The 115,343-nt window shown below is 48.0% G+C and carries 107 protein-coding genes (1 of these 107 running past the window's edge); 83 read left to right on the plus strand and 24 right to left on the minus strand.

Features of this window, described 5'->3' with window-relative positions; all coding sequences use genetic code 11:
* The 15 genes from mutS to ACAN54_RS02095 all read left to right on the plus strand — a co-directional run.
* Positions 1–276, plus strand: partial view of a DNA mismatch repair protein MutS gene (mutS, locus tag ACAN54_RS02025; protein ID WP_379151777.1) — the end only. The gene continues 2,562 nt to the left of window position 1, outside the view; 276 of the gene's 2,838 nt are visible here — the last part of the coding sequence; its start codon lies beyond the left edge, outside the window; it ends in the stop codon at positions 274–276.
* Between the two features lie 84 nt (positions 277–360).
* Positions 361–2,463, plus strand: coding sequence for a DNA mismatch repair endonuclease MutL (gene mutL / locus ACAN54_RS02030; RefSeq protein ID WP_379151781.1), 2,103 nt, complete (start codon positions 361–363; stop codon positions 2,461–2,463).
* Between the two features lie 43 nt (positions 2,464–2,506).
* On the plus strand, positions 2,507–3,286 hold the full coding sequence (locus ACAN54_RS02035) for a class I SAM-dependent methyltransferase (RefSeq protein ID WP_379151784.1): 780 nt from the start codon (positions 2,507–2,509) through the stop codon (positions 3,284–3,286).
* A complete protein-coding gene (gene miaA / locus ACAN54_RS02040) occupies positions 3,276–4,256 on the plus strand; it encodes a tRNA (adenosine(37)-N6)-dimethylallyltransferase MiaA (RefSeq protein ID WP_379151788.1) in 981 nt (326 codons plus the stop codon). Before ACAN54_RS02035 ends, miaA begins: the two co-directional genes overlap by 11 nt.
* A 19-nt stretch (positions 4,257–4,275) precedes the next feature.
* Positions 4,276–4,515, plus strand: coding sequence for an RNA chaperone Hfq (gene hfq / locus ACAN54_RS02045; RefSeq protein ID WP_025703341.1), 240 nt, complete (start codon positions 4,276–4,278; stop codon positions 4,513–4,515).
* Positions 4,516–4,655: 140 nt separating this feature from the next.
* Positions 4,656–7,322, plus strand: coding sequence for a transglycosylase domain-containing protein (locus ACAN54_RS02050; RefSeq protein WP_379151793.1), 2,667 nt, complete (start codon positions 4,656–4,658; stop codon positions 7,320–7,322).
* Between the two features lie 197 nt (positions 7,323–7,519).
* The gene (locus tag ACAN54_RS02055; protein ID WP_379151796.1) at positions 7,520–8,074 is read left to right on the plus strand and encodes a ribonuclease FAU-1 family protein; all 555 of its coding nucleotides are present in this window, start codon (positions 7,520–7,522) and stop codon (positions 8,072–8,074) included.
* A 2-nt stretch (positions 8,075–8,076) separates the two neighbouring features.
* A complete protein-coding gene (locus tag ACAN54_RS02060) occupies positions 8,077–8,736 on the plus strand; it encodes a YdcF family protein (protein ID WP_379151799.1) in 660 nt (219 codons plus the stop codon).
* A 144-nt stretch (positions 8,737–8,880) separates the two neighbouring features.
* Positions 8,881–9,852, plus strand: a complete 972-nt coding sequence (locus tag ACAN54_RS02065) for an AAA family ATPase (RefSeq protein ID WP_379154098.1) — start codon at positions 8,881–8,883, stop codon at positions 9,850–9,852.
* Positions 9,853–9,914: 62 nt separating this feature from the next.
* Positions 9,915–11,204: a GTPase HflX gene (gene hflX / locus ACAN54_RS02070; protein WP_379151802.1), complete on the plus strand. Its 1,290-nt coding sequence runs from the start codon at positions 9,915–9,917 to the stop codon at positions 11,202–11,204.
* Positions 11,205–11,405: 201 nt separating this feature from the next.
* Positions 11,406–12,659, plus strand: a complete 1,254-nt coding sequence (locus ACAN54_RS02075) for a methionine gamma-lyase family protein (RefSeq protein ID WP_379151805.1) — start codon at positions 11,406–11,408, stop codon at positions 12,657–12,659.
* A 133-nt stretch (positions 12,660–12,792) separates the two neighbouring features.
* Positions 12,793–13,008 (plus strand): hypothetical protein, encoded by a 216-nt coding sequence (locus ACAN54_RS02080; RefSeq protein ID WP_379151808.1) that lies wholly within the window; start codon positions 12,793–12,795, stop codon positions 13,006–13,008.
* Positions 13,009–13,302: 294 nt separating this feature from the next.
* On the plus strand, positions 13,303–13,713 hold the full coding sequence (locus ACAN54_RS02085) for a MerR family transcriptional regulator (RefSeq protein ID WP_019910684.1): 411 nt from the start codon (positions 13,303–13,305) through the stop codon (positions 13,711–13,713).
* Positions 13,714–13,743: 30 nt separating this feature from the next.
* The gene (glnA, locus tag ACAN54_RS02090) at positions 13,744–15,072 is read left to right on the plus strand and encodes a type I glutamate--ammonia ligase (RefSeq protein ID WP_379151813.1); all 1,329 of its coding nucleotides are present in this window, start codon (positions 13,744–13,746) and stop codon (positions 15,070–15,072) included.
* A 163-nt stretch (positions 15,073–15,235) separates the two neighbouring features.
* Complete coding sequence (locus ACAN54_RS02095; protein ID WP_379151816.1) at positions 15,236–15,619, plus strand: MerR family transcriptional regulator; 384 nt, start codon at positions 15,236–15,238, stop codon at positions 15,617–15,619.
* Between the two features lie 83 nt (positions 15,620–15,702).
* Here ACAN54_RS02095 and ACAN54_RS02100 read toward each other — a convergent pair whose 3' ends face one another.
* Positions 15,703–15,921 carry a hypothetical protein gene (locus tag ACAN54_RS02100; protein ID WP_379151819.1) on the minus strand — a complete coding sequence of 73 codons (219 nt, stop codon included), beginning with the start codon at positions 15,919–15,921 and terminating at the stop codon, positions 15,703–15,705.
* 403 nt (positions 15,922–16,324) lie between these two features.
* Here ACAN54_RS02100 and ACAN54_RS02105 point away from each other — a divergent pair, with 403 nt between their 5' ends.
* The gene (locus ACAN54_RS02105) at positions 16,325–16,552 is read left to right on the plus strand and encodes a hypothetical protein (protein WP_074084564.1); all 228 of its coding nucleotides are present in this window, start codon (positions 16,325–16,327) and stop codon (positions 16,550–16,552) included.
* A gap of 422 nt (positions 16,553–16,974) precedes the next feature.
* On the opposite strand, the gene ACAN54_RS02110 is transcribed toward ACAN54_RS02105, so the two are convergent.
* The 3 genes from ACAN54_RS02110 to lexA all read right to left on the minus strand — a co-directional run bounded on the left by ACAN54_RS02110 (position 16,975) and on the right by lexA (position 18,779).
* On the minus strand, positions 16,975–17,349 hold the full coding sequence (locus tag ACAN54_RS02110; protein ID WP_379151823.1) for a hypothetical protein: 375 nt from the start codon (positions 17,347–17,349) through the stop codon (positions 16,975–16,977).
* Between the two features lie 235 nt (positions 17,350–17,584).
* Positions 17,585–17,923, minus strand: coding sequence for a L,D-transpeptidase (locus ACAN54_RS02115; protein ID WP_379151826.1), 339 nt, complete (start codon positions 17,921–17,923; stop codon positions 17,585–17,587).
* A 229-nt stretch (positions 17,924–18,152) separates the two neighbouring features.
* Positions 18,153–18,779, minus strand: coding sequence for a transcriptional repressor LexA (gene lexA, locus ACAN54_RS02120; RefSeq protein ID WP_379151829.1), 627 nt, complete (start codon positions 18,777–18,779; stop codon positions 18,153–18,155).
* Between the two features lie 236 nt (positions 18,780–19,015).
* On the opposite strand from lexA, the gene ACAN54_RS02125 reads away from it, so the two are divergent.
* From ACAN54_RS02125 to ACAN54_RS02210, 18 genes are all read left to right on the plus strand, one after another.
* Positions 19,016–19,423 carry a LysM peptidoglycan-binding domain-containing protein gene (locus tag ACAN54_RS02125; protein WP_379151832.1) on the plus strand — a complete coding sequence of 136 codons (408 nt, stop codon included), beginning with the start codon at positions 19,016–19,018 and terminating at the stop codon, positions 19,421–19,423.
* Positions 19,424–19,532: 109 nt separating this feature from the next.
* On the plus strand, positions 19,533–19,706 hold the full coding sequence (locus ACAN54_RS02130; RefSeq protein ID WP_379151835.1) for a DUF896 domain-containing protein: 174 nt from the start codon (positions 19,533–19,535) through the stop codon (positions 19,704–19,706).
* 84 nt (positions 19,707–19,790) lie between these two features.
* Positions 19,791–20,318, plus strand: a complete 528-nt coding sequence (locus tag ACAN54_RS02135; protein ID WP_379151838.1) for a hypothetical protein — start codon at positions 19,791–19,793, stop codon at positions 20,316–20,318.
* Between the two features lie 36 nt (positions 20,319–20,354).
* Entirely contained in the window at positions 20,355–21,140 is a 786-nt protein-coding gene (locus ACAN54_RS02140) for an HAD family hydrolase (RefSeq protein ID WP_379151841.1), read from the plus strand.
* Between the two features lie 220 nt (positions 21,141–21,360).
* Positions 21,361–21,783, plus strand: a complete 423-nt coding sequence (locus tag ACAN54_RS02145) for a FixH family protein (RefSeq protein ID WP_379151844.1) — start codon at positions 21,361–21,363, stop codon at positions 21,781–21,783.
* 188 nt (positions 21,784–21,971) lie between these two features.
* On the plus strand, positions 21,972–25,349 hold the full coding sequence (metH, locus tag ACAN54_RS02150; protein WP_379154100.1) for a methionine synthase: 3,378 nt from the start codon (positions 21,972–21,974) through the stop codon (positions 25,347–25,349).
* Between the two features lie 170 nt (positions 25,350–25,519).
* The gene (rnz, locus tag ACAN54_RS02155) at positions 25,520–26,461 is read left to right on the plus strand and encodes a ribonuclease Z (protein ID WP_379151847.1); all 942 of its coding nucleotides are present in this window, start codon (positions 25,520–25,522) and stop codon (positions 26,459–26,461) included.
* Positions 26,462–26,778: 317 nt separating this feature from the next.
* Complete coding sequence (locus ACAN54_RS02160; RefSeq protein WP_379151851.1) at positions 26,779–27,567, plus strand: TIGR01457 family HAD-type hydrolase; 789 nt, start codon at positions 26,779–26,781, stop codon at positions 27,565–27,567.
* Positions 27,568–27,612: 45 nt separating this feature from the next.
* Positions 27,613–28,428 carry an Fpg/Nei family DNA glycosylase gene (locus ACAN54_RS02165; RefSeq protein ID WP_379151854.1) on the plus strand — a complete coding sequence of 272 codons (816 nt, stop codon included), beginning with the start codon at positions 27,613–27,615 and terminating at the stop codon, positions 28,426–28,428.
* Positions 28,418–29,272: a deoxyribonuclease IV gene (locus ACAN54_RS02170; RefSeq protein ID WP_379151857.1), complete on the plus strand. Its 855-nt coding sequence runs from the start codon at positions 28,418–28,420 to the stop codon at positions 29,270–29,272. Before ACAN54_RS02165 ends, ACAN54_RS02170 begins: the two co-directional genes overlap by 11 nt.
* Positions 29,269–29,613, plus strand: a complete 345-nt coding sequence (locus ACAN54_RS02175) for a cyclic-phosphate processing receiver domain-containing protein (protein WP_379151860.1) — start codon at positions 29,269–29,271, stop codon at positions 29,611–29,613. Before ACAN54_RS02170 ends, ACAN54_RS02175 begins: the two co-directional genes overlap by 4 nt.
* A complete protein-coding gene (locus tag ACAN54_RS02180) occupies positions 29,610–29,933 on the plus strand; it encodes a thioredoxin domain-containing protein (RefSeq protein ID WP_379151863.1) in 324 nt (107 codons plus the stop codon). The genes ACAN54_RS02175 and ACAN54_RS02180 overlap by 4 nt, the downstream gene beginning before the upstream one ends.
* Positions 29,933–30,715 carry an ABC transporter ATP-binding protein gene (locus tag ACAN54_RS02185; RefSeq protein ID WP_379151866.1) on the plus strand — a complete coding sequence of 261 codons (783 nt, stop codon included), beginning with the start codon at positions 29,933–29,935 and terminating at the stop codon, positions 30,713–30,715. Before ACAN54_RS02180 ends, ACAN54_RS02185 begins: the two co-directional genes overlap by 1 nt.
* Positions 30,712–31,779, plus strand: a complete 1,068-nt coding sequence (locus tag ACAN54_RS02190; protein ID WP_379151870.1) for an SAM-dependent methyltransferase — start codon at positions 30,712–30,714, stop codon at positions 31,777–31,779. The genes ACAN54_RS02185 and ACAN54_RS02190 overlap by 4 nt, the downstream gene beginning before the upstream one ends.
* 133 nt (positions 31,780–31,912) lie before the next feature.
* Positions 31,913–33,418, plus strand: coding sequence for a serine/threonine-protein kinase (locus ACAN54_RS02195; RefSeq protein ID WP_379151873.1), 1,506 nt, complete (start codon positions 31,913–31,915; stop codon positions 33,416–33,418).
* A gap of 155 nt (positions 33,419–33,573) precedes the next feature.
* A complete protein-coding gene (locus tag ACAN54_RS02200) occupies positions 33,574–35,127 on the plus strand; it encodes an ABC-F family ATP-binding cassette domain-containing protein (protein WP_379151876.1) in 1,554 nt (517 codons plus the stop codon).
* Positions 35,128–35,197: 70 nt separating this feature from the next.
* Positions 35,198–36,268: a ThiF family adenylyltransferase gene (locus ACAN54_RS02205; RefSeq protein WP_379151880.1), complete on the plus strand. Its 1,071-nt coding sequence runs from the start codon at positions 35,198–35,200 to the stop codon at positions 36,266–36,268.
* A gap of 112 nt (positions 36,269–36,380) precedes the next feature.
* Complete coding sequence (locus ACAN54_RS02210; RefSeq protein ID WP_379151883.1) at positions 36,381–37,139, plus strand: winged helix-turn-helix domain-containing protein; 759 nt, start codon at positions 36,381–36,383, stop codon at positions 37,137–37,139.
* 66 nt (positions 37,140–37,205) lie between these two features.
* Here ACAN54_RS02210 and ACAN54_RS02215 read toward each other — a convergent pair whose 3' ends face one another.
* Together ACAN54_RS02215 and ACAN54_RS02220 are read right to left on the minus strand one after the other, a co-directional pair.
* Entirely contained in the window at positions 37,206–37,712 is a 507-nt protein-coding gene (locus ACAN54_RS02215; protein ID WP_379151886.1) for a C40 family peptidase, read from the minus strand.
* A gap of 282 nt (positions 37,713–37,994) precedes the next feature.
* Entirely contained in the window at positions 37,995–38,636 is a 642-nt protein-coding gene (locus tag ACAN54_RS02220) for a thiamine diphosphokinase (protein ID WP_379151889.1), read from the minus strand.
* Between the two features lie 157 nt (positions 38,637–38,793).
* Here ACAN54_RS02220 and ACAN54_RS02225 point away from each other — a divergent pair, with 157 nt between their 5' ends.
* Positions 38,794–39,258, plus strand: a complete 465-nt coding sequence (locus tag ACAN54_RS02225) for a low molecular weight protein-tyrosine-phosphatase (RefSeq protein ID WP_379154102.1) — start codon at positions 38,794–38,796, stop codon at positions 39,256–39,258.
* Positions 39,259–39,410: 152 nt separating this feature from the next.
* Here ACAN54_RS02225 and ACAN54_RS02230 read toward each other — a convergent pair whose 3' ends face one another.
* Positions 39,411–40,142, minus strand: coding sequence for an alpha/beta hydrolase (locus tag ACAN54_RS02230; RefSeq protein WP_379151892.1), 732 nt, complete (start codon positions 40,140–40,142; stop codon positions 39,411–39,413).
* A 265-nt stretch (positions 40,143–40,407) separates the two neighbouring features.
* On the opposite strand from ACAN54_RS02230, the gene pdhA reads away from it, so the two are divergent.
* The 8 genes from pdhA (at position 40,408) to ACAN54_RS02270 (ending at position 49,798) form a co-directional block, all read left to right on the plus strand.
* A complete protein-coding gene (gene pdhA, locus ACAN54_RS02235; protein ID WP_379151895.1) occupies positions 40,408–41,475 on the plus strand; it encodes a pyruvate dehydrogenase (acetyl-transferring) E1 component subunit alpha in 1,068 nt (355 codons plus the stop codon).
* 15 nt (positions 41,476–41,490) lie between these two features.
* Positions 41,491–42,468 carry an alpha-ketoacid dehydrogenase subunit beta gene (locus ACAN54_RS02240; protein WP_379151898.1) on the plus strand — a complete coding sequence of 326 codons (978 nt, stop codon included), beginning with the start codon at positions 41,491–41,493 and terminating at the stop codon, positions 42,466–42,468.
* Positions 42,469–42,583: 115 nt separating this feature from the next.
* On the plus strand, positions 42,584–44,245 hold the full coding sequence (locus tag ACAN54_RS02245; protein ID WP_379151901.1) for a 2-oxo acid dehydrogenase subunit E2: 1,662 nt from the start codon (positions 42,584–42,586) through the stop codon (positions 44,243–44,245).
* Between the two features lie 3 nt (positions 44,246–44,248).
* Positions 44,249–45,661 (plus strand): dihydrolipoyl dehydrogenase, encoded by a 1,413-nt coding sequence (lpdA, locus tag ACAN54_RS02250; protein WP_379151905.1) that lies wholly within the window; start codon positions 44,249–44,251, stop codon positions 45,659–45,661.
* A 189-nt stretch (positions 45,662–45,850) separates the two neighbouring features.
* A complete protein-coding gene (locus ACAN54_RS02255; protein WP_379154105.1) occupies positions 45,851–46,588 on the plus strand; it encodes a class I SAM-dependent methyltransferase in 738 nt (245 codons plus the stop codon).
* Positions 46,589–46,748: 160 nt separating this feature from the next.
* Entirely contained in the window at positions 46,749–47,543 is a 795-nt protein-coding gene (gene thyA / locus ACAN54_RS02260) for a thymidylate synthase (protein ID WP_379151908.1), read from the plus strand.
* A gap of 41 nt (positions 47,544–47,584) precedes the next feature.
* The gene (locus ACAN54_RS02265; RefSeq protein WP_379151910.1) at positions 47,585–48,076 is read left to right on the plus strand and encodes a dihydrofolate reductase; all 492 of its coding nucleotides are present in this window, start codon (positions 47,585–47,587) and stop codon (positions 48,074–48,076) included.
* 234 nt (positions 48,077–48,310) lie between these two features.
* Complete coding sequence (locus ACAN54_RS02270) at positions 48,311–49,798, plus strand: glutamate synthase subunit beta (protein WP_379151914.1); 1,488 nt, start codon at positions 48,311–48,313, stop codon at positions 49,796–49,798.
* Positions 49,799–49,898: 100 nt separating this feature from the next.
* Here the strand turns inward: ACAN54_RS02270 and ACAN54_RS02275 are convergent, their stop codons facing one another.
* A complete protein-coding gene (locus ACAN54_RS02275; protein ID WP_379151917.1) occupies positions 49,899–51,896 on the minus strand; it encodes a methyl-accepting chemotaxis protein in 1,998 nt (665 codons plus the stop codon).
* Between the two features lie 540 nt (positions 51,897–52,436).
* On the opposite strand from ACAN54_RS02275, the gene ACAN54_RS02280 reads away from it, so the two are divergent.
* Both ACAN54_RS02280 and ACAN54_RS02285 read left to right on the plus strand, forming a co-directional pair.
* Complete coding sequence (locus tag ACAN54_RS02280) at positions 52,437–54,149, plus strand: proline--tRNA ligase (protein WP_379151921.1); 1,713 nt, start codon at positions 52,437–52,439, stop codon at positions 54,147–54,149.
* A gap of 101 nt (positions 54,150–54,250) precedes the next feature.
* On the plus strand, positions 54,251–56,548 hold the full coding sequence (locus tag ACAN54_RS02285) for a type IA DNA topoisomerase (protein ID WP_379151924.1): 2,298 nt from the start codon (positions 54,251–54,253) through the stop codon (positions 56,546–56,548).
* Positions 56,549–56,669: 121 nt separating this feature from the next.
* Here the strand turns inward: ACAN54_RS02285 and ACAN54_RS02290 are convergent, their stop codons facing one another.
* From ACAN54_RS02290 to ACAN54_RS02300, 3 genes are all read right to left on the minus strand, one after another.
* Complete coding sequence (locus ACAN54_RS02290) at positions 56,670–57,404, minus strand: DsbA family protein (protein WP_379151927.1); 735 nt, start codon at positions 57,402–57,404, stop codon at positions 56,670–56,672.
* A 97-nt stretch (positions 57,405–57,501) separates the two neighbouring features.
* The gene (locus tag ACAN54_RS02295; RefSeq protein WP_379151930.1) at positions 57,502–58,254 is read right to left on the minus strand and encodes an HAD family hydrolase; all 753 of its coding nucleotides are present in this window, start codon (positions 58,252–58,254) and stop codon (positions 57,502–57,504) included.
* Positions 58,255–58,386: 132 nt separating this feature from the next.
* Positions 58,387–59,304, minus strand: coding sequence for an ArsR/SmtB family transcription factor (locus ACAN54_RS02300; RefSeq protein ID WP_379151933.1), 918 nt, complete (start codon positions 59,302–59,304; stop codon positions 58,387–58,389).
* A 160-nt stretch (positions 59,305–59,464) separates the two neighbouring features.
* Between ACAN54_RS02300 and ACAN54_RS02305 the strand changes: the two genes are divergently transcribed.
* The 5 genes from ACAN54_RS02305 (at position 59,465) to ACAN54_RS02325 (ending at position 64,881) form a co-directional block, all read left to right on the plus strand.
* Positions 59,465–60,619 carry an MFS transporter gene (locus ACAN54_RS02305; protein ID WP_379154107.1) on the plus strand — a complete coding sequence of 385 codons (1,155 nt, stop codon included), beginning with the start codon at positions 59,465–59,467 and terminating at the stop codon, positions 60,617–60,619.
* 95 nt (positions 60,620–60,714) lie between these two features.
* Positions 60,715–61,440 (plus strand): phosphonate ABC transporter ATP-binding protein, encoded by a 726-nt coding sequence (locus ACAN54_RS02310; RefSeq protein WP_379151936.1) that lies wholly within the window; start codon positions 60,715–60,717, stop codon positions 61,438–61,440.
* A gap of 27 nt (positions 61,441–61,467) precedes the next feature.
* Positions 61,468–62,766, plus strand: coding sequence for a hypothetical protein (locus tag ACAN54_RS02315; protein ID WP_379151939.1), 1,299 nt, complete (start codon positions 61,468–61,470; stop codon positions 62,764–62,766).
* Positions 62,759–63,457, plus strand: a complete 699-nt coding sequence (locus tag ACAN54_RS02320; RefSeq protein WP_379151942.1) for a response regulator transcription factor — start codon at positions 62,759–62,761, stop codon at positions 63,455–63,457. The genes ACAN54_RS02315 and ACAN54_RS02320 overlap by 8 nt, the downstream gene beginning before the upstream one ends.
* Positions 63,454–64,881, plus strand: a complete 1,428-nt coding sequence (locus ACAN54_RS02325; RefSeq protein ID WP_379151945.1) for a sensor histidine kinase — start codon at positions 63,454–63,456, stop codon at positions 64,879–64,881. Before ACAN54_RS02320 ends, ACAN54_RS02325 begins: the two co-directional genes overlap by 4 nt.
* A 159-nt stretch (positions 64,882–65,040) precedes the next feature.
* On the opposite strand, the gene ACAN54_RS02330 is transcribed toward ACAN54_RS02325, so the two are convergent.
* A complete protein-coding gene (locus ACAN54_RS02330) occupies positions 65,041–66,264 on the minus strand; it encodes a glucose-1-phosphate adenylyltransferase (RefSeq protein ID WP_379151948.1) in 1,224 nt (407 codons plus the stop codon).
* A 217-nt stretch (positions 66,265–66,481) separates the two neighbouring features.
* Here ACAN54_RS02330 and glgB point away from each other — a divergent pair, with 217 nt between their 5' ends.
* Together glgB and glgA are read left to right on the plus strand one after the other, a co-directional pair.
* Complete coding sequence (gene glgB / locus ACAN54_RS02335) at positions 66,482–68,401, plus strand: 1,4-alpha-glucan branching protein GlgB (protein WP_379151952.1); 1,920 nt, start codon at positions 66,482–66,484, stop codon at positions 68,399–68,401.
* Positions 68,402–68,441: 40 nt separating this feature from the next.
* A complete protein-coding gene (glgA, locus tag ACAN54_RS02340; protein ID WP_379151955.1) occupies positions 68,442–69,866 on the plus strand; it encodes a glycogen synthase GlgA in 1,425 nt (474 codons plus the stop codon).
* A 105-nt stretch (positions 69,867–69,971) separates the two neighbouring features.
* On the opposite strand, the gene ACAN54_RS02345 is transcribed toward glgA, so the two are convergent.
* Positions 69,972–71,717, minus strand: coding sequence for an alpha-glycosidase (locus tag ACAN54_RS02345; RefSeq protein WP_379151958.1), 1,746 nt, complete (start codon positions 71,715–71,717; stop codon positions 69,972–69,974).
* 366 nt (positions 71,718–72,083) lie between these two features.
* On the opposite strand from ACAN54_RS02345, the gene ACAN54_RS02350 reads away from it, so the two are divergent.
* From ACAN54_RS02350 to ACAN54_RS02365, 4 genes are all read left to right on the plus strand, one after another.
* Entirely contained in the window at positions 72,084–72,902 is an 819-nt protein-coding gene (locus ACAN54_RS02350) for a transporter substrate-binding domain-containing protein (protein WP_379151962.1), read from the plus strand.
* 140 nt (positions 72,903–73,042) lie between these two features.
* The gene (locus tag ACAN54_RS02355; protein ID WP_379151965.1) at positions 73,043–73,702 is read left to right on the plus strand and encodes an amino acid ABC transporter permease; all 660 of its coding nucleotides are present in this window, start codon (positions 73,043–73,045) and stop codon (positions 73,700–73,702) included.
* A complete protein-coding gene (locus ACAN54_RS02360) occupies positions 73,689–74,411 on the plus strand; it encodes an amino acid ABC transporter ATP-binding protein (RefSeq protein WP_379151967.1) in 723 nt (240 codons plus the stop codon). The genes ACAN54_RS02355 and ACAN54_RS02360 overlap by 14 nt, the downstream gene beginning before the upstream one ends.
* A gap of 116 nt (positions 74,412–74,527) precedes the next feature.
* The gene (locus ACAN54_RS02365) at positions 74,528–76,057 is read left to right on the plus strand and encodes a Ppx/GppA phosphatase family protein (protein WP_379151970.1); all 1,530 of its coding nucleotides are present in this window, start codon (positions 74,528–74,530) and stop codon (positions 76,055–76,057) included.
* Here the strand turns inward: ACAN54_RS02365 and ppk1 are convergent.
* Entirely contained in the window at positions 76,005–78,125 is a 2,121-nt protein-coding gene (gene ppk1, locus ACAN54_RS02370) for a polyphosphate kinase 1 (RefSeq protein WP_379154109.1), read from the minus strand. The genes ACAN54_RS02365 and ppk1 overlap by 53 nt on opposite strands.
* 362 nt (positions 78,126–78,487) lie before the next feature.
* Between ppk1 and ACAN54_RS02375 the strand changes: the two genes are divergently transcribed.
* Positions 78,488–79,156 carry a 3D domain-containing protein gene (locus ACAN54_RS02375; RefSeq protein ID WP_379151973.1) on the plus strand — a complete coding sequence of 223 codons (669 nt, stop codon included), beginning with the start codon at positions 78,488–78,490 and terminating at the stop codon, positions 79,154–79,156.
* A 69-nt stretch (positions 79,157–79,225) separates the two neighbouring features.
* Here ACAN54_RS02375 and ACAN54_RS02380 read toward each other — a convergent pair whose 3' ends face one another.
* Positions 79,226–80,116, minus strand: coding sequence for a polysaccharide deacetylase family protein (locus ACAN54_RS02380; RefSeq protein ID WP_379151976.1), 891 nt, complete (start codon positions 80,114–80,116; stop codon positions 79,226–79,228).
* A 213-nt stretch (positions 80,117–80,329) separates the two neighbouring features.
* On the opposite strand from ACAN54_RS02380, the gene ACAN54_RS02385 reads away from it, so the two are divergent.
* From ACAN54_RS02385 to mobB, 9 genes are all read left to right on the plus strand, one after another.
* Positions 80,330–81,370 carry an NADH:flavin oxidoreductase/NADH oxidase gene (locus ACAN54_RS02385; RefSeq protein ID WP_379151979.1) on the plus strand — a complete coding sequence of 347 codons (1,041 nt, stop codon included), beginning with the start codon at positions 80,330–80,332 and terminating at the stop codon, positions 81,368–81,370.
* Between the two features lie 86 nt (positions 81,371–81,456).
* The gene (locus ACAN54_RS02390; RefSeq protein ID WP_379151982.1) at positions 81,457–82,161 is read left to right on the plus strand and encodes a dihydroorotate dehydrogenase electron transfer subunit; all 705 of its coding nucleotides are present in this window, start codon (positions 81,457–81,459) and stop codon (positions 82,159–82,161) included.
* Positions 82,154–83,086, plus strand: a complete 933-nt coding sequence (locus ACAN54_RS02395; protein ID WP_379151985.1) for a dihydroorotate dehydrogenase — start codon at positions 82,154–82,156, stop codon at positions 83,084–83,086. The genes ACAN54_RS02390 and ACAN54_RS02395 overlap by 8 nt, the downstream gene beginning before the upstream one ends.
* Before the next feature lie 87 nt (positions 83,087–83,173).
* Positions 83,174–83,521, plus strand: a complete 348-nt coding sequence (gene lpdD / locus ACAN54_RS02400) for a prenylated flavin chaperone LpdD (RefSeq protein ID WP_379151988.1) — start codon at positions 83,174–83,176, stop codon at positions 83,519–83,521.
* A 62-nt stretch (positions 83,522–83,583) separates the two neighbouring features.
* The gene (locus tag ACAN54_RS02405; protein WP_379151992.1) at positions 83,584–84,255 is read left to right on the plus strand and encodes a PspA/IM30 family protein; all 672 of its coding nucleotides are present in this window, start codon (positions 83,584–83,586) and stop codon (positions 84,253–84,255) included.
* A 127-nt stretch (positions 84,256–84,382) separates the two neighbouring features.
* Positions 84,383–84,793 carry a DUF350 domain-containing protein gene (locus ACAN54_RS02410; protein WP_379151995.1) on the plus strand — a complete coding sequence of 137 codons (411 nt, stop codon included), beginning with the start codon at positions 84,383–84,385 and terminating at the stop codon, positions 84,791–84,793.
* A 58-nt stretch (positions 84,794–84,851) separates the two neighbouring features.
* Positions 84,852–85,355: a DUF4178 domain-containing protein gene (locus tag ACAN54_RS02415; protein ID WP_379151998.1), complete on the plus strand. Its 504-nt coding sequence runs from the start codon at positions 84,852–84,854 to the stop codon at positions 85,353–85,355.
* 199 nt (positions 85,356–85,554) lie between these two features.
* Positions 85,555–86,835, plus strand: coding sequence for a molybdopterin molybdotransferase MoeA (locus ACAN54_RS02420; protein ID WP_379152001.1), 1,281 nt, complete (start codon positions 85,555–85,557; stop codon positions 86,833–86,835).
* Between the two features lie 39 nt (positions 86,836–86,874).
* The gene (gene mobB, locus ACAN54_RS02425; RefSeq protein ID WP_379152004.1) at positions 86,875–87,450 is read left to right on the plus strand and encodes a molybdopterin-guanine dinucleotide biosynthesis protein B; all 576 of its coding nucleotides are present in this window, start codon (positions 86,875–86,877) and stop codon (positions 87,448–87,450) included.
* A gap of 164 nt (positions 87,451–87,614) precedes the next feature.
* On the opposite strand, the gene ACAN54_RS02430 is transcribed toward mobB, so the two are convergent.
* Positions 87,615–88,487 carry a pentapeptide repeat-containing protein gene (locus tag ACAN54_RS02430; protein ID WP_379154111.1) on the minus strand — a complete coding sequence of 291 codons (873 nt, stop codon included), beginning with the start codon at positions 88,485–88,487 and terminating at the stop codon, positions 87,615–87,617.
* Positions 88,488–88,525: 38 nt separating this feature from the next.
* On the minus strand, positions 88,526–89,608 hold the full coding sequence (gene xerS / locus ACAN54_RS02435; protein ID WP_379152007.1) for a tyrosine recombinase XerS: 1,083 nt from the start codon (positions 89,606–89,608) through the stop codon (positions 88,526–88,528).
* 182 nt (positions 89,609–89,790) lie between these two features.
* Here xerS and ACAN54_RS02440 point away from each other — a divergent pair, with 182 nt between their 5' ends.
* Complete coding sequence (locus tag ACAN54_RS02440; protein ID WP_379152010.1) at positions 89,791–90,300, plus strand: GNAT family N-acetyltransferase; 510 nt, start codon at positions 89,791–89,793, stop codon at positions 90,298–90,300.
* A gap of 38 nt (positions 90,301–90,338) precedes the next feature.
* Here ACAN54_RS02440 and ACAN54_RS02445 read toward each other — a convergent pair whose 3' ends face one another.
* Together ACAN54_RS02445 and ACAN54_RS02450 are read right to left on the minus strand one after the other, a co-directional pair.
* Complete coding sequence (locus tag ACAN54_RS02445; protein WP_379152013.1) at positions 90,339–90,737, minus strand: hypothetical protein; 399 nt, start codon at positions 90,735–90,737, stop codon at positions 90,339–90,341.
* A 326-nt stretch (positions 90,738–91,063) separates the two neighbouring features.
* Positions 91,064–91,999, minus strand: coding sequence for a Gfo/Idh/MocA family protein (locus ACAN54_RS02450; RefSeq protein ID WP_379152015.1), 936 nt, complete (start codon positions 91,997–91,999; stop codon positions 91,064–91,066).
* Positions 92,000–92,118: 119 nt separating this feature from the next.
* Between ACAN54_RS02450 and ACAN54_RS02455 the strand changes: the two genes are divergently transcribed.
* A complete protein-coding gene (locus ACAN54_RS02455) occupies positions 92,119–93,075 on the plus strand; it encodes a helix-turn-helix transcriptional regulator (RefSeq protein ID WP_379152018.1) in 957 nt (318 codons plus the stop codon).
* A gap of 215 nt (positions 93,076–93,290) precedes the next feature.
* On the opposite strand, the gene ACAN54_RS02460 is transcribed toward ACAN54_RS02455, so the two are convergent.
* Positions 93,291–94,529 carry an MDR family MFS transporter gene (locus tag ACAN54_RS02460; protein WP_379152021.1) on the minus strand — a complete coding sequence of 413 codons (1,239 nt, stop codon included), beginning with the start codon at positions 94,527–94,529 and terminating at the stop codon, positions 93,291–93,293.
* 149 nt (positions 94,530–94,678) lie between these two features.
* On the opposite strand from ACAN54_RS02460, the gene ACAN54_RS02465 reads away from it, so the two are divergent.
* Together ACAN54_RS02465 and ACAN54_RS02470 are read left to right on the plus strand one after the other, a co-directional pair.
* Positions 94,679–96,532: an ABC transporter substrate-binding protein gene (locus ACAN54_RS02465; protein WP_379152024.1), complete on the plus strand. Its 1,854-nt coding sequence runs from the start codon at positions 94,679–94,681 to the stop codon at positions 96,530–96,532.
* A gap of 197 nt (positions 96,533–96,729) precedes the next feature.
* Entirely contained in the window at positions 96,730–97,725 is a 996-nt protein-coding gene (locus ACAN54_RS02470) for a cation diffusion facilitator family transporter (RefSeq protein WP_379152027.1), read from the plus strand.
* Between the two features lie 88 nt (positions 97,726–97,813).
* On the opposite strand, the gene ACAN54_RS02475 is transcribed toward ACAN54_RS02470, so the two are convergent.
* Positions 97,814–97,981 carry a hypothetical protein gene (locus tag ACAN54_RS02475; protein ID WP_379152030.1) on the minus strand — a complete coding sequence of 56 codons (168 nt, stop codon included), beginning with the start codon at positions 97,979–97,981 and terminating at the stop codon, positions 97,814–97,816.
* 453 nt (positions 97,982–98,434) lie between these two features.
* Here ACAN54_RS02475 and ACAN54_RS02480 point away from each other — a divergent pair, with 453 nt between their 5' ends.
* On the plus strand, positions 98,435–99,655 hold the full coding sequence (locus tag ACAN54_RS02480) for an aminotransferase class I/II-fold pyridoxal phosphate-dependent enzyme (RefSeq protein ID WP_379152034.1): 1,221 nt from the start codon (positions 98,435–98,437) through the stop codon (positions 99,653–99,655).
* Between the two features lie 776 nt (positions 99,656–100,431).
* Positions 100,432–100,785 carry a hypothetical protein gene (locus tag ACAN54_RS02485; RefSeq protein ID WP_379152037.1) on the plus strand — a complete coding sequence of 118 codons (354 nt, stop codon included), beginning with the start codon at positions 100,432–100,434 and terminating at the stop codon, positions 100,783–100,785.
* 106 nt (positions 100,786–100,891) lie between these two features.
* Here ACAN54_RS02485 and ACAN54_RS02490 read toward each other — a convergent pair whose 3' ends face one another.
* Complete coding sequence (locus ACAN54_RS02490; protein ID WP_379152040.1) at positions 100,892–101,842, minus strand: alpha/beta hydrolase; 951 nt, start codon at positions 101,840–101,842, stop codon at positions 100,892–100,894.
* 172 nt (positions 101,843–102,014) lie between these two features.
* Between ACAN54_RS02490 and ACAN54_RS02495 the strand changes: the two genes are divergently transcribed.
* Both ACAN54_RS02495 and ACAN54_RS02500 read left to right on the plus strand, forming a co-directional pair.
* Positions 102,015–102,551 (plus strand): RNA polymerase sigma factor, encoded by a 537-nt coding sequence (locus ACAN54_RS02495; RefSeq protein ID WP_379152043.1) that lies wholly within the window; start codon positions 102,015–102,017, stop codon positions 102,549–102,551.
* On the plus strand, positions 102,548–103,924 hold the full coding sequence (locus ACAN54_RS02500) for a DUF4179 domain-containing protein (RefSeq protein WP_379152045.1): 1,377 nt from the start codon (positions 102,548–102,550) through the stop codon (positions 103,922–103,924). Before ACAN54_RS02495 ends, ACAN54_RS02500 begins: the two co-directional genes overlap by 4 nt.
* Before the next feature lie 449 nt (positions 103,925–104,373).
* On the opposite strand, the gene ACAN54_RS02505 is transcribed toward ACAN54_RS02500, so the two are convergent.
* Positions 104,374–105,684, minus strand: a complete 1,311-nt coding sequence (locus ACAN54_RS02505) for an APC family permease (protein ID WP_379154113.1) — start codon at positions 105,682–105,684, stop codon at positions 104,374–104,376.
* Positions 105,685–105,819: 135 nt separating this feature from the next.
* On the opposite strand from ACAN54_RS02505, the gene ACAN54_RS02510 reads away from it, so the two are divergent.
* Positions 105,820–106,779 carry a LysR family transcriptional regulator gene (locus ACAN54_RS02510; RefSeq protein ID WP_379152048.1) on the plus strand — a complete coding sequence of 320 codons (960 nt, stop codon included), beginning with the start codon at positions 105,820–105,822 and terminating at the stop codon, positions 106,777–106,779.
* A 35-nt stretch (positions 106,780–106,814) separates the two neighbouring features.
* The gene (locus tag ACAN54_RS02515) at positions 106,815–107,729 is read left to right on the plus strand and encodes a tyrosine-type recombinase/integrase (RefSeq protein ID WP_379152051.1); all 915 of its coding nucleotides are present in this window, start codon (positions 106,815–106,817) and stop codon (positions 107,727–107,729) included.
* Positions 107,730–107,928: 199 nt separating this feature from the next.
* On the opposite strand, the gene ACAN54_RS02520 is transcribed toward ACAN54_RS02515, so the two are convergent.
* Positions 107,929–108,855 (minus strand): L-lactate dehydrogenase, encoded by a 927-nt coding sequence (locus tag ACAN54_RS02520; RefSeq protein WP_379152055.1) that lies wholly within the window; start codon positions 108,853–108,855, stop codon positions 107,929–107,931.
* 258 nt (positions 108,856–109,113) lie between these two features.
* On the opposite strand from ACAN54_RS02520, the gene bcaP reads away from it, so the two are divergent.
* From bcaP to gerQ, 7 genes are all read left to right on the plus strand, one after another.
* On the plus strand, positions 109,114–110,499 hold the full coding sequence (bcaP, locus tag ACAN54_RS02525) for a branched-chain amino acid transporter BcaP (RefSeq protein WP_379152058.1): 1,386 nt from the start codon (positions 109,114–109,116) through the stop codon (positions 110,497–110,499).
* 24 nt (positions 110,500–110,523) lie between these two features.
* Entirely contained in the window at positions 110,524–111,813 is a 1,290-nt protein-coding gene (locus ACAN54_RS02530) for a VPS10 domain-containing protein (RefSeq protein ID WP_379152061.1), read from the plus strand.
* A 234-nt stretch (positions 111,814–112,047) separates the two neighbouring features.
* Complete coding sequence (locus ACAN54_RS02535; RefSeq protein ID WP_379152064.1) at positions 112,048–112,224, plus strand: hypothetical protein; 177 nt, start codon at positions 112,048–112,050, stop codon at positions 112,222–112,224.
* 214 nt (positions 112,225–112,438) lie between these two features.
* Positions 112,439–112,831, plus strand: a complete 393-nt coding sequence (locus tag ACAN54_RS02540) for a DUF2500 domain-containing protein (protein WP_379154115.1) — start codon at positions 112,439–112,441, stop codon at positions 112,829–112,831.
* Positions 112,832–112,945: 114 nt separating this feature from the next.
* Positions 112,946–113,701 carry an SDR family NAD(P)-dependent oxidoreductase gene (locus tag ACAN54_RS02545; RefSeq protein WP_379152067.1) on the plus strand — a complete coding sequence of 252 codons (756 nt, stop codon included), beginning with the start codon at positions 112,946–112,948 and terminating at the stop codon, positions 113,699–113,701.
* A 115-nt stretch (positions 113,702–113,816) separates the two neighbouring features.
* Positions 113,817–114,239 (plus strand): cell wall hydrolase, encoded by a 423-nt coding sequence (locus tag ACAN54_RS02550; protein ID WP_379152070.1) that lies wholly within the window; start codon positions 113,817–113,819, stop codon positions 114,237–114,239.
* 348 nt (positions 114,240–114,587) lie between these two features.
* Positions 114,588–114,992 carry a spore coat protein GerQ gene (gerQ, locus tag ACAN54_RS02555; RefSeq protein WP_379154117.1) on the plus strand — a complete coding sequence of 135 codons (405 nt, stop codon included), beginning with the start codon at positions 114,588–114,590 and terminating at the stop codon, positions 114,990–114,992.
* Positions 114,993–115,343 lie beyond the last annotated feature (351 nt).

Genomic DNA, 115,343 nt, shown 5'->3' on the forward strand with positions numbered 1-115,343 from the left:
ACTACGAATGCTGCGGCTCAGCTAGAAACGGCCGTCTCACTTGCTTCTTCTGCAGCGGAGGAGGACAATGAAGTTGTGCAGCTCTCTATTTTCGGTGAAGAAGAGCCTCGCAAGAATCGTAAAGGCAGTGCAGGAGCACCAGTAGTGAAAGAGAATCCGCTTCTTAGAGAGCTAATCACCGCTGTTCAGGGTGCTGACCTAATGAATATGACACCGCTGCAGGCGATGGGGTTGCTGAACGAGTTGAAGATCAAAGCTAAAGAGCTGACCCTTTAATTAGCCATACAGCTTCTTAACAGATGTCCAATATTTATACTGAATTACATTCATATATAAGCCTAATCGTGAGGTGAAAAGAACATGGCCAGAATTCATGTGCTTGACGAGCACATCGCCAACCAGATTGCTGCAGGAGAGGTGGTGGAGCGGCCTGCTTCGGTAGTTAAGGAGCTTGTAGAGAACGCCATTGATGCCGGAAGCACCCGCATTGAAGTGTCGGTGGAGGAGGGTGGACTGCAGAGCATCCGGGTAAAGGATAACGGCTCTGGGATTGATCCCGAGGATTGCGAGACTGCCTTCTACCGCCATGCGACAAGCAAGATTCTGAACGGCAGGGATTTGTTTCAAATTACCAGCCTGGGATTCCGCGGAGAAGCCTTGCCCAGTATCGCTTCTGTGTCCAAGCTGTCCTTGCTTACTTCAAGCAATGAGGATGGAAGAGGCAGAGCGCTCGACATCGAAGGCGGGAAGCTGATCCGGAATGAGGACGAGCCCTCCGGTAGGGGGAGCGACCTTGCGGTAAAGGAATTATTTTACAATACTCCGGCGAGACTGAAATATATGAAAAGCGTTCAGACCGAGCTGGGTCATATTTCCGATGCAATGTACCGTATGGCACTGGCGCATCCGTCTATCTCTTTCACTCTTCATCATAACGGCAATCAGCTGCTGCATACGCTTGGCAACGGAGATCTGCTGCAGGTCATTGCCGCGGTATACGGCACCTCCGCCGCCAAGGCAATGCTGCCGGTTGCTGCGGAGGACCCTGACTATCGGCTCTCAGGTTATGTAAGCCGGCCGGAATGGACTCGTTCCAACCGCAATGCAGTCACTACAATAGTAGGCGGGCGGTACATCCGCAGCAATGGGCTGAATGCTGCCATTATGCGGGCATATCATACACTTCTGCCGATCAACCGTTATCCGCTCTTGGTGCTGCAGCTTGATATGCATCCTTCACTGGTGGACGTCAACGTGCATCCTGCCAAGCTGGAGGTCCGGTTCAGTAAAGAAGTGGAGCTATATACTTTTGTTGAACAGGAAATTCGCAAGGTATTGCTCGGTCAGAGCCTGATTCCCCGGCCCGGCAAAGAAATGATCGGTTCCAAGGGCAGCAGCTCATTTATTCAAGAGCAATTCGCTTTCCCCAAGGGAGCTGTTCCTCCGCCGCCGGAAGGTTCCGGCAGCCGGAACGTTCAGGACACGGTTGATCCGGGCAGCGGGTTTGCTGCTGCCTCTGGTGCAGTAGAATCTGCCCAAGGGCAGCAGAATGGGTTGCCCACCCGTAATGAAGGAACCCGGAGCGGATTCCAGTCGCAGGCTCCCGGAATCCTTGGGAATAACGGCAGTAATGCTCCACTATTCGACGGGACAGCTGAAGGAGGGACGGGACGCTTTAGCAACCCCTCAGCACCTGGTTTCCAGACACGGGAAACGACATCAGCTTATCGTGGTGGCAGCGCTCCTCCATCCGTTACGCGAACGAATGATGGAAATGGCGGGAGTTATCGCCAGTTTCCGGCTTCGAATGCCCCGCGGGCTCAGATGCCTACTGCGGAAGAGCTTTATGCTCCTCCTTCCAGTGAGGATGCTGGACTTCCGCAGTTTCCAGAGCTGAATTATATCGGTCAGCATCATGGGACTTATATTATTGCCCAGAATGACAGCGGTCTGTATCTGATTGATCAGCATGCTGCCCATGAACGGGTGAATTACGAATATTATTATGAGAAATTTGGACGACCTGAAGACGCTTCGCAAGAGTTGCTGCTGCCGATTACACTGGAGTTTACCCCCTCTGAGAGCCGGCAGCTCAGCGAGCGGCTGCACTGGTTTCAGCAGGCGGGAGTATATCTTGAACATTTTGGCGGTCAGACCTTTCTAGTCCGGTCCCTGCCATACTGGTTCCCGGAAGGGGATGAGAAGGCAGTTATTGAAGAAATGGCGGAGTGGGTGCTGAGCGAGCGGACCATTGATCTGGCGAAGCTGCGTGAGAAGTCATCGATTCTGTGCTCCTGCAAGGCTTCTATCAAAGCTAACCAGAAGCTGACGGAGCATGAAGTGGAGTCGCTGCTCTCCCGCCTGGCCGCTTGCCGTCAGCCGTATACCTGCCCGCATGGGCGGCCCATCGTGGTATCCTTCTCCTCGTATGATCTGGAGAAGCTGTTCAAACGCGTGATGTAAAAGAAAGTTCTGAATTTTGTTATAAGCAGGAAACGGAGGCAACATGATTATAACCACGGGCTTCGACCCGATCCCGGATATTGAAATGCGGGCCAAGAGCCTGGCAGAGCGAACCGGAACGATCTATGTTCAAAGAGGCAAATGGTCCATGGCCAAGCTGGTGCAGCGTTATGGGGACGGAGAAATTCTGGTAGTCCTGCAGGAGGCCGTCCGATTGATTACTCCCGACATGCCGCCGATGGAATTCCATCCAAGCATGGGTTTCGTCCGCGCCAAACGGATTATTCGGGGGGAGCATGATCCGATGCTGGAAGCCGCTGGAATGGTGCCGGGAGACAGTGTGCTGGATTGTACCGCAGGACTGGGCAGTGATTCCCTGCTGTTTGCAGTGTACGGCGGAGAAGAATCTGTGGTAACGGCTCTGGAGAGCTCCCTGCCGCTGAGTGCACTGCTTCTCGAAGGCATGAGCCATTATATTTCGGGCCAGGAAAAAGTGAATGCTGCGCTGCGCCGCGTGCGCGTTGTGCATAGTGATCATTTAGCTTACTTGCGTGAACAACCGGACAACAGTATAGATATTGTCTATTTTGACCCGATGTTCCGTGTGCCGCTGACGGATTCAGCGGCGATTTCCCCTCTGCGCCAATTCGCGAATGCAGCAGCATTATCCCCGGAGAGTGTCGCCGAGGCCGTCAGAGTCGCCCGCAAAACGGTACTTTTGAAGGAAAAAGCCTTAAGCGGGGAATTTTCCCGGCTTGGGTTTACAGAGCTGCTTCGGGCCAGCGCCAAAACTTCGTACGGGGTGATATCCATTGACAACTGAGACAAAACGCAGGGTTCTGGTGCTGCTTGGCCCGACGGCAGTCGGCAAAACCCGGCTGAGCCTCGAATTGGCAGAGGCCTATAATGCTGAGATTATCTCTGGCGATTCGATGCAGGTCTACCGGGGGATGGACATCGGAACAGCCAAAATCAACCCTGAGGAAATGATGGGAATCCCCCATCATCTGATCGATATTCACGATCCGCAGGATTCTTATTCTGCTGCTGAATTTCAGGAACAGGGCGGGCGGCTGATCGAAGAGATCAGCCAAAAGGGAAAACTACCTTTCATAGTAGGCGGAACGGGCTTATACATTGAGTCCCTCTGCTATGGATTCCGTTTCTCGGAGGCGGTAGCAGATGAAGCTTTCCGCAGCGAGCAGGACGCCTTTGCAGAGGCCAATGGAGCTGAGGCACTGCATGCCCGTCTGGCCGCGGTAGATCCGGTTAGCGCAGCCAGACTGCACCCTAATGACCGCCGCCGGATCATCCGCGCACTGGAAATTCATCATCAGACAAAGGTCACATTGTCCGCATCCCATGCGGACCAAAAAAAGGAATCTCCCTATGAACTATGCCTCATCGGTTTGACAATGGACCGGAAAATACTATATAAACGTATTGAAGACCGAATTGATCAGATGCTGGCAGACGGGCTCGTCGCTGAGGTGAATGGACTGTTGCAACACGGCTACAGCAGAAGCCTGGTGTCCATGCAGGGGTTGGGCTACAAGGAAATTGCCGCTTACCTCGAAGGCGAGATGACGTTAGCCGAAGCAGTGACACTTCTTAAACGCGATACCCGCCGTTTCGCCAAAAGACAGTTGTCATGGTTTCGCCACATGAAGGAGATTCAGTGGATCGACGTCGATGAGAGCCAAAACTTTTCAGAGAATTTTGCCAAAATACGTGCTATAATAGCAGGAAAGTTTCTCGAAGGTCTTGAATATACTTCTGAACAATCTAATTGAACCATTGGGGGTACGTCATATGAACAAGTCCATTAACATCCAAGATACGTTCTTGAACCAACTGCGCAAAGAGAATATCCCTGCTACAGTATATTTGACCAACGGCTTTCAAATCCGGGGAATCATCAAAGCCTTCGACAACTTCACCATTGTCATCGACAGTGACGGACGCCAGCAGATGGTGTACAAGCACGCGATTTCCACCTTCACACCGCAGCGCAGCGTATCGCTCATGCAGGACAATGGAAGCGAAGAATAAGATTTTACAGTCTTAAAGCGAAACCTTTTTGTTTATAAATCGTTTTTAATAGTGAGTGCGAGAGAGCAACCTGTGAAGGTTGTTCTTTTCATTCGTGCACTCCATTACAGGAAAGTTCCGAGAGGGAGTCAGGAGGCAACATGTCCAGAGACGAGATATCAAGGACGAACCGCAATAGAGACAGAGGAGTACAGTCTTCGAACTCAAGTTCGAATTCTAATTCAAAAGGCAAGCCCAAGAAAAAAAAGAAGTTTCTAACTAAGAAGCGTGTGCTGTGGACGCTGTTTTTTGCCACGGCGCTGGCGATTTTTTGCGCTTTAGGCGGTTACCTGTTCATTATGTTGAACGGGCAAAAGCTGCTGGATGCGAACCAGGATAAACTGTCGGTCAACGAGACTACGAAGATATATGACCGTAACGCGAACCTGATCGGTGAGCTTGCGCTGGAAAAAAGCGAACCTGTTGAGTATGATGCGATTCCGAAGCTGCTGGTCAATGCTTTTGTTGCGACCGAGGACAGACGTTTCTTTGAACACAGCGGTGTTGATTTATGGTCGATCGGCCGTGCGGCAGTGAAGGATATTGCGGCGCGCAGTATGGTCGAAGGCGGAAGCACAATCACTCAGCAGCTGGCGAAGAACATATTCCTAACCCGGGACAAAACCTTTTTCCGTAAGGCAACCGAGGTTTCCATCGCCGTAGCACTGGAGAACAAATTCACCAAAGAAGAGATTATCACTAAATATCTCAACCGCATCAACTTTGGCGGCACGATTTACGGGATCAAAGCGGCATCCATCCGTTATTTTGGCCAGAGTGATCTCAATAAACTCAAAGTATGGCAGATCGCCACTCTCGCTGCAATGCCGAAAGGGCCTTCCCGCTACAACCCTCTTCGCAATCCTGAGCTCTCGAAGGAGCGGCGCGGTGTAGTACTCCAGCTGATGTACGATCAGGGTTATATCACCAAGGCGCAGATGGATGAGGCTAAAGTGGTGGATTACAACTATAAGCCGCCGGAAAGCAAACAGCGTTATCAGGCTTTTATTGATTATGCTATTGATGAAGCGGAAGAAAAGTTCGGGTTGACTGAAGATGATCTGAATATCGGCGGATACAAAATCTATACGACCATGGACGCACATGCCCAGGAGACGGTAGAAAAGGCTTTTGCCGACAGTGATAACTTCGAGAAGAGCGTCGACGATGAGCTGGTACAGGGTTCAATGACGATTATTAACCAGGAGAATGGCAGCATTGTGGCCCTGCTTGGCGGTCGGAACTATGAGAAAAAAGGTTACAGCCGTGTAGACGGCAGCCGTCGTTCTCCAGGTTCGTCCTTCAAGCCGCTGGTAGCTTATGCACCTGCGTTGGAATCCGGAAAGTTCACGAATGATTCCGTGCTCAGCAATGAGAAGCAGTGCTTCGGCAAATACTGCCCGAACAATCTGCACGGCTATTCCAAGACGATCAGCATGTCAGAGGCCTTGACGAAGTCTGAGAATATTCCAGCCGTATGGCTGCTGAATGAAATCGGTGTGAATACCGGCTTTCAGTTCGCTAAGAGCCTGGGGATTCATCTGAAGGATGAAGATAAAAACCTCTCGTTGGCACTCGGAGGGATGAGTGAAGGTACGAATACACTGGAGATGGCTCAGGCATACAGTGCCTTTGCTAACGGCGGTGAACTGCGTGAGGCTTATTCGATTAAATCGATTACGAATAGTGATGGAGACACCGTCTATAAAGCAAATACCAAGCCTGAACGGGTAATGAGCGAGAATACAGCCTACCAAATGACCGAAATGATGCAGAAGGTTGTAGAAGACGGGACGGGTAAAAAAGCCAGAATCAACCGTCCGGTAGCCGGCAAAACCGGTACCACTCAAAGCGGATACGAAGGTATCAGCTCGAACCGCGATGTGTGGTTTGTCGGATACACTCCGGAATGGACCGCTGCCGTGTGGATGGGTTATGACAAACCAAGCAAAACCCATCTACTGAAGAACAGCAGCCCGCTCGCAGCAGCATTCTGGGGCAAGGTAATGGAGGAAGCACTGGAGGGCGTACCTAAAAAGTCGTTCCCGCAGCCTGAAGGCGTACAGGAGGCGCAACCATCAGCCTCACCGGAAACGGCGCTGCCTGTGGCCGGCCTGAATGCAGCCTATGATGCATCAACAATGACGGTGAACCTGAGCTGGGAGCCTGCAGCGGTAGAAGGAGTGGAGTACCGGATCTACCGGCGTGAAACGTCAGAAACGGAATTCAGCTCGCTGCTCAACACTGTCTCGACCAGTGTCGGAGATATCAGTGCAATGCCTGGATTGACTTATGAATATTATGTCACGGCATATTATCCTGAACTCGATGTGGAGAGCGAACCTTCTGCTACAGTCACCGTAGAGGTTCAAGACGAACCGCCAACACAGGAGCCGGAAGCGACACTTGATCCGAATCTTCCTACAGATGGAACGGGTAATGGTGGTAATAACGGAAATGGCCAGCAAAATGGCAATCCGAATGGGAACAACGGGAATGGCAACAACGGGAATGGCCACGGAAATGGGAATGGAACAGGTGCTGGAGATAACCAGGGTAATGGTAACCCTGGCGGTAGTAATAATGGTGGAGGAGCACCATCCGATTCACCCCAAACGTCGCCCACACCGGCACCGGCTGCTACAGCTCCTACCGATCCAGCTGTAACCAATGGAACAGGAAGCGGAAGTGGCGGTACAGAAGGCGGTGCAGTTCCCTCGGCCGATCCCGCTGCAGGAACAGTGAATGATGGCAGTGTTACACAGTAGATTTTCTATAATTCTATAATGAAATGGTTCAACTGCCCCGTCGGCTGAGAGTCTTCCCTTTTAAGAGGAGACTTCGGCTGACGGGGTTTTGCTATGACTTTAATAAACAGTGTCTGCCGGAATTTACAAGGGATGTTTTGAGTGTAACTTGCAAATGTGTTAAGCTGAATACACCATTTCTTGAGAGGGTCATTCATATGAAACGTAAATTCGGAGACCGGGCCAACTGGCGCCGGATTACGCGCCGCCATTTTGCCTGCCGCTATGTGGAAAGCCGGGAATTCAGCGGTTACATCACCCTGTATACGATCTATGGGCTGAAGGAACCATTGTGGAAGAGCTACGGCAGGCATACATACCGCATAGCAGACAAAGGGTACTCATGGCTGCAGTATTTTCCCAAAGACAGCCATTATATTGTGACGGCCATGTTCGACGACCGGCAAAACATAGTGCAGTGGTATATTGATACCTGCAAAGTGCAAGGAGTCACCGACCAGGGGGTGCCTTGGTTCGATGATCTATATTTGGATGTTGTGGTGCTGTGGAATGGAGAGGTGTTTCTGCTCGATGAAGATGAGCTGGAGGAAGCGCTGGAACGTGAGGACATTACAGACAGCGACTATAATTTGGCCTGGGCTACAGCGACCAGTATTCTTAACAGCATAGATGCTCATGCTTTTCCTTATTTCTCTCTCTCCTTGAAACATCGCGCCGAATTGTTCCATCACGGAGAATTCAGGAGGAAATAATAATGGAGTGGTATGTCTATCAAAGAGGTTCATCCCCGATCCGCAAAGTTTCCCGCAAAGGACAACGTTTCCGGCTGCGCCGGAATCTGTTAATCCTTTTGATTATTTGTGCAGTGGCCGGACTTCTATGGTGCGCGTCTGTGCTTGGACGGATTAATAGCGGAGTTACAACGAATCCGATGCAGGAAGCGGATGCGGGTATTATTCTCGGTATGTCTATGTGGGGAGATGAGCCGAGTCCCGGACTTAAGGAACGGCTTGACTATGGGCTGGGACTCTACCGGGAAGGCAAATTCACCCGATTTATCGTGTCCGGCGGACTGGACCAGGCAGACTATAAATATACCGAAGCCGAAGGCATGAAGAATTATCTGGTAGGCAAGGGTGTGCCTGAGACGGCTATTTTTATGGAGAACAAATCTACCAGTACTTATGAGAATCTCCAGTTCAGCCAAAGGGTGATGGAATCGGAAGGATTAAAGACAGCTATTATTATTACACATACATTTCATGGTCAGCGTGCATTTGAAATTGCCAAAGAGCTGAATTATACCCGCCCTGAACTGGGATTGACCGATTCAAAGGTCATGTCGATGTATAAATACAAAACACGCGAGATTCTGGCCTATACGAAATGGAAGATGCAGCAGCTTTTTTTGTGAAAGGGCAAAGCCCTGCGGACTTTAAGTAACGGTGTAGCCTAATTTGTCCGCAAGTTCCTGAAACTGCTAATAAGACCTCATGATCCGGAATAGACTTGAGATATGATATAGAAAAAGTCAGCCCTGGATAATGAGGTGAACAAGGTGAACGGACGCGTAGCTGCGGCAAGTGGACGGGAGGAAGGCAGACCGTCACGTCAAATCAATATTGTATTGCGGAATCAGGAAACATCAGCAGTAGCCCATACGGCTGCAGATAGTGCCGCGCAGATTGCTGTTCCCAAAAATAACGGACACAGTGAGTTGTTTCAGGAGCTTAGCCGGGAGCTGGACGCACTAGTAGGCCTGGATAATATCAAAGAGCTGGTGTTCGAGATATATGCACTGCTGCAGATCGCGCGTATGCGCAGTGAAGCAGGACTGGCCAGCGGGAGTCAGGCTTATCACATGGTATTCAAGGGCAACCCGGGAACGGGGAAGACTACAGTAGCCAGGATTGTTGCCAAGCTGTTTCAGCGGATGGGTGTTCTCAGCAAAGGTCATCTGATTGAAGTGGAACGCGCTGATCTTGTAGGTGAATATATCGGTCATACAGCCCAGAAGACAAGAGATCTGGTTAAAAAGGCTCTCGGAGGCATTCTTTTTATTGATGAAGCATACAGTCTTGCCCGTGGCGGAGATAAGGATTTTGGCAAAGAAGCAATCGATACCCTGGTGAAATCCATGGAAGATCACCGGAGTCAATTTGTATTAATCCTGGCCGGGTATTCCAGTGAGATTGATTATTTTTTAATGAGTAATCCCGGACTTCCCTCCAGATTTCCTATTCAGGTTGAATTTCCGGACTACACTATAGACCAATTGCTGCAGATTGCTGAACTGATGTCCAAAGAGCGCGATTATATTCTGATGCCCCAGGCCATACTCAAATTAAAGCAGCATCTGCTGCTGGAGAAGACGGAGAGTCTCCATGCCTTCAGCAATGCACGTTATGTACGCAATTCTATTGAAAAGGCGGTACGTGCCCAGGCGGTACGGCTGCTGAATCAATATGAGAGCAACAGCCCTGGGAAGCAGGAACTGATGACACTCCGCATCGAAGATTTCAAATTGTAGGGACAATATTCACCACGGATGATACACAACTGATGTGTACAACGACAAGGAGCATGACATTCATGGCAATCACCACCCACGATACAGAAACAGAAGTACAGGACCGGGCTATTTTGGTGAGTCTGGTTACGGACAAAATCAAGCGTACAGGCATTGACCCTGAGCTATCTCTGCAGGAACTGGTTCAGTTGGCGGAGACTGCCGGAGTTCAGGTGCTCGATGTGCTGCGCCAGAACAAAGAGACTCCCGATTCCAAATGGTTTATCGGCAAGGGTAAGGTAGAAGAGCTGCGGATGGCTGCGGACGGTCTCGGAGCTAACACAGCTATCTTTGACCAAGAGCTTTCCGGAGCACAGGTACGTAACCTTGAGGAGGCCCTGGACCTCAAAATCATTGACCGGACCCAATTGATTCTGGATATTTTTGCCGGCCGGGCCAAAACGCGTGAGGGCATCATTCAGGTAGAGCTGGCACAGCTCTCGTATTTGCTTCCGCGTTTATCCGGCCATGGTAAGAATCTGTCCAGGCTTGGCGGAGGAATTGGAACCAGGGGTCCAGGGGAAAGCAAGCTGGAGACGGACCGCCGTCATATCCGCGACCGGATCACAGAACTGAAACGTCAGCTGGACGAGGTCGTCAAGACTCGTGAATTACACCGTGAACGGCGCCGCAAAAGTGGTGCTGTCCAGGTTGCGCTGGTGGGTTATACCAATGCAGGGAAGTCTACACTCTTGAAGCAGCTTACAGATGCGGATGTTTACATCGAGAATCAGCTGTTCGCTACTCTCGACCCCACCTCGCGAGTACTGCAGCTGCCTGCAGGCAAAGATGTAGTCCTGACAGACACCGTAGGGTTCATTCAGAATTTGCCTCATGATTTGGTGGCATCCTTCCGTGCAACTCTTGAGGAAGTCAATGAAGCCAATCTGGTCCTACATGTGGTAGACGCGTCTTCACCTATGAGAGAAGAGCAGATGGATGTCGTTCAGTCTATTCTGCAGGATCTTGGTGCTGCCGGGAAACCGCAAATTGTTCTCTTTAACAAAAGTGATATTTGTCAGCCCGAACAACTGCAAATGCTGCCTACGGGTCCTGGCTATCTGAAGATCAGCGCCTTTAACCCGGAAGATCTGACGCGCATCACAGAAGTAATAGCCGATGAGCTGGCGGGTGATACGTTGACCTTCCGCATTCCCGGAGACCGTGGAGACCTTTCATCGCTTCTCTACCGTGTAGGAGAGGTTCTTGAACAAAGTTATGAAGAAAATGATGTATTGTATAACGTGCGTCTTAATAAAGAGGATTACGAAAAATGGAGCTACAAGCTGGCTGAGTATGTTGCTCAGGACTAGAGCAGGCTCATATTTTCCTGAATTCTTACAAGAAGAAGCGGTGGTTCTTCACCGTTTCTTCTTGCTGATCTGATTTTATGTTTGAAGGATGAACCATTGGTAGAAATAGACTGTGAACCTTATGTCATGAAAACAAGGATGAACGACATATTCCTGTCTCCTCATGGCAAGTAGATGTAATATAAGGAGAGAAATAGTGAAATGGCAGTATTTGCAGAGGATATAATTCAGGCGGCAGAAGCCGCTGAGCACGAGATTGAAAGTGCAGTGAGGTCACTAGATCAGATAGTGGATCATAATCAGTGGAAGGTGATTGAAGCTTTTCAGCGCCAGCAGGTGAGTGACTTTCATTTTGCGGGTTCTACCGGATATGCCTATAACGACCGGGGGAGAGAGGTACTGGATTTGGTCTATGCCGAAGTGTTCGGAGCTGAGGCGGCGTTAGTGCGTCCTCATTTCGCTTCAGGCACACATACCATCTCAACTGCACTTTTTGGTGTGCTGCGACCCGGAGATGAACTGCTGTACATTACAGGACGCCCCTATGATACATTGCACAAGGTAGTCGGCAAACCTGGAGACGGGACGGGTTCACTGGCGGATTTCGGAATCAGCTACCGCGAAACCGCATTAACAGCTGAAGGTGAAATCGATTGGGAAGAAGTGAAAATGGCTATCAATGAGAAGACCAAGGTCATTGGTATCCAGCGTTCGCGTGGTTATGACTGGCGTTCTTCATTCACAGTGGCTGAAATAGGCGAAATGGTGAAACTGGTCAAATCGCTCAAAACTGATGTGATTGTATTTGTAGATAACTGCTACGGCGAATTTACGGAAAAGCTCGAGCCGCCACAGGTGGGGGCTGATCTTGTAGCGGGTTCGCTCATTAAGAATCCCGGTGGCGGAATTGCCGAGACCGGCGGTTACATCTGCGGCCGTCAAGATCTTGTGGAGCTGGCAGCATACCGTTTGACTGCGCCGGGTATAGGCGGAGAAGTAGGGGCCATGCTGGGCACGACGCGCGGACTGTATCAGGGACTGTTTATGGCGCCTCATACGGTTGGTCAGGCTGTGAAAGGTAGTATCTTTGCTGCTGCCGTGTTTCAACGTTGCGGCTTTACTACCAAGCCAGCCTGGAATGAGCCGCGCACGGACCTGATCCAGGCGGTGGCGTTTGATGGCCCTGAACATTTGATTGCTTTCGTCCAGGGCATTCAGCGTGCTGCGGCTGTGGACAGCCATGTGGTTCCAGAGCCTTGGGATATGCCTGGGTATGAGCATCCTGTCATCATGGCGGCAGGTACCTTCATACAGGGTGGCAGCTTGGAGTTATCTGCTGACGCTCCCATTCGGGCTCCGTATATCGGATACATGCAAGGTGGATTAACGTATTCTCATGTGAAATATGGAGTTCTGATGGCGCTGCAGAGTATGAGAGATCGTAAATTACTGTAAATTTTTCTATAATTTAATTTACATATTCCTCCAAGTATTATATGCTTGACTCATTGTTCGGCAGAAATGCGCAATCCCTGCTTCAATTGAAGCAGGGATTCTCATTGAATACATAAGGAAGAAGGGGTATGGAATGGTAACCCAGCAACCTGGCTTTTTTTATGCAGGCGGATTGAGTGGACTGTTTTTTTTATTTTGGCTGGTTTGCGTTGGACTTGGAATTTATGCGTTTGTTCTGTTTGTGAAGCTGGCCCGTAGAGGTATTACGGCCCTGGACTTATACAACTATGCAAAGAACCGTGAAATCCGGGAACGTTATGAGTCGGTGCCTAAAGACGATCAGTTATAAGTTCTTCCTAATCAATTTATATTTCCTCAGTTTGTGACATGCGCAGTTCTATAGTATAGCTCATCCGCTTATGCTGATGAGTTTTTTTGTGTGGCACAGTAATCAGTCTTTTGCTTGTCAATTGATCTCTGTGATATACTTCGGAGGTCATGTTATGTTTTAGCTGACACTCACTTCACTTGATTTCTACAGGTTATATAAAATGTTGTGAGAATATCTTACACACCATTGACACGCCAAATAAGGAAATGTACAATGAGATGAGAAAAAGATCATTGGAAGGTTGGATGAGTCATGGGTGATGAAATCCGCAGAAATATGGCATTATTTCCTATAGGAATCGTAATGAAGCTAACCGATTTATCTGCAAGACAAATTCGTTATTATGAGCAGCACAGCCTGATCGTGCCCGCGCGCACATCCGGCAATCAGCGGTTGTTCTCATTCAATGATGTAGAACGCCTGTTGGAGATCAAGGCATTGATTGAGAAAGGGGTAAACATTGCCGGTATCAAGCAGGTGATGAACCCTGTATCGAAGGAATCGGAAGAGGCTACTGTCATTACCCCTGACACTGAGGTTAGACGTAGAGAATTATCTGATTCACAGCTGCACCGTTTATTGAAGCAGGAACTGGTTTCCGGTAAAAGACCGGGACAAGTATCTCTTATTCAAGGCGAGCTATCCCGGTTTTTTAATAAATAATACAAAGAGACGTGAAAGGGAGAGGGTAAAGTGAGCTTCTCAAAAGAAGATATCCTTCGTATCGCAAATGAGCAAAATGTCCGTTTCATCCGCCTGCAGTTTACCGACCTGCTCGGTACTATCAAGAATGTAGAAATTCCTGTTAGCCAGTTGGAAAAAGCCCTAGACAACAAAATGATGTTCGATGGTTCTTCCATTGAAGGTTATGTACGTATCGAGGAATCTGACATGTACCTCTTCCCAGACCTCAGCACCTGGGTTATCTTCCCTTGGTTTACTGAAAACCGGGTTGCACGTATGATTTGTGATGTGTACATGCCTGATGGAACACCTTTTGCCGGAGACCCGCGTGGTATTCTCAAACGTTGCCTTAAGGAAGCTGAAGAAATGGGCTTTACGGCGATGAATGTTGGACCGGAACCGGAGTTCTTCCTGTTCAGAACCGACGAGAAGGGCAATCCGACAACAGAATTAAACGATCAGGGTGGATATTTCGATTTGGCGCCGATGGATCTTGGGGAGAACTGCCGCCGCGAAATCGTATTGACGCTGGAAGAAATGGGTTTTGAAATTGAAGCTTCCCACCATGAAGTAGCTTACGGTCAGCATGAGATTGATTTCAAATATGCGGATGCCATTAAGGCTGCCGACCAAATTCAAACCTTTAAGCTCGTCGTAAAGACAATTGCACGTCAGCACGGCCTGCATGCTACTTTTATGCCTAAACCTCTTTTTGGTATGAATGGATCCGGAATGCATGCCCACCAGTCCCTGTTCAAGGGCAGTGAAAATATGTTCTACGATGAGAGTGACACTCTTGGACTAAGCAAAACTGCCCGTTATTACATGGCAGGTATCTTGAAGCATGCACGTGCTTTTGCAGCCATTACGAACCCGACAGTGAATTCTTACAAACGTCTTGTACCTGGTTATGAAGCACCTTGCTATGTAGCTTGGTCTGCCAGTAACCGTAGTCCAATGATCCGTATCCCGGCTTCCAGAGGACTTAGTACACGTATTGAAGTTCGTAACCCGGATCCTGCAGCTAACCCTTATCTGGCACTTGCTGTAATGTTAAAGGCAGGTCTTGACGGTATCAAGCGTCAGTTGGAGCTACCTGCTCCTATCGACCGCAACATTTATGTAATGTCTGAGGAAGAGCGTATTGAAGAAGGAATTCCTAGTCTTCCGTCAGACCTGAAGGAAGCGCTTAGCGAATTGATCCGTAGTCACGTTATCACTGAAGCCCTTGGTGAGCATGCACTGGCTCATTTCTACGAGCTGAAAGAGATCGAATGGGATATTTACCGTACACAGGTTCACGAATGGGAAAGAGACCAATACATGACGCTTTACTAGTATGTAGTTGCCCTTGACGCCTTTGGCGTTGAGGGCTTTTTTGCTGTGGAAAATGATTGTGATTTATCATAGTAGCCTGCTTCAGAATATGTTATGTATTGTATAGATCTGAACATCCCCACGCCAAGGCCCCACTGCGTGGAGTCTTTTTAAGGAGATACTCATGAAAATCCATGTGTTGGTTCAAAAGACAGGACTTACTGCTCCAACCATTCGCTATTATGAGAAGGAGGGAATTCTGGATCGCCGCTATGTGCATCGGGGAGTTAACAATTACCGGGATTATGAAGAAGATATAGTAGGGGAATTACTAATGGTCAAAATGCTTCAAGCAGCCGGATTCACATTAGCGGAGCTTAAGGAGCTGAACCAGGCTGTTGGGGGAGAAAGCTTGCGCGTGAACCGTAAAATAGCGTTCCTCCGACACAAAATGAAAGAAATCGAACGTAAAAGGAGAGAACTGGAGCAAGTACAGTCCCTCCTTGAAGATAGGTTGGCTACCAAAATTTCATTACTTGAGACTTTAAACAATAGAGGTGCGGAGTGAATAATACTTTTTCTTATTGGCGGCATTTGGTCAGTCACTGTGGAAAAAGTAAAGCCCCGATTGCCGGGGCCGTTCATTTGAAATCAGGATTTAGCATATTTAATGATTTCATCAGGAATCTCTGTTTCGCCTAGGATTGATTCGACTGCCTTCCAAGCTTCAGCGAACTGCTTACCAGTATAATTGGTGCGGCTGCTTCCCGGGTTTGAGAGTGACATATCAAAAACGATATACTCACCTTCCTCCTCAATCACCCTAAAGCTGACGGCACGGTCCTTTTTTTGAATTCGTATTTCTTCCAAAGTGCATTCTCCTTATCATCCAGTCTGGGAACAAACTAACTTAGTCTTATCAAATCTAGGGAAGAAAGGCAAGTCAAGTCATGAAATTGACATGCAAATCCAGGAAAAGCAACTTCCCATTAAAAATTATTAAAAATGAATAATACTGTTATTTTAATAAATTAAGCTCGCTAAAAAACGTTTACATATTGTTCCATGTGGCTGTATACTACCTATAGAATGAAATTTACACCCTTGCTCTGATTAATGGACACATAAGCGTGGTATTTAAGTAGGTAACTACTATTAGTTTTCTAGTGAACTACTTGCCTCAAGGAGTATTGCTGAATTTTGATTTTTACATAATGTGTTTGAAAACATGTGATTTATGAGAATAAGAATCAGGAGACAAGGAGGAGCTGTTTTGAAATCAACATATAAAGTTCTGACGAGTGATGCCGATTTGTTCGCGGCAGCTCTCGCTCAAGTTAAAGTATACGTCGTCCAATTGATTGAGGGCAAACCCCATGTCATTGCAGATTATGCCGGACCTGTGCAAAGATGGACGCCTGAAGATGTACTTGTAGCAGGGATGTGTTACAGCCGGGAAGGATTTGAGTTCAGGGTCCGTGTACCGAAGAAGCAAGAATAGTCTAATAGAATTAGGACGTTTGCGGACTTACATAATGGATTTTGGCGGGCGGCAAACACATTAATCCGGCGAATGTTATATCCATTAAGATTAAGGAAGTTTAAACAGACTGTATGAGCTGCTGAATAGCGGCTCTTTTGCTGTTGCTGTGGATTGTGTCGACAGAACGCGAAAGATATCTTACTATAACGGACGGTTAATGATGGATGAAGGATAATGGAAGCCTGTAGGATTACTGAGGCAGCAGGAAACTGGCGGAGCAGGTATCAATTCTTGCGGGGCTGAAGACTAATTAAGAGATGAACCCGGATATGAGCAAGTCTGTGGTATGGCACAATGCTCCCGGGTTTTGAAAGTTATAAGAAAGGTCGCCGGGAGGACATTAGCCGATTACTGCTTCTATATGTAGTTATACGCAGGTTTTACATGAAGTTGAAGGACGTTATTTGCTCAGCATAGACAATCAGCTGTTTATATTCAATTTCAGTAGCGAAGTTGGCGAATGGCCGTACAACGACATTATCCAAAACTACGAAATTGTAATTGAAAGTCTTTTCAGGATGTTCTGCACCTAAGTAGGAGATGTATTCATCAACAATGACATCATCCATCAATGATTTGAGATTAAATACATCCTCATTGCTGTTAGTCGTTGCTACATTACCTTGGATGCTGCCGAAGGCTGTAAGGATATTAACCTTGCGTTCCCCATGATTATTGTTGAGTAGAAGATTGGAGAGCTTACCTAATGCATCGACTTTAAAATCGACATGTGTTCTAATTTTGGATTGATTCAAACCAGACACTTCCTTTCAAGATTTAATTTGCCAATATACAGGTTTCGACATATTAACTCAGAATTCCTGTTAACGTGAGAAAAAAATGTTTGAACATGACAGGGGTGTCCCGAAAAAGCCGTGAAATGGCTGCTTGGGACGCCCCTTTGTTTTACAAATAGATGTAATGTTGACGCTTGTGTGGGTGCTCTTCGAACGGACTTTAGTTCCAATCACTGTTGGCTCCAAATTTTATTTATTCCCTAATGGTTACACGGGTTCCAACAGGCACTGTTGCTGCAAGGAATAACACATCTTCATTGTACATACGGATACAGCCATGGGATACCCTCTTACCGATGGAGGAAGGGTCATTGGTTCCGTGTATTCCGTAATGAGGCTTGGATAGGCCCATCCAAAAGGCTCCGAAAGGGCCGCCGGGGTTTTTCTGTTTGTTGATAATGGTATATTCTCCGACTGGAGAGACGGACAGTATCTTCCCGATCCCGACAGGAAACCCTCTAATTACAGTCTCATTGTCAAGTAAATAGAGCATTCGCTGGGAGAGATCGGTAATGATCCGATAATTGGGCATCTTGGTCAACGCTCCTTTTATCATCAGGATATGATCGGAGTGTAGGGAGAGTTCTGGTATATTTGTTTGATCAACCGAAGCGAACAAATGTTCTTGTAAGGATAGACAGGCATGTAGAACGGGAGAGAGCCATCCATTGTGATGAATGTATAAAGAAAATAAGGAAACAATAGATAACTAAAGAAAAAACTGCTCCGCTAGACTGCGGAACAGTTTCATTAAGAGGGGGCTAGTGAATATCGCGGAATAGGCCTATAACTCTGCCCAGGATCGTAACACGATTCAGACGAAGGGGCTCATAAGCCGGATTCTCCGGCTGCAGACGAATATGGTCTCGTTCCTTGTAGAAGGTCTTAACTGTTGCCTCATCTTCTTCGGTCATGGCTACAACGATATCTCCGTTATCTGCAGTCTGCTGCTGGCGGACGATTACATAGTCACCATTCATAATGCCAGCATCAACCATACTGTCACCTAGCACAGAAAGCATGAACACTTTATCATCACCTACATAATGAGCCGGCAACGGAAAGTAATCCTCAATATTCTCTGTTGCTGTAATCGGTACCCCGGCGGTAACCTTTCCAACGACTGGAATGCGTGTTACCGTCTGAACGAACTGATGAACATTCTCGGAATCCTCTTGTCCTAGCAATTCTATTGCCCGTGGCTTCGTAGGGTCACGGCGGATAAGACCTTTCTTCTCCAACCGGTCCAGGTGACCATGTACCGTGGAGCTGGAAGCCAGTCCTACAGCTTCGCCGATTTCCCGGACAGAAGGCGGATAACCCTTGCTGCGGACTTCGTTACGAATAAATTCCAGGATCGCCAGTTGACGACTCGAAATCTTTGACATCGGAATCAACCCCATATACTATGTTTGGGAAAATTATAACATAGAACTTCCGTTCGTACAAACATAAGTTCTAAAATGATAGAAAGAGTAGATGGGGGCTGAGAATAGTTATTTTGGGCAGAAAATGAGTAGTGAAATATAAGGGAACAATTGTTCGAAGAAATGTGTTGATCAAAACACATGTTCGTGTTATATTGATTTTGAAAGTAAGAACAAGTGTTTGGAGGTCGGTTAATATGTTAAAGTACAGTACTTACCGTAGTATTTACGACGAGGTTCATGAGGACCATACAGCCAGAACCCACTCTGCTTCTTCTGATAGACTAGATAATATTCTTTTGTCCTTAGTGACATCATGCCGAGGAATGTTCCATCAGGACACTCTGGTTAAGGTGGCCTTGATTTTTCTGTTAGTGATTTCGGGATTTACCGTGGTAGGTAATGTTTTTGCAGGATCGGTGTTGCCGGCCAAGCAGGAGAAGAGAGTTGTTGTTGAACGCGGGGACACACTTTGGAGTATTGCACTTAAGAATAAACCGGCTGATATGAAAACGGCTGTATATATAGAAGGAATTAAACGGTCAAGCGGTCTAGAGAATAGTAATATCAAGGCCGGAGATGTGCTGAGCTTACCTGTATATTAATATTAATGAAGTACCTATAGACAGATACCAGGAGCTTTCAGGGAGGAGACCTTGACAAGCTCTTTTTCTCATGGCAAAGTTAGAATGAATTTATAGGGAGGGGAACATATTGAACATTGACGAATTGGTCGCCCGTATCAATGAATTAGCACGCAAACAGAAGAGTGACGGCCTGACTGAGGAAGAACTCACCGAAAGAGCCAAGCTCCGGGAGATCTACCTGGGCAATATCCGCAGTAACTTCCGTGCGCAGCTCAATAACATTGAAATTGTGGACAAATAAGTACATGAACAAGGCAACAGGGCGAGAATAAATGAGGCTTTGTTCCTTTTCATAGATATAATTGGATGACTAGGGGGAACTAACATGGCCCGTTCTTGGGAAAGAATGGTTCAACGTAACACACAGCAAATTAATAAGCAACGCAAGAAGCAGGGGAAAGAATCTATCTATGCTTCAACGACTTCTGCCGCTGCAAAGAGCGGTGATATTTTTAGAGGCCGCAATATCGTGTTTCCTGTAGTGTTGGTAATGCTTGGCCTAATGTTTTGGGTAGTTGGCTCAATAGACGAAGCTAAGAACAGCGGCATTCTTGCCAACTGGCTGGGAGTTGTACTCTATTTTCTGCTCGCGGCATTGCTGTTTTTCCGACGTCCCTATTTGAAAGTTGAACGTGCCAGACTTTCTACTATTAAATACAACCGTGAACGTCATCTTCCTGCAGCGGATATTGAGAAGATTACCGTAACACGTGGCGCAGTTTCCATTAAGTACAAAGGCAAACGCACACAGTGGGTATTCTCCAGGCTGTTCAACCGTTATGACATTAATGCTATGGCCGAACGTTTGGAACAGTTCGCCAAACAAAATCATGTGGAATACGTGAGCGAATAGAAAGATACATCCAGTATAGGGAGAGGGAGAACTATAATGCCGATTTCCGCCGTACTCTTTGACCTTGATGACACATTGCTCTGGGATGAACGAAGTGTTGAAGAAGCCTTTCGATATGCCAGTGAAGCAGCAGGTGAATCCGTCGATCCTAAGGAGCTGGAAGCAGCTGTCCGCAGGGAAGCCAGGAATCTGTATGAATCATATGAAACGTTTCCGTTCACCAAGCTAATTGGAATTAATCCATTTGAAGCGCTATGGGGGAATTTTACAGCTGGGAAGCAGCATGAATTCCGCCAGATGGAGCAGCTTGCTCCTGTCTACCGCAAAGAGTCCTGGCGCCGTGGACTAGCTGCACTGGGAGTGGAGGATGAGGCACTTGCGGCAAAGCTGGCAGCTACATTTGCTGCAGAACGCCGCAACCGGCCTTATATCTATGATGAGACTCTGCATGTACTGGATGAACTCAAAGGTAAGGTGAAATTGCTGCTTTTGACGAATGGGTGCCCTGCATTGCAGCAGGAGAAGCTGGATAGTGTGCCTGAGCTGATTCCTTATTTTGACCACATTGTTATTTCGGGGAACTTCGGTAAAGGCAAGCCGGACAAAGAGATCTTCACCCATGCGATGGAGCTTCTCGATATTTCTCCTGAGGACGGAATTATGGTTGGTGATAAGCTGACTACAGATATTCTTGGCGGGCTCAGTGCTGGTCTGACTACCGTATGGATTAACCGCACCGGCAAAGAAACTGATCCTGATATTACACCTGATTATCAGATTGAACATCTCAGTGAGCTTCTTCCACTCGTGAAATCTTTATAGGCCTCTTCCAAGAGCCGTTATCCTGACTAAGTCGGGATGCGGCTTTTTTTGTGCAAGAAAATTTGTTTAAATATGCAATTTGATATGATCAATGTCACAAAATGAGGCAGGAAAAACAGCTTGATTACTGATTATCTGAGTATTATGTGTATAATAGTAAAGAAATGCTTCACAGTATGTCAGTATCATATTATCCTAACTTGATTCGGGGGAACTCCAAATGATCAATCAAAGGAAGCTGGCAGCGTGTTTATCGGTAATCATTGCAGCAACTCTTTCGGGCTGTTCTGAAGGTGCAAAGTCGGAGTCTAATATGCATTCTGCGGCAAATATGTCTATGGAGCCCATAAAAGTAGAGTTGAATTGGAATCCACAGCAGGTTACGGCAGGACAGAAGGTAACTTTTGAAGCACATGTCACTCAAGATGGCGAACCGGTGGATGATGCAAAAGAGGTGCTTTTTGAAATCGTAAATAACAGTAATAAGGAGCAGACTTTGGAGCTGACTGGTGAATCCGCAGGGGAAGGTACATATAGGGCTGAAGGTGTATTAAAGAGCGAGGGCGATTATACAGTGACATCCCATGTGAGTGCGCGGACACAGCATTCCATGCCCAGCAAAAAACTTGTTGTACAGCCATAGTATGATCAAAATCATTAATAGCGGGAGTTGCCGCAACCATTACAGATAATGCAGAGTGGAAAGGAAGGCTTTTCGAATTCCGTATATTCTGCTAAACTTACTCTAATGTTTTACTGGGGGGATAGAAAGTGGCTAAATTCACACTTGCTGAAAGCTTACAAAAGCGCATACTGATTCTTGACGGAGCAATGGGTACGATGATTCAACAGGTGCCGCTTACCGGTGCTGATTTTGGCGGAGAAGAACTTGATGGCTGTAATGAAATGCTGGTGCTTACCCGGCCAGAGGTTATACAGGATATTCATGAGAAATACCTGGAAGCCGGAGCAGATTTAATTGAGACAAATACTTTTGGTGCGACTTCGGTCGTGCTTGCCGAATATGATATCCCACAGAAGGCTCGCGAGATCAATCTCGAAGCTGCCAGACTGGCCCGTAATGCCGTGGATAAATATGATACAGCTGACCATCCGCGCTATGTGATTGGGGCTATGGGACCAACAACAAAAACCCTTTCCGTGACGGGTGGAGTTACATTCCATGATCTTGTGAAGAGCTATGAGGAGCAGGCGGTTGCATTGATCGACGGAAAAGTGGATGCACTGCTGCTTGAAACTTCTCAGGACACACTTAATGTCAAAGCTGGTAGCATCGCTATCCGTAATGCTTTTGACCAGACAGGTATAACCCTGCCTGTTATGATCTCCGGGACAATTGAACCGATGGGGACTACACTTGCCGGACAGAATATTGAAGCCTTTTACATTTCGCTGGAGCATTTGAAACCCATCTCCATTGGGCTCAATTGTGCAACCGGACCAGAGTTTATGCGTGATCATATCCGTTCACTCTCGGCAATCTCCTCAGCAGCAGTAAGCTGCTATCCGAATGCGGGACTGCCTGATGAAAATGGTAATTATCATGAGTCTCCGGATTCGCTTGCCCGCAAGCTTGCTGGTTTTGCTGAAAAAGGCTGGCTAAATATTGCCGGAGGCTGTTGCGGAACAACACCGGATCATATCCGGGCGATGGCTGAGGCGCTTGCAGAATATCCGCCACGTGGACTGGATGGAGTTCACCCTCCGGCACTTTCCGGAATTGAGCCTGTATATATTGAGAGCGATAACCGCCCATATATGGTAGGTGAACGCACGAATGTTCTGGGCTCACGGAAGTTCAAACGGTTGATTGTGGAAGGTAAATATGAAGAGGCTTCCGAGATTGCCCGGGCCCAGGTCAAAAGCGGTGCGCAGGTGATTGATGTCTGTGTCCAGGACCCGGACCGTGATGAGAGTGAGGATATCAAGAAGTTTTTGGAGCTGGTGGTCAAAAAGGTAAAGGTTCCGTTAATGATTGATACCACCGATCCCAAGGTAATTGATCTGGCATTGCAGTATTGTCAGGGTAAAGCAATTATTAACTCCATTAACCTTGAAGATGGTGAAGAAAAATTCGAGCTGGTTACTCCGTTGATTCATAAATATGGCGCTGCCATTGTTGTGGGTACAATAGATGAAACGGGACAAGCTATTAAAGCTACAGATAAGCTGGAAGTTGCGAAACGCTCATACGATTTGCTGGTTAATAAGTATGGTCTGGCGCCGGAAGATCTGATTTTTGATACACTGGTATTTCCTGTAGGAACAGGAGATGAACAGTATATTGGTTCTGCTAAGGAGACAATTGATGGCATTCGGCTAATTAAAGAAGCCCTTCCTGAAGTGCATACGATTCTAGGCATCAGCAATGTTTCGTTTGGTCTGCCTGAAGCGGGGCGCGAGGTGCTTAACTCTGTATTTCTTTATGAATGCACCAAGGCCGGACTGGACTATGCCATTGTGAATACGGAAAAGGTAGAGCGTTATGCATCCATTTCTGAAGAAGAACGTAATCTGGCCGAGCAGTTGATCTATAATACCAATGATGATACACTGTCTGCCTTCGTTGCTGCTTTTCGCGGTAAGAAGGTGGAGAAGAAAGAGAAAATCTCCAACCTCTCGTTGGAGGAACGCTTGGCTTCCTATGTAGTGGAAGGGACCAAGGAAGGCCTGATTCCCGATCTGAACGAAGCGCTGACCCAGTCAGGACCGCTCGAGATCATTAACGGACCGCTCATGGCTGGAATGTCAGAAGTCGGAAGACTGTTCAACAACAATGAGCTGATTGTCGCAGAAGTGTTGCAAAGCGCTGAAGTGATGAAGGCTTCTGTCAGCCACTTGGAGCAATTCATGCAGAAGGATGAGACTTCTGTGAAGGGCAAGATCATGCTGGCTACAGTCAAAGGTGATGTACACGACATCGGAAAAAATCTGGTGGAGATCATCCTCTCTAATAATGGTTATCAGATTATCAATCTGGGTATAAAAGTACCACCGGAGAATATTATTGAAGCGTTCCGGCGGGAAAAGGCAGATGCGATTGGCCTGTCCGGCCTGCTCGTGAAGTCGGCGCAGCAAATGGTGCTGACAGCTCAGGATCTGCGCACAGCAGGTATCGATGTGCCGATCATGGTTGGCGGAGCTGCATTGACGCGCAAGTTCACTAAGACGCGCATCCGCCCGGAATACGACGGTCTGGTGCTCTATGCCAAAGATGCAATGGATGGTCTCGATATTGCCAACCGGTTAATGAATCCGGATGAACGTTTGAAAATTGAAGAGGAAGTGCGCCTTGAAGCAGAGACAGCGGTAGCTGTAGCTCCTCAGCAGGAGATGCCGGTGCTGACAAGGGCAGTCCGTTCCAAGATTTCGGCTGACGCGCCAGTATTTACACCGCCTGATCTGGAGCGGCATGTGTTGCGTAATTATCCTTTGGGACATATTATCCCCTATGTAAATATGCAGATGCTGCTGGGCCATCATCTTGGACTGAAGGGATCAGTGGAAGCTCAGCTTGCTGCTGGTGACCCGCGTACAGTCGAACTCAAAGAAACAGTAGATGAAATTCTCCATAAAGCTATGCTGGAGGGTACCATAACTCCTCATGCCATGTATCAGTTTTTCCCTGCTCAAGGAAGAGGTAATGACGTACTGATCTACGACCCTCAGGATACGACCAGGGTTCTTCATACCTTCACTTTCCCTCGCCAGAGTGTGGAGCCTTATCTGTGTCTGGCAGACTTCCTCAAATCTGTTGACAGCGGAGTTATGGATTATGTCGGTTTCCTGGTGGTTACGGCAGGACATGGTGTCCGTGAAATGTCTGCAGAACTGAGGGATAAAGGCGATTACCTTCGCTCGCACGCTCTACAGGCGGTGGCTCTGGAGGTTGCTGAGGGATTAGCGGAGCGTGTGCATCATATGATGCGGGATACATGGGGATTCCCGGACCCAGCCGATATGACCATGAAGCAAAGACATGGAGCACGATACCAGGGAATCCGCGTATCTTTTGGATATCCCGCTTGTCCGGATCTTGAGGATCAAGGACCTTTGTTCAAGCTTATGTCACCTGAGGATATTGGCGTCGAGCTGACTGAAGGGTTTATGATGGAACCAGAGGCTTCAGTATCAGCAATGGTATTCGCACACCCTGAAGCTCAGTATTTTAATGTGGAGAAGCAATAAGCTCCTTTTCCCATACACTCAATCTACAGGTACTGCACCCTATTAGAGCGGAACCTCCCGTAACCGGGAGGTTTTTTGTTGGAGCTGTACGATTATCGGAAAGATGATTTTTTGTTCCAAAAAGGGTAGAATTTGATGAGTTCCAAAGAATATAGAGAGGAGGAGCATGAGTGGAAATATACTTTTTGGGTACGAATGCGGGAGTGCCCACTCTGCAGCGGAATGTAACGTCGGTTGCACTCCGGCTGATGGAAGAACGGCGAAGCTTTTGGATGTTCGACTGTGGAGAAGGTACTCAGCACCAGATTCTCCGTTCACCGCTTCGGCTGGGGAAGCTTGAGAAGCTATTTATTACCCATCTACATGGTGATCACTTGTTTGGTTTGCCGGGCCTGCTGTCCAGCCGAGGTTATCAAGGTGGCACAGGACCGCTTACTGTATATGGCCCGCCGGGTCTGAAAGCTTATCTGGATGTCTCCTTATCCGTCAGTCAATCCCGAATTCCATATTCCATTGAGATTGTTGAACATAGCGGAGGACTTCTCTTCGAGGACGACAGCTTCAAGGTTGAAGCTGGCCTGCTGGAACACCGGATCGATAGTTATGGATACCGGGTGACAGAGAAAGACAGTCCGGGCAATCTGAATACAGAATTATTGCAAAGCTATGGCCTGAAACCAGGTCCGCTCTATGGCATATTGAAAAAGGGGCAGGATGTAACGACTGAGGAAGGCATTCTGATCCGTGCTTCGGAAGTAGTGAATGCACCGAAAAGAGGCCGTATAATAACCGTGCTGGGAGATACCAGACCCTGTGATGGAGTACTGCCACTTTCCCTGGGTGCAGATCTGATTATTCATGAGGCCACTTTTGGTCATGATCTGAAGGATATGGCTCATCAGTACCATCATAGTACCGCCGTCCAGGCTGCTGAGCTGGCCTGTGAAGCTGGTGCGCGGGAGCTGCTCCTGACTCACTTCAGTTCTCGCTACACTTCACAAGAAGAGCTGCTGCCGCTTCTTATGGAAGCGCAGGCAATATTCCCTCAGACACTGCTGGCTGAAGAGTTCTGTACCTTTCCTGTATATCGCAGATCGCCGGGAAATCCTTGAGGAAATGATCCGGGAAAGTGAATTATTTTCCGGGAAAGCGCAGGAAATGACAGTTTTGTGCCAAAAAAAGACCGGCGTGGCGGGTGTTCGCTAGCGTTCGACGAGGTCTGTTGAATGAAAAGAATTAACAGGCTGAAAAGATAACGAAGAAACTAAGAATTTGACGAAAAAACAGCAAGCTTTACACCAAAATGCCCATGAAATCAGCTTATTTCCCGATGGAGAACAACTGGAAATTTTGTATATGCAATAGCTGAATAAAAGAATAATGTGATTAAATATTTACACTATGAACTAAAGGCGAAATGGAGGCATCTATGAACTCTATTGGAGGATTGTTGATCGACTTGGACGGAACGTTGTACCACGGAGGACAGATGATTCCTGGTGCAGATCTGCTCATCGCCGGACTTCGTAAGGCGGGAATTCCCTATTTGTTTGTAACGAACAATTCTTCCCGGACTCCCGCCGGTGTAGCGGCTCATTTGCGTGGAATGGGGATTGAAGCAGAGCCACAAGAAGTATGCACTTCCTCCTTAGCGGCAGCCCGCTATATCGCTGGGGAATCACCGGGGGCAACAGTGGCGATACTTGGGGAAGAGGGGTTAATCGAAGCCTGCCGCGAAGCAGGGCTTGTCCTTGTGACCGAAGCGCCGGATTATGTTGTACAAGGCATTGACCGGTCTTTTACATATGATTCCCTTGCGCAAGCTTCCCGCTGGATTCGTGAAGGGGCAAAATTCGTGCTCACTAACCCCGATCTGATGCTTCCTTCGGATGACGGTGTTATGCCTGGAGCTGGTACGCTGGGCGCCGCAATTGAAGCGGCAAGCGGATTTTCTCCTGTTGTCATTGGCAAACCTGAAGCGCACCTCATAACCTATGCAACATCGCTGCTTGGAATTGACCCGGGTGAGGCTGTTGTGGTTGGGGACAACATGCGAACCGATATTTCCGCAGGTGTGCGTGCAGGGTGCAAGACTATTCTGGTGCTGACGGGGCTTACAACTAGGGACAATCTGGAGGACTATCAACGCTTAACCGGAGTGACACCGGATGAAATTTATACTGATTTAGCTGAACTTATGCTTGCACTCGGTGTATAATGTCAAAGGTATGCTTTTACCTACCTACGAAGGGAAGATGTAATTATGCCGGAACTGCCGGAAATGGAGAATTACAGAAAGCTGCTTAGCCAGCATCTTATAAATGTTCCAATTACGGGCGTAACCGTAAACCGTGAAAAAACTATTAATATGGATACTGAAGCATTCACCCAGGCGCTGCTTGGAGCCCGCATAGTATTTGTGGAGCGGCGAGCCAAACACATCCTGTTCCATCTTCATGATGGCCGCAGGCTGCTGCTGCATTTGATGCTTGGAGGGCTTTTGTTCTACGGGACTGAGGAAGAGCGTCCTGACCGTACAACACAGGTGGAGCTTGCTTTTGGAGAACACATTCTGTATTTCATGGGACTCCGGCTTGGATATCTGCACCTTCTGTCCGTTAAGGAGAGCGAAGCGGCAATGGGCAAGCTGGGGCCGGAGCTGCTGGACCGGCGCATGACGCCGGAGCGGTTCGCGGGACTTCTGAAAGGCCGCAGGGGGTCGCTGAAGAGTCTGATGGTCAACCAGCAGGTTATGGCCGGGGTTGGCAATTGCTATGCTGATGAAATAGCTTTTGAGGCAAAGCTCCTTCCAACCACGCTGGTGCAGAATCTTACACCGGAAGCGGTGGGAAGGCTGTACGACAGTGTACGTAAGGTACTGACAGAAGCTACTGAGATCGGCGGTTATATGGAAATGCCTTTTATGTCCGGGGACACGGTTACTGGTTCCTATAATGATCACTGCAAAGTGTATGACCGTGAAGGCGAACCTTGCTTACGCGGCGGGGGGAATATTGTCAAAATAGAGCTGTCCGGACGCAAAGTGTTCTATTGCCCGGATTGCCAGCATGCCGAATAGGCCCAAAATCGGGGCACATGTCAGCACTCGCGGCGGATTCGGGCGTGCAGCCAGGTTTGCCTGGGAGAGCGGTGCTGGGTGTTTTCAATATTTTCCGAAGAATCCACGCAGTCTGCAGCTAAAGCAGATGGACTTGCGTGATGCGGAGAGCTGTGCCGCCTTTTGCAAGGATAAGGGGATGGAATCGATCGCGCATACTCCTTATCCAGTCAATCTGGCGGCAAATTCAGCATCCCGGAAGATGATGGTGGACTCTCTTCTGAATGATCTGGGGATTGCTGAAGCTTGCGGTTCGCTGGGTATTGTGGTCCATTTTGGACATTTTGCCGGCATCGAGCCATTACAAGGTTATCAAAATATTATACAATGTATAAATGACACACTGGTTAACTGGGACGGGCAGGCCAAGCTGCTGATTGAGAATCAGGCTGGTAATCATGGCAAGGAAGGCATAACGCTGGAAGAACTGGTCAAGATCCGTGAACTGAGCCGTTACCCGGACAAAATCGGATTTTGTCTGGACACCTGTCATGCATTTGCCGCCGGGATCTGGAATCCGAAATCTACTGAAGACTTCATCGTTAAGGGCACGACCCTTGGCTACTGGAAGTATCTTGTGGCAGTTCATCTGAACGATTCATTATATGCTTTTGGTTCGCAGAGGGACAGGCATGCAAATATCGGCAAAGGCTGTATAGGTGAAGCTGGCTTGCGCAGTCTGTTGATTACCGAACCATTTCAACGGGTGGCCATTGCCCTTGAGACCGGGAAGGGACCGGACGGGACTCACCGCCAAGAAATGGCTATCGTACGCAGATGGTATGAAGAGGAGGTGCAGCAATGATCAATTTATTCATGGACGACTGCCGCAGACGGCCTGAGGGCTTTACACTGGCACGTTCCACGGAAGAATGTCTGCTGCTGCTCCGGGAATGTGAAGTTCGTATCTTATCGCTTGATTTTGATATGGGGCCAGATGACTTCAGCGGCAGCGAAGTAGCTAGAAGAATCGTGCTGGAAAAGCTTTTCCCCCGCGAAATATATCTGCATACCTCCAGTCTGCAAGGACGCCGGGAAATGTATGAAATTTTGTATCCAGCTCTACCTGATGGTGTTAGACTTCATAATGGCCCGCTGAATCCGTCCAGACTTCTGGAGATAACCTCCGGGACGGTGAGCCGATGAAAGAGATGAACCAACAAGAATTGCTAAATGCACTGGAACGCGGGAGCGAACCTTTGGTGATATTTTTATATACACCGCTATGCGGAACCTGTAAAGCCGCCCGCCGTATGCTGGAGGTAACTGAGCATCTACTGCCGGAAGAACTATTGATCGCAACGGGTAATGTAAATGTGCTGCCGAGGTTGGTGAACATGTACCAGATTTCCAGTGTGCCTGCACTACTGGTTGCCCCGGCTGACCGCAGTAAGGTTCCGGCTGTTTATTATTCAATGGGCTCAGTGGAACGGATGCTGGACTACATAAGGAGTGTGACCTCATAATGATATCTTTACAACATCTGTCCCTGCGCAGGGAGCATAGCCTGATTCTGGATGATGTATCACTTGAAATGAAACAAGGCGAAAACTGGGTAATTCTTGGCCGCAACGGCTCAGGCAAAACCACACTGCTGGAAATGATGACTGGCTATCTGTTTCCAAGCAAAGGTACGGTTGAGGTGTTAGGCTATAAGTACGGCCAGTGTGATCTGCGCGAGGTGCGCAAGGAAATTGGCTATATCGGACCCTCTTTGATGGAGAAGCTGTCGCTGACTGATCCCGTATGGGAGGTAGTCGCTACAGGAGCCTATGCTTACCTTCGTTTCTATCAGGAAATTCCTCGTACGGTGCATGACCAGGCGATCCGGATGCTGGAGGATATGAATCTCGGTGAGATGGCCTATCATCCGTTTGGAACCTTGTCCCAAGGGGAACGTAAGAAGGCAATGCTGGCACGCTGCCTGATGGCAGAGCCCAAACTCCTGATTCTGGATGAGCCCTGTGCCGGACTAGATCTATACGAGCGTGAGAAAATGCTTGCCGAGATCGATAAGCTGAGGCAGCGTGACGTATCCGTTGTATATGTTACCCATCATGTTGAGGAAATTGTACCGCTCTTTACACATGTAGCGTTAATCCGTGGCGGCAAGCTGGCTGGTTCTGGCCCCAAAGAAGAAGTGTTAACAAAAGAAATGATCTTGGCCACTTACGATATTCCTGCTGATATAGAATGGGATAGCGGTCGTCCCTGGATAAAAATAAGACCTGGAGGCACAACCCTTTGAACGATTTTATAGAATTAACCCCCCAGCATACTCATGCTCCGGAGGAAAAGGTACATTCGCGGTATATTTGCACCGCTAATCACGGCTTTGCTCCATATGCTCAAGAAGAGCTGCGCCGCTTGTTCGGCTCGGTGAAAAGCACACTGCTGCTGCCGGGTGAAATATTCCTGGCCACGCTGGAAGCGGAGCCCGAAGAGGTATCCCGCAGATTGGCCGCTAGTCTGCCGATCTTTCTCCGGCATATTCAGCCTGTTGAATTCCAAGACCAGGGCGACATGTCTGCGCTGGAACGGCTGGCTGTCTACCTGGGACGACGAAGTGAGCTTGAAGGGTTGAAGGTGTCCCTGCATGTCCGTAAGGGCAGTAACTCCTTCTGGCCGGACAGCCCTGGGGAATTGCGTGAATGGCTCCAGGAACGGCTGCAGGATCTGGGTGCGGAGTTCACCGTACAAGAACCTGATTGGGTCATTTCGGTGTATGCCGATGGTGAAGCGCTGTATGCCGGTGTATCCCGGCCTGAGGACAACCTGTCGAGCTGGAATGGCGGTATGATCCGTTTCCGTAAAGAGGACGGGCAGATTTCAAGGGCAAAGTTCAAACTAATGGAAGCAGAAAGGGAGTTCTCCATTCCGTTCCAGAGCTTCCGGAATGCCGTGGATATTGGCGCATCTCCAGGCGGATGGACATCGTTTTTGCTGGAACGGGGACTTAAGGTGACTGCGATTGACCCGGCGCTGATGCATGAGTCGCTCCGTAAGAATCCGTCACTTAAGATCCTGCGCAAAAATGCCGGGGAAGTAAAATTCTCGGATAATGAGTTTGATCTGCTGGTCTGCGATATGAGCTGGAGTCCGAAGCTGATGGCCAAGCTGGTCACGGGTCTGCTGCACAGCTTGTCACCTGGTGGAACGGCTATTGTCACGGTGAAGCTGATGCATAAGAAGCCGCTGGCGGTAATTAAAGAAATTATCGCTATGTTCGAAAGCGAGCGGATGCAGATTCAGCGCTCCAAACAGCTGTTCCACAACCGTGATGAAATTACACTTTATATGATTAAGTATTAAGAACTGAATGGATTGTACAGAGGGAAAGCATCCCGTTACCAGTATAGCCGGCAATATGCCGCTGTATATGAGGATAACGGAGGCTTTCCTTTTTTATTGTGGATCATAAAGGATTGAAATGGAGGAAATTACGGTGATCTTTGAAACAAAACTCAAGGGTGGAGCAATACTCGGGAATCGATATAGAATCGCTGGAAATCTAGGAACAGGGGGGATGAGTCATGTATATCTGGCTGAAGACCTGCGTCTGCCGGGAAAACGCTGGGCGGTGAAGGAGAGTATCGACCAAGAAGGTTCCTATGGAGATATTCAGGCAGAAGCTGAACTTCTGATTTCTTTGAGTCACCCTTTGCTGCCAGGTGTTGTTGATTTCTTCCCGCCAGACCGGGAGGGCCATTGTTATTTGGTTATGGATTACATAGAGGGTATCACTTTAAGCGAATATCTTGCGCAACATCCTGGACCGCTGCCAGTGAAAAGCATCCTCCGTTATGCGCAACAGCTGCTTAAGGTATTGGATTATTTGCATGGGCATCATCCGCCGATTGTTCACAGGGATATGAAGCCTGGGAATATTATGCTGACTGGCCGGGATGAGCTGATGCTGATTGATTTTGGCATTGCGCGTAAGTTTAGAAAAGACGGAAGTGAAGACACCGAGAAGCTAGGTACGGTTGGTTTTGCTGCTCCTGAACAGTATGGCGGAGGACAAAGCGAGCCTGCCTCCGATCTGTATGGATTGGGAGCGTTGCTGTTGTATATGGCATCAGGTGGGCAATTCAGCCGTTGGCAGTCAGGGCTGGAGGAAAAGCTGCGTTCCCACCTGCCTGACCCATTGATTCCGGTGATCCGTCGGCTGCTGCGCCAGCATCCTGAAGAAAGATACCCTAACGCGCAAGCGGTGTTAAGTGTTCTGGAACCGATTGAAAGTGAAACGGAACATGCTGATAACCGCAAATATCTGCGCACCCAATTAGACTTAGACCGTTCAAGCCAGCATACGGTTGTGGTTGCATTTCTTGGTGTTGCTCCGGGACTGGGCACAACGCACACCTCAATAGCGGCCAGTGTTTGCCTGCGGCGGTTTGGTACAGTTGCTTGGGTAGATTTCAACCCCGCTTCACGGATCTATGACCGAATCTGTGGTCTGCTGGGGGAACCGGAATCAGAAGTTGAATCTGGTAGAATAGGGACGCCTGTTAACTGGAAAGGGGTACATTACTATAAGAGGACATCAGAAGGTGAAATCAGTTACATGACGAATGAATCTTACAATTTTGTGATTATGGATCTGGGAACAGGGGGGTATGAGGAGGCTATAGAGCAATTTAAGGCAAGTGATATTCCAGTGCTCATAGCTTCTGGAGCAGATTGGCGGATGGAGGATACCTTGCATTGGCTGGTACGCACTGACCTTGCACCCATGCCGAACTGGAGAATCTGTCTTCCGCTTTCTACTCCGTCTGCAGCTGATCTACTGGGCTCTGCCTTGGGCGGAGTCAAAGTGCACAGCTTACCTTATCAGCCTGATCCTTTTCATGCAAAGGGAAAGCTCTCTGAAGCACTTGAACGTCTGCTAAAAGAATATGATAGGAGAAAGATTTTTACGAAAAATCGTAGATTATTTCAGAAAAAATAGCGAAAATATTTGTATTTGTCTTCCCGTACTGCTGTTTTAAGCTAATCTTCTGTATCAGTGCGGCGCTTACTTGTGCTAAAATGAATCGTTGTATATTTTGTTAGAACTGAATTCCGCCTCATTTTTAAATATAGATAGGAGCATATGGAGAATATATGAGTTTACTTACAGTAGAAGACGTTTCGCACAACTTCGGAGGCCGGGAGCTGTTCAAGGACGTATCTTTTCGCTTGCTTCCCGGTGAACATGTGGGCTTGGTAGGAGCGAATGGCGTCGGTAAATCTACGCTAATGAATATTTTGACGGGCAAATTGCTTAAAGACAGCGGGAAAGTCGAGTGGACCCCAAAAGTCCGTTATGGCTATCTCGACCAGCATACCATTCTTACTGCGGGCAAAACTGTGCGCGATGTGCTGAAGGATGCTTTTCTGCCGCTCCTTGAACTGGAGAATGAAATGATGGCTATTACCGAGAAAATGGGTGAGGCAACCTCTGAGGAGCTGGAACTGCTGCTGGAGCAGATGGGAGAAATTCAGGAACAACTGGATATCGGTGATTTCTATCTGATTGATGTAAAAGTAGAAGAAATGGCTAATGGACTCGGTCTAGCCGCAATCGGTCTGGATCGCGACGTAACGTCACTCAGCGGTGGACAGCGTACCAAGGTTCTGCTGGCGAAGCTCCTGCTCGAGAAACCGAATGTACTGTTAATTGATGAGCCTACCAACTACCTGGATGTGGAGCATATTGACTGGCTGACGAACTATCTGAAGCAGTATCCATACGCGTTCATTCTGATATCTCATGATACCGATTTTATGAATAAAGTCGTGGATGTCATCTATCATCTGGAATTTGCCAAATTGACCCGCTATACGGCCAACTATGAGCGGTTCCTGGATATGGCCGACATGAACAAGAATCAGCATATCGATGCATATGAGAAGCAGCAGGAGTTCATCAAGAAACAAGAGGATTTCATCCAGCGCAACAAAGCGCGGGCTTCCACTTCAGGCCGGGCGAAGAGCCGTGAGAAGCAGCTTGGCCGGCTGGAGCGGATTGAACGTCCGGATGAAGCTGCCAAACCTTCATTCTCGTTCAAGGAGAGCCGTGCCAGCGGGAAGACGGTGTTTGAAGGGATTGACTTCGAGATCGGTTATGATCGTCCGCTGCTGCCTAAGCTCAATATGATGATTGAGCGTGGAGAGAAAATTGCTATTGTTGGCTGCAATGGGGTAGGTAAATCAACACTGCTGAAGTCAATCCTGGGCGTTATCCCTACTTACAGCGGCAAAACATACCTCGGAGATTTCTTGAATGCTGCATACTTCCAGCAGGAGGTGAAGGCTGCGAATCTAACACCGATTGATGATGTGTGGAATGAATTCTCCAGTCTCACCCAGAATGAAGTGCGTGGACATCTAGCCCGTTGTGGATTGAAAAATGAACATATCACCCGTCCGCTGAGTATGCTAAGCGGGGGCGAACAGGCCAAAGTGCGTCTGTGCAAGCTGATGATGCGCGAAAGTAACTGGATTTTGTTCGATGAACCTACGAATCACTTGGATGTAGTTGCCAAGGCTGAGCTGAAGCGGGCATTGCAGGAATACAAAGGTACGATTCTGCTCGTCTCCCATGAGCCTGATTTCTATGAGGATTGGGTCACCAAAATTTGGGACGTTGAGCAATGGTCAGCACAAACGGTCTAATATAAACAGAAGTCGGAGAAGAGCAGCCTGTGCTCTTAACCGGCTTTTAAATATATGGGGGTGTCTTGGAATGAACCACATGGAAAAAGATGAAGCACTAGCTGACCGGGAACGCGGGCGGAACGGCCGGTATTCGCGCCAGGTAAGATTCACCCCTTTTGGTGCAGAAGGACAGGCTGGCCTTGCCCGTTCCTGTGTGCTGATTATTGGAGTGGGTGCGCTTGGAACAGGGATTGCCGAGACTTTAGCCCGCTGCGGAGTCGGACGAATCATACTGGCTGACCGTGATTATGTGGAATGGAGTAATCTTCAGCGCCAGCAGCTCTTTACGGAAGAAGATGCCTTACAGCGGGTGCCCAAGGCAGCAGCGGCCAAGGCGAGGCTTGAACGGATTAACTCGGACATCGAGATTGAAGCCCAGGTGATGGATGTGCGGGCTGAAGAGCTGGAGAGTCTGCTTGCCGGTGTAGATCTAATCATGGATGGAACCGATAATTTCGACACCCGGCTGATTATCAATGATATGGCTCAGAAGCACGGCATTCCTTGGATTTATGGGGCTTGTGTCGGCAGCTATGGAATAACTTACACGATTCTGCCGGGTGAAACGCCCTGCCTGAACTGTCTGCTGGGGGCTGTCCCCCTTGGCGGAGATACCTGCGACACGGCGGGGATTCTTCCGCAGGCTGTGCAGCTAGTTACCGCAAATGCGACCTCAGAAGCACTGAAGCTGCTTGGCGGGCGCCGTGAACATCTCAGAGGCAAACTTCTGTCCTTTGATGTATGGCGCAATGAGCATCAGGAGATCGGAGTGATGGCTGCCAAAAAAGACAGCTGTCTTTCCTGTGGCAGTCATCCTGTTTACCCTTATCTGACAGCTGCTAATACAGAGCGAAGTGATGTGCTGTGCGGCAGGGATACGGTGCAAATCCGGCCAGCGGCCCGCCGGGAGCTGAATTTGCAGGAAACGGCTGCAAGGCTCGCTAAGCTCGAAAGCGGCAGGGTCGAGAGCAATGCTTATTTGGTTTCCTATACGGAAGAACCGTACCGGATGGTTGTTTTTGCCGATGGACGGGCTTTGATTCATGGAACCAATGAAGTAGCGGTTGCACGCAGTTTTTATCACCGTTTTTTCGGATAAAGAGGATATAAAAAAGCCATTCCATGGAATGGCTTTTTTGCTTTGAGGGAAATCTAAGCCTATACTGCAGCGGCTATGCCGTCGCAAGGCTGATTTGATGCGGGGGATAAAAGTGAATGAGACCATTGCTTGGTTTGTGTCCGGGCAGTCCGCAGATGCCCTTGAGGGCCAGGAAACAGGAGACGGCAAGGGAGAACACCGGAATCTGGTGCAGGCGGTGCGTGACCTCGGGTTAAATACAGCAATAAGCGAAGATCTCGAGAATCTTCGCTTATTGCTGACCAGAGTGGAGCCCGTATTGCTGATTGCTGAGTTGGATCATGCCGCAGAATGGGCGGGGTGGAGGTTGATATCGGATCTGAGGGACCAAGGGAAAAAAATTCCGGTGATGGTGATTTCGGGCGGAACGTATGGGGAGGCGGCGGCGGAAGCTTTTGGAGCGGGTGGTAGTGAATATATGGTGAAGCCTGTACATATCGGTGAATTCAAATGCAGAGTGGAAAATATTATAAGGCTTACTGGCTCCCGCCGCGACCGTTCATCCCTGCTGAAGGTGGATGGCTTGACACTTGATCCTACCCGCAGAGTGGTCCGCCGGGATGGAATGGAACTAAAAATGACGCCCAAAGAGTTTGATCTGCTCTATTATCTGGCTGAGAATGTGGGGGAGGTTTGTCCCCGTGGTGACATCCTCCAGCAGGTCTGGGGTTATCATTTTCATGCAGATACCAATGTGGTTGATGTCTATATCAGACATATCCGGCTCAAAGTGGACAAAGGCCATAAGAATAAACTGATTCATACGGTACGTGGTACCGGATATGTAATGAGGGCGCCGGAAGGCGCGCCACATGCTGATACCATACTCTGAACAAAGCCAACCGCTTTTTTGTCAATAGAGCCGCCGTAAAGCCTGAAAGAGATTCGTATAGAGCTGTTACAGAACGCGGCGCGCTTTCAGGTAGGTTCTTTTCCAGTTGCCGGAATTGAGATTAGAGATCGTTACACCGGGTGAGCCGTAAGTGTGAAGGATTTTGCCATTTCCCATATAGACAGCCACGTGCGTTACATTTGAACCGTTAGCTCTGCTGCCGCTGGAGAAGAATACCAAATCGCCTGCTTTCAAATTCGCTTTGGATACGGCTCTTCCTACTTTGGATTGAGCTACAGAGGTACGGGGCAGATTCACGCCGTATTTGGCGAAAATATATTTGGTGAAGGATGAGCAGTCAAAAGTTCTGGTAGATGAAGTGGATGCTCCGAATTCATAACGTACACCCATATATTTTTTGCCTAAATTTACGATATTTTGACCCGTTGAGGAAGACACGGATGCTGCAGCAACAGGTGCTGTACCTACTCCGGTTGCCATTAGAGTACTCAGTCCAATCGTTGTGCACATGCCTACTACAATTGCTTGTTTAACCCATTGATGTTTCTTCATGTTGTATTTCCTCCCATATAATATATAAATGTCTATCTTGTTGCCTGTTCGTAGTATAGCAGGTTATGAATCGCCTATTTTTTGGTTAGGGGACTTCAAAGCCTTGCGGGGATTGGGTTGAAAGCGGTTTATTAAAATCTCATTAAAAGTTACAAAATATTAATATTTTGAAGAGTCCACAACACAAAAAAGACGGAAAATCCCTTTGGCAGCAAGGGATTCCCGTCTTTTCCTTTTTGAATCAAAGGTTACAACGATGTCTCTTAATTTGTATGTATGACCTCAATCTTTGCTTTGAATAATGAGCAGTAGTCCGCTGTCTATAGATACAGTTCCGCTCTTATCCGATAATACGTTGCTTACTCCAAGGGATTGTCCCAGTTTTAGAGTGGCATTTGTTAAAGGATATTGAAAGCCCTCCAGCGTGATGCCGGTTACCTCAGGGGTCAGGGGCAGCAGGGAGACATAAGTATAGCCTCTATCCAGAATCTCGGTTTTGGAACCGGTCAATGTAATATAATTATGCGTGTCCATTACTGAACAACATACCTTGCGCTGCAGTGCTCTGGTCATCATTTGAATACTGGCAAGGGTATGATCAATGCGCGTGCCTGTTACCCCGAACAGCAGGATCGATTCCGGCTGGGTATCCAGTGCCAAATCAAGCGCCATTTCACTGTCGGTTAAGTCCTTGTCTATAGGATCGCAGGTTATGGTTCTTTTGCTTCCCGTTTGGATAAGTTTCAGGTCATCAGATGTCACGGAATCGAAATCCCCAACTGAAATGTCAGGAACGATCCCGTGTGAAACCAGGAATAAGGCTCCCCGATCTGCTCCAATTATGAAATCCTCTTCATCTAATAGTGACAAATAATGCGCCGACAGATCTCCACCGGCAAAAATAACAACCCGTTTGACTGGCATAGAGTACCTCCTGAATGGTGACTGTGTAGTTAGTTTTTCCAGACCCAGTATAATGCAGAACGAAAAGTTGTACAAATGATGCTCTCACGATAAAATAAATAGTGTACAAACTATTGTACTATATTAGAAGTAAAGAAATGTGCTGGAGGTGAGAAGGATCGTTAAGGTTCTGTTTGTATGTCTGGGCAATATTTGCCGCTCGCCAATGGCTGAGGCTGTTCTTCGACACAAAATCCTGGAGCGGGGGCTGCAAGAACAGATTGTAGTCGATTCTGCAGGTACAGGAGATTGGCATATTGGAAAAGGACCGCATGAAGGAACTCGGAATATTCTTGATGCCCATGGGATCAGTTACGAGAATATGAAAGCGCGGCTTGTAAGCAGTGATGATTTCGATGATTTTGATTATATCCTCTGCATGGATCAGTCCAATGGTGATAATGTTCGTAAAATTCCCGGTGGAGATAAGGCGAAGCTCCTGTTCTTCATGGACCTGTTGCCTGAGCAAGAACTAAGGGAAGTGCCAGACCCTTATTTTACTGGAAACTTCGGGCAGGTGTATCAGTTGATCAACGCTGGGTGTGATGTGCTTCTGGCTCAGATAATTAAGGAAAAACTCTAACGGAATGTTCGTTGAAAGTAGGGCTTATTCGGTTGCCTTTGTTAAAAAGAAAGGACAGGCACCGGTCTGCCTATCCTTTTGTGAAAGCGTCATCACGGGCAAAAGATACATATGTTCTTAAGATGTTCACTTTTTTGTCTTTCAAACCTGTTTTATTGGTTAAAGAAATAGAGAAGCGATTCTGGAAGCTCTTTCTGCCAGAAGCCCCAAAGATGGCGGCCGTCTTTTTCCCGGTAGGAAACGGTTGCTCCACGTGACTCCAGCAGAGACTTGGTATCCCGGTTCATCTGCACGAAATCATAGACGCCGGTATCGGTCTTATACTCGGTTTCCTGTAGCCCGACCACCATGTTGATATCGAGCCAGGATAGATCTTCTTCCTGTGCAAGGATTTCACGTGTCTGCGGATAGTAAGCACCGGAAAGACTCAATACGCGGCTGAACAAAGCGGGATAGGCCAGTGCGAGATGCAGCGAAACGCTGCCGCCCAGCGAATCACCGGCGATGATTCGTTCTTCCGGTGTGCGTCGGACCGGATAATTATGTTCAATAAAGGGTATAATTTCTTCGGCAAAGCATGAGAGGTACTGCTTAAACCGGTTGCCGAAAGGGGCGTATTCCTCTGTCCGGACGGCTACATTCACTTCTACTCCTACAATAATGAAGGGCTCAATCTCCTGCTCCAGGATCAGTTGTCCGGCAAGGGTCGCAATGCGGCCAAAATTGAAGAACTCTTCTCCATCCTGGCAGTAGACTACTGGATAGCTGAGCACCTCATTATAGCCTGGGGGGAGATAGATGCGCAGCTTGCGCTCTTCATTAAGATGCTCGCTCCATAAGGTTTGTTTCACAATTGTACGTTTCAGAAAAACAGGCTCACTCATAGCTGAATCGTCACCTTTCCTGTCGAATTTTGCATTAGTCTCTGGGTTGCGCTAAAATTACCCAAGCAGTGAATGTGTTAAATATCATTTACTTGCCGAATAATCGTCACTCTGTTATAGGATAATTTAGATCCTGTTATACATACAAAATTTATGAAAACATAAATTTTATGCGTATTTCTTTGACGAAACAGATAAAACAGGTGTATAATAATTCTATAACAGAGGACACTGATATTCAAATTTTTTTATTGAGGTGAAGATGATGACTAAAGTTCCTTACGAAGTGTATACAGAGGATGTGGAGGCCCTTTCGGTGCTTTCCCCCGATGGAGAAGTTATCAATAAGGATAAGATGCCTAAGCTGACCGATGATCAGCTGAAAGAAATCATGTACCGTATGGTATTTACCCGGACTTGGGATGACCGTGCAGTCAACCTTGGCCGTCAGGGCCGTCTTGGTTTCTATGCGCCGGTGTCCGGCCAGGAAGCTACCATGATCGGCAGTGAATTCGCCCTTCAGAAAGAAGATTTTGTATGCCCGGGTTACCGTGATATTCCACAGCTGGTGTGGCACGGACTTCCATTATACCAGGCTTTCCTATATTCTCGCGGACATCAGCATGGTGGACAGATTCCTGAGGGTGTAAACGTACTGATGCCACAGATCATCATCGGTGCACAAATTCTGCATGCCACTGGTATTGCAATGGGCTTCAAACTCAAAAAACAGCAGAATGTAGCAATTACCTATACAGGTGACGGCGGATCTTCCGAAGGCGACTTCTACGAAGGTATGAACTTTGCCGGACGTTTCAAATTGCCGGTTATCTTCTTCGTACAGAATAACGGTTATGCAATCACCACTCCGTTTGCCAAACAAACGGCAGCCAAATCAATCGCCCACAAAGCGGTTGCTGCAGGTATTCCCGGCATCAAGATTGACGGCATGGACATCTTTGCAGTTATTTCTGCAGTACAGGACGCTGCTGAACGTGCCCGCAAAGGTGAAGGCGCAACGCTGATTGAAGCTGTAACTTACCGTTTCCGTCCGCACTCTCTGTCTGATGACGCCAGCAAATACCGTTCCAAGGAAGAAGAAGGCCAGTGGAATGAGAAGGATCCGATTGCCCGTCTTGCCAAGTACTTGGAGAAGAAGGGACTCTGGACCGAAGAAGACACGCTGCGTGTGAGAGAAGAAGCGAAGGCTACTGTGAACGAACAGATCAAGAAAGCTGAGCAAACCGAAAAAATGACCGTTCCCGGCTTGATCGACAGTATGTTTGAGGTAACTCCGAAACATCTGGAAGAACAAAAAGCCGATTTTGAATAAGGGGGATATCAGGCAATGGCACAAATGAATATGAAAGAAGCAATCCGTGACGCAATGCGCGTTGAACTGAACCGTGACCCGGGCGTTTTGATCTTCGGGGAAGATGTTGGTAATGTAGGGGGCGTTTTCCGTGTAACGGAAGGCCTTCAGAAGGAATTTGGCGAGGATCGCGTATTTGATACTCCACTGGCTGAATCCGCAATTGGCGGTTTGGCATTTGGTCTGGGCGTGCAAGGTTTTCGTCCAATCGCGGAGATCCAGTTCGTCGGTTTTATCTTTGAAGCACTTGATCAAATCGTCGTTCAGGCAGCACGCCTGCGCTGGCGTTCCGGGGGCAGATTTAATGCTCCTGTCGTATTCCGCACTCCATTTGGCGGCGGCGTAAAAGCAGCCGAACTTCATACAGACTCACTGGAAGGTCTTATTGCCCAGAGCCCTGGGATTAAAGTTGTTATTCCTTCCAACCCATACGATGCTAAGGGATTGTTAATCGCCTCAATCCGTGATAATGACCCTGTCTTCTTCATGGAGCACTTGAATCTCTATCACGCATTCCGTGCCGAAGTGCCGGAAGGTGAGTACACCGTGGAGCTGGGCAAAGCTAATGTTGTCCGTGAAGGCTCTGACGTCTCGATCATTACTTACGGTCTGATGGTACATACAGCTACCAAAGCGGCCGATCAGCTTGAGAAAGACGGCATCAAAGCCGAAATTATCGATCTGCGTACGGTCAGCCCGATTGACATCGACACTATTGTTGCTTCTGTGAAGAAAACAAACCGCGCAATTGTGGTTCAGGAAGCTCAGAAGAGCTCCGGTGTTGCAGCAGAGGTAATCGCACAAATTAATGAAAAAGCTATTCTTCATCTGGAAGCTCCTGTGCTTCGCGTTGCAGGTCCTGATACTATCTATCCGTTCGCGCAAATCGAGGATTCTTGGATTCCAACCCCTGCACGTGTAATCGCTGCTGTTAAGAAAGTAATGGAATTCTAAAAATACATCTACCTGCCGTCCTTATATAAGGGCGGCCACCCGTTTCTGCATGATCTATATACAAATTAGCAGTTTTAGAAGTCATGCTCCATATAACTTTTAGGAGGTAATCAAGGTGGCAAAATTTGAGTACCGGTTCCCAGAGCTGGGCGAAGGTTTGCATGAAGGTGAAATTATCAAAATGCATATCAAAGCCGGCGATAAAGTGACCGATGACGATATCGTAATGGAAGTACAGAATGACAAGGCGGTAGTCGAAGTGCCTTGTCCAGTTAACGGCACAGTGCTTGAAGTCTTCACTAAAGATGGCCAAGTCTGCCATGTAGGTGAAGTTGTAGCAATTATTGATGCAGAAGGTGATGTGCCTGAACAGGAAGGCGGTCATGCCGAAGCGCAATCCACTCAAGAAGCGGATGCTGCCAAAGGGGGAGCAGATACAACTTCTTCTCCGGCAGCTACCAGCCCTGCAACTGGCGGAGCTTCCAACTTTGAGTACAAGTTCCCGGAACTGGGTGAAGGTCTTCACGAAGGCGAAATTATTAAAATGCATATCAAAGTCGGTGACAAAATCACAGACGATGATATTATCATGGAAGTTCAAAATGATAAAGCTGTCGTGGAAGTTCCTTCCCCTGTCAATGGTACTGTCCTTGAAGTGTTTACTAAAGACGGCCAGGTCTGCCGTGTAGGTGAAGTAGTGGCAATTATTGCTGCAGAAGGCGATGTTCCTCATCAGGAAGGCGGTCATACCGAAGCTTCAGCTGCACAGGCAACTCCTGCTGCAGCACCGGTTGCAGCAGCTGCTCCAGCTCCTAACCGGGATGTTCTGGCTACACCAAGTGTCCGCAAGTCTGCCCGTGAGCAAGGCGTTGATCTCGCAAAGGTGAATGGCACCGGCAAGAACGGCAAAATCACCCATGAAGATGTGGAAGCCTTCCTGAAAGGCGGATCCGCAGCACCTGCGGCAGCACCAGCAGCGGCGGCACCGGCTGCAGCTTCAACTACAACTGCTCCAGCCGCAGCACCAGCAGCTAAGACTTCAGCTGCTCCAGCCGCAGCTTCCGGCAATGTTAGTCTCGAAGAAGAACGTGTACCGTTCAAGGGTATCCGCAAAGCCATTGCCAATGCTATGGTTAAATCGGCATACACCGCTCCGCATGTTACTATCATGGACGAAGTCGATGTTACCGAGCTGGTAGCCTTCCGTGCCCGTATGAAACCTGTTGCCGAGAAGAAAGGCGTGAAGGTTACTTACCTTCCGTTTATCGTCAAAGCCCTTGTGGCAGCATCCCGTCAATTCCCTGCGCTTAACGCTATGATTGACGAATCAACCAATGAAATTGTCTACAAGAAATACTACAACATCGGTATCGCAACGGACACAGACAATGGTCTGATCGTGCCGGTAATCAAGGATGCAGACCGTAAGAGCATCTGGATGATTGCGAGTGCCATTACCGATCTGGCTGTACGCGGCCGTGACGGCAAACTGGCTCCGAACGAAATGAAAGGCAGCACTATTTCCATCAGTAACATCGGCTCCGCTGGCGGTATGTTCTTCACTCCGATCATCAACTTCCCTGAAGTGGCGATCTTGGGTACCGGACGTATTACCGAGAAACCGGTCGTTAAGAACGGTGAAATTGTTGCAGCTCCTGTAATGGCCCTGTCCCTGAGCTTTGACCACCGCATCATCGATGGTGCAACAGCACAGAACTTTATGAATTACATTAAGACCCTGCTTGCAAATCCTGATATGTTAGTTATGGAGGTGTAATAAATGGTAGTCGGAGACGCTTCAATCGAAATCGACACATTGGTTATTGGTGCAGGTCCCGGCGGGTATGTGGCGGCAATTCGTGCCGCCCAGCTCGGCCAAAAGGTCCTGATCGTGGATAAATCGGAACTCGGCGGCGTATGTTTGAACCGCGGATGTATTCCATCCAAAGCATTGATCTCGGCAGCACATCAATTCGAAGCTGCACAGCATGGTGAAGTTTTCGGAGTTACCGCTGAGAATGTCAAAGTAGACTGGTCTAAGACACAGGAATTCAAAAACGGTGTCGTTAAAAGAATGACCACAGGTGTAACCAGCCTGATGAAAGGCAACAAAATCGAGGTATTCAGCGGTGAAGCCATGTTCATCAGCACGAACGAAGCCCGTTTGTTCAACGAGCATGAGTCCCCGCGCTACAAGTTCAACAACTGCATTATTGCAACGGGTTCGCGCCCGATTGAACTGAAGCCGTTCCCGTTCGGCGGACGCATTCTGTCTTCGACAGAAGCGCTTGATCTTCCGGAAATTCCTAAGAGCATGATCGTAATCGGCGGCGGATACATTGGAGCAGAGCTTGGCCAAATGTACTCCAAATTCGGTACCAAGGTAACAATCATTGAAGGTCTGGACACTGTTCTGCCTGGTTTTGATAAGGATATGACTCGTCTGGTTGCCAAGAATATGGCTAAGACAGGTATCGAGATCGTAACCAATGCCAAAGCTGAAAGTGCAGTTCAGAACGACAAGGAAGTTACCGTGAAATACTCCGTAGGCGGAGAGTCCAAAGAAGTAACTGCAGATTATCTGCTGGTAACTGTTGGACGTCGTCCAAACACCGATGGCGAACTGGGACTGGATCTGATTGGCGTTGAGCTTGACGAACGCGGACTGATTAAGGTCGACCACCAGGGCCGTACGAATATCCCTAACATCTATGCTATCGGCGATATCGTTCCAGGCCTGGCACTGGCACACAAAGCTTCCTACGAAGGCAAGATCGCCGCTGAGGCCATCTCCGGTCACAAATCGGTTGTGGACTACAAAGTCATTCCAGCAGTTGTGTTCACTGATCCTGAATGCTCCAGCGTAGGTCTGACTGAGAAAGAAGCTAAAGACAAAGGCTTCAAAGTAAAAGCCGGCAAATTCCCGTTCGCAGGTAATGGCCGTGCGGTTTCCTTGAATGCTCCGGAAGGCTTTATCAAGATTGTCGCTAACAGCGAGAATAACCTTGTACTCGGCGCACAAATCGTTGGTATTGAAGCCTCCAACCTGATTGCAGAACTGGGATTGGCGATTGAAATGGGCGCAACGCTCGAAGACATCGCACTTACCATCCACGCGCACCCAACCCTTGGCGAAATCGTTATGGAAGCCGCTGAACTGGTTGAAGGACACCCGATTCACGTTGTGAAATAATAACTTAACATTGCTTTGCAAGCATACCCATAAGGATGTCTTCAAAAGCCTGAAATAGGGCTGATGAGACATCCTTATTTTGTTTCTGGGTACACCTTGGAGTGGATTGTGATAAAATTTAGGAAAAGCTTCATACTTGGTTGTGAGCGGTTTGCAACCTATGAAGAGGAGGACGTTATCGTGAATACCATGTCGTATGAGAAAGCCCGGCAGTATGCAAAATATCGGCTGCCATATTCCATTGAAGCCGCCAAGTTTGTCATTGGGGAGGCAGGAGTAAGCGGAGGTGCAGTTGCAGATATCGGAGCAGGCACAGGGCTGCTCACACAGCATTTTGCCGGTCAGGTTGCACAGGTATATGCAGTGGAGCCTGAGGATGAAATGCGGCGGCTGGCCAGGGAATTGATCGGCGGGCATGAGACTAACGTAGAGTACATAGCTGGTACGGCGGAGCAGACCTTTTTACCGGATCAGTCGGTGGATTTGATAGTTGCAGCCAACAGCTACCACCGCTTCCAGCCGGAAGCAGCCCTTAAAGAATTCGAAAGAATCCTGAGGCCGGGCGGCTGGCTGGCGGTCTTTTCCTATGCTGATGAATTTAATTTCCTTCGGGATAATATGAATGTTGGCAGAACCATAGAAGAATATTCTAAAAGGCTAAAGGAGACCAGGCATAGCCGGCCGCTGCAGTATTTCTATGGCGGTACTGAGCCGATTAAATATTTGTTTCCGCAGGAGCTGCATGAGCGTTGGGAGGAATATTGGGGTGCTGCAGCCTCAGGGATGGAAGCGCCGGATAAACATGAGGAATGGTTCCGTGATTTCCATACGGCGCATATGGAGCGTTTTGGGGGCCTGCAGAAGGACGGTGAGATTACTGTGAAATACAGCACTGAAGTCTGGCTGGGCCAACCGGATTATCGTTAATGAGTTTAACCTCCCACTATTTACATGTAGAGGGAAAACTATGTCCCATAGCAGTTCATGCGGTATGGAAAACAGCATTTTTCCTTCTTAACAAGTTACAAGGATGGTAAGGTCATGGTAAACTGATAGAAGAAAAATTGTGGAGAGGGGTGCTGGTTAATTGCGTAAATATTTGGAGTTACTTCAGGATATATTGGATCACGGCGCCTCCAAAAGCGACCGGACAGGAACGGGCACAATATCTGTGTTTGGCCGTCAGCTCCGGTTCGATCTGGCAGAAGGATTTCCGCTGGTGACGACCAAGCGTATCCATCTGAAGTCGGTAGTGCATGAGCTGCTGTGGTTTCTGAAGGGGGATACCAATACTTCCTATTTGAAAGAGCATGGAGTCTCTATCTGGGATGAATGGGCTGACGAGAATGGTGAGCTTGGACCCGTATACGGTTCTCAGTGGCGTGCTTGGGAGACTGCAGATGGACGCCATATTGATCAGATATCCGCGGTTATCGAATCGATTAAGAATAACCCTGATTCCCGCCGTCATATTGTCAGTGCTTGGAATGTGGGGGAGATTGAGCAGATGAAGCTGCCACCTTGCCATTTTGTGTTTCAGTTCTTCGTGGCGAACGGCAAGCTATCCTGTATGCTCACTATGCGTTCTGTGGATACCTTCCTGGGCCTGCCCTTCAACATTGCCAGTTATGCGCTGCTGACACATATGGTTGCCCAGCAGACAGGGCTTGAGGTTGGGGAGTTCATCTGGTCCGGAGGCGATGTGCACATTTATACAAATCATATGGAACAGGTAGCCACCCAGCTGGCCAGAGAGCCATTTCCACTTCCGAAGCTGGTGATCAAAAGAAAACCGGATAGTATTTTTGATTATACGTTCGAAGATTTCGAATTTGCTGATTACGTCTATCATCCGGGGATCAAAGCACCTGTAGCTATATAATGCCTGAACAGGGAACATAGTAAGAGTAGGGGGGGATCCATGTGAGCATTAGCATGATTTGGGCCATGGCCGCTAACCATGTGATCGGCAAGGATAATGATATGCCTTGGCATCTGCCGCGGGACTTTGATTATTTCAAGTCACAGACGCTTGGAAAGAGAATGCTGATGGGACGCAAAACCTGGGATTCCCTTGGCGGTAAGCCGTTAAAAGGCAGAACAAGCATTGTTCTCACACGGGACCGCAGCTTTGCTCCTGCAGGGGCTGAGGTTGTGCATTCACTGCAGGAAGCTGTAGCTGAAGGACAAAAGGACGATGAGTTAATGGTTATTGGCGGTGCAGAAATATACAAGATGATGCTTCCCTTTGCTGACAAGCTAATGGTAACCCGGATTGAACAGGAGATGGAAGGGGATACGGAATTTCCGGAAGTGGACTGGAGCCAGTGGAGAGAGATCTCCAGTATTCAGGGAATTCGGGATGAAAAAAATCCGTATGATTACCGTTTCTTTGTTTATGAGCGTTCGGTTTAATGAAAAAGCGTTTTCTCTGACACAACATGTGAAATAGTACAAATAATCAGCAGATTAGTCCATTACAGTGTGAAAGTATTGGATGCTACTATAATTATTAAAATTACAAATGCTAAAGGTTAAAGTATTATAGAATGTGCAGGTACTTCATTGCGCTGAAAACATAGGGATGACGCAATATGTTACAATGTACTATACATCAACACCAAGAGATCGGATGGGGGAATCGTAAATATGTCTACACCTACTGGATTTATGGAGTATAAGCGCCAGCTCCCAGGTGATCGTGATCCTGAGCAGCGCGTAAAGGACTGGGAAGAGTTCCATCATCATTTATCCGAGGACGAGCTTCGGACACAGGGCGCACGTTGTATGGATTGCGGAACTCCTTATTGCCATACGGGCATTGATATGAGCGGCGGGACATCAGGATGTCCGGTTCACAATCTTATACCAGAATGGAACAACCTGGTGTACCGTGGATTATGGAAGGAAGCGCTGGAGCGGCTGCACAAGACGAATAATTTTCCCGAATTCACCGGAAGTATTTGCCCTGCTCCTTGCGAAGGCTCCTGTACTGTCGGACTGATCGGACAACCGGTTACCATCAAGACCATTGAGCTGGCGATTATTGATAAAGGCTTTGAGGAAGGCTGGGTTGTGCCGAATCCTCCAGAGAAGCGCACAGGCAAAACCGTTGCCATCGTAGGCTCAGGACCAGCTGGTCTCGCCGCTGCGGCGCAGCTGAACAAAGCCGGGCATACGGTTACAGTGTTTGAGCGCAGTGACCGTATTGGAGGATTACTGACCTACGGCATTCCAACAATGAAACTCGACAAACGAGTGGTTCAGCGCCGCGTGGATCTGCTTGCTGCTGAAGGTGTGAAATTTGTGGTTAGCACTGAGATCGGCAAGGATATTCCTGCACAGCAGCTGGTTGATGAATTTGACGCAGTCGTATTGTGCGGCGGTGCAACCAAAGCCCGCCGTTTCAATGTCGAAGGCAGTGAACTCAAGGGTGTTATGTATGCGATGGATTATCTGAACGGAACGATCAAGAGCTACCTAAATTCCAATCTGGAAGATGGAAACTTTGTATCTGCTGAAGGCAAAGATGTAATCGTGCTTGGGGGCGGTGACACCGGTTCTGACTGTGTAGCTACATCCTTGCGTCATGGCTGCAGCAGCATCACCCAGTTCGGCACACATGACAAAGCTCCGCTAGAACGTGATCCGATCGCTAATCCTTGGCCGCAGTTCCCGAATGTCTATACTCTGGATTATGCCCAGCAGGAAGCCAAAGCATTATTCGGTGATGATCCGCGCGAGTTCTCCATCATGACAACCAAATTCGTTGGTGACGAGGATGGAAATCTGAAGGAGCTGCATACTGTTCAAATCCGCCGGATGGTGGATGAGACCGGCCGTAAGATCTATCAGCCCGTTCCAGGAACAGAAGCTGTATACCCGGCACAGCTCGCACTGATTGCTATTGGATTCGACGGACCGGAGCAGGATATCATTGAGGAACTGAAGCTGGACACGGATCGCCGCAGCAATGTGAAGGCCCGTTATGGCAAGTTCAACACAAATGTGGATAAGGTGTTCGCTGCCGGGGATATGCGGCGTGGACAAAGCCTTGTGGTATGGGCAATCAATGAAGGGCGCGAAGCCGCTCGTGAAGTAGATAAATATTTAATGGGCTCGACTGTCCTGGTGTAAGTCGGACAACACAGCCGAACAAAAGCCGTCTCTTCCGCATCATGCGGGAGGGACGGCTTTTTAAATGTTTATTCTTATATTTCCTTCAACGGACGGAAGTTTAAGCCTCTAACTTGAACCGTTCGACCTTCTGCTGAAGGTCGGTTGCCATCTTGGATAGCTCCGTGGAGGAGGCGGCGATCTCATCCATGGAGGCCAGCTGCTGCTCCGTAGCCGCTGTAACATTCTGAAAAGCATCGGATGTTGAACGTGCAATATTGGAGATTTCCTGTACAGAGGCTGCAACCTCTTCCGCACCGGCAGACATCTGTTCAGTGATGGCAGAAATATCATGAATTTGTCCATTGATTTTGGCTGTTGACTGTTCAATGCTGAGGAATGCTTCTTTTGCTTCAGCGGTGACTTTAATGCCAAGCTCAACATCAGCAGCGACGGTATGATGGATGGCTTCGTAAGTAAGGTCAATAAGCTCGGTCATCTGCTCAATGGTTTCCTGGATGTTGCCCGCGGTAACTTTGGACTGGTCTGCCAGCTTCCGTACTTCTGAAGCCACTACTGCGAATCCACGGCCGTGTTCGCCTGCACGGGCTGCTTCAATGCCAGCGTTCAGCGAGAGCAGATTGGTCTGGATGGCTATCGTTGAGATGGCGCTGCTCATCGCTGAAACTTGACTGTTCAATCCATTTAGCTGTCCGATCAGTTCAGAGGATTGATGGGTAGAATGACGAATGGCATCCATTTGTATGGTCATCTGTTCGATTGTGCGGCTGCCTGTGGATACGTCGGCTTCGGTGTCGGCCGAGGAATCCACAATGGAAGCTGCAGCCTCAGCTATTTTTTGAATGCCTGAAGACATTTCTTCCATGGCCCGGGCAGTTTCAGCCATTGCTGCGGTTTGCGTCTCGGCACCGGCAGATGAATCCTGTACTAGTTCAGCAACATAACTGGTTGCTTTGGAATTCTCTTCGGTCGTGGCGGTTAGCTGCTGGCTGGACGAGGCGAGCAGGCCCGAAGTATCAGAGATATCGACAACGATACTACGAAGTGAGTCAACCATTAGATTATAGTTCTGGGCCAGCTGTCCGATCTCATCGGAACGGTTAATCTGGATCTGTTCATTCAGATAACCCTCACTTACCCGGCGTGCAGAGCGGTTAAGGCTGAGAATTGGGCGGGTAATGGCCCGGATAATGAAATACATCATGCCCAAAGCGATAAGCAGTGCGGCTCCCAGAACCATGAGTCCATTGTATAAAATGGGCATCGAAGCGTCGGAGAATTCCTGAGTGGAGAGCACACCGACAATTTTGAACCCGGTTGTTTTGTCAGTAGTATAGTATCCATGCATCAGTAGTCCTGTATCCGGACTGGTGTACTGTAAAAGGCCGCTGTCTTTGTCTAGCAGCTTGATAATGTCAGGAGCTACGTCTTCGCCAGCCGCTTTGACGGGATGGGAGACAAATTTATGATTGCCGTCGACTATGTAAATATAGCCGTTTTTGCCAAGCGTGATCTTGTTAACCATTTCGCTCAAATGTTTAAGGTTAAGAGAACTCGTGACTGCACCGTTGCCATCTTTAAGTGATTCTGAGATATATAGGTTGTAATTCCCTGTGGTCGCAGATATAAATGGGTTAATAATTGTAATCTTACCAGCATTCTTCATAGCAGCCTTATACCAATCTCTGGTTCGCGGGTCATAATCCTTTTTGCCGCCGTTAGGAGACTTCATCCAGGCACCATTGTTATTGCCGAGAATAAGGATTTCAAGCTCAGGATGCTCTTTCATGAATAAATCCATCAGCGCGCGGGCCTCAGGTTTTTGGATATCGATATCACTGGAGATGAATTGCTGGCTGAGCTGTTGCACATTACGTGCAGCGGCATTTACAGTTTCATTAATGGTTCCTTGCAGGATTTCTACACTATCCCGGGTTGAATCCTGTATTTTAAGTTCCAATTGCTTCTTGGAACTCGAATACGAAAAGTAGCTTACAAGCAGAATGGGGATGACTAACATTAGGGTGAACATTAACATGAGACGTTTCTGCAATGATCTGGATGATAATTTTTGAATAAGCTGTTGGACCGGTTTCATATTGGTGGCTCCCTCGTGGATACGCAAAATGATCTATGGATCTCTGCGATACCGTTCTTTGACTAACTCTAATGTATTTCGGTTGTTTGGCACATTTATTTCATATCTAATCCAATTTATGAGAAATATTTAATTTACACTTTTCATTCTTTGGTGTTTCAGCTCTGTTTTACTGGAGAAAAGCTTTAAAACTGAATATACTGACTTGACGTTGTTGGTAAAATCAGATAGATTAAAAACATTCTTCATATCGAAAAGCATTGACCGAGGATCTATGTTTCCAGGATCGTTAGAACAGAGAAGGGATTCACCGGCTGAAAGGTCCCTCAAAGAACGAGCGAAGCATATCCTGCCTTGGTAGCTGCAGCATCTTATGCTGCCGGAATCGGCCGTTATCCGCATTGAGGACTGTCAGGTGTATGCACCTGCGGTTGAATTAGGGTGGTATCACGACACATTCGTCCCTGACGGATGTGTCTTTTTTGCGTTGACCATAAGGAAAATGAAATTCACTTATACACATAAGAGAGGCTGATTAGTATGCGCCACAGCAATTTGTTAGCAACAACTCTTCGTGAAGCACCGGCGGAAGCAGAGACCATCAACCACCAGCTGCTGCTGCGTGCAGGATACATCCGTCAGCTGGCGGCTGGAATTTATACTTATCTCCCTCTGGGACGACGGGTATTACGTAAGATTGAGAATATTGTGAGGGAGGAAATGGACGCTGCCGGTGTGCAGGAAATACTGATGCCTTCCATGCAGCCCGCCGAGCTCTGGAAAGAATCGGAACGTTATGAGGTGTATGGTAAGGAACTGATGAAGCTGAGGGACAGGCACGAACGTGAATTTGTACTGGGACCGACACATGAAGAGGTAATTACATCTCTTATACGGGGGGAGATCAGTTCGTACCGGAGACTTCCGGTCACGCTCTATCAGATCCAGACCAAATTCCGCGATGAGCGCCGTCCCCGTGCGGGATTAATGCGTGGCCGGGAATTTCTGATGAAAGATGCATACTCTTTTGATACAGACTGGGATGGGCTGGATGTCACATATGCAAAGATGTATAAAGCGTATCAGCGGATTTTTGAGCGTTGCGGACTTACTTTCAAGGCCGTGCAAGCAGATGCCGGGGCTATCGGTGGCGAAGGTGAAACCCATGAATTCATGGCTTTGTCAGATATAGGCGAGGATACGATTGCTGTATGCTCTTCCTGTGATTATTCCGCTAATCTGGAGCAGGCCGAAGTATATACAGGAGATGGGGAGGTTCACCGTAAAATTGACATTCTTCCTGCAGCGGTAAAATTTCATACTCCTGGGATTCGCACCATTGATCAACTGGAACAGGAACTTCAAATTGCACCTGAGCAGGTAATAAAGACGCTTATTTATCAAGGCGGGGACAAAACCTTTGCCGTGCTTGTTCGCGGGGATCATGAGGTGAATGAGATTAAGGTAAGGAATTATATGGGAGTTAGCGACATTGCCCTGGCCGATGTTGAAACGGTTCAAGCGGCCGCAGGAGTAGAGAATGGGTATGTTGGGCCGGTAGGACTCCCGCTAACCGTGCTGGCCGACAGGGCAGTAGCTGCAATGACATTTGGGATTACTGGAGCCGGGGAAAAGGACTACCACCTAAGTGGAGTAGTGCCTGGCCGGGATTTCGAGCTTTCACATGTTGGGGATTTCCGCACAGCTAAGGAAGGGGAACGCTGCCCTGTTTGCGGCAATGGCGTCATTCATCTACAGCAGGGGATAGAGATTGGGCATATCTTCAAGCTGGGGACAAAATACAGTGAGAAGCTGGGGGCATCATTCCTGGATGCAACCGGCAGAAGTAAACCTGTGATTATGGGCTGCTACGGTATCGGAATCTCGCGTCTGCTGGCTGCGGTGGCTGAACAGCATTACGACGAGCAGGGGCTGATCTGGCCCGTGGCGCTGGCACCTTACAAGGTACACATCCTACAGTTATCTTTTAAAGACGAGGTGCAGAGGGCTGTTGCAGAAGTGCTGTATGAACAGCTTACACAGCTTGGTATTGAGACCTTGCTGGATGACCGGGATGAACGGGCGGGTGTGAAATTTAAAGACTCCAGCCTGATAGGCATACCTGTAGCCATTATTGTCGGCAAGGCAGCGGGAGAGAACAAAGTGGAGTACATGGACCGGAGATCGAACAGTAAAGAGCTGATGGACATTACAGAAGCTGTATCCCGTATTGTTCCCTGGCAGATCGGATAACCAGACAAAGTTTCCTGGAATACGTTAAAAAGCGGCAGACTTAATGGTATAATAAACTACTGGACGTATTTTGGAAGAATGAGGCTAAGGAGCGAATCTTTTTGAAGACACTTATTATTGCGGAGAAACCGGATATGGGGCGGAATATCGCCGCCGCAATAGAACCGAAGGCCAAAAACTACCGTTCTTATCTAGAAGGTGAGCAGTATATCATTACTTGGGCTATCGGTCATCTGATCGGCCTGGCCGAACCGGAAGCGTATGACTCAAAGTACAAAAAGTGGAATATCAATGACCTGCCGATTATCCCGGAGGAGTTCAAGCTGGTGCCGAATGCGCGTACTCTCGATCAGCTGAGGGTGATTGGGGAGCTGGCTAAGCGCAGCAATCTGCTGGTGAATTCCTGCGATGCCGGGCGCGAGGGGCAGCATATCTTTTCACTGATTCAGCGGCATTTGAAACTGGCACAGCCCGTGAAGCGTCTATGGATCTCTGATCTGACCCCGGAAACGATCCGCAAAGGTTTTCAGGAGCTGAAGGACGGATCGGAATACGAGAACCTGACTAAGGCTGCAAAGGCACGCAGTGAAGCGGACTGGCTGATTGGAATGAACGGCTCGCGTGCTTTTACCACTAAACATAATGTACTGCTGTCGGTAGGCCGGGTACAGACCCCTGTGCTTGCGTTGATTTATGACCGGCAAAAGACAATTGAAGCTTTTGCCTCGCTGAAATTTTTTGAAGTCGAGGGGCATTTTGCCCAGCATGAGATGAATTACAAAGGTATGTGGCAGGGTGAACGGATGACGGATGGAGCCAAGGCGGAAGCACTTGCCGCCAAGGTGAAAGGCAAACCGGCACGGATTGCCTCCTACGAGGTGAAAGAAACAAAGGAATATCCGAACAAACTGTATGACTTGACGCTGTTGCAGCGGGAAGCTAATGGTAAATATGCGTTTTCCGCCAAAAAGACGCTTGATCTCGCCCAGGCGCTCTACGAAAAGCATAAAGTAATCTCCTATCCGCGTACGAATTCCAACTATGTGACCGAGCAGAATATTCCGGAAATGCATAAGACGCTGTCTGCGCTCCAGGGAACGGCCTATGACGAATGGGTCAAAGGTGCGAACCGGAACCTGGTGCATAAGGGCAACAAATTCATCTGTAACCCGTCCAAGGTAGAGGATCACCATGCCATTCTGCCAACGAACCGCAAGGCTTCCGGATTAAGTGCCGATGAAGCCAAGCTCTATGATCTGATTGTCCGCCGATTTCTCTCGCAGTTCTATCCGGCTGCGGAGTATAAGGTGCATACGGTGATCACCGAGGTGGAAGGTGAAAACTTCAAGACAACAGTCAAGGAGCTGCTGAGTCTGGGCTGGAAGGTCATCTACGGGGATCAGAAGAAGGACAAGTCCAAACCGGCTAAAGGCAAAGGCAAGGAAGACGAGGAGGAGGAGGAAATCGAGGTAAGTGAGCCATTCTCGATAGATCCCAATGCTGAGGTTCATTGCAGTGATGCCATTGTGAAAGAGAAGGACACCCAGCCGCCCAAGCATTATACCGAAGGCACGCTGCTGAAAGCGATGGAAAGTGCGGGCAAGCAGATTGAAGATGAAGAGCTCCGCGATGCAATGAAAGATTCAGGGCTTGGCACACCAGCTACCCGGGCAGCAACCATCGAACGGCTGAAAAATGTAGGGTATGTGGAAATGCAGGGTAAAAAAATTGCCATTACCCAAAAAGGCCGCACCGCGATTGAATTAATCCGTGGAGCGGGTGTTGAACTGCTGACTTCCCCGGAAATGACGGGTCAGTGGGAGCGCCGACTGAATGAAATTGCCCGGGGAACCGCTGCGGACAGTCAATTCATGGCGAATGTGAAGCGTTTTGCTTCCATGATCGTGGATAAGGTCCGTGTGCAGTCCCGGGCGGACAGAACCTCCTTCGAAGGGGAGACGCCTTCACTTGGCGGTGGAACCAAAAGCCGTAGCACTGCAGGCTCCCGGACAACAGCCAACAAGGCATCAACACCAAGGAAACGTAGTGGGGAAGAGGGAAGTGCAACTGCAGCAGTGAAGTCTTCCCGCAGCAAGCAGACTGTAGCAGATAGCAGTACGGATAACGGTCCCAAGGTCATCGGATCTTGCCCTCGTCCGGGCTGCGGCGGTATGATTTTTATGGGCCGCAAAGGCTACGGCTGCTCCCATTACAAGGAAGGCTGCAAGTTCGTAATCTGGAAAGAAACCTATGGCCGGTCGCTTACGGATTCTCAGGTGAAGGCGCTGATCGAGAAGGGACACACCGGCAAGCTTAAGCTCACAGCGGAGGACGGCTCATCGCTGGAGGGCAAGCTGGTTCTAAAGAACAATGATACAGGCCAGCTCGAAGTAGAGTAAGCTCATCAACTGCCGACCACCCGAAGCTCGCTTGTCTCATCTATAAGCATTACCAAAGAGGATGCGCTCCAGTTGCCAGGGTCCCTGGCCGGATCGCATCCTCTTCTAGTTATTTATGAAATTATTGGGCAGAGGACAGGGCGGAATCAATAGCGGCAGTCAGCCCCTCATAGGAGGAGTCAGGCAGCAGCTCTCCATTAACCATAAACTTCGGCGTACCGTTCACACCATAAGAGCCGGCGATTTTGAAGTCTTCTTTTACATCGTACATATAAGTCTGGTTCTTGAGATCCTGCTCGAACTCGCTATAGTTAAGGCCTTCGATGTTCTTTTTGACGAAGCCTAGAATGAATTTTTGGGTAGCCCATATTTTGCTCTCATCACCCTGGTTCGCGTATAGCTTATGCACATACTCCCAGAACATCTCATTGCTCTGCTTGTAGATGGCTTCACCGGCACTGGCGGCAAGATAGGAGTCACGGTCGAGAAAAGCAAAATTCATGAAAAAGAACTGTACTTTGCCGGTATCCACATATTCCTTGATGAACGTATCCAGATAAGCGGCGGTCCACTTTTTACAGGCAGGACATTTGAAATCAGCGAATTCGATGACCTTCACTGTGGCTTTTTCGCTTCCCAGATGCGGCTGCTTTTCGTATTTGAGCCCGTCCACAACGATGGTTCCTTTGACATCTGTGTAGTTCGGGAGTTTGTCGAGTTCGGCTGTTTCGCCGGATTCGCCTCTTGTAGTGACAAAGACAAGAACACCGATCAGCAGAATGACAACGATCCCGAGCAGCATGGGCAATAATCGTCTGGTAGTCGCTGTGTTGTCAGGGTTTGTTCTTTTATTCATTATTAACCTCCTGCGTGGGATGAAAATCTACTCAAACAGTATAATCATCCTGCTGCAGGCTGCATATGTCATTTGTAACAAGGGCTCTCCCGGGACTTCAGCCGTGGCTCTTATACTGTACTGCAGACCGGATAACCGGAGGCACTTCACTAATGGAGGAGATTGTAAGAACGGACTGCTGCATCTCGCGCTGCAGCTCAATGAGATTGTATAGCCATTCATTCTGTTGCTTTAGATAGATGCTGTTGATACCCGCTGTAACAGCCGGAAGCACATCCGTGCGCAGAGAGTTGCCGATCATCCATGTGTTTTTGCGGTCAAAGCTGTGCGTACTCAGTATATTCTCCAGCGACTCGACATTTTTATGCTGGCGGATGTAGATCCTGTCATCAAAATAAGCGTCTAGCTTCATCTGCTCTATTTTGCGCTGCTGGATGGTATCATCGCCTCCGGTGTATAGGTAGAGGGCATGACCGTCTTGCTTCAAGGTGTCCAGGGTTTCAACCATTCCCGGGTAAGCCTCGACCTCCTGATCATACACGCTCATCCCGAGTTTCATCAGCTGCTGTTCATGATAAGGGTCAGCTGGGCGGCTGTATTTGATGCAAAAGAAACGGTAGGTTGCAATGAGGGACTTCGGAAAATTATCGCTGGCGAGGCCGCTTGTGCTTACAGTTTGCACATCAATTTCTACTTGTTTGCTGCGGAATTCAGCGGTAGTCGCGCCGTATTCACCGAACCACTCTGACATCAGCTCGAAATATTGCCCCAGAATGAGGTCGAAGTATTTGTTGCAATGCACCAGGGTATCATCAAGATCAAAAATCACTTGCTGTGTCAAATATTTCATAACGTTCACTCCTAAAAGTTTTGAGAGCAGTTGCTCCTTGATCGGCTTCGTTCAAAACTTGCTTCGGAAGCATAGTCTAAGTTTTGAGAGCAGTTGCTCCTTATCTGTATCTCTTCCTGTACTGTATACCTATTATAATCGGATATATGACTCCAGAAACATCTGAAGCTCCGAAGCGCCGTCCGGCCTAATACTGTATCGTTCCGTGCCTTCACCCCGAAGATGCACTCGGAGCAAGCCTGCCACACGCAGAATGAGCAGGTGATGCATCAGCATTTCCCGGGATTGGTTAAGTTCGGACTGCATTTCCCATAAAGACTTAGGCTCGTGGGCAATGAAGCGCAGCATTCGCAGCCGGGTCGGGTCCGAGAGGGCTTTGGTCAAGCGGAGCAGTACAGTTGGCGGCTCATCTTCACTGTCCAGAGGTACATCGACAGGATACTGGACCAGCATCATTGTTTTGTAGAAGCAATAGGTATTGATCGGCCGGTTATGGATGGTGGGAAGCAGCACGATGGTTTCCAGCTCTGGGATGTCCTCCATAACCATTCCGCCGGAAGCATATTCAATCAGCGCCACGATATCCATTTTACTCTCCAGCATTTTTTTCTCGGCGGCGTCTTCGATCATCAGCGGCAGAATCTTTTGCTCCGTATGGCGGAAATACTGCTCGTACCATAGACGCAGGAGCGGGGTGTACCCATATTTTATCCTTGCACATTCTTCAAGATTGAATGCCTGGAAAAAAGGCGATGTGCGCTCGAAGCATTCTTCCAGCGTGCAGGCTTCAAGATCGTCGAGGAATTGCGTCACCTTGGAAGCCGGGCCTCTGCTGTATGCCCATGCGTATAGAACATCATAATCCTCAAAAGGCCACTCTGCGGCCTGACGCAAAGCGGAAATTTGCAGTGGGGCTATGCGGCTGTCTACATCACGGATCCAGTCAGGTCCGATATCAAGATTGGAAATCCATTTTTTAGTCACATATAACATAAAACTGTCCAGCAGTTCATATACCGGCGAAACATCAATTTCTAATTTATAGTTCATGAAGCTTGCACCCCCAGGAAATCGGTCACTTCTATTATTATCTCTTGTTTTGAAGAAGGTTGTCCACTATAATGTTCCGTGTTTGCCAGGGCGGTGTCACTACCACAATCATAGAATTATATAGGAGGATTCATCTGTGTCAGACGTTCATTCAATATCTGTGAATCAGAGCAGCAAGCTCAATTACATCATTCTGATTACTGTTATCATTGCGGCTGGACTCAGCCAAGGCTTGTTGCTGCCGGTTTTATCCATTCTGCTGGAGCAAAAAGGGGTTTCATCCTCACTCAACGGATTGAACGCCGCTGCACTATACGTAGGTTCCTTCGCCATGACATTGGTAGCGGAACGGATTCTCAGCGCCATCGGATTCAAAAAGTTGATCGCAGCAGGCGTCAGTCTGGTCCTGGTGTCCCTCATTTGTTTTCCGCTACTGCCAGGTGTCAAGGCATGGTTTTTGCTGCGTCTGCTGGTGGGCATCGGAGATTCGGCGATCAATTATGCTGCCCAGCTCTGGGTGCTGTTAATGACGCCTGCTGCACACCGTGGACGAAATCTATCCCTTTATGGTATGTCTTACGGCCTGGGGTTCAGTCTGGGGCCGCTTGGCATAAGTCTGCTCCGTTTCGGGCAGGCGGCACCCTTTGCAGCGATTGCGCTCTTATTCCTGTGCGTACTAATCCTGGTGGCGCTGAAGCTTCCGGACTCTCATCCGGACAAAGTAGAGCACGGTGAAGGACAGGCCCGGCGGTTCGCCCGTAGCTACAGTCTGGCGTGGTATGCGCTGATCCCTGCTCTTTTATACGGATATATGGAAGCCAGCCTGAACAGTAACTTTCCGGTCTACGGATTACGAATCGGCTTCAGTACCAATCAGATTGCAGCGCTTCTTCCCTTTGCGGGGATTGGCGGATTGTTGCTTCAAATGCCTTTAGGCATATGGAGTGACCGTCACGGGCGGAAAAAAATACTGATTTTCTCAGGTGTGGGAGGGGGCTTGGCGTTCGCGCTACTGCCGCTTACAGGAGACCATTTCCTGTGGACACTGGCTGTGTTTATGATAGCAGGCGGACTTGTAGGCTCTTTTTTCTCACTCGGACTCAGCTATGCTGCTGATATCCTCCCGCGCAATTTACTGCCTGCCGCCAATGTAGTCTCTTCTTTTCATTATAGCTTCGGCAGTATTATTGGTCCGGGTATTGGCGGTTTGCTGCTGCAATTTGGCTGGGGCGGAGGCGTTTTTGTGCTCCTGGGTGCTTTATATATGGTGTTCGGCCTGGCAGGGTTATTATTCTCGCCACGGAAGCCGATTTGAGGTAAGATAAGAACGAGTGCTCGCATGGAATTTGATCCCGCTTTCAGAGTACACTATAGAGTAGAGTAGAGATGAAGACAGGGAGAGGCTGAACTATGATTACAGTTGAACATTTGGCCAAAGCAGTAGGGGATGACAAGGTTCCGGTACTGCAGGATATTGGCTTTCAATTAGAAGCAGGTGAATTTGTGGTTCTGCTGGGAGCCAGCGGAAGCGGCAAATCAACACTTCTGCGGTGCCTGGCGCTAAAGGAGAAATGGGACAGGGGAAACTTCAGGGTAGATGGAACGGATATTAAGAAAAGCCCCTTCGCCGGCAAACGCAAAATCAGCCGTGAGTGGGCTTATCTGGAACAGAATGCTGAGCTTAATCCGAACCGCACGGCTCTTAAGAATGTATTGATTGGACAGTCCTCACAGACACCGCTGTGGCGGATGGTTACAGGTATGGTGCGTTCAGATGATTATATGGGTGCAATGGACGAGCTGGATTTATTGGGCTTGCTCGACAAGGCGAAGATGAAGACCAGCCAGCTTAGCGGCGGGGAACGTCAGCGTGTGGCGATTGCCCGGGCACTGGTACATGGTGCAAAGGTTATTCTGGCAGATGAGCCGGTGACCGGTCTGGATCCCAAAACAGCGGAGAATGTGCTGGAGACGCTGCGCAAGCTGTGCAAGGAAACAGGACTTACCGTGATAACAGTAATCCCGATTGAGCTGGCGGAGCGGTATGCTACACGACTCTGGGTTCTGGAAGATGGAAGAATTAAATATGATGTCAAGGGCCGCCGGCTAACCTCTCAGGAGCGTGCCCATTTATAGCGGAATGAACCACGTAACCGGGAAAGAGTGATGAAGTTGAGTAGGCATATTATAAAGCGTCTGGCGGCGTTATCACTGTCACTGTCTTTATCTGTGATGTCAGGCTGCACTTTCATCAGTGATCCTGTTTCGCGGATGAAGGCACCGCAGCTGTCGGCTGACAAGGCGTCCTTGATGACAGCGATTAATTCGCTGAAGCCTGCCGGTTCCACGCTGATTCGTCCGGCGAATGACGATGATAGTTCTATTTTTACGGACGATCTCGACAAGGACGGTATCATGGAGACGCTGGTGTTCTATCTGACCAAGAACGAAACGGTACAGATTCACGGGATGATATTGGAGAAGCAGGATGAGGGCTGGGTGAAAGAGCTTGTGTTTGACGGAGATGGGATGGAGCTCGACTCTGTCGACATTCTGGATGTAACCGGCGACGGCAAATTGGATATCATAGCAGGATATTCGCGCGGTGAAGAAAAGGGCATGGTGGTATACCGTTATGGGGGCGGAGCTCTGGAGGAAGTACTGACACAGCCCTATACCAAATACTTACTGGATGATCTGAACGAAGATGGGATTGAAGACATCACGGTTGTGAATTTTAAGCGCAATGAATTTGCCACGATTACTACCTATCAGTACAGCGACGGATTCAAGGTTCTGGATGAGCTCGATGATCTGGACCCATATTTCAATAGTTATTACAATATTGTCTCAGGTAAAGTAGCTGAGCATAAAGAAGGTATTATTCTGGATGCGGCAGTGGATTCCCGCTCTGCATACTCAACCATGGTTGTTATGGAGAACAACAAGCTGCGGGTGGTCGTTCCGGGAGACGCACGCACGTTCAAGGAACGAAAGATTGTCAGTGAAGACATCAATGGTGACGGCATTTTGGAGATCGGCCTTCTTGAGCCGCCTAAGGGCTGGGAGTATTTCGACCCGCAGACCATCCCTTATTTTAATTCCTATTATAAATGGGATGGGAAGAACGGCCTTACGTTCTCCGACCAGCTGTATCAGGACCCTTCGGACCGCTTCACCATTAACATTTTACCGAAATGGTATGGGAAGGTGACGGTTGACACCAAGTCTGTTCAGGATAAATTTCTAAGATTTATTCTGCTGGATACCGGAGAGACGGTCGCTGAGGTTTCTTTCTTTACTCCTGCGGAATGGGAACGGGAGAAAAACGGCGGCTGGGAGCTGTTAGGAAGCGATCTGGACAAAATTATTGTTTACCGGGGAGAATTGGAACAGAGTACAAGCGGAGGAGACAACAATACAATCACCTCGCCTATTGAAAGGAAGGGAATCGATGAGTAAGGTATTAATCCTGGAGGATGAAGAATCCATCCGGAGTTTTATCGTGATCAATCTGAAGCGTAACGGGTTTGAGGTGCTGGAGGCAGCAGATGGTAACGAGGCGCTGCATAAGCTGACAACTGTGCCGGATATTGATATTGCCTTGCTGGATGTCATGGTGCCAGGCATCGACGGCTTTGAGGTGTGCAGAAGGATCAGGGAAACCAATGAGCGGCTTGGGATTATTTTTTTGACGGCTAAGGTACAGGAACAGGATAAAGTCTATGCCCTCTCGGTAGGAGCAGATGACCATGTCAGCAAACCGTTTAGTCCCACAGAGCTGATTGCCCGTATCCAGTCGCTGCTGCGCCGGGTTAATGTCCACCGTGAGCAATCCGCCAAGGTCTCCTTTCATTCCGGGCCGTTTACACTTGATCTGATCTCCAAGCAGTTCAAGCGCAGTGGAGAGGCCATCGAGCTGACACCGACGGAGTTTTCACTGGTTCAGTATTTTCTGGAGATGGAGAATACCCCGCTCAGCCGGGATTCGCTGCTCGATCATGTCTGGGGCAAGGAATATATGGGAGATCCCAAGATTGTTGATGTGAACATTCGCCGTCTGCGCCAGAAGATTGAGAATAATCCTTCGGAGCCGGAATATCTTCAGACCGTGTGGGGCCACGGTTATAAGTGGAAAGGCCAAGGACAATGATCAAGAAGGGGATGCGCAGACAGATTGTATTGCACTATATCTTTGTCGTCTTTGTGGCGCTTCTCCTCGTTGAGGTTATATTCCTGCTGGCCATCCGGACCTATTACTATGACAGTGTATACAGTAAAATCACCCTGCATATCGGGATGGCGGAGGATTTCCAGAAATATGAGATTTCCGGAGAGCATTCGCCTAACCAGCTGCAAAAGCTGCTTGATTTCTTTCAGATGGACTATACCGAGCTGCAGGTGCTGACACTGGATGGGAATATGCTGATCAGCTCCACTGGATTTCAGCCTGACCGCACGATTACGACGAGTGATGTGCCGGAGGCAGTGGGTGGAAGCTTCGGCCGCTGGGTTGGACGCCAGCCCGGAACGAACGAGAGTGTAATGGCGGTGTCCAAGATGGTGCATATTAACGGCCGCGAAACCTATGTGATCCGTTATGTTACCTCTATGGAGAGAATTGACAGTGATCTGCTGAACCTAACGCTGGTATCCATTGGAATTGGTGTGGCGGTTATGGCAATCGTGGTTTTGTTCAGCTTCGGTCTGGCGAATTCGATTGTGAAGCCGCTGAAGAATATTACTGCGGTCTCAGCCCAGATGGCCAAAGGAAAGTTCACGACGCGGATCAAAGGCGATTACAAATATGAAATTGGCGATTTGGCCTCAACACTGAATTATATGGCGGATGAAATTATCCGCAGCAATCAGATTAAGGATGATTTCATCTCCTCCATTTCGCATGAGCTGCGAACCCCGCTTACAAGCATTAAGGGCTGGAGCGAAACGCTTATTTCAGGTGGATATGATCCCGAGGAAACCAAGCTGGGCATGGGTATCATCTCCAAAGAAAGTGACCGGTTGATCGGGCTTGTGGAAGAGATTCTCGATTTCTCCAAGCTGCAGCAGAATGAGATGAAGCTGTCCATGGGCCGTGTAGATATCAAAGTGCTGCTTCAGGAGACGATTCTGAATATTTGGGCCAAAGCAGAAAAGAAACGGATTCATCTGTTGTTGGAATGTGAAGAGACATTTTATATCAGAGCGGATGCTAACCGGTTGAAGCAGGTATTCTTGAACTTGGTCGATAACGCTGTGAAGTTTTCTCCTGAAGATTCGAGCATAGTTTTGTCTGCACACCGTCTGAGCTCCAGTGAACTGGCAGTTGTGGTTCGTGACAGCGGTATAGGGATCAGTGAGGCACATCTTGGCAGAGTACGCGACCGGTTCTTCCAGGTAGATGCATTGAATGGCGGTACAGGTCTGGGCCTTGCCATTTCGCAGCAAATTGTGGAGCTTCATGGCGGCAAGCTGGAAATGGACAGTGAACTTGGCAAGGGAACGCAGGTAACTGTAATTTTGCCAATGGCGGAAGATCAGCCTTCCACGGGTTCACCAGCCATTGAACTGCTATGAATTAAATAGGGTAATAACAAAAGGGATGCGGCAACTGCAGGTGACAGTTGCCGCATCCCTTTTAATAATTATTATAAGGCTTAAACGAAAGTAGGCTCTTTAAAAGTAAAGTAAACCGTTTCAATGGTTATGTCTAACGGGGATGAACTTGCATAAGAATTAAGATGGAAGTCCTTCGGCACGCAGACGGCCTGTTTTTTCGTATACCTCCTGCAAAAGACGGGAAGGCTGGGTTTTGATGACCGGTTTGGCCGCCACAATCTCATTCGGTCCAACAACCACAATGTTGTCGGGGCTGCCTTTAATCACTGCACCATCTTTAATTACCGCGCCTTCACCAATAATGGCATTCTCAATCCATACGCTTCGACCGATTTTCACACCCGGCATAATAACGCTCTGTTTAACCAGGCTTAGCTTGCCGATTTCAACCCCACCAAAAACAACCGACCGATTCAAACTGCCTTCCAGCAGACAGGTCTCGTTCACCAGACTTTCAGTGGCTGGCATCTGAAGGCGTGGTTTATGTGGAGCTGCTTTTGTTCGGCGGGCACGGCTGTACATCGGCCAATGGGAATTATCGAGTTTGAAGCCGTTATCTTCATGAAGCAGGTCCATATGAGCTTCCCACAAGCTGTCAACTGTACCCACATCTCTCCAGTAACCTTTGAAACGGTAAGCGAACAGATCATCATTGCCATCAAGCATCATTGGAATGACATCCTTGCCAAAATCATGACTGGAGGCCGGATTAGCTGCATCAAGAAGCAAATGTTCTTTCAGGTATTTCCACTCGAATAAGTAGATCCCCATCGAAGCAAGGTTACTCTGTGGAACCTTTGGTTTTTCCGCAAACTCGGAGATCTTAAGATCCTCATTTACGTTCAGTACTCCGAATCTGCTGGCCTCATCCCATGGAACCTCCATGACTGAAATGGTGGCTTTTGCTGATTTTTCGACATGATAATCCAGCATTTTCTTGTAATTCATATGGTAAATATGATCTGCCGACAGAATTAAGACATGCTCCGGACTGTGGCTGTCAATAAAATCAATATTTTTATAAATAGCATCAGCTGTTCCTGTGTAGCTGTCTCTGCCTTCAACGCCGGAAGGAAGCAGCTTTACACCTTTGTTAGACTGGGTATGGAGCCCCCATGGCTCACCCGCTCCGATATGATTGTGCAAGGAATTAGCTTCATATTGTGTCAGTACCCCAATAGTATCAATATCAGAATTCACACAATTGCTGAGGGGAAAGTCAATGATTCTATACTGTCCGCCGAAAGGGACTGCAGGCTTAGCCATGGTGGTAGTCAAGGGAGCCAGTCTGCGGCCTTCCCCGCCTGCCAGAAGCATGGCGATACATTCTTTTTTACTCATTTGTTATCCCTCCCATTTTTTTGTCAATGCTTGTAATATACACGCAGAGCAAGCACTTGAAACGCATAGGTGAAATATATTGCCGTACTTCTGCAAAAATTACATAAATAATTTTCTTGATACAAAATATAGTGAACTTCTGGCCTAAATCATTTTCAAAACAGGTACATTCGGGTAATGTTAAAGGTGCATCCTATTCTTAGAAGGTGGTGATGATTTGGCCAATAATTCAGCAACAGTTAACCTCCCGTCATCCGATGATATTTATTTGTTCCATGAGGGCACGAATTATCGCAGCTATTCGATGCTGGGCGCGCACATTGCCGCTGAAGAAGGAATACCGGGCGTACGCTTTACCGTGTGGGCTCCTCATGCGACATATGTAGGATTGGCTGGTAATCATAACGGCTGGGATGGAACCGAAGACGTGGACTCGTTATTTAAGATACCCGATTCAGGATTTTGGAGTCGTTTTTTTCCGGAGATGAAAGCGGGAACTTTTTACAAATACAGGATTGTCGCTTCAGACGGGTCAAGCTTCCTCAAAGCAGACCCCTATGCCTTCCAAGCAGAAGTGCGTCCAGCTACAGCATCCATTGTTGCAGAATTGGGTGGGTACTCCTGGGGAGACGCTGCTTGGCGGCGGCGGAGTAAGGCGCCTTATCAGACACCGCTGAATATTTACGAAATGCATTTTGGAACCTGGCGCCAGAAGGAAGACGGTGAGCTGTACACATATCGCGAGATGAGCGAGCTGTTAATTCCTTATTTGGTGGAAATGAATTATACCCATGTAGAGTTCATGCCTCTGGCTGAACATCCATATGATCTGTCCTGGGGATATCAGGGCACAGGATATTTTGCTGCGACCAGCCGTTATGGGGAACCGCAGGATCTGATGTTTCTCATTGACCAGCTGCATCAGGCAGGAATTGGTGTACTGCTGGACTGGGTTCCTGCTCATTTTGCCAAAGATGCCCACGGCCTTAGAATGTTCGACGGGTCACCGCTGTTTGAATATGCTGATCCGATGCTGGCAGAGAAGCCAGGTTGGGGCACACTTTCTTTTGATTTCAGCAAACCTGAAATTTCATCTTTTCTGATATCGAATGCTTTGTTCTGGTTCGAGATGTACCATATTGACGGGATGCGTGTTGATGCAGTCACCAGTATGCTCAGACTTGATTTCGAAAAGAAAAATCATGAGTATCGCAGAAATGAAAACGGCGGACTGGAGAATCTGGATGCCATCCGGTTTATTCAACAGCTCAACAAGACCATATTCCAGTATTATCCGAAAGCATTGATGATGGCAGAGGAGTCCAGCGCCTGGCCGGGGGTTACCGCTCCGGTGCATGAGGGAGGTCTGGGCTTCAACTACAAATGGAACATGGGCTGGATGAATGACACACTGGGCTACATAGAACATGATTTCGGGGCGAGACCCTATTATCATAATTTGTTGACCTTTCCCATCTGTTATGCCTATGCCGAGAATTATACGCTCCCTCTGTCCCACGACGAGGTGGTGCATGGCAAGAAGTCTCTGCTGGATAAAATGCCAGGAACGTATGAGCAGAAATTCGCAGGTCTTCGCCTGCTCCTGGGTTACCACATCAGTCATCCGGGTAAAAAACTGCTGTTCATGGGTGGAGAATTCGGCCAATTCATCGAATGGAAGGATCAGGATCAGCTCGACTGGTTGCTGCTGGATTATGACAGCCACCGCCGCATGCTGGCCTTCACGGCTGCACTTAATAAGCTCTATGTTACCGAGAGGGCACTATGGGAGCTGGATCATGACATGGAAGGGTATCAATGGATTGATGCCGACGACAGCAGCCAGAGCATTGTTTCCTATATTCGCCGTGGTAAAAAGCCGGTTGATACCTTGCTGATTATTATCAACTTTCAACCGGTGGAGCGGCAATTGTACCGGATTGGAGTTCCGCGTCCTGGTACGTATGAAGAGCTGTTCAGCTCGGAGAATACGGAATTCGGGGGAAGCGGTGTGCACAATGGTCCGATGAAAAGCACCAAACACGAATGGCACAATCAGGTGAACAGCATCGAATTAACCATTCCTCCGCTCAGTTTCCTGGTACTCAAGAAAGCAGGCAGGAAATCAATAAAATAATAGGGTTCGCAGCTCATACACAAAAGGGGGATATCGAAATATGAAGGTTTTATTCGCTGCAGCCGAAGCGCATCCGTTTATCAAAACGGGAGGGCTGGCCGATGTCATAGGAGCGTTGCCCAAAGCACTGAAGAGTGCGGGAGTGGATGTCCGTGTGATTTTGCCTAAATACCGGGGGATTCCGGAGAAATTTGTTTCACAAATGGAACATGTGGCTGAATTGAGCGTACCGATCGGCTGGCGCAATCAATATTGTGGTATTGAACGGTTGATATATGATGGCATTCCAATATATTTTGTGGATAACGAATATTATTTTGGGCGGGACGGCATTTACGGCTATATGGATGATGGTGAACGTTTTGCCTACTTTAACCGCGCAGTTCTGGAGTGCCTTGAAATCATTGATTTTCAGCCGGATGTGCTGCATTGTCATGACTGGCATGCTGCTGTGATTCCGATGCTGCTCCAGGGTCATTACCGCCACAATCCGTTCTACAAGGATATTCGTACAGTGTTTACCATTCATAATCTGCTATATCAAGGGGTATTCCCTTATTCGGTGCTTGGTGAATTACTGGGTCTTGATGATAGCTACTTCCTCGGGGTTGAGTATTACGGGAACGTGAATTATATGAAAGCAGGGATTGTCTACAGCGATCATATCACTACGGTCAGTCCGACTTATTCTGAAGAAATCCGCACTGCGTATTATGGATATGGACTGGATGGACTGCTCAACTCACGGGCAGACAGCCTCAGCGGAATCGTCAACGGCATTGACACCAAGATCTATAATCCGGCCAGTGATCCGCAAATATACACCCGGTATCGTTCCAATCTAGCCAAAAAAGCCGAAAATAAGCTCGCCTTGCAGCAGGAGCTGGGACTTCCGGTAGCGCCCTATATTCCGATGGTTGCGATGGTTACCCGCTTGGTCGACTCCAAAGGTCTGGATCTCCTAACCCGGGTAATGGATGAGCTGCTCTATTATGATGATATCCAGTTCGTACTGCTGGGTACAGGGGATGAAGTCTATGAACGCTGGTTCCGTGAAGCACAGTGGCGTTATCCGACCAAGCTGTCCTCACAAATCCTGTTCAATGATGCATTGTCCCGCAAAATCTATGCGGCAAGCGACCTGTTCCTCATGCCTTCCAAGTTCGAGCCTTGCGGAATCGGCCAATTGCTGGCCCTGCGATATGGAAGTATTCCAGTAGTCCGCGAGACAGGCGGGTTGAACGACACGGTACATGCATACAATGAAGACACGGGAGAAGGCAACGGATTCACCTTCAAAGATTACAACGCTCATGACATGATGTACACCATCCGCCGGGCGGTATCGTTCTATCAGAAACCGGAGCACTGGAAAAAAGTGACGAAAAACGCTTTTGCCGGTGACTATAGCTGGAATGTATCGGCTCAGCAGTATATTGATATTTATAACCGTATTCTGGAGTAGATCAGAAGCAACTTATAGTAAAAAGGACGTTTTGCAGATCTTATTGATCTTTGCAAAACGTCCTTTGTTTGTTACGGGAAGGGTTTCGGTGACGATTCTAAATAATTAACTCAAGTTCCGGCTGAGAATCCGGTATCCGTATGGATCGAGCGAGATATGCATCATCCCATCTTCCGGGGCGACCGGCTCGCCGGTGAGCGCATCCTGCCAGTCGTCGGTTTCCATAGGATGGCTAAGAACACGGGATTCCGGAGAATTATTCATCCATACGGTAAAATGAATGACATCATCCGAGCGTTCATAGACGATACAGGAGTCATTCTCACACGCCTGCAAAATGCGGAAACGGCCTTCACGCAGCGCCTTGTTCGTTTTACGAAGGGTAATCATCATCCGGTAAAAGTCATACAGTTCACGGTCCTGCTTATTTGGATCCCATTCCATGCATTTACGGCAGTCCGGGTCCTCGTTACCGGTAAGGCCGATTTCGTCGCCATAATAGATGCAGGGAGTACCCATAAAAGTAAAAAGAAATACAACAGCCAGCTTAAGTCTCCGCTTGTCTTCGTTTAATACGGTCAAGAGCCGGGGAGTATCATGGCTGCCGAGCAGGTTGAAGACTACTTCATTCGTCTGCTGCGGATAACGCATTAACAGGGCCCCTATCCTGTGACCAAAAGTAATACCATCCATCCCCCCATTGAAGAACTCCAGTACCGTACCCGAAAATGGATAATTCATAACGGAATCAAACTGGTCGCCAAGCAGCCAGGTTAGCGAGTCGCTCCATACTTCGCCCACAATATAAGCTTCCGGGTTGGCTGCTTTAACGACCTTACGGAAATCGCGCCAGAAATGGTGATCCACTTCATTGGCCACATCCAGCCGCCAGCCATCCACCTTTATTTCCTTGATCCAATATTCAGCCACTTCGAGTAGATAGGTCTTCACTTCGTGATTGGCGGTATTAAATTTCGGCATGTTGCCAAAAAAACCGAAAGTGTCATACGTGGGAATACCGTCGACAGTTTCGGCCGGGAAGGAGTTCAGGTGGAACCAATCTTTGTATACCGAATACTCCCCCTTCTCCAGAACATCCTGAAACGGCGGGAACTTGTCACTGCAGTGGTTGAAGACAGCATCTAACATGACGCGGATACCCCTTTGGTGACATTCCTCAACTACGGTTTTGAGCAGCTCATTATCGCCGAAATGGGGATCAACCTTCTTATAATCGACGATGTCATATTTGTGGTTGGAGGGGGAGACGAAGAGGGGGGTGAAGTAGACCGCATTGATCCCGAGCTCCTGCAGATCATCTAGATGATCCAGCACCCCTTGCAGATCTCCACCAAAAAAATTATTCAGTTTCGGCGTTCCGCCCCATGATTCTGTACCCTCTGGATCATTCGAAGGATCACCGTTGGCGAACCGTTCCGTCATAATCTGGTAGAACACCGCATCTTTGGCCCATTTTGGAACCTGAAACAGATCGATTTGGTGTATGTAGGGGAACTCATAGAAGTGATTGGGCGGTTGCGGGCATTCCGAGCGGACCCCATTGTCAAGCAAATATACATTTTCGCTGCCTTTACTCACACGGAAAGTGTAGCTGAGACGTTTATATTTAGGCCGTACCGCCGCTTCCCAGTAATCGAACATATCGTCCGAGGCCGCTTTTTCCATCATGATATCGTAAGAAGTAGCTTTCCAGTTGTATTTGTCCCCGGTAAGCGCGACTACACAGTCCACATCATCACGCTTGGTGCGAACACGCAGATGTATAGTCTTTGCATCGTAGGCATAAGCCCACTTGTCGCGGGGAACATGGTACATAGCCTCAACCAGCATGATTGCACCTCCTAAAAGTTTTATGGAGCCTAATGCTTTGTGAGCATAACATTGATCTAACGAATAGAATTTGCTTAACTAGCATAAGTTTAAGGTCGTAGGCTATGAAGTTAATACCACCCGCAGAGTCTGCATGAACCATTCCGGTTATTCCGGGAGCAATTGGAGATAGTACATAGTATATACTTCTTTTAACAGCATGTGCAAAATGGCGGGAAGACCAAGCGCTGCTGCTCTTTTTTTTCTGTACAATTTACAAGCATTGTCACAAATTTGTCTTTGCATATTCATGCGTAGTGATTTATAATAAATCGGTCAATGGGACAGCTAAGAGAAAACTTAAAGAGAATAGGGGAGATACAGAGTATGAATAAATGGGGCAAACTTTCACTCGGAATGCTGCTGGTAGCAGGTCTGATGACCGGCTGCGGCAACAATAACAAAGACAATAATGCAACTACTGGCAATAGTGCGAATGCAGGTAATAGTGCTGCTGCCAAGACACTTACCCTAGGAACCAGTGCGGACTTTCCTCCATATGAATTCCATAAAGTAGTGGATGGCAAAGATACCATCGTTGGTTTTGATATCGAGATCGCTAAGGATATTGCGGCTGATATGGGTGCGGAGCTGGTAATCAAGGATCTGTCCTTCGATTCCCTCCTTAATGAACTGTCCAGCGGCAGAATAGACATGGTTATCTCCGGACTCAGTCCAACCCCTGAGCGTGCCAAGGCAGTAGGGCTGTCTGATATTTATTATAAAGCAGAGCAGGCAGTGGTTGTGCGGGATACCGACAAAGACAAATTCGCGACCATGGATTCCCTGAAAGGCATCAAGCTGGGGGTACAGACCGGATCCATCCAGGAAGACATCGCCAAAGGCATTGAAGGCGCACAACTGACTTCCTTGAGTAAAATTTCCGAAATCGTGCTGCAGCTGCAATCTAACCGTGTGGATGCATCCATTATGGAAGGGCCTGTTGCTGAAGCTTTCGTGAAGAATGTTAAAGGCCTGGCCATTACTGCCGCCAAACCAGTGGTTGAAGATGATGGTTATGTTATTGGCGTTAAAAAAGGAAACGACGAGCTTCTGAAACAAATTAACACCACACTGACCCGGTTGAAATCTGAAGGCAAGATTGACAAGTATGTTGCTGCTGCCAGCGACCTTGCCGTGAAATAATGTTTTGGGCTGTTTTAGAAGGGTAACATTAGCCGCCCCTGCAGGTTTCTGCGGGGGAAGGTTTAATAATTAGAGTGGAGATGAAAATGGCGGTGATCCGCTGTTTTCTATTTTTTTGCAGACAGGAGGTTATGCCAAAAATGAATGTATTCGATATGGCTTATGAGTACCGCAATTTTTTTCTTTCCGGTTTGAAGTACACACTGCTGCTGGCTGTGCTGGGGGTATTCTTCGGTTTTGTGCTTGGTATTGTAGTTTCCTTGTTACGTATGTCCAAATGGTGGATCCTGCGTTTCATTGCGACAGCATGGGTCGAATTCTTGCGTGGTACACCAATGCTGGTTCAGCTGTTTTTGATCCATTACGGGCTACCAGAGTTTGGCATTGAGTTTTCGCCGATACAATCCGGAGCCATAACATTGACCATTAACAGCTCCGCTTATCTGGCTGAGATTTTCCGTGCCGGCATACAGGGAGTAGACCGTGGACAAGTTGAAGCGGCCCGTTCGCTCGGGATGCGGCAAGGGATGACGATGCGGTATATTGTCTTGCCCCAGGCCATCAAGAATGTGCTGCCTGCAATCGGCAATGAGTTCATCACGATTATTAAGGAATCTTCCATTGTTTCAATGATAGGGGTCGCCGATCTGCTGTTTGAAGCGAGATCCGTTACGACTATAAGCTATGAAGGACTGAGTCCTTTGCTGGTAATTGCTGCGATGTACTTTATTCTGACATTTACGTTGTCTAAGATCCTTGGTTTATTGGAAAGGAGGTTAAGAACAGGTGATCACCGTTAAGAACCTGCAAAAAAGCTTCGGCAAGCTGGAAATCCTGAAGGGCATTGACCTGCAGATTCAAAAAGGGGAGGTCGTCGTCGTTATCGGCCCTAGCGGATCGGGCAAAAGCACCTTTTTACGCTGTCTGAATCTGCTGGAGCAGCCTACAGGCGGAGAAATCACCTTTGAAGGTGAATCGATTACGGATAAGAAACATGATATCAATGTGACCCGGGAAAAAATGGGTATGGTCTTTCAGCAGTTTAACCTGTTTCCGCACAAAACCGTGCTGCAGAATATTATGCTGGCTCCCGTAAAAGTGAGAAAGCAATCCGCTTCAGAAGCGGAAAAAATTGCTACTGAACTGCTGCGCACTGTGGGTCTTGCAGACAAACGCGATGCTTACCCGTCCCAGCTATCCGGTGGACAAAAGCAGCGGATTGCCATCGCGCGGGCACTCGCCATGCAGCCGCATGTGATGCTGTTCGACGAGCCGACCTCGGCACTTGATCCTGAGATGGTCGGTGAGGTTCTGGAAGTCATGAAGAAGCTGGCTGAAGATGGCATGACCATGGTAATCGTTACCCATGAAATGGGTTTTGCCCGCGAAGTAGGTGACCGTATCTTGTTCATGGACGGCGGAGTGATTGTGGAAGAAGGCGAGCCGTCACAAGTATTCGGCAATCCGCAGCATGACCGGACGAAGGATTTCCTGAGTAAAGTCCTATAGTACAGCACCACACGGCCCCGGAACTCTATCCGGCGGCCGTTTATTTTTGGTTCGCGGCGGAATGGGTGATATAGTATACATAAATGGCCAATCAACTTGAAAAGGAGTACATACAGATGAGAGATGATCTTTGCCGGATTGGCATTATTGATATTGGTTCTAACTCCATTCGCCTCGTGATCTATGATACGACGCAGGAAGGAGGCTACAAAATCATCAAAGAGTGCAAGTACTCCGCGCGTCTGAGTGAAAAAATCACTAAGGACGGCAGGCTGGAGCGCAAGGACATGGATACCATTGTGCCTGTCCTCCACCAATTCAAGGAGATTTGCAGCGCTTTTGAAGTCGATAAAATCCGTGCCGGCGCCACTGCAGCTATTCGCAACGCGGCAAATTCTGAAGAAATTATCTCCTACCTTTCGGAGGCAACGGGGATTCAAATTGAAGTAGTCAGCGGACATCAGGAGGCTTATTTCGGATTTTTGGGTGTTATTAATGCCTTTGATGTTCAGGATGGCTTTGTCATTGACATCGGAGGCGGAAGCACGGAGATCACCCTATTCCGGGAACGTCGTTATCAGCATAGTATTTCTTTTCCGTTTGGAGCGGTCAATACCAATCTGATGTTTAGCCATAATGGCAATTGGAACGGAGAGCAGGTACGTAAACTTCAGGCCTATGTAACCGGGAGATTGGTGGAACATGACTGGTTGAACAGCGGTCCGGGTCTTCCGCTGTATGGACTTGGAGGAACCCTGCGTTCTCTGGGGAAGCTGGACCAGAAGATGCAGGATTATTCTCTTCCGAATTCCCACGGCTATACGTTGTCCAGTGAGACCATAGATCAATTTATGGAGACGCTGCCCTCCATTCCATATGAGAAGCGTAAGGATTTGGACGGACTGTCCAAGAGCCGGGGGGATATTATCGTCTCGGGGCTGATTATTTTCCACACGGTTTTCCATTATATTGGTGCCAGCCAGGCATTGATCAGTGGAGAAGGACTTCGTGAAGGGATGCTGCATGACCTGCTCGAACCGGAGCAGCCTGTGCGTGAGAGTGCGCTGGAATTCAGTCTCAATACGATCATTCGTTTTGATATCCGAACATCGAAACGGCATCTGGATCACATCTACAAGCTGGCTCTAAGCCTCTTTGACGCTTTTAGTGCAGAAGGGGAACGGGATGAGCAACGGATGCTGATCTACGTCTCAATCATGCTGCATCGGACGGGTTCCAATATCAACTATTATCAATCCAAGCGGCATACACGTTACTGGCTGATGAACTCTCCGATCCGCGGATTAACGCACCGTCAATTGATTCTGGGAGCCTTGATAGCTTCCTACAGCACAAAAAGCCGGAAGCAGAAATTGTCCCTGATCCACAAGGACATTTTGCTGGCTTCCGACGAGGAGTGGATTCATAAGCTTGGCGCACTCGTCCAGTTAAGCATTGCACTGGATAGTACTGAGATTGGTATTGTAAGCGGACTAGAAGCCCGCCTCCACGGCAATACGCTTGATCTGGAACTGCAGGGAGCGGGCGAGCTTCTGATCGGATTAGAGGACATTGAGAATGCCCTCAAAACGTTCAGGAATGTTTGGGGATTGAAGGTAAAACTCGGCTTCCCTTCCAACGCGTAACATCCATAGCGGCGAACTGGCTCCGGAAAGGGGCCTTTTTGTCGTCTGCACGCTCGTAATACCCATTCGGCTGCAGGAAACTGGACTTTACATTATCCTTAAGCGTCAGATCTAGGATCTTGACAATTTGTTTACGGATTTGGTTGTCTTTTACCGGACACATCAGCTCAATACGCCGGGTTAGATTGCGTGTCATCCAATCAGCACTAGACAAGTAGACCTCAGGGCTGCCACCGTTCTCGAAGTAATAGATCCGGGAATGTTCCAGGAAACGGTCCACGATGCTGCGTACCGTAATGCGTTCGCTAAGGCCTTCAATCCCTGGACGCAGGCAGCATACCCCGCGCACAATCAGATCAATCGGTACACCAGCCTGGGCTGCGCTGTACAGATTATCAATAACCTCTTGATTGGAGAGGGAATTCATTTTGGCAATGATCCGGGATGGCCGTCCGGCGGCGGCATGCTCAGCTTCGCGCAGAATCAGTTTTTGCAGCGAAAGGCTCATATTGGTCGGTGCGACGATGAAGGAATTCCAGTCATAATTGGCGGAATAACCTGTCATCTGGTTGAAAAGCTCGGAAGCATCCAGACCGATCTCGTTGTTGGCAGTGAACAAACTGAGGTCTGTGTAAGCTTTAGCTGTGCTGTCATTATAGTTCCCTGTTCCGACATGAACATAACGGCGCAGTTCCAGCCCTTCCTGGCGGACAATCAGCGTAATCTTGGCATGGGTCTTGAGTCCAACCAGCCCGTATACCACATGGCAGCCCGATTGCTCAAGCTTGCGCGCCCAGGCGATATTGCGCTCTTCGTCGAAACGTGCCTTCAGCTCTACAACTACAGTGACCTGTTTACCCGACTCCGCGGCATTGGCCAGTGCTGTTATGAGTGGAGAGTTACCGCTGACGCGGTACAACGTCATTTTGATGGCCATGACCTGCTCGTCCTCTGAAGCCTGAATAATAAAATCGGTCATGGCATCAAAGGATTCATAAGGGTGATACACTAATACATCGCGTTCCCGGAGCACCTCAAAGAAATCCTCGTTCTCATCGAATTCAGCAGGATAGAGCGGTTCGATAGGAGCATCATGCAGATAGCTGAATCCCTTTAGGCTGCCGGCAAAGCCGCGCAGGAATCCTAGGTCCAGCGGGCCTTCAACCTCAAACACGAAATCTTCAAGCTCGAATTCAGCCTGCAGCTGCTCCAGTGCATAAGGGTGAATCCCTTTTTGAACCTCCAGACGGGCGGGGACACCTCTCCGACGTTTGCGAAGCTCTTTTTCTATCTCTTCCAGCAGGTCTTCCGCACCTTCTTCATCAATGGTGAGGTCAGAATTACGTGTTAAGCGGAATTCACTAACAGCCACGGGATCATAACCGCTGAACAAAGTCTGGATATGATGACGGATAACATCTTCAATAAATACAAACTGCCGTTTCTTGCTGTTGGAACGGTGGGGAAGGGGAATACATCTTGGCAGATTGGAAGGAATCTGCAGAATTGCAAAGTAAGGGTCCTCTTCCAGACTATCCTTCCGCGTCAGCACAACCGCAAGATAGATGAACTGGCTGTGAACGAGAGGGAATGGGCGGCTCTGGTCAACAGCCATTGGCGTCAGTACGGGGAAAATAATATCCCGGTAATATTGTTCAATCGAGAGCTCCTGAGCCTGTGTCAGGTCCTCGTAATTTACAAACACGATACCTTCCTTATGCAGACTGCGGGAGATATCCCGGAATGTCCTGTATTGGTCGGCAACGATCTTAGTAACCCGTTTGATAAGACGCTTATAAAGGCCGGAAGGGGTGTAACCGGTAAAATCTTTTTTGGTATAGCCTGCCCGGATCTGATCTTGAATCCCCGCAACTCGGACACTGATGAATTCATCCAGATTACTGGAGACAATCGCCAAGAACTTGGCCCGCTCCATTAGAGGGTTATCTGCATCCTGTGCTTCCTGAAGTACGCGCCGGTTAAATTCGATCCAGCTTAAATCACGGTTCAGATAGGCTGTAGCCGGGCTGGTATGGATGTTTTTTTTCTCTTCTGTATTCACGTTCATAGACCCTCCAAGTGCTTCAATGTCTTTATCTTCTCTCATTCTACTATTTGCCAAAGAGAGAAATGTTAAATCTGTGTAAAATTTATGCGAAAATGTTCAGGAGATGCAACAAAACAATGAATTTTGGGATGCTTTTATTAAATTAATATTAATTTTAAATCAAATGATAACGCTTCAAAATTCCATTTCTGTAAAAGTGGTAACAATTTCATAAGCATTGGTTACAAAATTGTGATATATTAATATCTGTTAGTTTTACAAACACCAGGGCATAAGCAAACATACATACGTCCGGAGTTATTTTGAAGCAGCGTGAACGGGATTTCCCGGATCTGACTGCGCCACTAATGAAGGAGGAACTCATGAAGATCAAATTCAGAGCCGTTGCAGCTCTCGCTGCAGCCTTAAGTATCAGCACACTGATTCAAGCCGCACCCGTCCAGGCAGACAGTATACATATCGCAGGTAATACTACTACCTATTATACTCTATCTAATCATTACGGTATAAGCATGGATAAGATAATGGAGGCTAACCCCAATATTTCAGCGGGTAATATTTACCCTGGCCTCAGGCTATCGATCCCCGGCATTCTCAAAGCACAGAATGTTGCAGTTGCTGAACCCATAACTAAAGAATCCACAGGGACTTCACTTTTAAGTGTGGAGCCGCAGACGAATACTGTTCAAGCTTGGGGCAAAGTCTACAGCTACGGTAAAGTACTTCAGGTAAAAGCAACGGCATATTCTTCTGCAATCAGCGAGAATGGCAAATGGGGTGCCGTTGACTACTTTGGCAATCCGCTGAAGCTGGGCACGATCGCTGTGGATCCAAGCGTGATCCCGCTGGGAACCAAAGTCTTAGTAACCGGATATTCTCATCCTGGGTTACCTAAACAGGCATTTCTTGCCACTGCAACCGACATGGGAAGCGCGATCAAAGGGAATCGGATAGATATCTTTATCCCGGGCAGTCAAAGCTTTGTCGCAGATTTCGGTTTCCAATATGTGCAGCTCTATATGATTGAATAGATCTAAGACTCAGAAGGAAACGAACCATGCCGAATCAGGCAGGCTTCGTTTCTTTTTTTTGTATTATATTTAAAGATCTAACTTTTCTTTGCTGATCTGAAGCATCTGAGGGAGAGTGACAAAAGTATACCCCCGCTTGTGCATGATGTTAATGACTTCGGGGAGAGCCTGAATCGTTCCCTGTAAATTGCTGCCACGACCCCCGCCGCCATGCTGCAGTACGATAGCTCCCTTACCCGCATGGGTGATGATATTGTTCCGTACCTGTGTTTTCGAAAGTCCCTTCCAGTCCAGAGAGTCTACATTCCAGTTCACAAGCTTGTATCCGTGGGCTTTGGCCCATTTCAGCTGCTGTTCACTGATGTCTCCATAAGGTGGACGAATTAGCCGCGGCTTATAGCCCGCAAGCGTATTGATAATATTTTCCGTGCGGATAATCTGTGTGCGAAATGCGTTTATACTGATTTTGCCAAACTCTGGATGGTTATAGGAATGATTGCCGACGGCATGGCCTTCCCTGATCATCCGAGCTACAAGTTCAGGGTGCTTCTCAGCCCGGCTGCCTACGATAAAAAAAGTGGCGTGGACATGATATCTTCGCAGCATGTCAAGCACTTGGGGTGTAAAGCGCGGGTCAGGCACATCATCGAATGTAAGTGCGATCTGTTTACGCCGCGGACCTTGGGTTTTAATAGTCTCAGGGTATTTGCGGAGCAGTTGGCTGAGGGTAAGTGTTTTCCCCCGTTTTTGTAACTGTGACGATGTACGCGAAGAGCCTGCGGGGATTGCTAGATCTTCCTTCGGCTCTGCTACTGCTCTCTGACCGCTATCCGGTTGCTGTAACAAGCGGGGATCCTCGGAAAAGGCTGCTGTAGGCCCTCCGGAGGAAACGGGGCTGAGCAGGCTGAAGCAGACAATGACTGACAGGAGCAGCTTCCGGCTCATGTGCAGGCTTTTCATCAGGGCATGCCTCCTTTTGTAGATACTGGAACTACATAGAATACTCAGAGAATAATTCTGCTTGTCTTGTTATCCCCTTCCATAGACTGAATTATGCTGGGTTTACATGCTTGTGATTATGATTTATCGGTGTGGAAAATACGTGTATACTGAATTGGACGGGAGAACAACCCGACTATTGAATTCGTGAACAACAGAAAGGAAGGAATAGAAATGCCGGAATTATTTGCTCCTTACGAGCTAAAGGCTTTGTACTTGAAGAATCGAATCGTAATGCCTCCAATGTGCCAATATGCTGTAGTCAAGCAGGATGGAATCCCAAATGAATGGCATTTCGTTCACTATGTGAGCCGCGCTATCGGGGGGACCGGATTCATTATTGTGGAAATGACGGGGATCCATCCGGATGGAAGGATTACGAATCAAGATACAGGAATTTGGAGTGATGATCATATTGATGCTTACCGGAGGCTAACTGAGGCAGTACATGCTCAAGGTGCCAAAATAGCCGTTCAGTTAGGCCATGCAGGCCGCAAAGCGGTGGATGCCGAGCCTCCTGTGGCTCCTTCAGCCATCCCGTTTGATTCCAACTCCAAAACGCCACAGGCGCTCTCTAAAGAAGGAATCGCTGAATTGATAGCAGCCTACCGTGAAGGGGCAAGGCGGGCGGTGGAAGCCGGATTTGATACGGTTGAGCTACATGGAGCTCATGGTTACCTGATTCACCAGTTTCACTCTCCGCTTTCTAATACCAGAGATGATGAATACGGTGCAGACCCCATGCTGTTCGGAGAACAAGTGACCCGTGCAGTTCGGGAGGTACTTCCTGCTGAAATGCCGCTCCTTATGCGAGTATCTGCCAAGGAATACGTAGATGGCGGTTATGACGAAGCCTACGCTCTTGAATTCTGCCGGCGCTATAAGGCAGCTGGAGTGGATATGTTCCATGTTTCATCTGGCGGTGAAGGGCCAATCGGTTCGAATGGTGGCCCTAATGCCGGACCGGCTTACCAGGTTGATCTGGCTGAGTACATCCGCAGTGAACTCCAGATTCCTGTGATTGCGGTAGGACGCCTCGAATCCTATGAAGAAGCGCAGTCCATAGTTTCTGAAGAAAAGGCGGAACTTGTTGCAATAGGCAGAGGAATGTTAAGTGACCCGTATTGGGCGCTGCACGCAGAGGAAGCCCTTGGCGGTGTGGATAAGGCTAATGTGCCTAAGCCATATGAACGCGGGATTTGGAAACGGAAATAGACACCGGCGAATGTGAACTATATCACAGATTTTAAGTTCCTTCTAAGGCATGGTTAATAAGATTAAATTTGAAGGAGCTTGATAACTTGGCGACTGTGATTAGTAACGAACGACTGACGGATGGCGTGTATCACCTTCGGGTGGGAGGGGATCTCGGGGGGACAATGGGGCAATTCTACATGTTGCGGGCATGGGGAGCCTATCCTTTGCTGTCCAGACCGCTAAGCATACATCAAGTGAACGACGATGGTGTGGATTTTCTGTATCATGTATTGGGTGAGGGGACGAAGATACTGGCTGGACTGAACCCTGGAGATCCTATTGAACTCGAAGGGCCTTTTGGTACCGGATTTCCGTCAGTTGAAGGAAAGGTTGCATTAGTAGGCGGTGGCATTGGGATAGCACCTCTTTTATACTGTGCACAGGAGCTTCCTGGCAGCGATATTTATCTGGGCTTTAGCCGTGAGGCATTCCGGACGGAGGCATTTCGTCCACTGGCTGCCGAGTTGACAGTCAATGTGGGAGGCCTGGTGCTCGACAGCGTCGATTTTACCAGCTATGACCATATATTTGTCTGTGGGCCGCATCCGATGCTCAAAGCTGCGCAACTGAAAGGCATAGCCGCTGAAACGGCAGGCCGGAGACCTAATGTTTACTTATCCCTTGAGAACCGTATGGCTTGTGGAATCGGGGCCTGCCTCGTATGCAGCGTTTCCTGCCGTGATGGTCAGCGCAAGGCTTGTGCGGACGGACCGGTATTTCTCGCGGAAGAGGTGATCTTCCATGATTAATCTGACTGCCAATATCGCAGGTGTCCACTTTAAGAACCCGATCATTATGGCTTCCGGGACTTTCGGTTTCGGCCGAGAATACGGCAAGCTCTATGATGTATCGCTCCTCGGGGGGATCTCCGGCAAGGGACTTACACTACACGCCAAGGCGGGTAATCCCGGTGTGCGTGTGTTTGAGACCGCCTCGGGTATGCTGAACAGCGTCGGACTCGAGAATCCAGGCGTTGAAGCGTTTCTCACCAAAGAGCTTCCTTATTGGGAGACGCTCGAAACTGCTCGTTTGGTGAACCTGGGAGGCAACACACTGCATGACTATGTGCTGGGTGCGGAACTGATTCAGCGTGATGCAGATGTACGCAGCGCAGCCGGCAAACCAGCGGTGGATATGATTGAGCTGAATATTTCCTGCCCTAACGTTAAGGAAGGCGGCATTGCTTTTGGTGTTAAGACACCTGCTGCACAGGAGGTAGTCCGTGCCGTCAGAGCTGCAACCAAGCTCCCGCTTGCTGTGAAATTGTCCCCGAACGCTGAGGATATCGCAGGAATGGCTGAAATGTGCCAGGAAGAAGGCGCAGATGCCATTTCACTAATTAATACGATCTCTGGAATGAAGATTGATGTCCGCCGCCGCCGTAGCGTATTCAATAATTTGTATGCCGGATTATCCGGTCCTGCCATCAAACCAGTCGCACTGAGAATGGTGCACCAGGTAGCGAAGAGGGTATCCATTCCGGTGATCGGTATGGGCGGAATTACCTCGGCAACAGACATTATCGAATTCATTATGGCCGGGGCAACGGTTATTCAGGTCGGAACGTATAACTTCATGAATTTGCGCGCAGGCAGCACGCTTGTCGAAGAATTGCAGCAGTTTATGATGGAGGAAAACATTTCGTCACTGGATGAAATCCGCGGTATTATATAGATGATTTCATGTTTAAAGGGCAAAGTCTTCTCTTTCTGAGATATCCTCGAGTACAATGGTTAATATAATTGGAAAGGGGAGAAATTCATGTCTTCTCCAGAGCTGTACCCAGGTGATATTGAACTGTCTGCTACTGAGGTTGGCCGTGATTTGCTGCTGCTGATTACCGGTGGTATCCGTCACATCGGCGCAGCCAGTACCGCCTATGTAGAGGAAGGGGATATTAAGGTAACCACTTCAGCAGTTCCTCATCACAAAGAACACACGATCAGTGAGTTGATTGCAATGCGGGTTGCGGCTGCTCTTAATCGGACGGTTACTGTAGTTATGGGCATTCACTACGACCATTTGAGCCAGGAGGGCATAGCCCAAGTTGTAGAAATCGTAAATTTCAAAGTGGATCAATATTTATTTGGGCAAAATTTGAAACGATAAGGGCACTTCCTGCGTAAATGATAACAAATGAGCACATCACTTTTATTTTGGAGGAATGAACCATGTCTATATTTAAAAGATTGCGTGATTTAACGATGTCCAATGTGAATGCGATTATCGACAAAGCGGAAGACCCGGTTAAAATGACGGACCAATACATTCGTGACATGACGGAAGATTTGGAAGACGCAGAAAAAGCTGTCGCGGCCCAGATTGCCATTGAGAAAAAATTCAAGCAGCTCTATGAAGAACAGGAAGCGCTCGTGAACAAACGTAATCAACAGGCGCATGCTGCCGCTCAGGCAGGCAATGCAGACCTGGCGCGCCGTGCCCTGGAAGAGAAGAAGGCAGCAGAAGCCAAGCTTGTGGAATATAAGACTAGCTTCGATCAGAACAAGGCGTCTGCGGACAATCTGCGCGGTAAGCTGGAGGAAATGCGTAAACAGCTGACCCAGATGAAGAACAAACGCGAGACCCTGGTTGCACGTTATAATGCAGCCAAGGCGCAGACTGAAATCAACAAAGCCATGAGCGGTTTCAGCTCTGATTCGGCTTCAGCTGGTCTCAAACGCATGGAAGACAAAATGCTGCAGGCAGAAGCCCAGGCAGAAGCCAGCAACGAAATGAGCGCCGGCAACAAATCGCTGGATGATGAATTCGAAAAACTCGGCAAGGATCAGGCCGTTGAAGATGAATTGGCTGCACTGATGAAGCAATACGACAAACAACAATAACATATTGGCATTAGCCCTACTTCTGGGCTGTTGTCCACAGGCGAAGGGGAGACAGTTAGAACGTTTCTCCTTCGCCTTCTCTATGCTGCCTGTATGGGCAGGCAAACTGATCATCGGAGGCTAAACAATGGATTTCCATATTCTGGTGTCCATGGTGGTATGGACGGTGAGCGGCTCGGTGCTGCTATCTGTGCTAATGTACGTGGATTCGCTCTTTACCCGTTACAACGATTTGGAAGAGATTCGTGCAGGCAACTTGGCGGTAACCATGAGATTCGTGCTTAAGCTGCTGGCACAAGGTTATATTCTGTCGTCTTCCATTGCTTCATCGAACAGTTTGGGTGATGCACTTATCGTCTCCATAGTCTCCTTTGTACTATTATTCTTCTTGGAAAAAACAGTACGAATACTCCTGTACCGCTGGGCGAAGCTCGATCTGGACCATGGTACTCTGCTCGGCAAAATAGGCTACGGTGTATTGGCAGGCTCGCTGCATATGACTGGTGCTTTGATAATAGCGGCCTTTATAAAGAGCTGAGGTCTTAGATCGTTCAAGATTATGCGTTTGTACAAAACCTTTAAAAGGAATGATTCGTTTGAGTATCTGGAAACGTATTGGCAATATCTTCTCCAAACCTGAGGCGCCGTCTGTACCCAAGAGTATGTTGAACCTCTCAGCTGGAGATATTTGTGAGGTATCCCTGGTGACCTATGAGGTCACAGGGCGTACGCAAACCAGCGGCCGCAATGCTGTGGTGCTCACCTTGCGGGACGGCAGCCGTATTGCTTATCTGCATATTGAAGAACGCGAGCAGCTGCAGTACGCATTATATCAGCCGATTGACGGGCGGCTGGATGATCCTGCTGAGGTGCCTGCAACCTTGGAGCTGGACGATTACACATTTTATCTGGAAGAGGAATATGAGGGATATGCGGCAGTGACAGGCCAGACTCCTTATATGAACGGCGGGCAGCAGCATGTCTGGCAGTACCAGTCTGATGAATCGCGGCTTCTCCGCGTTGAATGGCAGAATGGACGGTTCATGTTATACGAAGGCGAGAAAGTGATCCCGGCAGATGTTAAGGTCATTCGTGCCTAAAACCAACACCAAGCGTATTGTCTAATCCAGCTTGTCTAAACGTATCCTGACAAGAAGCCTCCGCTTACAGCGGGGGCTTCTGTTTATTGCGAAGAGAGATGAACAAATATCGCTTTACGGGCTGTCGTGTTAAAATAGGTTTGAATTAAAGCGGCTCAGCCCGAGTAATGACAATACGGGACAGAAGAGGATGGTGCATATGAACAACAGAGAAGAAACAGCGCATTCTAAATTTCATCGTAAAGCCCTTCAGGTGAAGGATGCACAGTCACGGATTATTGAATATGCGAAGGTGCTTGATATGGAAGAGGTGCCTTTACATCAAAGTCCAGGACGTTATCTGGCTGAATCTGTCAATGCGCCGCATCCGTTTCCGGCTTTTAACCGTTCGGGAATGGACGGGTATGCGCTTATCGCAGCCGATACGGAGGAGATAGAGGAAGGAAATCTGGTCTGGCTGGACATCGTGGATAACATTCCTTGCGGTGCAGTGCCTGCTGTCGATATACGGCGGGGGACGGCTGCCCGGATTATGACAGGAGCACAAGTGCCGAATGGTGCAGATACGGTTGTGATGATTGAAGCTACAGAGAGCAGGGAAGTTGGTGGTCTCCTCCAGGTAGGAATCCGCAAGCCGCAGAAGGCAGGCCGGAATGTTACACCCCGGGGTTTTGAACTCAAGGAAGGGGAGTTAGTACTTCCAGCCGGACGGGTGATCACTGCTGGAGATATCGCGGTTTTGGCCGCTTTTGGAATCCCTTTTGTGAAGGTGATCCGTAGACCCAAGGTAGGCATATTTGCAACCGGAACCGAACTTCTGGAAGTACATGAACCGCTCGTGGCAGGCAAAATACGGAACAGTAATTCGTCTATGCTGGAAGCACTGGTGCGGGAGAGCGGCGGAGAACCGGTAATGCTTGGTGCGATAGTAGATGATATTGAACTGGCACGAAGCAAGGTGCAGATGGCACTCGAGAATTACGATCTAGTGATTACCACGGGCGGGGTATCCGTTGGAGACTATGACATCATGGGGGATCTAGTCCGCGAGAACAGTGGAGATATGCTGTTCAACAAGGTGACCATGCGTCCAGGAAGTGTGACAACAGCTGCCGTACGTGGAGGAACACTTTTGCTGGCATTGTCCGGTAATCCCGGAGCCTGTTTTGTTGGATTTCATTTGTTCGCCCGGCCAGTGATCATACAAATGCAGGGAGCAATTCAGCCATTCCTGCCGGAATGGACAGCAGTACTTGGAGCGGAATATTCCAAAGTAAATAACTACACCCGGTTTGTCCGATCCCGGCTGGAGATCCATGAGGGCCGGCTGTATGCCTATCCGGCTAACATTGATGAATCGTCTGTGATGGTAACTATCAAGGACAGTGACTGTCTAATTGTGATTCCGCCGGAAGAACGGGGGCTGACTGCCGGAGACTCGGTGAAATTGCTTAAGCTGCCCGGGGAAATTCGGGGTTGAGAAGGCAGGGCCGGATCATTAAAAGTGGGAGGCAACTGAATGAGGCGTCGTAGACGGCAACCGCTAAAGAGCTTAAAGAATGTAAGCAGCGGGCCAGCAGTGTTCCAGATCGTAGGCTACAAAAATAGCGGAAAAACTTCCCTGATCTGTGACTTGATCCCGCTCTTGCAGCAGAGAGGTTGTAGTGTGGCGGTCATCAAGCATGACGGGCATGACTTTAATATGGATCATGAAGGAACGGATACCTGGAAGCATCGGCAGGCCGGGGCTTCAGCGGTTGCTATCACAAGCAAGGGAAGGACTTCGGTCATTCGGGAACGGGGAAGCAGTCTGGCTGAACTAATCGATACTTTTGTAGAATACGATTTTGTGCTGGTGGAGGGATTCAAGCAGGAGCGATATCCCAAAATCGTATTGATTCATAGAGAAGAGGATATATTTCTGCTAGACGGGACGAGCCATATTATGGCGATGGCGGTTTGGGAATCTATTCAAGATCATCCATCTCTGCTGCTTCACAATCCGGATATTCAGCGATTCGACATTAACAACCGTACAGGATTAGCCCAGTTTTTGTGGCAACAACGAGATTATTTTCAAAATTTCAACATATGAAAAATTCACAATAGAAAACACAAAGTGCAACAACTACCACACTTGTTACATCCCCAAAACCCGTCACAAAGAACAGCGGCCAGTCCCTTCAGTTGAAGGAGTACATGGCCGCTGTTTTGTTGTCAGGAACTGCTTGAACTGAAGTACAATGATCTGGTAGCCAGCTACAATGAAGACCAATGCTCAGGACGCACAAGTGCGTCAGGAAGTTTAGTTGAAGCATCACCCTTCGCAGCATTAAGCTGAGACTGGGTCAGAAAGAGGGTACCTGTTAGATCAGCACCACACAGGTTCGCGTCGCGAAAGTCGGCGCCTATCAAATCGGCTCCTCTAAGATCTGCCCCGCTAAGATCAGCTGCAATCAGATAAGCACCACGAAGGCTGACACAGCGCAGATCGGTTTTTTTGAGCTTGGCTCCAATCAGGTCGGCGCCCCGACCGTAGTTTTTGGGCCGTTTGGGGACACTCATTAGTTGACGTCTTGCCGCATCGCGTGCGAGCTCGCTTGTCCGCAGCAGAAGCTCGTTAATCTCTGCACGGTGAGCATTCACGTCTACTTGCAGCAGTGCTTCTGCAGGCAACAGAGTCAACTGTTCAGTCTGCTCAAGTGCAGCATGAAGCTGGCTGTGGATCGGCTGGGCGGCCGGAAGCTCAATCGCTTGGGCTAAATAATACATCAGCTCATGAAGATGACGCATGACGGGGAAGACTTCGAACATTTGAGCTGCTGATTCCGGAGCCGCCCGCCAGTCCCGGCTGGCAAAGGTGAGATGGGAAACCTTTGGACCAGCACCAAAGCACTCATATACCGTACACCCTTTGAATCCGTTAGCTCTCAAAGCGGTATGAATCCCGCAGCGAAAGTCATTCCGAAGATTGGGACAAGGCTGCCCCGCATTTTTGTCAATAGCAAAGTCTGAAGATGCAGAAAAGGGCAGGGCGGCACAGCAAAGACCAAAGCAATTTTCGCAGTTGGACTGTAAATCAATATGGCTTTGATTAGGTGCAGCAGATAATGATTCCTGTTGGTGAAACATTTGAGACAATGAAATGAACTCCCTTCATGAATAGGTATTCAGCTCTCCAGACGCCGCTCAATCGCTTGAGACATCGTTTTGTCTGTAAGATGGGCATAGACTTCGGTTGTTTCCGTTGAGGCATGCCCAAGCTGTTCCTTTGTTTTGTAAATATCATTTTGCAGATAATAGTCTGTGGCAAAGGAGTGACGCAGCTTATGCACAGTCAGATATGGCTTGCCGAACCGTTTGGCGTATTTGATGATCATCTCCTGGATTGCCCGTTTGGTCATCCGTTTTCCTTCATGACTTCCGTTCGGCAAAGCAATGAATAATGCCTTCTCTTTCTTGGGGGTTTTATAACGGGACTGGCGCAGGGTAAGATAGAGTGATAGTTCATCCTTGGCCTGTTCCCGGAAGTAGACCGGTGTCTTAAATGTCTCGTCATTATGGCCCTTGCGGTAGACATACAGCAGCTTATTATTCACATCCAGATCATCCACATTTAGGTTAACTACTTCCGAAACACGAAGGCCCGAGTTAAGAATGAGGCTGGCAATGCAGGCATCACGCTCACGGTTGAGCTGGAACGAATAATAGGCTTGTTTATTGGCTTCAACATCACGGCCGTACCCTTCATATATGTACCCTACGAATTCCAGCAGTTCTTCGTCCTCTAGAATTTTGCCTTTCAGCTTGGCGGCGGTATCTTTCGGTTTATGAATACGCTTGATTTCTACCTTGGCCATTACATTACGTTTGAGCAAAGGATAGAAATTTTCGTCCTCGGCAATCTGGCTTAAATAATGGAAAAGAGAACGAAGGGCAGACAGCTTGCGGGAGACCGTAACTTTGGAATTGGTTCCCTCTGCACGCGTAGTAAGATGCAGCCGGTAACCGACAACACTGTCCATATGCAACGTCTCCAGATCCAGCAGAGTGATCTCTGACAGGCTGGCAGCCTGCGTTAGGCCTTCTGCACGAAGCCAGCCAAAGAACGATTCATAATCACGGATATACTCCAGCAGGGTAGAGGGGGAGAGGTCTGGACGTTTGTAATCAATGAATTGCTGCACAAACCAGGGCATGTGGAGCACTTTTTGGTCAAGATGTGTTCGGTCAGTGTTTTTTTGAATGCTCAAAGCCTGTTCACCTGCCTTAAGGTTGCTATTATTCAGCGGATATGTCTTTTTGGTTTCTTCCTATTTTATCATGTTTCGCAGCATTTGGCCGGATTTCACATCTGGGGATACAGGGTTCGCCTTGCTCCAGTTGTAACAAAGTTATAGAATGTGTAATAAAAGTGAATCTCAGAGGTGACATCATGGAACTTGGAATCGAACTGGTTCCCAAAGAGCAGCGCCACACGATCAGCAGTCTGATGCAGTATTATCTATATGACTTTACCCGTTATCTGGAGCTTGATGTAGACCGTGATGGGACTTTCCCATCCTATCCCGGACTTGAGGCTTACTGGAATAGCGGAAATAATAAATTCGCCTATTTATTCACGGTGGACGATAAAATTGCCGGATTTGCGCTCGTGGACAGGCTTCTCCGCAGTTCGGAGGGACAATTTTACATGACAGAGTTTTTTGTAATGCAAAGGTACCGCCGCAGCGGGGTAGGTACTTGGGCAGCACATAGGTTATTCGATATGTTCCCCGGCGACTGGAAGGTATCACAGATTCGCGCCAATACACCCGCCCGCAATTTCTGGCACCGGGTCATTGGTTCGTATACAGGCGGTGAATTCAAAGAACGCTTCAATCCGAAGCAGGGGAACCCTAGTCAATATTTCAGCACATTAAGTATTAATCGGGTTAATAAATAATTTAGAGCAGGAACAAACCTGAAGTGACCAGATTAAGGTTAGGGCTTTTCAGGTTTTGTTTCGTCTATCCCATTTGGAGATACAGGAGTAACCCATACTTTATACACTAGGCCTTCGTTGGTATAGTCATAATTGGTGTACACCAGAAATTGAGGGTCTGAAATGGTATTCCGCCAAATTTTTTCATACACAAGAACATGGGCCAGCATCCAATTTGTTGTTATATAACCATGGTAAAGATATCCGATCTCGTTGTAAGGACCACTCATTATCCATTCATGGGCTTCATGATAGCTGTGGACATTCATAGTGTCTGTGTACCAGACTATATTTGAGGGTACTTTCCTATGACGTGAGTGGGGGAGACTGGATATATTGGGAAGCGGCTTGCTTATAAATTCCACATAAGATTCATCCGCATTGTCGTCATCCTTCAAGAGGGACCCTCCTTACCGTTATTTTCCTTATTGTAGCAAAAAAGCCGTCTTAAAGTTAGGGGAATCGCGGAATTCAGATTGATTAGATCACAAAGTTAACATAACTAAAAATACGTTAACAATAAGAGGACTGTGATCACCAAAGCAGGCACGATACTTTTCGGTATCTATTATCCTTATTTCAACATATGAAAAATTCACAATAGAAAATCAAAACCACCACTCTTCCCACCAAACAATTCATGAATAACACAACTACGACGTTCCCGTGATCCTAAAACACAGAAAAAGGGTAGGGGCTTGGCTTCCATGCTGCTTCTCTAACTTCACAACAATCTACGGGTAATCTCAAAAGCCATTTCCACTGCTTGTACAGCTTGCTTCAAAGAAATCCTGGACGCTGATCCGTCATGAAAGCTTTGAAGTGCGTAGCGCAGACTTTTCTCATAGGGATTGGCTTGTTCTAGTACAATCTTTTGTTTACCATTAACCCCATATTCATAAAGTTTGGCATCTACTTGGCCATCTGGATGATCAATTTCATGAAACTCAAGCTTGGCCTGTTCAAAATAGGCTGCATAGCCCACAGTGAACGGATAAGAACCAGGCATCTGTGAGGAGACCATGATCTCAGCAGATACCTCTGGTGTATCAAAAACCGCATGAACCAGTGCCTGCCCGTCTTGTCCACTGTCGCTACCCCAAACTGAGGTGAGACGAGGGTTATTCAAGAGCCAGCTTACCATATCCAACTCGTGAATCATTAGATGGGTAGCAATTTTACCAAGGCCAAGGTCGCCCCATAACGGCGCGGTTTCTCTTTTTAAGGATACATGAAGCAGCTTTCCATATTTCTCGCTCTGTTTTGCCTCGAACAAATAGGAATAGGCAGGATCAAATTTGATAAATTGATTGACCATAATGCGTTTACCATAGACTTTCTCTGCTTTCTGCATAGCTCCAGCATCTTCAGTGCTCAGACAAACCGGAGTTTCACAAAACACATGTTTTCCAGCCTTTAGCCCCTGGATCGCATATTTGCTGTGTAAGTCAGAAGGAAGACAAATATCAATCACATCCAGCGTGGCATCCGATAGTATTTTATCGATGGAGGTTGTTATCTCAACCCCTAGCTCTTGCTTCAGTTGGTTAAGCTTGCTTTCATTCCGGCCAAAGATAACCACCCGGTTGACGCCCTCCATTTTTGCTAGAAGACTTGCATGATAAGCTCCAAAACCTGTGCCCAGTATGCCAATATTCATTTACAGCAGCTCCTCTCTCTGATACATTCAGCATACTCCTATATTGTTGACAACAGAGTGGCGAGAATGGTGTGACAACGGCAAATATTGTACTTTATTAACGTGTTAGGAGGCTGGACATGAGGCTGCATCGCTTGATTGCAATCCTTTTACTGATGGAATCCAGGGGTAAAATGAAGGCGAAGGAGTTATCAGAAGCGCTTGAAACCTCCGTTCGCTCGATATACAGGGACATTGATATCTTGGCAGAATCGGGAATCCCCATAATTACAACCCCCGGGCCGGGTGGCGGGATTTCTCTGATGGAAGGTTATACCGTTAATCTTCAGAAGCTGCACGGGGAAGAGGTGATTAACCTCTATTTGACGGGAAGGGGAATTCCTTTTGACGCATTGACTGTATCCGGACTGAAGCTTAAGAATGCCTTGCTGAAGCTGGAAAATACGTTGCCTGATGCCTATCAGGAGGATATTTCTAAAGCCAAGAACCGGTTTTATTACGATAACACTCCATGGTGGCAAGAACGGGCTGAGATTCCATGTCTGGAACAACTTCGATCTGCGGTCTGGAAATGCAGCAGTATTCAGATTCAATACCGTAAGGTAAATGGGCATTTGACCTGCCGTAATGTACAGCCCTATGGACTGATTGTGAAGCAAGGAGAGTGGTACTTGGCTGCTTACTGCGAGTCGGCGGGTGCAATTCGTACATTCAAGTGCGAGCGGATCACTACAGTTGAAGACATTGGAGGTAAATACACGATTCCTGCTGATTTCATACTGGAGGACTACTGGCTGAGCAAGAAAGAGGCGTTCAAGCAAAACTGCAAGCAAGAGGAGTACTATCCTGTAGTTGTGAGAACCAGGAAGGGACAGCAGCAGCGGATGAACGAGTTTGAAATTGTCGACACAAAGGAAATAGATGAACATATGGACTTCACCCTGAATCTGTACAGTTATGAATCTGCATGCAGACAGGTGATGAAGCTGCTGAATGAAGCAGAAATTATGAATCCCCCGGTAATCAGAAAATATATTAAGGAGCAGCTAGAGTTATTACAGACGGTTTATATCTAAAAACTGAAAGACAATCAAAATTAGTTACATAATATTAGTTATGTTAACAATATGTTTATTTATTTACTTCCAGCCAATCAGAGTTGGAAACTTATAGAGAATTTATTTTTCATAAACCAAGGGCAGTCTAGGACTTTGTTATCTAGTTCTAGGCTGCCCTTTTTAGTATTGGAGCGGGTCTGTTACTTGTTATTGCGGAAAGGCGTCTGGTGGAATTAAGCGCTTTGCGAGCTGATTTCGGCATTCTTGCGCTCTCTTGCATTCAATCTTTTGTGTGCGGTAATGAGGAAGGGGAGCCCCAGTGCTGTGCTTAAGGCCAGTGGAACAAATACTGCAGGGCCATTCGTGGCACCAAATTGGTCAAGCAGAAGACCACCCAGGATAGGGGCCATTACGTTTCCCAGATTATTGAAGCCAATTGTACCGAAATAGGTGCCTTTCCATTCAGGTTTGGCAATCCGGTCGATCAGCATATCCATCATGGTAAAGAGTAGAACCTCGCCAATCGTGAACAATACCACGCTGAACATTAAGAGCGCTACTCCGCTGGCAAACCCGAACAGGAGCATGCTCAGCGCTACACACAGATTCCCCAGAATTAAAGGAATAAGCGGCGGGAATTTACTGGTTGTACGGACGATCGGGTATTGAACTACCAATACGGTGATTGCGTTAAGCGACAGCATGTAAGAAAAGATCTTGCTGCCGTTCGAGAAATGAGTATCAACCGCCAGATACTGGGCCAGCGTGGAACTGAAATGCCCATACCCCAGTACACAAAAAATGGTTCCCACTAGCACCGGCAGGAATACCCGATCCCGGGTGGTGACGGACAGCGCTTCACGCAGCTGTGGAGCGCGTGCTTCTGAACGGACGGGCAGACTGGCCCGATGGACCGAGAATTGCATAAACAGTACAATCCCGTAAGCAACATAGACAATTCCTGCTATCACAAAAGGGAAGGTTGACTTGGCAGACCCCAGCTGCAAACCGATAATCGGGCCGAATACAACGCCCAGATTGATCGCTGCATACCGAAGATTGAATACCAACAGTTTTTGATCCGGAGCTGTGATATCCGAGAGCAGCGCACGAGAGGTTGGTTCAAATACGGCACGGCACAGACCATTCAGCGTATTCACCAGGAAGAAAACCCAGATAACCTGAGCGGATGAGAAACCAAAAAAGACAAAGGCCCAGCCGAATACTGAGACTAACATGACGATTTTGCGCCCAAAGATATCCGATATGTAGCCGCCATAGAAGCTGATCAACACACCGGCTAAAGAGCTGACAGCCACCGTTATACCGGTCTGCGAATGCGATGCACCGAGAACCTGGGTTAAGTAGATCGATAAGAATGGGATACTCATCGAGGTCACGAGGCGCCCGAACATCGTGCCGATAATAATAGTCCATGCCAGAGGATGGATGTGGCGCAAATGTTGTTTCATGTGAACGTGGATCTCCTATTCTAATTGCGGAATTTGATCAAGCCACAAATGACGTTGACTATAATCTTATGTATAATTGTATAGATAAAAGGGGGAAATAAAAGTGTAAGCTTTACACCCTCTCTTTCACCTTTAAAGGAGAAATTATTATGGACAGCAACGTTGTACATTTCCTGCGGCTGGCCTCAACCTTGAATACACCCTTCAAACTTCAAGAACCCATACCAGTAACAATAGAACTGCTTGCTTCAGAACTGTGCTGTACTGAACGCAATGTGAAATTCATCCTGCGCAAGCTGGAAGAGAAGGGGTATATTCAGTGGCAGCCAGGAAGGGGGCGGGGGCATAAGTCCGGACTGGCTTTTATACGAAGTGTGGAAGAGATATTGGAGGAGCACCTTCAGGAGCTGATTGGGAAGGGTAAAATCAAACAGGGTATTGAGCTGATTGGTCAACCCGAGGTTCACGGTGCTCTTCAGGAGCGACTGCTATCGTTATTAAATAAGCAAATGGGCTACCGCAGCGAGGCGGAATCCATCACAGGGCTTGATATTCTGCGCATTACCCGTAACCGGCGCATGGAAAAGCTGGAACCGGCTTCGGTCAATAAAGCCTTCGAATCGTATCTGATCGAACAGATCTGCAGTACGCTCGTAACCTATGATGCGAAGACAAACAGCTTCTTACCTGGACTTGCCCATATGTGGGAGAGCAACCGGGAGCATACCAGCTATATTTTTTATCTGCGTAAAGGTGTGCGTTTTCACCATGGAAGACTCCTGACCTCTAGAGATGTGAAAGAAACGCTGCAGCGGCTGACAGATCTGCAAAGTCCGGTTTTGTGGCATTACCGAGATATTGAAAAGATAGAGCTTCAAGGGGATCACCGTATTCGCATCGATCTGGCAAGGCCTAATCTGTTCTTTCTTCATCTGTTCAGCTGTGTGCATATGTCTATTCTTCCTTATGATGTGGATTTCACGCTTGAACCGGTAGGAACTGGACCTTACCGACTGCTGGATTACAATGAAAATGTGCTGGTTCTGGCAGCTTTTGATGATTATTATGCCATTCGTCCACTACTAGACCGGGTTGAAATCTGGTATGTACCGAATCTAGGCTATAGTGACCGTTCGTATCAATTACCGGATGCAGAGCTGGATGAGGTGGAGCCGGAGGGATGTGCCAAGCACAGTATTGATTATCCGGCTCTGGGCTGCAGATATATTATGATGAACTTTCGTAAGGAAGGAAGACAGCATCACCCATTATTTCGACAGGTGTTGAAGATGCTGTACCACCCGGAAGCGCTGATAAGTGAATTGGGAGAATACCGCATCACACCAGCAGATAGCTTTCTGCCCTGGAGAAGCCGCCTTAAAGTTTGGAATGAGCCTAGCCTTGAGGAAGCGGAGGAACTGTTGCGCTCCAGCGGTTACGAGGGAGAAGAGATCGCACTTGCCTTTGCAAGTAGAAGAACAGAAGAGTGTGAAGAAGCAGAATGGCTGCAGCAACGCGGGGCAAGAATCGGCATGAACATACGGCTGGCTCCTTATACGGATTTTAAGATAGAAGAGATTCAGCAACAGGCAGACCTGCTATTGTCAGAGGAGGTATTGGAAGACGACTGGCAATGGGGGATGATGAACTATTTCGTTAATCCGTCCAATCACTTTACATCCATGCTTATGCCACAGCAGCTAGAGGAGATTGCCGAGCAGCTAAAAGGATTTGCCGGAATGCCGGATGAAGGCAGAAGTCTTCTGCTGGAACGAACAGAGGGATTTATTCGTGAGAATTGCTGGATACTATACGGTTGCCATGTGAACAAAAGAGCACAGCTTAATCAGAACCTCTTTGGGCTGCATACCGGATCCTTTGGTTTTCTTGACATCTCCAGGTTATGGATCAAAACAGGGTTTGCAGACAGAGTGGAAGGAGCTGGCTTGCCAGCTACCGCTAATCTGTCCACAACCGGGAATAGGCAGAATCCAGATGCTTGACGGTTAGATGCATGAAGCGATGTTTATCTATGTGTCAGTATTCGATGGGACCCAATGCGGATGAAGCTAAGAGTGATAGAACCAGGCTTCAAAGGGTTAAATACTTACATGGACCCACTGCAATGGCTAATCGGAGCCTCTTTTGACGGGGCCGCCACGATACAGACAGTATAGAACCGAAGGAGGCATACATCGTTATGGCGGAAACCAGAGAAACACTTGAAAGTCTGATCAAAAAAGGCAATAAATCCTCAGGCTCGGCAGCAATCGGCAATACTTGTATTGCAGTGATCAAGGGCATCGCATTTGCCCTAACCGGCAGCGGTTCGATGTTCGCCACCATGATGCATTCGATCGCGGATGCAGTGAATCAGATGTTTGTATTTACAGGGAGTGTGCTCGCCGAGAAAAAACCAACGCGACGCTTTCCGGATGGCTTCGGCCGTGTAATTAATTTGTTCTGCATGGTGGCAGTGATTGTCGTGACCATTATGGCTTATGAAACTCTACTGGAGGGCTTTCATTTGTTAAAGCATCCTGCGGCCGACACCAAAGGTTATTGGATCAATGTAGTCGTACTGCTTCTCTCTATCGCTGCAGACGGATTTGTCTGGGTGAAGGCGATGAATGAAGTACTGCACGAATCCAGAGTTGAAGCGAAAGGGATGAAGAAGTTCATAGCATCCATCAAAAATGTAAAAAGAGCCGCACCGCCAACCCGTCTCGTGTTTTATGAAGATCTGGTGGCGACAAGCGGCGGAGCACTGGCAATGATTGCCGTTCTGGTGACCGCCTTTACCAACTTCAAAATGCTTGACGGCGTGTCCAGTATTTTGATTGCTTTTATGATGATCGGGGTGGCCTTCCGCGTAGGATATGACAATATGGTTGGACTGATCGGTGTGGCTGCACCTCCAGAGATCGAAGACCGGGTGGCCCGTATCATCTTCGACGATCCGCAAGTCACAGATATTTACCAGATGCGTATTCTGCAGGAGGGACGTTACTATCATGTGGAGGGGTTAATTGAACTGAAGAAGGGAATGACCCTTGCCGATGCAGATGATATCAAATTTAAGGTTAAGGACAAGCTGATGGCCGATCCGCATATTTCAGATGTGACACTTGGAATTCTGGAGGATAACGGAGTCCGCAATTGGGAGCCGCAGCAAGAATTGCAGGATCTCACTTAACTGTGACAACAAAGGGGAGTACCGTACAAAACGGTGCTCCCTTAACTATGAGTGCTATACACAGCCTGCATTAAGCGGGGCTAAGCGGTTAAATCGCCTGCTTACCGTCACACTTTTTGCAGACATCCAGTTTGCTGCCGTCCGCACTTTTACCGATATAGAGCAGTTTAATCCGTGTGCTTCCACAGATTGGACAAGTTCCTCTGCTGCGGGACGGCACCCGCCAGAGTGCTTTGCCGCGTTTATTCTTGGACATCAGGTTTCCCACCTTCACTCGTAATACCCTATCCTATGCCTGTCCTGGCAAGACTAGTACTTTCACATTGACATACCAGTTATTACTCTGTTCCTCCTCGTAGATAAAAATCTCCTCAACGGACAGATTGAAATAATTGACGTCCATTTTGTTGAGGAAGTTGTTGAGCGCACCGCATATTTAAATGGTTAGTCATTTTGGTCAAAGAGCAGCTCTTATTGGTCTTAAAAAACAGCGTATAACATAAATTATACGCTGTTTTGGATGAGATCGATTATAAATGGGAAATAAGGCACTTGTACGTCTCAAAATCGATAAGAAGATATACATAAAATAATATATATGTTTATAAATAACAATTTCTTGCATCTACAGAGTTTCTTCAAAATTTTACAAAATCAAGTTCTGCTTCACCATGCTATAATAATTCAAAAAACAAGTAGGTGGACTCTTTTGACATTTAGCAAATCCAGACGAAGCTGGAGATCGGACAAACTGTCCGGGCTGGGCTCCTCGATTTTTGCGGAAGTAGCAGTATGGAAAGAGGAGGCAGCAAGATCCGGACTAGATGTGATCGATCTTGGAATCGGCAGTCCCGATCAGGCGCCTGATTTAAAAATACGTCAGGTTCTAAGTGAAGCAGCGCTAAGGGAGGATAGCTATTCTTATCCATCATCCAGGGGAAGTGAAGCATTCCGCAGGCAGGCAGCAGCTTGGATGGAAGCACGGTTTGGTGTAACGGTGAATCCGGAGGATGAAATCGTGTCTCTCATGGGCTCACAGGATGGATTGGCACATTTGGCGCTGGCTGTCTGCAATCCGGGAGAACTGGCGATCATACCTGATCCGGGGTATCCTATTTATTCCGGTTCACTCGCGATAGCCGGTGTGACAGCCTGGACACTGCCGCTGCTGGAGAAGAACGCCTTCATTCCTGATTTGGACAGCATTCCGGATGAGGTGTGGCATAAGGCTGTTTTTATTCTGCTCAGCTTTCCCGGCAATCCGATAGCTGCTACGGTGGATCTTGCGTATATGGAGAAATTGATCCAACTGGCACGCAAATGGAATGTTCTGGTCATACATGACTTGGCCTATTCGGAAATGGGTTTTGATGGATATAAGCCTGTTAGCATTTTGCAGGTGCCGGGTGCACACGATACTTCGGTTGAATTCCATTCCTTCTCAAAAAGCTTCAACATGGCTGGCTGCCGGATTGGCTTCATGACCGGTAACCGCGAGGCAGTTGGGGCGCTTAGAGAACTTAAGAGCAATGTGGATTATGGTGTATTCGATCCTATCCAGGAAGCAGCGGTAGCTGCGCTCGAGCTAGCGATGAAAGCCGGGGAGAATGAGGGAGTTGCACCATTGTATGAACGGCGCCGGGACGTATTAATTACAGCATTGGCTCAGGAGGGCTGGGTGGTACCGAAGCCTAAAGCAACTATGTTCGTCTGGGCGCCACTGCCTGCTGAGTACCTGATAACCAGTCATGCAGGAGCTTCACGTGAATTTGCCCGTAATCTTCTTCTGCAAACAGGTGTAGCTGTCATACCTGGTGATGCCTTTGGAGCACAGGGGGAAGGTTTTGTCAGAATTGCCCTTGTAGAAGAGGAGGGGCGGCTTCTGGAAGCTGCCAGCAGAATAGGGGAGTTTTTGCGAGCGAACAGTTAACTTTGAGGAGTCATTACTGCCAATCTTTTGGCAATGTTACTGCAATGATGTTGAATGGAGAAGGGATCATCGCTATTCCGTTGACGATGGCGATTTTGCCGAAATAGGGTAGGGTTGATTTGGCCATCCCCTTATAGGTTCAAACAGACACGTTTAAATAGAATGTTACCATATATATTATTATGTAAACTATAATTCTCCATTTACTTATTTTAGTAAGTTATCATTGTTCCGAGCGTTAATGATCAAACGTATGCGACACCAAACAACCTGTTATGAATGGAGTATCCTATTACTCCGCTTCAAACACACTTTATGCAAAAGATAATGCTACCGGCCATATTCGTTGGATTTATAAATCTGGGGAGTATCCGAACGCCCCATAGAGATTGGCGGGCAAGCCCTCCTGATGAACGGTAAAAATCTATTTTGCTAATGAGAGCGGGGGCGACACGGCCTACCACCCCATTCTCCACAATATATGAAGGCTTCTGAAATTGGCTGGCAGGCCCTATTGGCGAAATGGCATTCTTTCGAAAAGTTCCCCAAATGTTGATACCGGAGTGTTATCGGAGGGAGCATGCTTAGTAAATTAACTTTTGCATAAAATTATAGGGTAGAGAAGAAAGATTCCACTGATTTGCAAGACCTAGTTGGTAAAAAGTTAATATCACGCCATATAAGTTAACATAATAAAAAATATGTTAACAATAAAATTCAATTCTGTGTTATTGGGGTAATTAAGGTACAAATACAGTCAGCATGGGAGGTACATTATGGGATTTAACCTTGGAGGTTTAGGAAATATAGGCGATGTGATCAATAAAGTGAAAGAGGGGGGCATTGGCGACCTGCTGCAGAATCTTCCGCTGGATCAGCTACCGCTTAATCAGATCTTAGAAAAACTGCCGCTGGACCAGCTGCTATCCAGTCCGTTCCTGGAGAAATTCACTCCCTTCGAGTCTATTAAGGATTTTCTACAAAGTGGGGGATTCAGTGCTTCCACAACAGAAGACCTGAAGTCATTGCCTCAGGATCAGCTCAATGAGCATGTTAGGAAGACCACATCCTTCGGATCGCTCAAGGAAATGCTGGTAAAAGCAGCAGAGTTCTATGCACAGCGCAAATAATAGGTGGGATATAGACAGTAAAATATATAGTTTCATCAAAAAACAGGCCTGCCTGGAGAATATCCATGGCAGGCCTGTTTGCTGTTATATTAGACGAAGAAAGTGCTTAACTGCGAAGCCAACTGATAGCCAGCAGCAATGCTCCTTTTTTAGCGTTGGTCTCAGCCAAGGCATTCAACATTACAAAGTCATGAATAATTCCCTGGAAACGGACCGCGGTTACGGAGACACCTGCTTCACGCAGTTTATTAGCGTAGGCTTCGCCTTCATCACGGAGAACATCGGCTTCGCCCGTTATAATCAGTGCTTCTGGCAGTCCGCTTAGCTGCTCCAGGCTCGCCCGAAGCGGTGAAGCGGTGATCTGGGCACGTTCTTCTTCACTGGTAGTATATTGGTCCCAGAACCATTTCATCCCGGTCCGTTGCAGGAAATAGCCCTCAGCAAAGAGATGATAGGATTCGGTATCAAAAGAAGCATCTGTTACAGGGTAGAACAAAAGCTGCTTGGATATCGCTGGGCCGCCCCGTTCTTTGGCCATCAGAGTGATGGCAGCTGTCATATTTCCACCGACACTATCGCCTGCAACGGTTAATTTATTGGAATCAAGACCATATTCCGATCCATGATCGGCAATCCATGTCAGTACCGTATAAATCTCTTCAATGGCCGTGGGGTATTTGGCTTCCGGAGAGAGACTGTATTCAGGGAATACGACTGCTGCTCCTGCACCGGTCGACAATTCCCGTATAAGCCGGTCATGGGTATGGCTGTTGCCGAAGACCCAACCCGCACCATGAATATACAGAATGACTGGCAGTGTTTCACGCGAAGTGTTCACCGGGCGGAGAATCCGCACCCGAACTTCACCGCTAGGGCCGCCGGGCACAGTAAGATCCTGAAGATCTGCTTCCGGTTTGTAAATTTCACTGGATTGTACGGTGTTCACCGTTTCGCGTCCTTTTTCAGGTCCCAGATCAGGCAGAAATGGAGGTTCGGAATTGTCATCAGCAAATTTCCGTGCTGCAGCTTCGAGAATGATTTTATTATCTTTTGGCATGGTCAATCGTCTCCTTCTATCCCATTTTGGGCAGTCTTCTTTCCATAACCAAGTTTTCCTTCACTGAAACAGCGGGCGTTGCTGCAAGCAGGCGATGTCATATTTATTAAATGAAAAGCGAACGGTTTGGTATGTTGAAAGTGTATAGTCATTGAATGGAGGGGGAGTACAAATGGAGAATTATCCTATTACAGAGGAAAGGGCTAGGCAGATATTTAAAGAACACTCTTCCTATATCTATGGAATCGCCCTAATGATCACTAAACATCGCGTGTTGGCAGATGATATAACGCAGGAAACCTTTCTTCGTGCTTTTGCCAAATTTGATCTCTATGACGGCTCTAAACCATTAAGACCATGGCTGTATAGGATAACCCTCAATACGGCACGAAACATGCTGCGTAAAAAAAGCTGGAAGCAGCTTTTTACCGGAATTCCAGCAATGGATGTAGAGGATTCAGCAGAATATATGGCGATACAGAGCGAAAACAAACAATTGCTATGGCTTGCGGTAAGTCGGTTGAGCTTAAAACAGCGTGAGGTGGTTACGCTTCATTATTATGTGGGCATGCCCCTGCCGGAAACGGCTTTTACTTTAGGCATTCCGCTGGGAACTTGTAAATCACGTCTGCACGCGGCACTGAAAAAGCTAAGGCAGTACTATGAAAAAGAACTAGAGCTTCAGACACTGAAGGAGGGGTTAAAATGAAGATTCCTAACCGTCCGGAGTCTGCCGGGAATGAGATTTTGGGTGCTGAATTACAGCGTGAAGGAAAACAGCTAAAAGTAAAGTACAAGCCATCCTTTGGATTTGAGGAAGTGTGGTCGAAATATGCGCAAGCTGGCAATCCTGCATGTGTCAACCGTAGATTTTATTCCAGATGGCTGAAATGGGGAGCTAGTATTACAGTTTCACTGATCGTAGCTTCAGGCGTGATAATAGGTATAGGAGCATTTTCACCACAAGTGGCCGAAGCTTTGCGTAATATACCATTCTTTGATTATCTGTATGACAAAGGGGGAGACACTGGTGATTTGAAACGAATAGAAGAGAAAAATCTAACTACATCTACGAATGTTTCAGCAAGGGATAAAGGTATAGACTTTAATGTAGTGAATGTTTTTTATGATGGGATTCAAGTAGTGTTGAATTATGAAGTTAGCTACCCTGAATCCACTCCCCAATTAACTGAAAAAGAAGCTGCAGTATACTACAATCTTAGTTTTTCAGGAATTCAGCCAGATTCGATCTCCACACATGATTTCACGATCACCGGTGAGCACACTTTTGTAGGGACGACCCGAATGAATATTGGGGAAAAGGATATGCCAGCTGAGCTGCAGCTTAACATGACTGTGGATTGTATCGGTATCACAAAGGGGAAGTGGGATGTCTCCATCCCTCTAAGCAAGCAAAAAAGTGAGGAGCTGACGAAAATCGTCTATCCTAAAGGCTTGGAATTCAACTATAAAAATACCAAGTTCTCCGTCGATAAACTGGTATTCGGACCCGTAACCACTCAAGTGGTGATTGGAAATGTTATTCCCTATTATCAGTTTGATTTGGTGATGGAGGATGACATTGGTAACTTATATAAGAACTATGGAGCAAGTGGAGCTACCCAAGATTATTATTATTTTAATTTGCCACCGCTTAGTGAGTTGAATCCCAATCCCAAATATATAACATTAACATTAACTGAGCATACAGGCGAAAATGATAGCATACAGACTGATGTTTATACGCAACTGGGTGAAGAGTACCCGGTAGTATTGCAAGGAGATCTAGGCGGCAAGTTGAGTATCACTGGGATTGAGTATGACGAGAAAGAGACGGTTGTGTATTATGAAGCGAATAAGGATCTGAATAGGAATACCCGGATCTCCCTTAAGGACAAGCAGGGAGTAATGATATTTGCACAAGGTCAACCAGTTCGGACTAACAGAGAGAAGCTGACTTTCAAGCTGAGGTTTCCTCCTATGAAGAAAAATAATGTGGCCGCCGTTGTTGCGTACCCCATTACTACTTCCGATAAAATACAAATGTTCAAATTTGAGATTCCCTTGGAATGGGCTAAGTAGCAACTTATTTGAAATTGCTTTTTTATGGATGAGGTGATCCTATTGATAAACGTTTCAGTCGAATGGCATCGTTGACTTTGAACCTTTTGATTCGTGCAGCCTGTACTGCAAATCTAGCCGGTGATCCGTCAACCCCAATTACTTCAGGGGGAATCCAGCCATTCAGTGGAACAGTCCGAGGAAATGTTGGAGTGAACAACAGAGCCGATGAAAGAGAAGGAGTCATCTGAAGCTACGTTTACGGTACCAGCCCCGCAATCAACAATAGCTTTGGTACCTGCGGAACAACCCCCGCTGCCTATAGTCAGTACTTCAACAACTTCGTTACTTTGCCAGAGAGATTATGTAAGTTTGTATAATAAACAACAGGCCGCAGCGACCTTGGTGACAAGGACGGATGCGGCCTGTTTGTTATGTTGGAAGGTATGCTAAACACTTATCACGGATGATTAAAGTGCTTTTTGCTTAACTTCTTCTTGATCTCCGGACAGTGGTTCCAGATGTGTATTTCTGTAGCCCGTTCTGGTATAGACAATCAGGAAGAAGAGGGCAGTAATCACCAGCGGATAACCAATCGCCCACCCGGTAAAAGGAAAGACAGCCGCAGTTGCGGCAAATGAAATCCAACTGATAACTACACCCGTCCGGTTGCCTTTCAGGAGACGGATTCCCGCTGCGCAGCCCCCGATATACGTCAATATGAAGGTGGCATTAGGAAACTGAATCAATGTCGTAATCGATAGCAGGCCACTGCCGTAGAGAAATAGAACAGTGGCAAAGCATAACAGCAGGAAACCAATGGCCCCGGTTGGTGTCTGGAACCTCTTTGACAAACCACCCATCCATTTAGGTGCATAACCATGCCGGGACAACGCATACGCTACGCGTGAAGCGGCTCCGGTATACGCGATAATAGTCGCTGTGCAGATGAAGAGTCCGGTCAGACCGGCGATGAATCCACCCCAGGAGCCAAGCGGCTGGCTGATAATCCAGACGAGCGAAGAGTCCGCTCCCCCCCGTAGATAGCTCTGGGTACCGACAGTGGCGAGTGCGGACAGGAAGTACAGTACTCCTACTATAATAGCAGCTATAGTGACGCCTTTAACCGCAGCACGCTCTGGATCCTTGAATTCCTCAGACAGATGCGATACGGCTTCCCAACCGATAAAGCACCAGAACAATATGGCTGCCGCCTGGCCGACGCTCATCCAGCCATGCGGAGCGAAAGGTGTGAAGTGGACACGTTCTATCCGGGGAAGTGCGGCAGCAAATGAAAATACTAAAACGGAGACGATGGCAATCACCACGGCGATCTGTACTTTCCCGGCTACTTGCATTCCAATCCAGTTCGTAATCAGTCCAATCCCCAGCATGGCTGCTGCCATAGCGATTCTGGCATTGTCTCCCCAGCCCATAGCTGCTGACATATATCCGGCTCCGGTTAAGGCAGCGACAGGTCCTCCTATCGGGACTGACATCAGGAAGAACCAGCCAACCAGTGCGCCCGCCTTTGGGCCAAAAGCCAGAGTGACAAAGTGAGAGACTCCCCCCGCATTCGGGAATTTGGCGGATAGCAGACCCATGGACAGGGCTAAGGGAAGGATCAATAACGTCATAAATCCCCAAGCGAGCAGAGATGCAGGCCCAGCCATTTCCGCAGCAAGGCCAGGTACAATAAGAACTCCTGAACCCAGCACGGCTCCAATGTAAAGAGCGATGGCCTGCGGCATTCCAATATTGCGTTGCAAAGTTTCTTTCATAATGATCATGGCCCGCTTTCCTTGTATTTATGTATAGAGTATCAGATAATAGATCCATTGGAAAAACGGAATTATTAGATAACATCCATTCGAAAAACCGATGGATACAGTTCAAAGCTGAAGGAGGTGGTCTCCGTGGAATCACGTCATCTGTTTACATTTCTTATCGTAGTCGAAACCGGGAGCTTTACGCGTGCCGCCCAGAAGCTGGATTATGCGCAGTCCAGCATTACTGCTCAGATCCAGGCGCTGGAAACAGAGCTGGGCCAGCCGCTGTTTGATCGTATCAGTAAAAAGATTATGCTCACGGATGCAGGACGCCGCCTGCTCCCCTATGCCCAGGAGATCTCCCGGATGCATACGATGGCTGAGGTGGCGCTGCGTTCGGAGACCGAGCTGACCGGAGCCCTCCGGATCGGCGCCCCTGAATCTTTGGCTGCTTTTCGGCTGCCGGGCATTATTAAAGAATTCCGCGGAAGATATCCACAGGTGCAGATCACACTGAAACCTGGCGCCTGCTGGGAACTCACTGAATTTGTCCGCTCCGGGGAATTGGATCTGGTGTTTTTACTGCAGCCCGAGAAGGAGTACAAGGATATCCATATCGAGACGCTTATTCAGGAGACTATGACGCTGGTTGCCCCCCTTGGCCATCCGCTCCTGGATCTGGATGAGGTGCTGCCGCTTCATCTGAAAGATGTAACTATTCTGCACACTGAAACCGGATGTACCTACCGCACCTTGTTCGAACGTCATTTGAATAGCCATGGCGTGTTCCCCGATCCGAAGCTGGAATTCTGGAGCATTGAAGCGATTAAGCAATGTGTGATGGCCGGGCTCGGCATTTCTTTTTTACCTCTGATTACGGTTCAAAATGAGCTGGCTGAAGGCAAGCTGGCACGTCTTCATTGGAATGACGAATCTCAGCGGGTAGCTACCCAAACTGCTTACCACAACAAAAAGTGGAAGTCACCGGCTCTTGCGGAATTCCTGTCCATTGTAAATAATCATGCAGCCGGATGGAGAACCGGAGCAGCTGATCCTGATAAATCACACTTATTATCTACATCATTTCGTGATGCCAATCCATGGTAGAATCGATTGCTAAGAACACGGGAGGGAACCGAGACATGAACTACTCAGAGCCTGACTATGAGGAAGAGCTGGATGCTTTTGTAATCTGGATGAAGGATGCCGGATTTACCCCATATACACAGAAGTCCTATCTTGCCGATGTGCGTGAGTTTTTGGCCAGTCTTAACGGCAAAAGTCTGGAGACTGTCAAGAAGCTTCATATCGTATCCTATCTAACCTCGGTCCGTGAACGGGGAGTCAGTGATACAACACGTAACCGCAAGCATGCATCCGTTAACTGCCTGTTCAAGGCGATGATGGAGCTTGAGCTGCTGAGTGCGAATCCTGCTGCGGGCATCAAGAAATCCAAAACCGAAAAAAACCGCGAACCTGTCTATCTGGAGGAGCATGAACTGCAGCGGTTTTTGTCTGCCGTTACAGGGAAATACAAAAGCCGTAACCTGGCGGTTTTTCTGCTTATGTCTTATATGGGACTGCGGGTAGGTGAGGTTCATACCCTGAATCAAAGTGACTATAATGCAGAACGCCTTACACTTAGAGTATTCGGAAAGGGACGCAAATGGCGTAATATTCCTGTGCCTGGAGAACTGGCCCCTTATTTGGAGCAAGCCCTTGCTGATCGGCTTGAACCTTGGCGCAGTAAAGAGGATGCTATGTTCATTTCGCAAAAAGGGCGCAGACTCTCGATTCGCGGGATTCAGGGCATTGCTGCGGATACCTTTGGACGTTTCCAGAATGAAATCCCTGCGGCCCACCGCAGACCTTACTCCAGCCACAAGCTGCGCCACTCCTTCGCCACTATGCTGCTGCGTAAAGGGGCTGATTTGCGGACGGTTCAGGAGCTACTGGGCCACTCATCTATTCAGACTACCACGGTATATACACATATCACGAACCGGGAGAAGGAAGAAGCGATGTCCAGACTGCAGATCAGCATGCCGCAATCATAGCGGTGCTGCTAAAGACAAGGACCTATTTCATTGGCAGATATGACTATTCATGTTATATTTACGGGTATCAGAAACTCCGTCCTTTCAATATTGGGGGTTATTCTCCATGACCGGAAGGACGGTTTCTTTTGTTTTCCGCAAAAAAAGACTATCTCCCCCTGTCGGAAGGAGGAAATAGTCCGGAATTAGAGCGTGCAGCTTATAGTTCCAGCTTTGAGATTTCACTTTTCAGCTTCTCACCGGATTTCTGGAAAAGGGCTTTCTCATCTTCACTAAGCGGCAGATCGAGTACTTCACGTACACCGGAGCGGTCAACCACACATGGGGCACCCAGGAATACATCCGAGACTCCATTATAGTTGTTCAGCAATGTGGAGACGTTCAACACAGCACCTTCGTTGTGCAGAATGGCGACGACGATCCGATCCAGCGCCAGTGCGATCGCATACGAGGTTGAGCCCTTGGCATCTATGATCTCATATGCGGCATTTTTTGTGTCTTCAAAAATATCCTGTCGTTCGGCTTCGTCAAACCCGAGATCAATCCCGGCAACGTTAGCCAGACTCCATACGGGCAACTCGGAATCCCCATGCTCACCGATGATTTGTCCGTGAATGCTGCGCGGGTCGATTTCTTTATGAAGGCCAATCAGGTACCGGAATCTTGCACTGTCGAGCACTGTACCGGAGCCGATGACTCGTCTGCGGTCAAAACCACTGATCTTCAGGGTGGCGTAAGCCAGGATATCCACTGGATTCGTTGCGATCAGCAGAATGGCATGCTGGTTGTATTTTGTGATTTTCTGGATAATATCTTTGAAAATCGAGATATTTTTGCGCAGGAGATCAATCCGCGTTTCACCTGGCTTTTGGGAGGCGCCAGCAGTCACGATAATGATATCTGCTTCACGGCAATCTTCATAAGTTCCTGCCCAGAGCTTCACGCCACCGACAAAAGGCATGCCGTGATTCATATCCAGCGCCTCACCAAGGGCTTTCTGATGATTAACGTCAATAAGAACCAATTCCTGCATGCGTCTGCGCAGCAACAATGTGTAGGCCGTTGTGGTACCAACAGCACCAGTGCCGATCACTACGACACGATTTGGTTTGAATGGGGGGGCCATTGCTACATCTCCTCCTGAAGTTTTGAATTTTTTGTGTCCAATCTTATCCATCATAAGCGCTAAGGTTAGTGTTTTCAAGCGGTCTGCTTTTAATCCATTACCCGAAAAAGGGCAAACTAACATGAATATTGGAATAACGGAGACAGTAAGAGTTAGTATTTCCACGTTTTTTGTATTTATCGGTGTTATCTGGGCTTTAGCTTGTCCGTTTCTTTATAGCAAGACCTATGTATATAGAAGACAGGGGAGAATGAACGAATGGATTTATTCCGTAAGAAACCTTTGAGCGCTCCGGTGACCGCCGAAGGAGACAGGCTCAGCAAGACATTAGGCGCTCTGGATTTAACCTTACTTGGGGTGGGAGCAATTATTGGTACAGGTATATTTGTAATGACCGGAGTGGCAGCAGCGGAACACGCTGGGCCCGCTCTAGTGCTATCTTTTGTGCTGGCAGGTATTGCCTGTGTACTGTCGGCTTTATGTTATTCGGAGTTTGCATCCACGATTCCGGTATCCGGCAGTGCCTATGCCTACAGCTATGTGGCTTTTGGTGAACTCTTAGCCTGGATTCTGGGTTGGGATTTGGTGCTCGAGTATGGCGTTGCAGCGGCAGCGGTGGGCAGCGGATGGTCCGGATATTTCCAGGGTCTCCTTGACGGCTTTGGCCTGCATTTGCCCACTGCGCTCTCCGGGGCTTATAATGCGGACAAAGGAACCTTTATCAACTTACCTGCAATTATTATTATTTTGCTGATCTCCTTCCTGCTGACCAGGGGGGTGAAGGAAACCGCCCGTTTTAATGCGATAATGGTCGTAATTAAGCTGTCGGTAGTTATTTTATTTATTGTTACCGGCGTTTTCTATGTGAAACCAGATAATTGGACTCCCTTTATGCCCTATGGATTCCATGGAGTAGTCAATGGTGCTGCCACCGTATTTTTTGCCTATATCGGCTTCGATGCCTTATCTACAGCTGCAGAAGAAGTAAAACGTCCACAGCGGGATCTGCCGATCGGGATCATCTCTTCTCTGGCGATCTGTACAGTGCTCTATATCGTAGTATCGCTCGTACTTACCGGGATCGTTCCTTACCAAAGCCTGAATGTCAGTGATCCGGTATCCTTTGCGCTCCGTTTTGTGAACCAGGATATGATTGCCGGGCTGATCTCAGTGGGGGCTATTGCCGGAATGACTACGGTTCTGCTTGTGCTGTTGTATGGCCAGACCCGCCTGATGTTCGCGATTTCTCGGGACGGACTGCTGCCACAGACCTTGTCCAGGATCAGTCCTAAGACGCACACCCCTGTACGCAGCACATGGATGGTGGGTGGTATTATTGCTGTGGTCACTGGTTTTGTCCCGCTGGACCGATTGGCTAACCTAACCAGCATTGGCACACTTTTCGCCTTTCTTGTTGTTTCACTGGGTGTTATCGCACTCCGGTATACTCATCCGACTCTGAAAAGAGGATTTAAAGTCCCATGGGTTCCTCTTGTCCCTTTGCTTAGTGCGGCAGCCTGCGGATATTTGATGTATAATTTAGGCAGAGATACCTGGGCCGGGTTCCTGATATGGCTGGTCATTGGATTAATGATCTATGCATTATACGGTTACAAGAGAAGTGCGCTGAATCATAACAAATAATAAATGAAGGAAGAGGAGAGAGCATTGTCATTTAAGATTACAGGTTTCAAGGCTCTAAGAGCTGTAATTACGGTGCTCCTGGCCTTGCTTATACTGTCTGCCTGCTCTTCTCCTTCTCCGGAGCCTTCCCAGCCCCCGCAGCCGACGGAAGCGCCGGAAGAGGGGCAGACCATTACCTTAATTACACCAGATGCCCAAAACATCGACAACGAAAGCAGTCCAAAATATCAGATCCAGACCCGTCTGACAGATTTCAGGCTGCTGAATGATACGATTGGACTAGCCTGGGGCGTAACCAAAAATGAGCTGCGGATGTACATGACGATGGATAACGGCAAGACCTGGAGCAACATCTCGCCCTCTTCGAATGTCCAGTTTTTGTCCAACCCTGTCTATGGCAGGGACATATTCTTCACAGATCCCAGCAATGGATGGATCATCCGTAGCGCGTCAGGGCATTCGGAAACAGTGGTACTCCGCACAACAGATGGAGGAAGCAGCTGGAAAATATCCTCTTTTCCTGATGCCAATGCGATAACTTCAATCTACTTTAATTCCCCTGAACACGGATGGTTGATGACCTCCTGGGATGCCAAAGCCACCAAAGAGAGCAAAGCGCTGTATGCTACCGAAGATGGGGGAGCGACATGGAACCTGGTTATGCAGAACGAGCAATATAATCCTAACTTGCCAAATAATACAATCCCTATATCAGGGGTGATCACTGGGATGGTGTTCAAAGATTTTGAACATGGATTTGTAAGTTTGCAGACTGGTGCGCTTCCCAAAATCTATATAACCAAAGACGGTGCGGCAACATGGATACAGGGTCCGGAATTCCTCGTTAATGAAGAGTTACGCGGCTGTGACCGGGTAATAACAGGGGAGCCTGTTTTTTTTGACAAGGCCAGCCTGAATGGGTGGATGTCTGTAGGTTGCCAAACGGACAAAGAAGGCAGCATTACCTACAATGGTTATTTCACTGCCAACGGGGGCGGGAACTGGAAATTTGTGACCTTTGGACTGGGTGCGCAAAAGGGCGTCAACCGTCATATTCCTCCTGCCTTTTTGAATTCTCAGCTCGGCTGGACTCTGAAGAAGGATGTGCTGTATAAGACAACGAATCAGGGCAAAATCTGGACGGCACTTCCTGCCAGCGGTGTGCTGCAATCGAAGCTAGCCGAATATCCGGAGATTGTGAAGCTGCAGTTCGTGTCTTCTGAGGTGGGATGGCTGCTGATAGAGAAAAAAGAAGACCGCAAATCTATCCTCCTGCAGACTACGAATGGAGGGTTAAGCTGGCGGGTAATGTAAATTCATATCATGAATACGAGAGTGTCTATCAAACCAATTGTGGCTTGATCAGGCACTTTTTTTATTGCATGGATTTCAATTATGAAAAAATAAAGCATCAAAAATCTTATTTAAAATTTTCTTTAAAAATGTGAAAAAAATCACATGACAAACAAAGAATACTGTGATATATTTAACACATAGAGAACAAGTTCATTTTTTCACAAACTTTCATCCCGAATAGGAGAGATTAAAATGAAAACTTTCGAAACGGATTATGTAACCAGAAACCTTCTGCAACTGTGCTACAACTGTGATGATGCTCACCTTTGTGAAACCGAAGAACAATGCAGAGCTTGCTGGGCAGACAGCGGAATGCTTCCTGAAGAAACAGATGAAACTAAGCAATTATTGGATCTCGTACACGCGTAATCGAGGCTGCCGGATCAACGTTAATGAAGACCACTTTTAAGCTCTGGGAAGATAGAGCGGAGTGGTCTTTTTGACATATTTGTAACTACAGATCACACGAAATAATGTTTTTGTAATGCTTTATGGAATAGCTGGGGCATATACATGTACAGAAGCGCCTGCATCCGAGCAAGAGCAGGACAACATGGGGAATAAGGGGGATTAAGTCATGGGAATGGGCCCGGATCCATCTTGGATGTTTGATCTTACGGGGACGGTAATACCGATCTTTCTTGCTGTAGTGATTGGCATTGTCGCTGTTTCTGCAGGCAGGGGGCTGTTTGTGTGGAGCCGCAACAACAGCTCGCCCCTATTGACCATCCCCGCCCGTATCGTCAGCAAACGCAGTGAAGTCCGGCAGCAGCAGCTACAGGATGACACCAATAACAGCCGCACGAGTACTATCTACTATTTAACCTATGAGCTGGAGAATGGAGCGCGGATGGAATTCAAAGTAGACGGCAACGAATATGGTATGAGTGCGGAGGGTGACAGGGGAATTCTGACTTATCAAGGTACAAGGTACCAAGGATTTCAGCGGCAGCCCCGATACTCCACAGCGGAATAGAGCATTGTACTCAACATATTGGCGCAGAGCAGAACTTCCCCTTGTTTCCGATTTGAGGAACAAGGGGATATTTGTATTATGAGAAATCTGATTACATAGGGGAGTGGATTGAATATGAAATATCTTAACAGAACAGTCATAGTAACCGGTGCAGGTCATGGGATTGGAAAAGCTATCGCCAAGGCCTATGCAGCCGAAGGTGCAAATGTAGTGATTGCTGAGCTGGATGATTACACTGGGCGTAAGGTAGAGAAGGAGATTCGTCAAGCAGGCGATTCAGCCGTATTTTTCGCCTGCGATGTCAGCAAGGAAGAACAAATCATCGCAATGACAGCTTTTACTGTCCAATCCTACGGAACAGTGGATATATTGATCAATAATGCAGGTATTGCGAACCCGCATACACAGCCATTATACGAATTATCTGCAGAGAACTGGGATCTGGTGATGAACACCAATGCCCGCAGTGTATTTATCGCTTCCCGTGAAGCTGCGAAGATCATGAGGATGAATCCTGAAGGAGGGGCGATAGTCAATCTTTCTTCGACGCGGGCACTGATGTCCGAGCCCAATACTGAAGCATATACAGCTTCAAAAGGTGCTATCTCTGCGCTGACGCATGCTATGGCGATCACACTTGGAGGAGATGGAATCACGGTTAACTGCATCTGTCCGGGCTGGATTGAAACAGGCGATTACGAAGAGCTGAGAGAAATTGATCATCTTCAGCATCCATCCGGAAGAGTAGGCCGGCCAGAGGATATCGCCAGGGCCTGCCTGTATCTGACTTCAGCCGATAATCATTTTGTCACAGGCGCTCAGCTGGTGATTGACGGTGGCATGACACGAAAAATGATCTACGAGCCATAATTAGAATATTCAGAAAAATGGACGGGCGGTAATCGGTGCTAACTGTCACCTCTTGGGCGAATGCACATACAATACAGCGAGCAGTTGAGAAAGTGTAGGCTAAGGAGGAGAAAGTGTGGCCGTAATTAAAGCAAACTCGGAGGATGTAAAAGTGCTTGCACGGTTGATGCGGGCAGAAGCCGAGGGGGATGGCGAGTCGGGCATGCTGATGGTTGGCAATGTAGGTGTCAACCGGATACTGGGTAACTGTCTTGATTTCAAAAACATCCGCAATGTTAACGACATGGTCTTCCAAAGCCCTGGCGGCTTCGAAGCACCACAGAAGGGATATTTTTACCAGCGTGCCAGGGAATCCGATATCCGCCTCGCCAAACGTGCCATCGCAGGAGAACGAACCAGGCCGGCGTCAAATGCGCTCTGGTTCTTCCGACCCGTAGGTGACTGTCCTGCGACCTGGTACAATCAGCAGAATACCGGTCGTTACAAAGCACATTGCTTCTTCACCCCCACCAGTGAGGATTGTCCTGCAGTATATTAGAGCGTTCGGGTTCAGCGGATGCGGAGCCAACCGGAAGTCCGGTGCTTCGCTTCCGCAGCTCAGAAGCAGTTCTAATTCTCTCAGAACGAGCTACAACTTACTTTAGACTGGCCGAATCAGCCTGCACACCAACAATAATTAGGAGGTTTTTTAGAGATGATCGTTCAACCTTACCGCCCTGTGACGTATACCATTGGCAGCAACCCTTCAGGTGCAATGAGCAACATGGACAATATGAACAATGTCAGCAATATGAACAACATGAACAACATGAATCATATGAACGTCATGCACAGCATGAGCCCAATGGGAATGGGGAATATGGGAGCTATGGGCACAATGGGCAGTATGGGTACTATGGGAACCATGGGAAGCATGGGTTCAATGGGTACCATGAGTGGAACACCTCCACAAGTTACAAGCGGCAGCCCAATGACTCCAGGCGGCGGCGTAGTATCTACTACTGCTCCAGTATTCGAGCAATCATACATCGAAAACATTTTCCGGCTGAATCTCGGTAAAGTCGGCACCTTTTACTTCACATACGAGAATAACAAGGATTGGAACGCCAAGATATATACAGGGGTTCTGGAGGCTGCAGGCCGTGATCACATCATTATCAGCGACAAGACCACCGGTCAACGCACTGTGCTCCTGATGGTGAATTTCGATTATGCGACCTTCGAAGAACCTCTTGTTTATCAGTATCCTGGCACAATCGGCAATCCGCCGACCACACGCAATTGTCGTTAAGGGAACGTTACGCAGAGCCATAATTAACATGGAAACGGCAAAGCCTTTACGAGGGCGGTGCCGTTTCTTGATATTTTGAGAGTAGTGCTGCATTGACCAAACAGGGAAATAAAAGTAGAAATAGAAGCTGGCGGTACTAAGGTTGACGGAAAGATATTTAGGATTTAACCTAAGATTGAATAAGTATATATTCTTTCAGGGTTTACTATTATTAATACAGAATTATCAAAGATCATATTTTTACACTTGTTCACACCTGTTTTTATACGCAAAGTAATATTATAATAATGTGTATATTTATATTCGTGATTCCAGTCAGGAGATGAACGCATTGGGAAATTGATTGAGAAA

The organism is Paenibacillus diazotrophicus, from assembly GCF_042610465.1.

Bases quoted from the DNA above. Each gene is read 5' to 3' on its own strand.
- mutL (WP_379151781.1), top strand. From the start codon at position 361: ATGGCCAGAATTCATGTGCTTGACGAGCACATCGCCAACCAGATTGCT.
- ACAN54_RS02035 (WP_379151784.1), top strand. From the start codon at position 2,507: ATGATTATAACCACGGGCTTCGACCCGATCCCGGATATTGAAATGCGG.
- hfq (WP_025703341.1), top strand. From the start codon at position 4,276: ATGAACAAGTCCATTAACATCCAAGATACGTTCTTGAACCAACTGCGC.
- ACAN54_RS02050 (WP_379151793.1), top strand. From the start codon at position 4,656: ATGTCCAGAGACGAGATATCAAGGACGAACCGCAATAGAGACAGAGGA.
- ACAN54_RS02055 (WP_379151796.1), top strand. From the start codon at position 7,520: ATGAAACGTAAATTCGGAGACCGGGCCAACTGGCGCCGGATTACGCGC.
- ACAN54_RS02060 (WP_379151799.1), top strand. From the start codon at position 8,077: ATGGAGTGGTATGTCTATCAAAGAGGTTCATCCCCGATCCGCAAAGTT.
- hflX (WP_379151802.1), top strand. From the start codon at position 9,915: ATGGCAATCACCACCCACGATACAGAAACAGAAGTACAGGACCGGGCT.
- ACAN54_RS02075 (WP_379151805.1), top strand. From the start codon at position 11,406: ATGGCAGTATTTGCAGAGGATATAATTCAGGCGGCAGAAGCCGCTGAG.
- ACAN54_RS02080 (WP_379151808.1), top strand. From the start codon at position 12,793: ATGGTAACCCAGCAACCTGGCTTTTTTTATGCAGGCGGATTGAGTGGA.
- ACAN54_RS02085 (WP_019910684.1), top strand. From the start codon at position 13,303: ATGGGTGATGAAATCCGCAGAAATATGGCATTATTTCCTATAGGAATC.
- ACAN54_RS02095 (WP_379151816.1), top strand. From the start codon at position 15,236: ATGAAAATCCATGTGTTGGTTCAAAAGACAGGACTTACTGCTCCAACC.
- ACAN54_RS02115 (WP_379151826.1), bottom strand. From the start codon at position 17,923: ATGCCCAATTATCGGATCATTACCGATCTCTCCCAGCGAATGCTCTAT.
- lexA (WP_379151829.1), bottom strand. From the start codon at position 18,779: ATGTCAAAGATTTCGAGTCGTCAACTGGCGATCCTGGAATTTATTCGT.
- ACAN54_RS02125 (WP_379151832.1), top strand. From the start codon at position 19,016: ATGTTAAAGTACAGTACTTACCGTAGTATTTACGACGAGGTTCATGAG.
- ACAN54_RS02135 (WP_379151838.1), top strand. From the start codon at position 19,791: ATGGCCCGTTCTTGGGAAAGAATGGTTCAACGTAACACACAGCAAATT.
- ACAN54_RS02140 (WP_379151841.1), top strand. From the start codon at position 20,355: ATGCCGATTTCCGCCGTACTCTTTGACCTTGATGACACATTGCTCTGG.
- ACAN54_RS02145 (WP_379151844.1), top strand. From the start codon at position 21,361: ATGATCAATCAAAGGAAGCTGGCAGCGTGTTTATCGGTAATCATTGCA.
- metH (WP_379154100.1), top strand. From the start codon at position 21,972: ATGGGTACGATGATTCAACAGGTGCCGCTTACCGGTGCTGATTTTGGC.
- ACAN54_RS02160 (WP_379151851.1), top strand. From the start codon at position 26,779: ATGAACTCTATTGGAGGATTGTTGATCGACTTGGACGGAACGTTGTAC.
- ACAN54_RS02165 (WP_379151854.1), top strand. From the start codon at position 27,613: ATGCCGGAACTGCCGGAAATGGAGAATTACAGAAAGCTGCTTAGCCAG.
- ACAN54_RS02170 (WP_379151857.1), top strand. From the start codon at position 28,418: ATGCCGAATAGGCCCAAAATCGGGGCACATGTCAGCACTCGCGGCGGA.
- ACAN54_RS02175 (WP_379151860.1), top strand. From the start codon at position 29,269: ATGATCAATTTATTCATGGACGACTGCCGCAGACGGCCTGAGGGCTTT.
- ACAN54_RS02180 (WP_379151863.1), top strand. From the start codon at position 29,610: ATGAAAGAGATGAACCAACAAGAATTGCTAAATGCACTGGAACGCGGG.
- ACAN54_RS02185 (WP_379151866.1), top strand. From the start codon at position 29,933: ATGATATCTTTACAACATCTGTCCCTGCGCAGGGAGCATAGCCTGATT.
- ACAN54_RS02200 (WP_379151876.1), top strand. From the start codon at position 33,574: ATGAGTTTACTTACAGTAGAAGACGTTTCGCACAACTTCGGAGGCCGG.
- ACAN54_RS02205 (WP_379151880.1), top strand. From the start codon at position 35,198: ATGAACCACATGGAAAAAGATGAAGCACTAGCTGACCGGGAACGCGGG.
- ACAN54_RS02215 (WP_379151886.1), bottom strand. From the start codon at position 37,712: ATGAAGAAACATCAATGGGTTAAACAAGCAATTGTAGTAGGCATGTGC.
- ACAN54_RS02220 (WP_379151889.1), bottom strand. From the start codon at position 38,636: ATGCCAGTCAAACGGGTTGTTATTTTTGCCGGTGGAGATCTGTCGGCG.
- ACAN54_RS02230 (WP_379151892.1), bottom strand. From the start codon at position 40,142: ATGAGTGAGCCTGTTTTTCTGAAACGTACAATTGTGAAACAAACCTTA.
- pdhA (WP_379151895.1), top strand. From the start codon at position 40,408: ATGACTAAAGTTCCTTACGAAGTGTATACAGAGGATGTGGAGGCCCTT.
- ACAN54_RS02240 (WP_379151898.1), top strand. From the start codon at position 41,491: ATGGCACAAATGAATATGAAAGAAGCAATCCGTGACGCAATGCGCGTT.
- lpdA (WP_379151905.1), top strand. From the start codon at position 44,249: ATGGTAGTCGGAGACGCTTCAATCGAAATCGACACATTGGTTATTGGT.
- ACAN54_RS02255 (WP_379154105.1), top strand. From the start codon at position 45,851: ATGTCGTATGAGAAAGCCCGGCAGTATGCAAAATATCGGCTGCCATAT.
- ACAN54_RS02270 (WP_379151914.1), top strand. From the start codon at position 48,311: ATGTCTACACCTACTGGATTTATGGAGTATAAGCGCCAGCTCCCAGGT.
- ACAN54_RS02275 (WP_379151917.1), bottom strand. From the start codon at position 51,896: ATGAAACCGGTCCAACAGCTTATTCAAAAATTATCATCCAGATCATTG.
- ACAN54_RS02280 (WP_379151921.1), top strand. From the start codon at position 52,437: ATGCGCCACAGCAATTTGTTAGCAACAACTCTTCGTGAAGCACCGGCG.
- ACAN54_RS02290 (WP_379151927.1), bottom strand. From the start codon at position 57,404: ATGAATAAAAGAACAAACCCTGACAACACAGCGACTACCAGACGATTA.
- ACAN54_RS02295 (WP_379151930.1), bottom strand. From the start codon at position 58,254: ATGAAATATTTGACACAGCAAGTGATTTTTGATCTTGATGATACCCTG.
- ACAN54_RS02300 (WP_379151933.1), bottom strand. From the start codon at position 59,304: ATGAACTATAAATTAGAAATTGATGTTTCGCCGGTATATGAACTGCTG.
- ACAN54_RS02310 (WP_379151936.1), top strand. From the start codon at position 60,715: ATGATTACAGTTGAACATTTGGCCAAAGCAGTAGGGGATGACAAGGTT.
- ACAN54_RS02320 (WP_379151942.1), top strand. From the start codon at position 62,759: ATGAGTAAGGTATTAATCCTGGAGGATGAAGAATCCATCCGGAGTTTT.
- ACAN54_RS02325 (WP_379151945.1), top strand. From the start codon at position 63,454: ATGATCAAGAAGGGGATGCGCAGACAGATTGTATTGCACTATATCTTT.
- ACAN54_RS02330 (WP_379151948.1), bottom strand. From the start codon at position 66,264: ATGAGTAAAAAAGAATGTATCGCCATGCTTCTGGCAGGCGGGGAAGGC.
- glgA (WP_379151955.1), top strand. From the start codon at position 68,442: ATGAAGGTTTTATTCGCTGCAGCCGAAGCGCATCCGTTTATCAAAACG.
- ACAN54_RS02345 (WP_379151958.1), bottom strand. From the start codon at position 71,717: ATGCTGGTTGAGGCTATGTACCATGTTCCCCGCGACAAGTGGGCTTAT.
- ACAN54_RS02350 (WP_379151962.1), top strand. From the start codon at position 72,084: ATGAATAAATGGGGCAAACTTTCACTCGGAATGCTGCTGGTAGCAGGT.
- ACAN54_RS02355 (WP_379151965.1), top strand. From the start codon at position 73,043: ATGAATGTATTCGATATGGCTTATGAGTACCGCAATTTTTTTCTTTCC.
- ACAN54_RS02365 (WP_379151970.1), top strand. From the start codon at position 74,528: ATGAGAGATGATCTTTGCCGGATTGGCATTATTGATATTGGTTCTAAC.
- ppk1 (WP_379154109.1), bottom strand. From the start codon at position 78,125: ATGAACGTGAATACAGAAGAGAAAAAAAACATCCATACCAGCCCGGCT.
- ACAN54_RS02375 (WP_379151973.1), top strand. From the start codon at position 78,488: ATGAAGATCAAATTCAGAGCCGTTGCAGCTCTCGCTGCAGCCTTAAGT.
- ACAN54_RS02380 (WP_379151976.1), bottom strand. From the start codon at position 80,116: ATGAAAAGCCTGCACATGAGCCGGAAGCTGCTCCTGTCAGTCATTGTC.
- ACAN54_RS02385 (WP_379151979.1), top strand. From the start codon at position 80,330: ATGCCGGAATTATTTGCTCCTTACGAGCTAAAGGCTTTGTACTTGAAG.
- ACAN54_RS02395 (WP_379151985.1), top strand. From the start codon at position 82,154: ATGATTAATCTGACTGCCAATATCGCAGGTGTCCACTTTAAGAACCCG.
- lpdD (WP_379151988.1), top strand. From the start codon at position 83,174: ATGTCTTCTCCAGAGCTGTACCCAGGTGATATTGAACTGTCTGCTACT.
- ACAN54_RS02405 (WP_379151992.1), top strand. From the start codon at position 83,584: ATGTCTATATTTAAAAGATTGCGTGATTTAACGATGTCCAATGTGAAT.
- ACAN54_RS02410 (WP_379151995.1), top strand. From the start codon at position 84,383: ATGGATTTCCATATTCTGGTGTCCATGGTGGTATGGACGGTGAGCGGC.
- ACAN54_RS02420 (WP_379152001.1), top strand. From the start codon at position 85,555: ATGAACAACAGAGAAGAAACAGCGCATTCTAAATTTCATCGTAAAGCC.
- mobB (WP_379152004.1), top strand. From the start codon at position 86,875: ATGAGGCGTCGTAGACGGCAACCGCTAAAGAGCTTAAAGAATGTAAGC.
- ACAN54_RS02430 (WP_379154111.1), bottom strand. From the start codon at position 88,487: ATGTTTCACCAACAGGAATCATTATCTGCTGCACCTAATCAAAGCCAT.
- ACAN54_RS02440 (WP_379152010.1), top strand. From the start codon at position 89,791: ATGGAACTTGGAATCGAACTGGTTCCCAAAGAGCAGCGCCACACGATC.
- ACAN54_RS02450 (WP_379152015.1), bottom strand. From the start codon at position 91,999: ATGAATATTGGCATACTGGGCACAGGTTTTGGAGCTTATCATGCAAGT.
- ACAN54_RS02455 (WP_379152018.1), top strand. From the start codon at position 92,119: ATGAGGCTGCATCGCTTGATTGCAATCCTTTTACTGATGGAATCCAGG.
- ACAN54_RS02460 (WP_379152021.1), bottom strand. From the start codon at position 94,529: ATGAAACAACATTTGCGCCACATCCATCCTCTGGCATGGACTATTATT.
- ACAN54_RS02465 (WP_379152024.1), top strand. From the start codon at position 94,679: ATGGACAGCAACGTTGTACATTTCCTGCGGCTGGCCTCAACCTTGAAT.
- ACAN54_RS02470 (WP_379152027.1), top strand. From the start codon at position 96,730: ATGGCGGAAACCAGAGAAACACTTGAAAGTCTGATCAAAAAAGGCAAT.
- ACAN54_RS02475 (WP_379152030.1), bottom strand. From the start codon at position 97,981: ATGTCCAAGAATAAACGCGGCAAAGCACTCTGGCGGGTGCCGTCCCGC.
- ACAN54_RS02485 (WP_379152037.1), top strand. From the start codon at position 100,432: ATGGGATTTAACCTTGGAGGTTTAGGAAATATAGGCGATGTGATCAAT.
- ACAN54_RS02490 (WP_379152040.1), bottom strand. From the start codon at position 101,842: ATGCCAAAAGATAATAAAATCATTCTCGAAGCTGCAGCACGGAAATTT.
- ACAN54_RS02495 (WP_379152043.1), top strand. From the start codon at position 102,015: ATGGAGAATTATCCTATTACAGAGGAAAGGGCTAGGCAGATATTTAAA.
- ACAN54_RS02500 (WP_379152045.1), top strand. From the start codon at position 102,548: ATGAAGATTCCTAACCGTCCGGAGTCTGCCGGGAATGAGATTTTGGGT.
- ACAN54_RS02505 (WP_379154113.1), bottom strand. From the start codon at position 105,684: ATGAAAGAAACTTTGCAACGCAATATTGGAATGCCGCAGGCCATCGCT.
- ACAN54_RS02515 (WP_379152051.1), top strand. From the start codon at position 106,815: ATGAACTACTCAGAGCCTGACTATGAGGAAGAGCTGGATGCTTTTGTA.
- ACAN54_RS02520 (WP_379152055.1), bottom strand. From the start codon at position 108,855: ATGGCCCCCCCATTCAAACCAAATCGTGTCGTAGTGATCGGCACTGGT.
- bcaP (WP_379152058.1), top strand. From the start codon at position 109,114: ATGGATTTATTCCGTAAGAAACCTTTGAGCGCTCCGGTGACCGCCGAA.
- ACAN54_RS02535 (WP_379152064.1), top strand. From the start codon at position 112,048: ATGAAAACTTTCGAAACGGATTATGTAACCAGAAACCTTCTGCAACTG.
- ACAN54_RS02540 (WP_379154115.1), top strand. From the start codon at position 112,439: ATGGGCCCGGATCCATCTTGGATGTTTGATCTTACGGGGACGGTAATA.
- ACAN54_RS02545 (WP_379152067.1), top strand. From the start codon at position 112,946: ATGAAATATCTTAACAGAACAGTCATAGTAACCGGTGCAGGTCATGGG.
- gerQ (WP_379154117.1), top strand. From the start codon at position 114,588: ATGGGTACTATGGGAACCATGGGAAGCATGGGTTCAATGGGTACCATG.